The sequence below is a fragment of the Moritella viscosa genome (assembly GCF_900120065.1).
GTDB classification, from domain to species: domain Bacteria; phylum Pseudomonadota; class Gammaproteobacteria; order Enterobacterales; family Moritellaceae; genus Moritella; species Moritella viscosa.
In genome coordinates this window covers 1-88,564 of the sequence record NZ_FPLG01000099.1, presented here as the reverse complement: position 1 = coordinate 88,564, position 88,564 = coordinate 1, and the positions used below count along the sequence as shown (strand labels likewise).

Here is an 88,564-nt window from a genome sequence, read left to right as displayed (position 1 = left end):
ATTGTTAAAGAGCATTGACAGCAACGCTGTCGCGTCGTTGTCAGGCTGCGTATATTACGGCAACCAGTTTTGAAGTCAAGCGCATATCGCACTTTAATTTCAGGAAGTTTAATAAGTAACTTTCGATACTGATAAACACCTTTACCTAGCGGCTGTTGCCGTGTCAGTGAGGTCGCATTATAGAGATCTAGATTAACTTGGCAAGTTTTATATGTCGTAATTAGCCAGATAGATTGGACTGTATGATAATCGTTCATATGAAGTGCATTAAGTGTGTGCAGGCTGAGTAAGTTCGGAAAGAAAGGTGATTATTCATACAATAATCACCTTCTTATTTACTTACACATCAATATTCTAGATATAAGCAGCTTATTTACAGCTCTGCTTCATCGGACTTGATTTGACGTATATATAAGTACACAGTATGTTTTGAAATATTAAGTTTATCCGCAACCATATTGATCGCATCTTTAATATCAAAAATACCTTGTTGGTGAAGTGAAATTACAATGTGCTTATTTTTAGCATTATTGGCAATATCAGTTCGGTTGTTAATATCAGCAATTGTTTCCTCTACAGAGCGATCAACCAATTCTTCAACTGTCGTTGCGAAATTTTCAGAAGACAACTCAGTTTCTCTTGTCTCAGGTGTAGGTAATAACTCCTGAACAAAATCAATAAACGATGCACCAATATTAATGTTGATACAAATTAAACCAATTGTTCTTTCTGAACGATTTTTGATTGCGATCGTCATCGAACGCATCATTTGACCATCTTTTGTCTGTGTAAAATAAGCTTTAGAACATTGCTTATTTTGTGCAGATATATCTTGCAGCATCTTTAATGCTAAATCGGTGATCGGCGAACCTTCAACACGACCTGTATTAAAACCATTTTCAATTTTAATCACAGAACGGTCTACACTTTCCAATGAGTGTAAGATCACTTCACATTGCTTACCAAATAAAGTAGCAATACCTTCAATAACACCATCATAAGATCTTAAAAGACGATAGTCTTCATCCGTAAACGTATATGAACTTGTCAATTCATTCTCAATATTATCTAGTTCAAGTAGCACAACTATCCCTCGTCTATAGTTAAGCCTATTTGGTAGGCTAGGTTAGCATAGTTAAACATTAAAAACCTTGAGCCGGATTCCAGATATTATATTAAAATAAAATATCTGGCCGATATTAATAACTATACACATACATCAAGGTAATCACTTCATCGCTTGTTTAACATAAACATCAAAGCGATTTTTCTTGGTTTCAATTGCCATGCTTGGTTCAGCATTTGCTATATATTCAGCATAATCAGGACGTTTAACAACAACACGCTTCGTCGCTACACGCATTGCCGGTTCAAACAGACCATCCGCATCTAAGTCAGCTCCAACTAAAGATTGAAAAACGCGCATCTCTTTTTTCACGAGTGCCGATTTCTTCTTATGTGGATACATAGGATCAAGATAAACCACATCAGGAGTAATACCCAAATCTTCTAGTTTAGATAAGCTTGATGCAAATACCAATTTTAGCCTTGTTCCAATCCAATCACCAATCTCAGTATCTTCAACCGCTCTCTTTAAACCATCTTCCAGTAATGCCGCAACAATTGGCGAGCGTTCTAACATAGTGACATGACAACCTAATGATGCCAGCACAAATGCATCTCGCCCTAAACCTGCCGTACCATCAACGACAGATGGTGTTACACCAGACTTTAAGCCTACCGCTTTTGCAATAGCCTGCCCTTTACCACCACCAAATTTACGACGGTGATTAACCGCACCACCAGCAAAATCAACATATACAGAACCTAACTTCGGCTCATCAAGTTTAAATAGCTCAAGTCCCTTATCCGAATATACTAATTGAAATTGAGCATCGGCCACAGGCTCAAGAGAAAAACCCCACTGTTTGGCAAGTGCTGCGATATGGTCAGAAAAGAGTGAATCAGTTGTGATTATTTGTATGCTGTTCATGTAGGCCTGATAAGGTTAGATGTAATTATTCGAGTTAGATTGCCTATATTAGCAAAAAATACGAATACAACCTAAATTCAGTTCATGATTAAATGAAGATAAAGAGTGTTAATTAAAAACACTTTCATTTTTAGTCATAAACTCTAATAGCTCATGCAATGGTATCGGACGACATAATAAGAAACCTTGTGAGTAATCACATTTGTTCTCTTGTAGATAATTCAATTGTGCTTTTGTTTCGACGCCCTCAGTAACAACTTTCATCCCCAGATTATGGATGATAGTAATGATACCATCGAGCAGTAAATTATCTTGTTGGTTCTCAGGAATATTAATAATAAAACTACGATCGATTTTAACTATATCAGCAGGTAAACTACGTAAATAATTTAGTGATGAATAGCCCGTACCGAAATCATCAATCGCAATTTTAACTCCGGCATTTTTTAAAGCGTTAATACGTTGCATATACTGACCATCCATATCCATCAGTAAACTTTCAGTTATCTCCATTGTCACCGAACTATAAGGTAAGTTATGTGACGCAATAACTTTGAGCCATTCAGAAACTTGCATGTCAACAGTCTTAAATTCAAGACTAGAACGGTTTACACTCATTTCAATATAAGGATAGCCAGCTTCATGCAAAATTTTCAAGTCACAGCACGCCTGATCTAATACATATTCCCCTAAGCCTTGAATAAGACCACCTTCTTCAGCCAGTGGGATAAACTCTGCAGGTGAGATAAAACCTCGATCTTTATGCTTCCAACGAACTAAAGCTTCTACCTTATCAATTTTACCCGTGACATTATCAACTATAGGTTGATAGTACACATCAAGACTGCCGCGTTTTATCGCATCAGCTAATTCAACAACTGTTTGATGTTTAAGTATCGCTGCATCACTTAATTCTTGCGTAAACATAACGCATTGATTTCGGCCTTTACGCTTTGCTTCAAATATTGCTTGCTCGGCACTTTGCATTAATGCTTCGACCGATACCCCATCTTCAGGGTACATAGTAATACCGACTGATGCTGTCACGTAACGCTGCTGATTTGAGAGTTGATAAGCTTGCGCAAAAACACCTTGTAACTGTTTAGCATATACTTCGGCTTGACGTTTATTCACCACTTCGGGAATGATAAATGCAAATTCATCGCCATCAATTCGGGCAAGGAAATCATTATCTCGACTTCGGTATTTTAATCGCTCCGCAGTCTCTTGCAACAAGCGATCTCCGGCCATAAAGTCTTCTGAATTATTGATCGATTTGAAATCATCAATATCAATATAGAGGATCGCAAATTTCTGACTATTCTTTGCGGATTTATCGATAACCTGACGAATTTCAGCACTAAAATACTGACGATTAGGCAAACCAGTGAGCGTATCAAAATTAGACTGGCTCATAATCTGTTGTTCTGTTTTCTTATCTTCTGTCACATCAGTAAAAACAGCAAAGAAATATTTAAGCTTATCACCTTCTTTAATACTCGAAAGCGTCACTTGTTGCGCAAATATCTCACCCGCTCGATTACGACTCCAAATAACACCTTTCCATTCGTTGTTATTTAATAACGCTTCTGAAATGCCATTATAGAAGGCTTCATCATGAACACCTGAACGTAATAGATCGTGCGTGCGCCCTATCGCATCTTCGGCGCTATAGCCTGTGATGTCTTCAAAAGCAGGGTTAACATCTATAATTCTTTCATTCGCATCACACAACATAATACCTTCAGTACTATGTTTATACACACTTTCAATAATGGATAGTCGCTGCCTGTTATCTTGCTCTTCAGTGAGATCTTGAATAGTGTTAATGAAATATTGAATATTATTAACGTCATCTTTAACTGCCGTAACCGTTAACTTTGTCCATAAGATACTGCCGTCACGATGGCGATAACGAGTATTAAGTGTGAAGTTATTACGCTTGTTGGCATATATTTCTTGATAATATTCTTCAAACTGCTCTATATCTTCATCAAAATATAAATTCAGGCTACTGGTATTCAGTACACCCTTTTCACGTAAACGATGAAAATCTTCCAATTCATAACCAAACATTTTACATGCCTGTTTATTCACCCATTTAATTTCACGCTTCGCATTTAGCTTGACTAATCCTACAGGCGTCGTCGCTAAAACAGTTTCAAGAATACGCTCTTGCGCAGATACCCTTTTTTTAGTTAATTCCTCGGCGGTGATATCTTTACTAATACAATCTAGACGATACACCAGCCCCGATTCATCAACAATCGGATAAATATCACTTTGAATTCGCTTTGCATTTCCTTCTAGTGTCGTAATATTGAAAATACTACGTATCGACGTCGTTGAATTAGACTCGATAGCATTATAAAAATCACGAAATACAGAAGCTTTGTCTGATTTATGAACTAATGCTAACAAAGCCTCCAGTTTATCAATTTTTTCTACATTCTCGGTTTCAATAATACTGGCGGCAGAATCAGAGCATACTAATTTATCCTGCTCCAAAAAGTAGCTCCAACTACTTAAGAGACCTTTGGCTATATTATCTTCTAGCCAAAAGGTATAAGCATTTAGTTCTTCAGAATAAGTGGATGTCGTCGGAGTATCAGATAGCGTGCTGCTAGGGGTAAGCTGAATTTCTTTTTCTAAAAACCCGGAAACTAAACGGATTAAATTTAATTCGAGCTTATGTCTAGAAAGTTGGCGAGGGAAGAACGCCGATAATACACCAATAGGTTGACCAGATACATCATTTAAACGGATACCTAAATATGCTTGTGCTTGCCATTCTTGCAGTAATTTTTGGTCAGGGAATCGTGATGCTAAATCTTGCTCATATTCAGCATAGCCACGTTGATAAGCAGCGAAGCACGGCATAGATTTAAAATCAATCACAGCATTAGGTACGAATACTCCCTGCTGTAAACAAGACAGAATGGATAAATCCAAAGACTCAGGGCACACTGTCGCAACATAAAGAGTGTCAACACGCAGTAATGTGGCTAAATTAGTGAGAAACAAATCCAGATGGTTTGGCTCAAATAATAGTGTCGTATCAATGTTCATGTCACTAAGTGTGAGTGTATCAATCATACATCCTTGTCCAGAAATTCAGTTAGTTTAGCTACAGTAGATTGATATCCTTTCAATTATTACCACTGCTTATCTAAAACTATGGTAATACTTTAGCACTAAAAATATAGTAGTAAATATCACGTCAAGATAATACACAATTTACCACTATTTTAAAATCAAAACTAAACGATAACTGCTACAACTCAGCAGTTATCCATTGTATTAATTAATTCCTGAATGATTTAATAACGCATATGTACTTGGTTTACGCCCACGGAACTTTACAAATAAGGCCATAGGTGTATCACTGCCACCACGTTCAAGCACACAGTTCATAAAGTCACGACCCGCTTCGGCATTAAAAATGCCTTCTTCTTCAAAGCGTGAGAAGGCATCTGCGGATAATACCTCAGCCCATTTATAACTGTAATAACCCGCCGCGTAACCACCAGCAAAAATATGCGAAAAACCATTTTGGAAACGATTAAATTCAGGCGCCGGTAATACGGATACTTTTTCTCTTACCGAATTTAATACCGATTGAATATTTGAACCTTGCGCAGGGTTATATTCCATGTGCATCCGGAAGTCGAATAAACTAAACTCAATTTGACGTAACATGCCCATCGCAGAATTAAAATTCTTAGCGGCTAATAGTTTATCTAGCATAGCTTGTGGTAGAGGTTCATCCGTTTCGTGATGACCCGAGATAAACGCAAGCGCCTCTTCTTGCCAGCACCAGTTTTCCATAAACTGACTTGGTAGCTCTACCGCGTCCCAAGGCACACCATTAATACCTGATACTGCGGCAGGTATTACTTTTGTTAACATATGATGCAAACCATGACCGAACTCATGGAATAACGTCGTCACTTCATTATGGGTAAATAGCGCAGCCTTATCACCAATCGGTTTATTAAAATTACAGGTTAGGTAAGCAACCGGCTTTTGCAACTCACCATCAGCTTTAATACGGTGAGTTAAGCAATCGTTCATCCAAGCTCCACCGCGCTTATGCTCTCGTGCATAAAGGTCAAGATAGAAACTACCGCGTAATTCACCCTCTTCATCAAATATTTCGAAAAAACGCACATCGTCATGCCAAGATTCTGCACCAAGTTCTTCGATTATATTCAGGCCGAATAGGCGCTTAACCACTTCAAACATGCCTTTAATAACACGATCTTCAGGGAAATATGGACGTAACTCTTCATCAGAAATGGTGTATTTAGCTTGTTTTAACTTTTCAGCATAAAATGTAAGGTCCCACGCTTCTAACGTTTGAGCCATGAAATTATCTTTTGCGAAGGCTTGAATTTCAGCTAATTCAACTTCAGCTTGCGAAACTGATTTATCAGCAAGGTCAGTTAAAAATTCAATCACTTGCGCTGGCGTTTCAGCCATTTTAGTGGCTAATGATTTTTCGGAAAAATGAGCAAAACCAAGTAATTCAGCAAGCTCATGACGCAGCGCAATAATCTCGTCCATTATCGCCGAGTTATCCCACTTACCAGCGTTGGGACCGACATCCGAGGCTCGAGTACAGAATGCCTCGTACACTTCACGACGTAATTCTCTATTTTCAGAATACATCATCACAGGTAAGTAGCTTGGGAAGTCTAATGTAAATAGATAACCTGTTAATGATTTACTTTCTGCTGCTGCTTTGGCTGCCGCTTTCGCTGATTCAGGCAAGCCAATAAGTAATGCTTCGTCAGTGATCTCTTTTTGCCAACCTAAAGTGGCATCCATAACATTATTACTAAATGTTGACGTCAGTTGTGATAAACGTTTAGTGATCTCACCATAACGCTGTTTATCGTCATCCTGTAAATCAATACCTGATAATCTGAAATCACGTAATGCATTGGTGATCACTTTTTGCTGTGCTGTTGATAATGTTGCAAACTCACTACTGTTATGTAAACGCTGATACGCTAAAAACAAAGCTTGGTTCTGCCCAACTTTAGTTTGGTACTCTGACAATAAAGGTAAGCAAGCATCATGAGCTTCACGTAACTCAGCACTGCTCACCACTGCATTCAAGTGGCCAATAGGCGACCAAACACGTCCTAACCGATCATCACTTTCTTCTAGAGGTGCAACCAAGTTAGCCCAAGTGACAGCATCTTCATTTGCTAATACGTTAGCAATAACCGCTTCACAATCAGTAATAGCCTGCGTGACTGCCGGCACTATGTGTTCGGGTTTAATACTCGCGAACGGGGGTAAACCAGTCATAGTCAAAAGTGGGTTAGTCATAGAGTAATCCTATTTATAATGATATTAATTAGTTAATGCGGCTATAAAATGATAATTTCAAGTATAGTGAGTAAATATCGAAAAACGTTCAACGCGTCAAACTAGCATTGATAGGTAAAAGTAATGACTGTGAATGGCTTTACCTACTAATAATATCTCTCAATTCAGTTTAAACTGTGTAATTAACTTTATTACAAAACAAGGTGATGAACTTAGTCATATAATAAGTTCATCTTCTCAATTAAGGACTATAAGAATATGTCACAACATTTTGATTATATTGCCATTGGTGGTGGTAGCGGCGGTATTGCATCAGCGAACAGAGCTGCAATGCACGGTAAAAAAGTAGCTATCATTGAAGCAAATGCGCTAGGTGGTACTTGTGTTAATGTTGGTTGCGTACCGAAAAAAGTGATGTGGCACGGCGCACAAATCGCCGAAGCTATGCACCTTTATGCAAAAGACTATGGCTTTGATGTTGAAAATAAGGGCCTTGATTGGGGTAAATTAGTTGCGGCACGTGAAGCGTATATCGGCCGTATCCACACTTCTTATGACAATGTATTAGGTAATAATAAGGTTACTGTGATCAAAGGTTTTGCGACCTTCGTAGACAAGAACACCGTCAGCGTAAATGGTGAAACCTACACAGCCAATCATATTCTGATTGCAACTGGTGGTGCACCAACAATTCCTAATGTGCCAGGTGCTGAGCATGGTATTGATTCGAATGGTTTCTTTGAATTAACAGAGCAGCCAAAACGCGTTGCTGTTATCGGGGCTGGTTATATTGCTGTTGAACTAGCAGGTGTATTAAATGGTTTAGGCAGCGAAACACATTTATTTGTCCGTAAAGAATCTCCACTACGTAGCTTTGATCCAATCTTAATTGATACCTTGGTTGATGTAATGAATACCGAAGGTCCAAAATTACATACCAACTCAGTACCAAAAGAAGTAGTGAAAGAAGTAGATGGTTCTATCACTTTACACCTTGAAAATGGCGAATCACAAAATGTTGATACCCTAATCTGGGCTATCGGGCGTCATCCTTCTACAGACAAAATTAACCTTGCAGTAACGGGCGTTGAAACCAATGACCGTGGTTACATCAAAGTAGACGAATACCAAAACACCAATGTTGATGGTATCTACTGTGTAGGTGACATCATGGAAGGTGGTGTTGAACTAACACCAGTTGCAGTGAAAGCAGGCCGTCAATTATCTGAACGTCTATTCAACGGTAAAACAACAGCTAAAATGGATTACAACCTTATCCCTACAGTTGTATTTAGCCACCCACCAATTGGTACTATCGGTTTAACGGAACCTGAAGCAATTGCACAGTACGGTGAAGAAAACGTAAAAGTATACCAGTCTGGCTTTACTGCTATGTATACTGCAATAACTTCAAACCGTCAGCCTTGTAAAATGAAATTGGTTTGTGCCGGTAAAGAAGAAACCGTTGTAGGTTTACACGGTATTGGCTTTGCTGCTGATGAAATGATCCAAGGTTTTGGTGTCGCAATGAAGATGGGCGCAACCAAAGCGGATTTCGATAGCGTTGTTGCCATCCACCCGACGGGCTCAGAAGAGTTCGTTACTATGCGCTAGATCTAGCTCATATTCTGGTGTGCATATAATTGATATGCGCACCAACTTTCCCACTTTCATTTCAATAATATTCTCTATCTCGCTATAGAGATCACGAAACGACCCCTCCTTGTTAAATGCGCACATAAAATGCTTAACATTCACTTAACAAGTCGATATATTATTCATACGTTAGCATTAACGACTTAACCATACTTTGCAGGCTCACCACTTTCTCACCATATTGATAAGGATATTTTTATGGGCACATTATTGCAGCCAATCACCTACCTGATTAGCCGATTATCATTTCAGAAAAAGTTTGGTTTAGTGATCTTACTACTTGCCACACCGATTGTATTTTTCTCATTTAAAATCATCTCGCAAACACAAAAAGATATCGCTTTTGCGGAATCAGAGCTACAAGGCTATCACTTATTAAAAGCCCTACCTGAGGTTGCCAATAAGTTAATTGATTTTCGTCACCTGTTAAGCTTAGAAGTTGCAGAACTCGAACCTGGAGATGACAAGATACAACAAGCACAAGAGCTAGCAGAAAACACCTTCAATCAATATTACCGCACCTATACGGCGGCAACAGGATTACAATTATCGGCATTTGATAAGATCACGACCGATTGGCAACAACTCAAAGCAGACAGTGGCTTCCTATTACCAGAAGAGATTTTCTACGCTATCGATTTAATGTTAGAAAACTTGCGTATCGGTACCCGTGAGATCAACAGCGAAAGTAAATTATTATTTGATCCACAGCTAAGCAGCTATTACCTGATTAATTTAACTCAAAGTCAATTACCAAGACTCACCGACTTCTCTTATCAAGTGAGTGATAAAGCGGCTGAAACTGCAGCATTTGCCACTTTTACAGCCACCAGTTTTGATGACTTAAGTCGCCGCATTGACCAGCTAAGTATTATTTTTTCGGCAACAGACAATGATGTTCAAGCATTAGTGGCTATTAATCCAGATTATCACAACACGTTATCCCTACCACTTGAACAAATTAAAACGACCATGACAAAACTCGAAGACTTACTCGACCATCAGTTAATCAATACTAAATCTGCCGAGATCAAAGTTGACCCAAATACCCTGTACCGCCTAGGCGAAAAGTTACGTATCAATATAGATGATTTATATCAAGTTGCTTTTAGTTCCTTAGGTGATGAAATAACGCTTAGACTGAGTGAAAAAAACAAGGAGTTAAGTATTTTTTACGCAATACTGATTACCTTATTCGTAGTTTGCATGGTGATCTTATTAAGCATTTATATCTCTCTAACCGAAACGATACACAGTATCAGTCAAGTTGCACAGAATGTATCAAATGGCGACCTTTCGCAAAACGTGAAGATTGTCAGTAGTGACGAATTAGCCATTATTGCCCAACATTTCAATAGCACTATTGATGGCATGCGCACGTTAGTCAAGCAGCTCAATAGCAGTGCCGTTGATGTGCATAGCTCAGTACAAGATATTAAAGATAAAACCAATTCCGCAGAAACTACCATCACCGCGCAGCAAACGGAAACTCACCAAATAGCGGCAGCAATAAAACTAATGGCAGCCACATCAACGGAGATGGCTATTAATGCCAATGATGCAACCAACGCAACGCATGATGCTGAGCGTGCAGTGTTAGAAGGTAAACAAGTTGTAGATCAAACAATTATCGCCATTAATGCCATTGCTTCAGAGGTACAAACATCGAGTGATACGATTCAGAAATTGGAAAATCGTTGCGCCGATATTGGTGGTGTAGTGGAAGTGATCAAGAGTATTGCCGAACAAACCAATTTACTGGCATTAAATGCCGCGATTGAAGCCGCTAGAGCCGGTGAACAAGGCAGAGGTTTTGCCGTGGTAGCTGATGAAGTGAGAACACTCGCAAGCCGCACCCAACAATCAACCAATGAGATCCAAGCAATGATTGAGCGTGTTCAATCTGGCGCAAAAGAATCCGTAAAAGTAATGGCTGTAGGCAGAGAGCAAGCTAACATGGGCGTAATGCAAGCCAAGGAAGCCTCAAATACCTTTGAAGCGATTACATTATCAGTCGATAAGATCGTGTCACTCAATAACCAAATAGCCAGTGCGATTGAAGAACAAAGTCTCGCGGCAGAAGAAATTGAACGTAATGTCAGTAATGTATCAGCGGGTGCCGACTCAGCACGCTCTGTTGCCACAGGCGCAACCCAATCAGCGCATAACTTATTAACGGTTGCTGACAAGCTCACTGAAGTCGCCGAAGAGTACGCTTTTTAAAATCTCTATTTTAACATTTTGAATTAGTGGCTGAGCGTGCTTTATTGCTTTAAGCCACAATTTAACTATTTGAATATAAGTTATCCCGCATGAAACACTAGATCTGAATAAACTTGCCGATTACACTACTAATACGCCCTAACCCACCCTCCGAAATTGGTACAAATGAAAAATCAAAAAAAAGCCATGTTGCTCGGTTTAATAACAGTATTACTCTGGTCAACGGTAGCCTCCGCATTTAAAATCACCCTTAGCCATTTTGCACCAATTAAAATGGTGTTAATTGCCTCATTAACCAGTATTTTGCTACTTCTGGGTATTGCTTACCAACAAAAAAAATTGCATTTACTCAAACAATATTTTGTTAAGCAACCGCTATTCTATTTTACACTAGGGGTGATTAATCCGCTTCTCTATTATTTAGTGTTATTTAAAGCCTATGACTTACTGCCCGCATCACAAGCCCAGGCCCTAAATTATACTTGGGCAATCACACTGACATTATTATCAGTGCCTTTTTTAGGTCAAAAGATCCGAAAAAAAGACTGGGTAGCAATCTTATTCAGTTATACCGGCGCCTTAATCATTGCCACTAAGGGTGATCTATTAGGGCTTAATTTTGAAAGTCCACTTGGGGTTGTATTTGCATTGTTAAGTACATTGATTTGGGCAAGTTACTGGATTATTAATGCGAAAAATAACAATGATCCTATTATTAGTCTGTTACTTGGATTTTTATTAAGTTTACCCTTTACCCTTGTCGCAACCGCGCTACTCGCAGACTTTAATTTTAGTTCTATAGAAGGTATTTTAGGGGCAATTTATATCGGTTTATTTGAAATGGGGATTTCGTTTGTACTGTGGTTAATGGCTATTAAATTAGCCACCAATACAGCGCAAGTAAGTAATCTTATCTTTATTTCACCGTTTATCTCGCTGTTTTTATTAAGTGCCATTGTTGGGGAAAAAATTCACCCTTCGACCTTTATCGGCTTAGTAACAATTATCATCGGACTCGCCATCCAACAAATTAACTGGCGTAAAAAACATCGAACCGTAACAGCAAAATAATGATGACACTTGGTGGATGATAAATAAAATCAGCCACCAGCTGAGTTAAATTAAACCCTAATAATGACTTAATAGCGGTTTAATTACTGAAAGTATCACAATCCCCATTACCTCCTCTTGCATATCTGAAGCCTAACAGGTTAATGTTTCAATATTACCTCTTTCTATAACCAGAACATGAACCTATAAAACGCAGAGTAGTGCGTCAGGTAACATGACGAACCGGACAGCAAGATGCCTCAAGCAATAAAACAGAAATTAGCAGCAATACGCGCACATATGAATGCAGCAAACTTAGACGCATTTATCATTCCCCGCGCAGATGAATACCTTGGCGAATACGTACCAGCACATAATGAACGTCTATTATGGTGCAGTGACTTTACCGGCTCTGCAGGCACGGTAATAATCTTAAAAGATCGCGCCGCCATTTTTACCGATGGTCGTTATACGATCCAGGTTAAGCAGCAAGTGGATGGCGATTGCTTTGAGTTTTACCACCTTATCGAAACACCGCATGCTGCTTGGTTAAGTGAACAATTACCCGCTAATGCAAATGTCGGTTATGACGCCAAAGTACATAATTTAAATTGGCATAAAGCCAGTAAAAAAACCTTAGCAGATAAACAAATAAACTTAGTTGCAGTCGATGAGAATCCTATTGATTTAAGCTGGTCAGATAGACCGACACCAACAGAATATTTAGGCCTGTTACTCGATGAGAAATACACTGGCCAATCAAGTTTAGAAAAACGCCAACAGATTGGTGGCGATATTGCGAAGCAAGGTGCTGATGCCGTTATTATCAGCGCGTTAGATTCTATTGCTTGGTTATTGAATATCCGTGGTAAAGACATTCATTGCTTCTGCGTTATCTTAGGCAGTGCGGTATTACGTAAAGATGGTTCAATGACATTCTTCACCAATCCAGCGAAGATCCCTACAGGTTTTCACGAACACGTTGGCACAGGTGTTGAGATTGTTGATGAATTACAGGCGACTGCAACTTACCAAGCGCTTGGAGAACAGCAATTACATGTATTAGCAGATCCTGAAGCATCAAATGCATTCAGCCAACTAACCGCACAACAAGCTGGTGCGACTCTCATTGCTGGTAATGACCCTGTCGCACTACCTAAAGCGTGTAAAAATGCCATTGAACTTGCAGGAATGCGTGCTTCACATATTCGTGACGGCGCTTCAGAAGTGCGCTTCCTTCATTGGCTAGAAACAGAAGTTGCTGCGGACCGTTTGCATGATGAAGCATATCTGTCTGACAAACTCACTGCTTTCCGCGCAACCAATGAGCATTATGTCGAACTCAGTTTTGACACTATTTCGGCTGCAGGTGCTAATGCCGCAATGTGCCACTACAATCATAACAATGGTGTTCCAGCGCAATTACCAATGGACAGCATTTACTTAGTTGACTCAGGTGCACAATATCTTGATGGCACAACCGATATTACTCGTACCGTTGCGATTGGTACACCAAGTGCTGAACACAAAAAAATGTTCACGCTCGTATTAAAAGGTCATATCGCACTGGCTAAAATGAAGTTCCCAGCAGGCACTAACGGTGGTCAATTAGATTCACTTGCGCGTCAGTTTTTATGGCAACAAGGTTATGATTATGACCACGGTACAGGGCATGGTGTAGGTTGTTTCTTAAATGTACACGAAGGTCCACATCGTATTGGTAAAAACGCTAACGGCGTAGCATTAGAACCAGGTATGGTGGTATCCAATGAGCCGGGTTACTACAAACAAGATGAATACGGTATCCGTTGTGAGAATCTAATTTATGTCGTTGCTAAAGATAACGGCCATGATGGCAAGACATTCTACGAATTCGAAACATTAACACTGGTTCCTTTTGATTTGCACCTGATAGATCAACAACTGCTCTCACAAGACGAAGTAAACTGGATCAATGCTTATCATGCCCAAGTACATGACGCATTATCACCATTGTTAACCGGTTCCGATTTACAGTGGCTATCTCAGGCTACACACGCTATTTAATTAATTATTATGTAACCAATCTAAACGATTAGATTGGTTATGCATTAAAAGGAGTTGGCATGACCCAACCACAGAACGCTATTTTTAACGAACGAAGCCAAAGCTATCATCATTTAGAATACAAATTGAAAGACAATGTTTACTTAGCCAATATCCAAAGTGCACTGCAAACAGCATTATGTAAACAAACAAATGACATTAACATCGTGATTGCCTTTGGTCGTAGTGCCACGAATACACTATTACCTGATTTACAACTAACTGCATTTGACGATTTTACCGAGATAGCGAGTCCGCACGGCAAGAAAGCCATCGCGAACCAAGGTGATATAATGTTTTGGATCCACAGCGACAACGCTAGCCATACCTTAGAGCAAGCATTTCATATCCAATCGGCGCTAAGTAAAATTGCCGATACCCAACTGGATATTTCCGGTTTCCAATACCATAAAAATCGTGATCTCATTGGTTTTGTTGACGGCACTGCTAATCCAAAAGAAGACGCGCGCCAACTAGCTTCGTTGATCCCAACAGGACAACCAGGAGCAGGCGGTAGCTTTGTGTTATCACAAAAATGGGTTCACGATTTAAGTAGTTTCAATGCGATGCCAGTACCGGAGCAAGAAGCGGTTGTAGGTCGTACTAAAGAAGACGATATCGAGTTATCTGGCGATGCTATGCCAGCCAATTCGCACGTTAGCCGCACTGATGTATCAGGTATGAAAATATATCGTCGTAGTTCACCTTATGGTAACGCATCCGAACACGGACTATACTTTTTAGCATTCGCATGTGAACAATTACGCTTTACGACTCAGCTACAACGTATGTATGGAATACCTGACGGAGTCACAGACAGATTAATTGATTATTCAGATGCTGTAACAGGATCATATTGGTTTGCCCCTTCTCAAACAGAGCTAGATAGATTAATGAATTAATTTGCATTCAACCGGGAGCGATGATTATGTCGAACGTTATTTTATATATAGCAACTAGCCTTGATGGTTACATAGCCAAAATGGACCATGACATCTCATGGCTCTCACATGTAGAAGTAAAAGGTGAAGATTACGGCTATCAACAATTTTTCGATGGTGTCAGTGCCGTGATCATGGGGAACAGTTCTTTTCAGGTGATTAAAGATTTTGCCGATTGGCCTTATGCTGATAAGCAATGCTTTGTCGCCTCTCACTCACCCGATATTACCCCGAATGATAGTGTCACCTTTATTACCGATCCGGCAGCAACGATCAAACAATTAAAAGTCAGTGCTGAAGGTAATATTTGGTTACTTGGTGGTGCTAACTTGGCCGATTCTTTATTACGGCTAGATTTAGTTGATGAATTAATTTTATCTACCATACCTATTTTACTCGGTAATGGTATACGTTTATTTAATGCGCCTCTGCCAGAACTGGGAGTGACGCTATTATCCTCTCAATCCTATCCGTCAGGACTGATACAAACACATTATAGAATAATAAAAAAACAAAAATAAATGATACGAATCCGCATTAATACGGGCGCTGTAGCTAATATATATTAGCTACAGCGCCTTAGCACGGACCAGCCATCGTCTACCTTTTAAATATATTCAAAACAAGTACTAACTTGCGTTTTACTCTATTCGCGGTTTATCTATATTAAAAATTAAAGTAATATTATGCTATTCATCGTTTTATGATAAAGCGAATACCCTTTTTCGAATCTAATACTAAGTATAAGAGTCTTTCTCCATGTCTAAATGGTTAACAGCTGGTATGAGTATTATCTCTATCGCCGCAGTCGGTTATTTCAACGTTTTCTATCAGCCGCAACAGGATCTCAATCGCATTCAATTACCACTACAACAAGACTGTCGTGTTAATCAGCAAGAATGTCAGGTGCAGTTAACACCAGAACAAACTATTTCGCTGTCTATTACGCCATTCAATGCAAAACCAATGACACCATTATCCGTTAATTTAAACGGGTCTAACATTGATAATGCCAGTATTACCATTAATGGTGTGAACATGATTATGCCGGGATTCCCTACATCGCTAAAAGCCATAAAGAAAGATAAATACCAAGCAGAAACAGCACTTGCGATCTGTATATTAGGTGAAATGTTATGGCAAGCAGACTTAACCATCACGGTAGCTGGTCAGCCTTATTTAATCCCTTTTCAATTTACCACCACAACTCATTAATTCAGGATGAACAAATGCAAAAATCAATAATAACCACACTTATCGCGACTGCTATTTTTTCAGCTGCGCCGACGTTTGCGGCAGAAAAAACTAACATGATGATCATGGATGCATGGGTGCGTGCAGCGCCACCATCAGCAAAAGTACAAGCCGCTTTTTTCACGGTTATGAATCACAGTAATAAACCGATCGTGATCACAGATGTTGAAGCGCAAGGTTTTGGCCGTAGCGAACTGCATTTATCAGGTAAAAAAGATGGCATGATGACAATGCAAAAACAGCAGCAAGTAACTATTCCTGCAAATACTGTTTTTCAATTCAAACCGGGTAGCTATCATGTGATGTTATTAGAACCAAGTAAGATCGCGGAACCGGGTGAATTGGTCAATGTATCGTTTACTTTATTAAACGGTGAAAAAATTAACGCAAAAATGCCTGTAAAACGTGATAACAGTAAGAAAAAAATGGATCACAGTAAAGTGGACCATAACAAAATGGACCACTCGAACATGAAACATAATTAGTTTCGACAAGGGATCAACGAATGAAAAAATCTAAGGCTATAATCGCTGCGGGTATTATCGGCCTTAGTGCGCTCGGCGCTATTGTTGCCAATAATATGGAGCAATCAAGTTTACCGACATTCACGACAGCATACGCACAACCTAAGAAAATCACCTTGCCAGATTTCGTACTCGGTGATAATCAAGAATACACCAAGGCCCTATTTAAAGGTAAATGGTCATTGGTTTTCTTTGGTTATGCCAGCTGCCCAGACGTTTGCCCGACAGAGCTGTACAACCTCAACCATGTAGCTAGTATCATGACTGATGCTGGTAAAACCATGCCACAAGTAGTCTTTATCTCAGTTGATCCACAGCGAGATAGTAATGAAATGCTGACAACTTATGCGCATTTTTATAACGATAACTTTATGGGGATAACAGGCGCGACAAGTGAAATTGATAAACTAGTTGCTGGTTTTGGCGTTATTTATCAAAAAACGTTTTTAGCGAATAATGGTCAATATGTCTCAGTGCCTTACAGCAGCCCAATACCAGAAGATCAGCGTGAGAGTTATTTAATTAACCACTCTTCTCGACTGTATTTAGTTAATCCAGAAGGACAATATGTAGCGGCATTTGCACCGCCCCATAGCGCAAAGAAAATAGCTGAAGACCTGCTTAAATTATAATACTGTAATGCTCGTTATTAAGAACCTATGCCTTATAGAAATTAAGAGATAGGTAATTGCGTCGTATTTTTTAGCCCTTCCATCGCAAAGGAAGAGGTAACATCAGTTAATCCATCGACGCAATTAACTAATCGTTTATAAAACACATCAAATGCAGCCATATCTTTCACTAATACTTTCATCATGTAATCGTATTCGCCTGCCATACGGTAAAACTCAATAACCTCAGCAAATCCATCGATACTAACAACAAACTTCTTAAACCAACTATCACTGTGATTTTGGGTTTTGATATTAACAAACGCGGTGAGTGCGAGGCCGAGCTTCTGCTCATTTAATAATGCCACACGACGTAAAATATAACCGCTATCCTCTAACCGTTTTAGCCGCTTCCAACAAGGCGAAACCGTTAAGCTTACCTTATCCGCGAGTTCAGCCACTGACAAAGATGCATCGCGCTGCAGGATGTCTAAAATCAATTTATCCTTCGAATCTAACATAATGGAGTAAATCCTTTCTTTAATAATCCAATTACAAACATTCTAGTCTCAACTATAGCCCTTGGTAAATAGCTTGGTAAATAAATATGATACCGATGAATAAATAATATGACACGGCGATAAGTACCTAGCTCGCACTCTAGCCGCCATTGATTTGATATTTAACCATGTTACGTTATTGTATGCCGAGGGGTGATAATAATGTTAACGACACGGAAATTTTTAATTGGCTTTTATCTCATCAGCTTGATAATTTTATCAGGCTGGGTTTGGCGATCTGGTTACGCTAAATTGGCCAGCCAAAGTAATCAACAATTAGATATTTTTGCTGCTCACTTACAAAGCCAATTACAGCGTTTTGATGCTATCCCCAAATTACTGAGGGATCAAAAATTAGTGGTGGCTAGCTTACAAGATACCAATAATGTGCAGCTGAAAGAAAAAACCAGTCGTTATTTAAAATATGTTAACAATACTATTGGTGCGTCAGATACTTATCTTATCGATCTAAATGGTACCACTATCGCTGCAAATAACTGGCGTGATAAACAAACCTTCATTGGTAAAAACTTTGCTTTTCGTCCTTACTTTCAGCAAGCTGCTAACGGACAACAAGGCCGTTACTTTGCCTTAGGTACAACATCTGGTCAAAGAGGATATTATTTTTCATCTCCGGTTATCAACAAAAATAAAATTATTGGTGTTATCGTAGTTAAAATGGACCTATCAAAAATAGAAAAAGAGTGGACCAGAAAACAAGCTCACTTCATGGTAACGGATGATGACAATATTATTTTTATCTCTAATACCCAATCATGGTTGCTGCATAGCTTAACGCCCCTGAGTACCGAAAAATTACAACAAATAAAGCATAGTCGCCGTTATGGTGAAAAAACAATAGCGGCACTAAATTTTTCCGGTCAACTAGCGGATAACCAAGCATTGTTGCAGTTAACAACGAATAAACCGTTTACCACTAATTACCTTTCTCTTAGTAAATATATGCCAGCAGCAGGCTGGACGGTCCGTGTACTCGCGCCACTAACCGCTATTTTCATCGATATCTCCATTGGTATCGTACTACTATCATTGGTTTTTTGGTTGCTCAATCTGCGTTTAAAGTTATCTATGCATAAACGTCAACGCGCCAAAGACAAAGAACTACTGCGCATCAAAACCAAACTCAAACTTAAGCAAGAAGTTAAACGGCGAACCGCAGATCTAAATAACGAAATAGTTGAACGCCAAAAAATGGAGCAAACTCTGCGAGACACTCAAAAAGAACTTATCCAAACGGCCAAGTTAGCGGTACTAGGTCAGCTATCTGCCAGTATTAGCCATGAGTTAAATAACCCACTTGCAGCTATCCGTAGTTATGCCGATAATGCGTTGGTTTTTTTACAGCGCGAACAACATCAAGCAACCCAAAGTAATATCCAACGTATTATTCATTTAACTGAGCGTATGGCTAAAATCAGTTCACAACTCAAATTTTTTGCCCGTAAATCCACTGGTGAATTACACCGAGTCCCGCTGCTTAGCGTTATTAACATGGCGGTAGAGTTAGTCAAACCACAATTAAAAAGTAATCAGGTGAGTATTACTGTGAATACTGCCAACATTGATGTACAGGTGAATGTAGACCAAGTGCAATTAGAACAAGTACTGGTTAATTTATTATCGAATGCCATGCAAGCTGTCGAAGAATCCAGTGAAAAACATATTCATATCACTTTGTGCCGTAATAAAGAAGACGTAATTGTACAAGTTGATGATTCTGGCATGGGGATAAATACAGCCAATTTACCGCAACTATTTGATCCTTTTTTCACAACTAAGGAAACAGGCTTGGGACTGGGATTATCCATTTCCCATAAAATAATGCGTAATATGCAGGGTAACATTGAAGCAGAAAATCGCCCTAATGCAGGTGCCCGATTTAGCCTTAATTTACCCGTAGCAACAACGATAGAACAAGCATAGGATAAATAATGAGTCAGGTTTTTTTTATTGATGATGAAGAAGATTTACGAATCGCCAATCAGCAGACCTTAGAGCTTGCTGGTATTAATGTGACATGTTTTTCCGATGCTGAATCCGCACTAGCTCAATTAGCCGTCAAAACACCTTTAGTCGTGATCACGGATATTCGCTTACCCGGTTTATCTGGGCATCAATTACTGCTACAGCTCAGGCAGCAAGATCCTAGCTTACCTGTTATTTTGATCACTGGTCACGGTGACATCTCGCTTGCGGTACAAGCCATGCACGATGGGGCTTATGATTTTATTGAAAAACCCTTTGCGTCAGTACGACTTACTGAATCAGTAAAACGTGCCATGGAAAAACGGATATTAACCGAAGAAAACAGAACCTTAAAAAAAGCCTTACAAGCAAAAGAAACGCTTGGCCCTCGAATCATAGGCACCACTACAGCGATTGTTGAATTACGTGAAATGATTAGCCACATTGCCGATACCCCAGCCGATATTTTACTATTTGGTGAAACAGGTACAGGTAAAGAGTTAGTTGCACGTTCGCTGCATGAGCAAAGTAGTCGTCGTACACATAATTTCGTCGCTATAAACTGCGGCGCAGTACCCGAAAACCTCATCGAAAGTGAATTATTTGGGCATGAAAAAGGCGCGTTTTCTGGCGCATCAGAGCGACGTATAGGTAAGTTTGAATATGCCCAAGGTGGCACCTTATTCCTCGATGAAATCGAGTCAATGCCCATGCCGGCACAAATAAAATTATTACGAATTTTACAAGAGCGTACTCTCGAACGTATTGGTTCAAATAAAGAGATCCCGCTGGATATTCGTATTATTGCTGCGACCAAAGTAGACCTTACACAAGCCGCCAACGCCGGTACATTTCGCCAAGACCTGTATTATCGCCTTAATATAGTAACCTTAAACTTACCGCCCCTGCGCCAACGCTTCGATGATATTCAAAGCCTTTTCCATCATTTTTTATTGGTCTCTGCCGCCCGATATAGTAAAGCGGCACCAGCATTACCGCTTCAGGATGTTCAAACTCTGCTTGCTCATGACTGGCCTGGTAATGTGCGAGAGTTAAGGAACGCTGCAGAGCGTTATATATTGCTGGGAAAACTAACAGGACTAAGTTCAGTCAACGAAGCACAACCCACACTGACTCAAAATTTATCTGAGCAAGTAGAAACTTTCGAAAAGATCCTTATTGAACAAGCGCTGACAAGCTGTAATGGCAGTATTAAAGACACCATGCATCTACTCAATTTAGCGCGTAAAACCTTATATGACAAAATGCAGAAGCATCAAATTGATAAACATGACTTCAAAGATCTACCTATTAAATAACAATCAGTTAAGTAAATATCATAATTAAAATAGCCAGCATTTGCTGGCCATTTTATAATTACCTTAGAACGGATATTATGTCAGTGTATATACCATCTCAGCGCTTACTTATCTAAGCGGTAGCATGAACTTAACCCTTTAGTGAATAATCAGTTCAGGTCCCATCATCAAGGTTGGTAACCACGTTGATACCCAAGGCACATACGTGACGATAATTAAGAATACCAACATCAATGCTACCCACGGCATAACCGCTTTCACCACTTGCAACATCGACATATTTGCAACGCCAGAGGTGACAAACAAGTTCAATCCTACGGGGGGAGTGATCATACCAATTTCCATATTAACCACCATAATAATACCAAGATGAATAGGGTCAATCCCGAGTTCCAAAGCAATCGGAAATACCAAAGGTGCAACAATAATTAACAAACCCGATGGCTCCATAAACTGACCACCAATCAAAAGTAATACGTTTACCACAATCAAAAATGCAATGGGTCCAAGGCCTGCACTTAACATCACTTCCGTAATCATTTGTGGAATACGCTCTTCTGTTAACACATGTTTTAAAATTAATGCGTTAGCCACAATGAACAATAACATGATCGTCATTTTACCAGCATCAAATAAACTTTTTTTAGTATCCGCATGGCACAAAACTTGGAATGATTTAATAATCGCCGATTTATGGTTTTTCTTGTCTGCAAAAGGTCCCATATCTTTATACACAAAATTGGCAATGAAGAACGCATACACAGCAGCAACCGCAGCCGCTTCTGTCGGCGTAAAAATACCACCATAAATACCGCCGAGAATAATGACAATTAACATCAATCCCCATGATGCATCCTTCGCAGAACGAAAGATCTCACTCCAACCAACAAACGGTTGAGCAGGTAGTTTTTTAACTTTGGCTGTAATAAAAATAGCGATAATAAGCATTAGTCCCGCTAACATTCCCGGTACAACCCCAGCGAGAAACATGCGACCAACGGACACATCCGTTGCTGCAGCATACACAACCATTACGATAGAAGGCGGGATCAATATCCCAAGCGTACCAGCATTACAAATAACCCCAGCAGCGAATTCTTTGCTATAGCCATTTTTCACCATACCTGCGATAACTAAACTACCGATAGCGACAACGGTTGCAGGAGATGAGCCAGATAGCGCGGCAAACATCATACACGCAACCACCGAAGCAATCGCTAAACCGCCTGGGAACCAACCCACGATAGCAATTGCAAAACGAATTATTCGTTGGGCAACACCACCCGTCGACATAAAGGTTGATGCCAAGATAAAAAATGGAATCGCCAATAACGTGTAATGCCCAGCAAATGCATTAAATAACGTTTGTGCAACGGATGCTAAACTCGCATCTGAATTAACAAGTAAGAATAGGATACTCGATAAACCAAGTGACACAGCAATCGGTACGCCGAACATCATGAAACCGATGATCATCAATAACAATATAACTAAAACCATAACTTAATCCTTGTTATCTTCTTCTAATACCGCCAACGCGTCTTCAGCTTCGTGACTTGCGATCACGCGGTCTATTTTATTAGTAAGTACTTGCCAAAGCAGTTGTGAAAACCTAAATGTCAGCAATGCAGTTCCCAACGGTAGGGAAAAATAAGGAATAAAACGAGGTAATTTTTCATACTGTTCACCTTCATTAAGCCAATCAGCAAGAAACTGTAAGAACTCCGGCATCGGAATGTCATCTGTTTCATACCAAGCTTGATCAGTAATAAACGGATACCAATAATTCCACGAGCCGATCAATAACAACACAGAGAAAAGTAAGCACAAACTTACCGCCATAACAGCATAAAGTTTACGTAGTTTAACTGGTGCCATGTTAATTAGAATATCAACACCGATATGAGAATGTTTTTTTACGCCGTACGATGCACCCACTAACACTAGCCAAGCAAATAAAAATACGGTTAATTCTAACGCCCATAAAATATTGCCATTAAACAAATACCGAAACACAACATTGGCAAACGTAAGCAAGGTCATCACACCAAGTGACATGGCTATATTTAATTCTTCGAGGCTATCGGATAAACGCCCTAAGCGTTCCCATAATCCATTATTCATACTGGTTCCCTTATTAGCTTAACGCGGCATAAGTCACTTATGCCGCACGATATTATGATTTATTCGACGCTAATGCTTTCTGAATTAAGTCACTGCCAATATCTTTCTCGAACTTAGACCAAACAGGTTGTAGCTTAGCCACCCAAGCTTCGCGTTGTTCTGGTGTTAATGTACGAACAACACCACCAGCCGCTATAATATTATTTTTATTTTCATTGTTAATACGTGTTGATTCGGCATTACGCGTTGCAGACACTTCAACGATAATTTGACGCAGTTGCACTTTCACATCGTTCGGTAATTTAGCCCACCAACGATTTGATGTGACAAGTAGGTAATCAAGAATACCGTGGTTAGTTTCAGTTACACCGTCTTGAACTTCGAAGAATTTTTTACCATAAGTATTCGACCAAGTATTCTCCTGACCATCAATAACTTTGGTTTGTAGGCCGCCGTAAACTTCTTTAAACGACATTTTTTGTGGGTTAGCGCCCAGTTGCTCAAACTGTGCAACAAGTACATCAGACGCTTGCACGCGGAATTTCAAACCTTGTGCATCTTCAGGGTAAATAAGCGGACGGTTAGCAGACATTTGCTTCATGCCGTTATGCCAAAATGCCAAGCCCTGTAAACCACGGCGACGCATTGAGTTTTTCAACTTTTCACCGGATTCAGAGTTCTGGAAACGATCGACGGCAGTAATGTCATCAAAGAGAAAAGGAAGATCAAAAATACGGAATTTTTTGGTGATTTTTTCAAACTTAGACAGAGATGGTGCGGCTAATTGCACATCACCATTTAACAAGGCTTCAAGTACTTTATTATCATCATAAAGTGTTGAGTTAGGGAAAACTTGCATACAAGCTTTACCGTTCATCTCTTTATTTACTCGCTCTTCCAGTAATGAAGCGGCAATGCCCTTAGGATGCTTGCTAGTATTCGTCACATGACTAAATTTAATCACGATTTCACCAGGGTCACAGGCACCTGAAGAGGCTTGAGCCGTAAACGAGCTCATGCTAGCCAGTACTATCGATATTGCCGTTGCGTATTTAAACATAATAATCTCCATATAATTATAACGTTGTCAATCAAGATGAAATCAACTTAATTAACAGTACGATAACCATATAGCAACCATTGAGCCACAATTGCATGTAATGATAAAAAACAATAATAACAAAAGCTTAGATTATAATGTTTCTTAGTACACTTTTATAATGGGTGGAGAGTCACCCATGATAAAAGTGGGATTGGGGTGAATACCACCAATCGAGTGATAAGATAAAGAATACCTCGGAGCTTAATAACCCCATCCAGAAATTTATTCTAATAAAAACAATATTGCACTATAAATACAGCGACCAATCACAATGAAAAACAAATAAATACTCCAAATAATAACTTTTGGAGTATTTATTGGCTTTAAAATACTATTTATAAAGAAAATAGGAAAACATCTTTCTCAGTAAAAAGCATAAAATTATCGTATTAAATATTCCAGCACTAATATAGAGATAGCCTTATGAATACAAAACTCGTCGCCACATTATTATTTGCATCTGTATGTTTGATCTGGGGTACAACCTGGATGGCTATGGAAATTGCAGTTCATTCAATTCCACCGATCACTGCAACTGGATTACGCTTTGCACTAGCTGCACCGCTATTAATTTTAGCTGCTCGCAAACTCAATATCCCGCTGATGTTCCCAAAAGGTAAAAATCTTGAATTTGCGTTAATCAGCGTGTTTTATTTTGCAGCGCCATTTACCTTAATGATTTTTGGTGAGCAATATATTTCGTCAGGCTTGGCGTCTATTATTTTTGCCACTATGCCGGTTGTTGTATTGGCGTTCGCCGTATTAGTACACCGCCAAAAAGTACACATCCACCAAGTAGCAGGCCTTGCAATTGCTTTGTTCAGTTTAATTACAATTATTAGTAATGAGATGGGCGTGAGTGCAAATGGTAGCCTAATAGGTGTTGGCGCATTAGTGTTAGCCGTATTAATGCACGCGACAATTTATACCAGTGTACAAACGCGTTGTCAGGGTATTCACGTACTGACTTATAATGCACTACCATGTCTTGTTGCTGCAGTATTATTATTGACTGTTGGTGCATTCACAGAGCAACCCGACTTTAGCACATTCACATTAACATCTTGGTTATCTGTTATTTACCTTGGTGTTATTGCTGGTATTGGCGGCATCATGGCTTACTTCCAGTTAAATAAAGTGGCAAGTCCGTTTCAAGCATCAATCTGTTTCCTTGTGTTCCCCGTTATCGCGCTTGGTTTGGACAGTACAATCAACGGCAAAACAATTAGCCACGAATCATTACTCATGATGGTAATGCTAACTGCAGGTGTTTTACTGTGTAAATTACCGATTGAATTAATCAGTAAACGTTTCACAAGAACTGCCTCTAAAGTAGAGAGATCGTCATAATTCATAACAGGTTTTATAATATAGGCTGCGTTCGCGTTATGCGATAGCAGCCTGTCTGCATTATTTTAGTGCCGTTAACGACCTATCCCAATCTTTCCAAACCACTTCTAAGCCCATCGTTTTGACTAACTCTGCCATTTCCGTCGGTGAACGATCATCATCTATTTCAAACTGTTCTAAGGCTTTCTCTGTATCGTCAGAATAACCACCGGGTTGGGTTTTCGAACCCGCACTAATACTGGTGATCCCTAATGGAATAACATTGTCACGAAAATACTCGGACTCTCGCGTCGATAACGATAATTCCACATCCGGATTAAACAATCTATAAGCACAAATCAACTGTACTAATTGGCGATCATTCATAATCGACTTCGGCTGAAATGCACCTTCACAGGGTCTTAAACGTGGGAAAGAAATTGAATACTTGGTTTGCCAATAACATTTTTGCAAATAATCTAAATGCGCAGCAACATGAAAACAGTCGGTACGCCATTCATCTAAGCCAATTAATGCACCTAGCCCCATTTTATGAATACCAGCTTTGCCTAACCTGTCTGGGGTTTCAATTCGATATTTAAAATCAGACTTCTTACCTTTGATATGGTGCTCGGCATACGTCCGGGGATGATAGGTTTCTTGATACACTAATACTGAATCTAACCCCAATTCTTTTAGTTCTTCATAATCGGCTTGTTCTAGCGGCTGCACTTCCAAGGATAAATGCGAGAACTGCGATTTCAATTCATTAAATACCTGACGGAAATACGGCATCCCCACTTTACGCTCCGATTCACCTGCCACTAATAACAAATGATCAAAACCCATTTTTTTAATCGCTCGCGCTTCACTGTTTAACTGCTTCATATCCAGCGTGGTACGACGAATTTTGTTATGCATCGAGAAACCACAATAGGTACAAATATTAGAGCACATATTAGAAAGGTATAACGGCACATAGAATTGGATAGTATTACCAAAACGTTGTCGTGTTAACTGTACACTACGCTGTGCCATCTGCTCTAAATAAGGTTCTGCCGCAGGTGAAATTAAGGCTTGAAAGTCATCCAAATCGAGTCGCTCTTTCGTTAATGCACGCTCAACATCCGCCGCCGTTTTGGCATAAATCGATAAGCGAATATCATCCCAATCTAATTTTTGTAACTGCTCGTAAAAACTCATGTTTATACCTTAAGTTGGCGTTATTACAGATCTAAAAATGCGGTTAATGGACTGGAAGCAACTGCAGTTTGTGCTTGGCTACCTAACCCAGCTAAATAAGCTTGGCGACCTGCTTGCACGGCTAACGCAAATGCTTGACTCATTGCCACAGGATCTTTAGCCACCGCAATAGCGGTATTAACAAGTACTGCATCCGCGCCCATCTCCATGGCTAACGCCGCATGTGATGGCGCACCAATACCAGCATCAACAATTACAGGCACTGTCGATTGATCAATAATAATCTCTAAGAACTCCGCAGTACGAATACCTTTGTTTGAACCAATAGGTGCACCTAACGGCATAACTGCAGTAGTACCCACGGCTTCCAAACGTTTACACAATACCGGATCGGCATGAATGTATGGCAACACATGAAAACCATCACGCGCTAATTGTTCAGTGGCCTTTAAGGTTTCAATTGGATCAGGTAGTAAGTATTTAGGGTCAGGATGAATTTCTAATTTAATCCAATTGGTTTGCAATGCTTCACGTGCTAATTGCGCAGCATATACCGCTTCTTTGGCATCACGCGCACCAGACGTATTGGGTAATAAGTTCATGCCAGCTGCAATCAAAGGCTTAAGAATATCGTCATCTTGATTAGCTAAATCAATGCGTTTTAATGCCATAGTCACTAACTGGGATTGAGATGCAATCAAGGCAGCAGCCATTATTTTTTGATCGCTAAATTTCCCCGTACCGGTAAATAACCGTGATGAAAAGGTTTTATCGGCAATGACAAGCTCATCACTGGGTAATATAAATGTTGGTTGTAGCGTTGTTACTGACATTTAGCCTCCTGCAATGGCTTGAAATAAAGTCACTTGATCATTTTCTGAAAGTTGAAAATCATCCCAATTATGACGCGTAATAACAGCTTGGTTAACCGCCACTGCGATGCCTTTTTCAGGCTGTTCCAATGTGACCAGTAATGACGTTATCGTCGTCACGGCTAGGTTCTTTATTTCATCGTTAATGATTAATTTCATCTTCTCTTCCTTTCCCTCACATCCAAATATTCAGCCATGAGGTTATTTAATTAACTGCTTAGTTTTACTATTTATATTCAGCACTTATATTTCGTATTGGTATTAGCGACCTGCACACACAGAACAGTCAGGATTTCTAGTGACAGAGAGATACTGCCATTGCAAGGTTTTACCATCAAAACGCATTAACCTATTTAGTGACGACACCTGCATGCCAGTTAAATATTTAATCGCTTCCAATGCTTGCAAAGAACCAATAACACCAACCAAGGGGCCAAGTACTCCCGAGGTACTGCAACTATTCGTTTCTGCAGTTTCTTCAAAAGGATATAAGCAGTGATAACACGCCGAATCAGTTTGCTGTGCGTTAAACGAGATCAGCTGCCCTTCCATACGAATACCAGCGCCCACTATTAACGGTAGTTTTTGGGTTACACAGATCTTATTTATTGCTTGCCTAGTCAGCATGTTATCGCTGCAATCAATGACCAAATCAATTTGGGAAAGCATATCTGCCATTTGATTATTCGCACTATCGAGGGTTACTCGTTGTGCGATTGCCGTGACACTTATATGTGGATTAAGCTGTCCTAACGAGGTTTTTGCCGCGCTAACCTTAGTCTGCTTTAACTGCTGTTGAGTGAAAATAACCTGCCGTTGTAGATTACTTAGCTCAACATAATCATCATCCGCTAAATATAAATGACCAACACCCGCAGAAGCTAAATACAGAGCAACAGGTGCACCAAGGCCACCTACACCGACAATCAATACGTTGGCATTACGCAGTGCTAATTGTCCCTGCTCACCGATATCACTAAGCAGTAAGTGCGCGCTATAACGCATATATTCCTGATCACTTAATCCGGTCATATTAAGGACTCACACAGGTTAAGGATGATTGCGGTTCAGCGATCGCCAGTAAGTCGGCAATGGCTTGTTTATAATCGTCAGCACGAGTTATCGCCGTGACGACAGCGACACTACCCACACCTGTCGCAGCCACTTGTGGCGCTCTAGCTATGCTAATACCGCCGATAGCGACCAAGGGATAATCTTGCATTAAATCAGCATAACGCTGTAAACGCTTTAATCCTTGTGGCTTTGAAGGCATGTCTTTAGTGACTGTCGGATAGATATGGCCAAGGGCGATATAACTCGGTTTTATTTGATGTGCACGTAATATTTCATAATAACCATGTGTGCTTAAACCCAGTTTTAAACCCGCTTTTTTTATCGCAACAAAATCTGCAGTAAGCATATCTTCTTGACCTAAATGTACACCATAAGCACCATGCTCAATCGCTAATTGCCAATAATCATTGATAAATAAACGCGCTTTGTATTGCCGGCCTAATGCCACAGCAGCTTTAATATCATCAACAACTTCGGAAGGGGCTTTATCTTTAATACGTAATTGCAGGGTTTTAACCCCTTGTTGTAACACTTTATCTAACCATTCGATCGTATCCACAACCGGATATAGCCCAAGGCGATTGGTATCACAAGGTGCAAAATCATAAGCTAATTGCATTTGCAGAACTAAGCCAAGCTGATCGCCTAATTCCGTATTCGGTAAGACGACCTGTGGGAAGTCACTGCGATCTGTAGGCCAACCATCAGAAGTTTGGTTCAAGTAGGCTCTGGCTACCACTAATGCATCATCTACCGGATAATCTTGGGCTATCACAGTTGCCAACGCTGAAGAAAAAACGCCACTGTTTTCATCTTTACTTGATGGCGTTAATGTCACGTTTGGTGACGATAATAAGATTTCACGTTGTCCATCAATATAAACATCGAGGACGATAGATTGCTGCTTATTATTAACAGCAATCGCTTTCGCACAAACACTTTTTACACCGAGGTTCAGTAGTGAGTTGATCGCTTGTTTCGTCGCAGCAAATAACATGGCAACATCTGTTCCGCCTTGCTCTTGCGGTAAGATCAATACATCCACGATTGGTAATAAGCGTATTTTAATCACATTTATTAGCACGTTTCCTGCTGATTCAATCTTTGCCATATCAGATAATGAAATTGATAACGGCTCATAGATAACAGTGAGTTCTGGATGTTTTTGCTTATAGCCCTGTAAAAAATCAGCTAAGATCTCTACATGTGAGGTTGAAGCTATCACACCTACTTTAATGGCAGACGCTACCGGTGCGGCAGTCAATATCGCTAACTCAGCAGAAAAATCCGCATCAGATAATAGTGTCGTCGTTACATGATAACCACGTCCACCCAACGCATTAATCGCATTAATATCAGTTTTAGTCGCAACATTATCGCGAGCAGCAAAGCTCGCGATAGTCCAAATAATGGCTTGAGTCATTAAATAATTATTCCACTTTCTCAATTGTAGATTCAGTCACACGACCATTTACCGCATCATGTGTTGGTGGTAGATATAATTCGGCACCGTGCTTTTTAAATTCTTCAGACATCTGCGTCATCCCAGCTTCGGCATCAATCACAACTACTTCATCGAGTAATTGAATACTGATTTTTTCTTGCTCGGCAGTGTAATCACGGACATCTTGTGAGATCTTCATTGAACAAAATTTTGGTCCACACATAGAGCAAAAATGCGCAACTTTACCGGATTCTTGAGGGATATTTTCATCGTGATAAGCACGTGCAGTATCAGGGTCTAATGCTAGGTTAAATTGATCATTCCAACGGAATTCAAAACGCGCTTTCGACATCGCATTGTCACGGATTTGAGCACCCGGGAAACCTTTCGCTAAATCAGCCGCATGCGCAGAGATCTTATAAGTGATCATACCTTGCTTAACGTCTTCTTTATTCGGTAGGCCTAAATGTTCTTTGGGTGTCACATAACACAACATTGCACAACCGTACCAACCGATTTGCGCAGCACCAATACCCGACGTAAAGTGATCGTAGCCCGGTGAGATATCGGTTGTCAGTGGACCTAAGGTATAAAAAGGCGCTTCATGACAAATATCGAGCTGCTTTTCAACATTCTCTTTAATCATGTGCATTGGGATATGACCTGGGCCTTCGATAATAACTTGTACGTCTTGTTCCCACGCGACCTTCGTTAACTCACCTAAGGTTTCTAATTCAGCAAATTGGGCTTCATCATTCGCATCAGCCGCACAACCTGGACGCATGCCATCACCTAATGACAGAGATACATCATAAGCTTTACAAATCGCACAGATTTCTTCGAAATGGTCATAAGCAAAGTTTTCTTTATGATGCGTCAAACACCATTTCGCCATAATCGAGCCACCACGCGACACGATCCCGGTAAGACGTTTTGCCGTCATTGGTACATATCGAAGCAATACGCCAGCATGAATAGTAAAGTAGTCAACACCTTGCTCAGCTTGTTCGATCAAGGTATCGCGGAATACTTCCCAAGTAAGATCCTCGGCGATCCCATTTACCTTCTCTAGAGCCTGATAGATCGGCACAGTACCAATCGGCACAGGTGAATTACGGAGGATCCACTCACGCGTTTCATGAATATTACGGCCTGTGGATAAGTCCATTACCGTGTCAGCACCCCAGCGTGTCGCCCATACTAGCTTCTCGACTTCTTCTTCAATCGATGATGTGACTGACGAATTACCAATGTTGGCGTTTACTTTTACAAGAAAGTTACGACCGATGATCATCGGCTCAGATTCTGGATGATTGATGTTGGCAGGGATGATCGCACGACCACGCGCTACTTCATCACGGACAAATTCACCTGTGATTTTTTCCGGAATACTGGCACCAAAATCATTGCCGGCATGTTGTTTTAATAACAGCTCGTTATGGATCAACTCACGTCCCATGTTTTCACGGATCGCGATGTATTCCATTTCTGGAGTAATGATCCCTTTACGTGCGTAATGCATCTGGGTGACATTTTGACCATCAATGGCTTTCAATGGTTTTGGTAAATGCTCAAAGCGGATATGGTCAATGCCGTCATCAGCAAGACGCTGCTGGGCAAAGTGCGAAGTAACGATCTCTAATGCTTCAATATCGTTACGCTCTGCGATCCATTGTTGTCTTAATTTTGGTAAGCCTTGGTGTACGTTTATTTCAATAGCCGGATCGGTATAGGGACCCGATGTATCGTAAACGGGGATAGATTCATTTTGCTCATAAACCGGATCGTCTTTACTGCCTGCGACTAACGTCTCGTCCAGATTGATTTTCCGCATCGCCACTTGAATATTGTCACGACTACCTGTGAGATGAAATTTTTCTGAATTAGGAAACGGTTCACAACTGAGATTATTAATAAACTCTTGTGCATTTTCGCGATTTTCACGGCGAGTTAGTTTTTTGGTATTACTGCTTTGATTTATATTGGTAGTAGACATAGCACTCATTCCTTTCTAATAAGATGATTGCTTGTCGTTGAGTATGGAGAGTAGTGATATAGATATATTGATCGTAAATGTAACAGTAAGCGGCCTGATTTCCCTATGGCTAGCTTACAATCACACGAATAATATTCATATTAATCACTCTTGTTTCCTCACGCAGGTATTAGCCTGATCAGGTTCCACGGATCCCATTATTAAATGGTCTCAGCCCTAAAGCACTCCGACAAGATGTATCGGAGTATAGACTGGTATTGCGCTAAAAAACAAGCAAAAAAAAGCGCCCTATAAAAGGGCGCCTTTACTATCTAATAACTATGTGTAAGTGAATCAGTGGGTCTGTCATCACTTACACACGACTTTAATTGCATTCAGCAAATCAATTAAAGGTTATTTAGTAGGTTTGCTAAGTTCTGTTCAGCTTCATCAGTAGTGATTTCTTGCATTACTTCTTCTACTTTACCAGCACGTTTTTTCGCACGTTCTTGGTGATAAGAGAAGCCTGTACCTGCAGGGATCAGACGACCAACGATAACGTTCTCTTTCAGACCACGAAGGTCATCAATCTTACCATGAACAGCAGCGTCTGTTAGAACACGTGTTGTTTCTTGGAACGATGCAGCTGAGATAAATGATTCAGTTGCAAGAGACGCTTTAGTAATACCCATAAGCATGTGTTGGAACACGGCTGGTTGCTTGCCTTCAGCTTCTAGCTGACGGTTAGCAATTTTCAGACGTGAAACTTCAGCTTGCTCACCTGGTAAGAAGTTACTATCACCAGCAGAGATTACGTTAGCTTTACGTAGCATTTGACGAACGATAGTTTCAATGTGCTTATCGTTAATCTTTACGCCTTGTAAACGGTATACTTCTTGAACTTCGTTCGCGATATAGTTCGCAACATGGCTAATACCACGTAGACGTAGAATATCGTGTGCTGATTCAGGACCATCGGCGATAACTTCACCTTTAGCAACCTTCTCACCTTCGAACACGTTCAAGTGACGCCATTTAGGGATCATCTCTTCGTAAGCTTCAGCACCATCAGTAGGTGTGATAACTAGACGACGTTTACCTTTAGTTTCTTTACCGAAACTAATAGTACCTGAGATTTCCGCTAAAATAGCAGCATCTTTTGGCTGACGAGCTTCAAACAGATCCGCTACGCGTGGTAGACCACCCGTAATATCACGTGTTTTCGAGCTTTCTTGAGGAATACGCGCTAACGCTTCACCAATAGTCACTAATGCGCCATCTTCTAAGTTAACGATTGCATTTGAAGGTAAGAAGTATTGTGCAATAACTTCTGTACCAGGAATGAATAAATCATTACCTGCTGCATCAACAAGTTTAACCATAGGACGTAAATCTTTACCAGCGGCAACACGTGCTGCAGGATCCAGAATTACCGTGCTAGATAGACCAGTTAGATCATCAGTTTGCTTAGTAACCGTGATACTATCAATTAAGTCAACAAACTTAATTTGACCTGCCACCTCGGTGATGATTGGGTGAGTATGCGGGTCCCAGTTAGCAATAATGCTACCAGACTCAACAGCTGCGCCGTCTTTATATTCAACAACAGAACCGTAAGGTAATTTATGGCTTTCTTTAGTACGACCGTTTTCATCAATAATCGTAATTTCTGATGAACGTGAAGTAATAACCAGTTTGCCATCTGCGTTCTCAACGAATTTTTCGTTATGGAACTTAATAGTACCCGTGTTTTTCACTTGGATATTATTTTCTGCAGAGGCTCTCGATGCCGCACCACCAATGTGGAATGTACGCATCGTTAACTGTGTACCAGGTTCACCAATTGATTGTGCTGCAACAACACCAACTGCTTCACCTTGACCAACCATAACACCACGTGCTAAATCACGACCGTAACAAGCTGCACAAACACCGAAGTCATTGTCACAAGTAATTACAGAGCGTACTTTCATTTGATCAACTGAGTGCTCTTCTAAGAAATCACAAAGTTTTTCATCAAGTAATGTATTACGTGGTAATAGAACTTCGTCAGAACCAGGTTTTAATACATCTTCAGCAACAACACGACCAAGAACACGATCGCGTAATGGTTCAACAACATCACCACCTTCAATATGAGGAGTAATGATTAGACCATTTTCAGTACCACAATCAATCTCGTTAATTACAAGATCTTGTGCAACGTCAACAAGACGACGAGTTAGGTAACCCGAGTTTGCTGTTTTAAGTGCTGTATCGGCTAGACCTTTACGCGCACCATGCGTTGAGATGAAGTACTGAAGTACGTTTAGACCTTCACGGAAGTTAGCGGTAATCGGTGTTTCAATAATTGAACCATCCGGTTTCGCCATCAGACCACGCATACCAGCTAGCTGACGAATCTGTGCCGCACTACCACGAGCACCAGAATCGGCCATCATGTAAATGCTGTTGAAAGATTTCTGTGTCTCAGTATCACCTAAAGAGTTAACTTTAGTTTCTGTAGACAAGTTATCCATCATTGCTTTTGAGATATGCTCATTGGCACGCGCCCAAATATCAATAACTTTATTGTAACGCTCACCCGCAGTAACAAGACCTGATTGGAATTGCTCTTGAATTTGAGTTACTTCAACTTCAGCTTCATCAATTAGCGTTTTCTTCGCGTCAGGAATAACCATGTCATCGATACCAACAGATGCACCAGAAAGTGCAGCGTAATGGAAACCGGTGTACATTAGTTGATCAGCGAAAACAACAGTATCTTTCAGACCTAATAGACGGTAACAGTCATTCAGTAGCTTAGAGATCTGCTTTTTACCTAACGCTTCGTTAGATACTTTCAGGATCCAGTTAGCTGGATTCGCTTCAAGTTTCGCTTCTTCTTCAGCAGATAAAGTTTTAGCCGGATCGATTAATTCATATGGTAGACCTTTAGGTGCTACTAACGAAAGGATCGCACGACCAACTGTTGTGTTTTTCAGTTCAGTGCGAACTGTAACTTCACCAGTGTCTTCATCTTTAAGATGTTCAGTAATACGTACTTTAACACGTGCATGTAGCTCAACAAGGTGGCTGCGATAAAGCTTTTCAGCTTCTTCAGGGCTACCTAATACCATGCCTTCACCCTTAGCAGCAACGCCAGAACGAGTCATGTAGTAAAGACCTAATACAACGTCTTGAGAAGGTACGATAACCGGTTCACCATTCGCAGGTGAAAGAATGTTATTCGTAGACATCATCAGTGTACGCGCTTCCAATTGAGCTTCAATTGTTAACGGTACGTGTACAGCCATCTGATCGCCATCGAAATCGGCGTTGTATGCAGAACATACTAATGGGTGTAACTGAATCGCTTTACCTTCAATTAGAACAGGTTCGAATGCTTGAATACCAAGTCTATGAAGAGTTGGTGCACGGTTAAGCATTACTGGATGTTCGCGGATCACGCCGTCTAGGATATCCCAAACTTCAGCGCCTTCGCGTTCAACCATTTTCTTAGCTGCTTTAATCGTTGTAGCAAAACCAAGTGATTCTAATTTACCGTAGATGAATGGCTTGAATAGCTCAAGTGCCATTTTCTTAGGTAGACCACATTGGTGTAAGCGTAGCGTTGGTCCAACTGTAATTACAGAACGACCAGAGTAATCCACACGTTTACCAAGTAGATTCTGACGGAAACGACCTTGTTTACCCTTGATCATATCAGCAAGAGATTTAAGAGGACGTTTGTTAGAACCTGTAATCGCACGACCACGACGACCATTATCTAATAGTGCATCAACAGATTCTTGTAACATACGTTTTTCATTACGTACGATGATATCTGGTGCAGCTAGATCTAATAGGCGTTTTAGACGGTTATTACGGTTGATCACACGACGGTAAAGGTCATTTAGATCAGAAGTCGCAAAACGGCCACCATCTAGTGGAACTAATGGACGAAGATCTGGCGGTAATACCGGCAGTACGTTCATGATCATCCACTCTGGTTTGTTACCAGATACAGCGAATGCTTCCATTAGTTTAAGACGTTTAGTGATCTTCTTACGTTTAGTTTCAGAGTTTGTAGTCTCTAATTCTTCACGCATTTCTTCAATGTCTTGGCTTAGGTTTAGATCTTGTAACAAAGAAAGTACAGCTTCTGCACCCATCTTCGCATCAAATTCATCACCCCATTCTTCTAGGTTGTCAAGATACTGCTCTTCAGTCAGCATCATGCCACGCTCTAGCGAAGTCATACCAGGTTCGATAACAACATATGATTCGAAGTAAAGAATACGTTCGATATCACGTAGCGTCATGTCTAGTAATAGACCGATGCGAGATGGTAATGATTTCAAGAACCAAATGTGTGCAACAGGAGACGCTAATTCGATGTGGCCCATACGGTCACGACGAACTTTAGTTTGCGTTACTTCTACGCCACATTTTTCACAGATAACACCACGGTGCTTCAGACGCTTATATTTTCCGCAAAGACATTCGTAATCTTTTACTGGGCCGAAAATACGCGCACAGAATAAACCGTCACGCTCAGGTTTGAAGGTACGGTAGTTGATGGTTTCTGGCTTTTTAACTTCACCAAAAGACCAAGAACGGATCTGTTCCGGAGAAGCTAGACCAATCTTGATACCATCGAACTCTTCGGTCTTACCTTGCTGTTTTAGAAACTTTAATAAGTCTTTCACGTTTTTCTCCACTGGGAGTGAAAACTACGCAGCCTCAACTCACAAAATGAGTCGAGGCGCAATGCTAATTCAAAAGTCTGAATAATCTCTTAAAAAGAGCTTATTTCTTACCTTTGTTTTCATCTAGTTCGATGTTGATACCCAATGAGCGGATCTCTTTCAACAATACGTTGAATGATTCAGGCATACCTGGGTCCATACGATGATCGCCGTCTACGATGTTTTTATACATCTTAGTACGACCATTCACGTCATCAGACTTAACAGTTAGCATCTCTTGTAGAGTATATGCTGCACCGTATGCTTCCAGAGCCCATACTTCCATCTCACCGAAACGCTGACCACCGAACTGAGCTTTACCACCCAGCGGCTGCTGAGTAACTAAGCTGTAAGAACCGGTAGAACGTGCATGCATCTTGTCATCAACCAAGTGATTCAGTTTCAGCATGTACATGTAACCAACGGTAACTGGACGTTCGAATAGGTCACCAGTACGGCCATCGAATAACTCTAATTGGCCAGATTCTGGTAAATCAGCCAGTTTAAGCATTTCTTTGATTTCAGCTTCTGCAGCACCATCAAACGCAGGTGTTGCCATTGGCAGACCTTTACGTAAGTTATGCGCAAGAACACGAACTTGCTCATCAGAATAAGTTGATAAATCAACTTTCTGATGCGAATCACCGATATCGTATGCTTTTTGCATAAATTCACGGATCTTAGCAAGATCTTGTTGCTCTTTAATCATGTTATCGATTTTACTACCGATACCACGAGCAGCAAGGCCCAAGTGAACTTCAAGTACCTGACCGATGTTCATACGCGATGGTACACCCAGTGGGTTCAGTACGATATCAACTGGCTCACCAAACTTATCGTGTGGCATGTCTTCAATAGGAACGATTGTTGAGATCACACCTTTGTTACCATGACGACCGGCCATCTTATCACCCGGTTGGATACGACGTTTAACAGCTAGGTATACTTTAACAATCTTAAGTACACCCGGTGCTAAGTCATCACCTTGGGTAATTTTACGGCGTTTGATATCAAACTTAGAATCAAAGTCAGCTCTTAGCTCATCATGTTGCTTAGCTAAGCCTTCTAATTGAGTCTGTTGTTCTTCATCAGCAAGAACAATCTCTAACCATTGTGCGCGAGAAACAGCATTAAGTTGCTCTTCCGTTTTACCTGCAGTAAGTAATAGAGATTTAACGCGACCGAATAAGCTTTCTTCGAAGATAGATAATTCTTCAGTTAAATCTTTTTTCGCTTCACGTAATTGCATCTGTTCGATGTCTTGTGCACGTTTATCTTTATCTACGCCATCACGGGTAAATACTTGCACGTCAATTACAGTACCGTAAACAGAGTTAGGTACACGTAATGAACTGTCTTTCACATCTGATGCTTTTTCACCGAAGATAGCTCGTAGAAGCTTTTCTTCAGGCGTTAATTGTGTTTCACCTTTAGGGGTTACTTTACCTACCAGGATATCACCCGGCTTAACTTCAGCACCAACGTAAACGATACCAGACTCATCTAGCTTAGATAATGCACTTTCACCCACGTTAGGGATGTCCGCAGTAATCTCTTCGCTACCAAGTTTAGTATCACGCGCAATCGATGATAATTCTTGAATGTGGATAGTCGTTAGACGATCTTCTTTTACAACACGTTCAGATACAAGGATTGAATCCTCGAAGTTGTAACCATTCCAAGGCATGAATGCGATACGCATGTTTTGGCCAAGAGCCAATTCACCAAGGTCTGTTGAAGGACCGTCAGCAAGCACATCACCTTTAACCACAGCTTCACCAGTTAATACTGTTGGGCGTTGGTTAATACATGTGTTTTGGTTCGAACGTGTGTACTTAGTTAGCGTGTAGATATCAATACCCGCTTCACCAGGTACTAGTTCATCTTCGTTAACTTTAACGATGATACGACTTGCATCAGCATAGTCGATTGAACCGCCACGTTTTGCAACAACAGTTACACCAGAATCGATTGCTACCGCGCGTTCGATACCAGTACCCACTAATGGCTTATCAGCATTTAGTGTTGGTACTGCTTGACGTTGCATGTTCGCACCCATCAATGCACGGTTAGCATCATCGTGTTCTAGGAACGGAATTAGCGATGCCGCCACAGAAATAATTTGCTGTGGAGATACGTCCATATACTGAATTTGATCCGAAGACATAAAGGTTGTTTCACCTTTGTGACGACATGGAATAAATTCATCTTGTAATACACCGTTAGTATCGATAGTTGCGTTAGCCTGTGCTACTGCATACAGACCTTCTTCGATAGCTGAAAGGTATTGAACGTCATTAGTGACTTTACCGTTGATTACTTTACGGAATGGCGTTTCTAAGAAACCATAATCGTTAGTACGGGCAAATACAGCTAGTGAGTTAATTAGACCAATGTTTGGTCCCTCTGGAGTCTCAATCGGACATAAACGACCGTAGTGAGTTGGATGTACGTCACGTACCTCAAAACCAGCACGTTCACGTGTTAGACCACCAGGACCTAATGCAGAAATACGACGTTTGTGCGTCACTTCTGACAATGGGTTATTTTGATCCATGAACTGAGACAGTTGTGATGAACCAAAGAACTCTTTAATCGCAGCTGAAATCGGCTTAGCATTGATTAAATCTTGTGGCATTACTGCATCAAGATCACCAAGACTTAGACGTTCACGAACAGCACGTTCTACACGAACTAAACCAACACGGAATTGGTTTTCTGCCATTTCGCCAACTGAACGAATACGACGGTTGCCAAGGTGATCGATATCATCAACTTCGCCTTTACCGTTACGGATATTAATCAAAGTTTTCATCACTTCAACAATATCTGCTTTATTCAGAATGCCTGAGCCAGTATCTTCTTCGCGGCCAATACGGCGGTTGAACTTCATACGACCTACAGTAGATAGATCATAACGTTCTTCTGCGAAGAATAGATTTTGGAAAAGACCTTCAGCCGCTTCACGCGTTGGTGGTTCACCAGGACGCATCATGCGGTAGATTTCAACTAACGCTTCAAGTTTGTTAGTAGTTGAGTCAACACGTAATGTGTCAGACATATAACTACCTACATCAAGGTCGTTCGTATAAAGAACATCAATTACCTTGATACCAGCTTGAGACAATTCAGCAACAGATTCTAGTGTTAGTTCAGCATTCGCTGCAACAATCACTTCGCCTGTTTCTTCATTAACGTAATCTTTAGAGGCAACTTTACCAGCGATATACTCTAATGGTACTTCGATCTCTGTTACGCCGTCTTTTTCAAATTTCTTGATATGACGAGCTGTAACACGACGACCATTTTCAACGTATACTTCACCGTTAGCAATAATGTCAAATGCCGCAGTTTCGCCACGTAGACGATCTGGCATTAGTTCCATCAATAACTTGCCATCTTTAACTTCAAAACGTGTAGTATCAAAGAAGATTGCTAAGATTTCTTCCGTCGTGAACTCTAGTGCACGAAGAATAATTGATGATGGTAATTTACGACGACGGTCAATACGAACGAATAAACTATCTTTCGGATCGAATTCAAAGTCTAACCATGAACCACGGTAAGGAATAACGCGTGCGTTATATAATACTTTACCTGATGAATGAGTTTTACCCTTGTCGTGATCGAAGAATACACCAGGACTACGGTGTAACTGAGATACGATAACACGCTCTGTACCATTGATAACAAAAGTACCAGTATCAGTCATTAATGGGATTTCACCCATGTAGACTTCTTGTTCTTTGATATCTTTAATAGTACCAGCTGGTGCATCACGATCGTATAATACAAGACGTAATTTAACACGCAGCGGTGCAGAATAAGTAACACCACGGATTTGACATTCTTTAACGTCAAATACTGGTTCACCTAGACGGTACGATACATATTGAAGTTCTGAAGTTCCAGAGTAACTTTTAATAGGGAACACGCTACGGAATGCTGCTTCCAGGCCGTATTCACCTGTGTGATCCATTTCTAAAAACTTTTTAAAAGAGCTAGTTTGGATAGCCAACATTTGCGGTTTAGCCACAACTGGTGCACTTTTACCAAAGTCTTTACGGATACGTTTTTTTTCGGTATTAGAGTAAACCATTTGGTTCCTCAGCTCGCTGATAAGTGACCCACTCTGCCCTGAATAAGGACAGCTCTAACAACATCATTATATGTTTTTTATCCTGTCTCGAACAAAAGAATTGCTCTAAACAGTGCGCAGAATTTTGGTTGAAATGATGTGAAATTTCCAAACATCCTATAGCGCAAAAAGGCCGGCGATTAAAAAATCACCAGCCAATGCCTTATGAGGGCAATAATCTATTTAAGAATAGACTATTTGATCTCAACAGTACAACCAGCTTCTTCTAGAACTTTCTTAAGTTCTTCAGCTTCAGCTTTTTCTACGCCTTCTTTAAGAGCTACTGGTGCAGATTCAACAACACCTTTAGCTTCTTTAAGACCTAGACCTGTAGCGCCACGAACAGCTTTAATAGCTTTAACTTTGTTTTCGCCGAAAGAAGCAAGAATTACGTCGAATTCAGTTTGCTCTTCTTCAGCAGCAGCAGCGCCGCCGCCAGCAACAACTGCAGCTGCAGCTGATACGCCGAATTTTTCTTCCATTGCTTCGATTAATTCAACAACTTCCATAACAGAAAGTTCAGCAATTGCGTCGATGATTTGGTCTTTAGTGATAGACATGTGTCATTCCTAATATATTAAAATTTATTTTAGACAAAGCGGCTAAATTAAGCAGCTTCTTGCTCTTTTTGATCGCGTAAAGCAGCCAATGTACGTACAAGTTTGCCAGCTGATGCTTCTTTCATAGTCATCATTAACTGAGCAATTGCTTCGTCGTATGTTGGTAGTTTAGCTAGTTTATCAATGTTTTCTGCACCGATAAATTCGCCTTCAAATGCTAACGCTTTAACTTCGAAAGATTCTTCTTGTGCAGCGAAGTCTTTTAAAAGACGAGCTGCAGCACCTGGGTGCTCATTAGAGAATGCGATCAGAGTTGGACCGGTAAATACTTCGTTAAGGCACGCAAAATCCGTACCTTCAACAGCACGCTTCATAAGAGTGTTACGTACTACACGGATGTAGACGCCATTCTCACGAGCAAGCTTACGAAGACCAGTCATTGCACCTACAGTAACGCCACGTGAATCAGCAACTACTGCAGAAAGCGCAGCCTTGGCAGCTTCGTTGACTTCAGCAACAATTGCTTTTTTGTCGTCGAGACCTAATGCCATGGTCTATACTCCTGGATAAAACCGAAAAAAATCGGTATTTAAAATTTCCGACCAATATCTTGCTTTTGGCAGTAATATAAGTCGAACCATTACGGCTTGGATTCCAGAAAAAAATAAATTCTTCAGAGGTCCTGCACCATCTACGTAGGAAAGATCAAGTATTAACTAAAATAGCCGATCATTATTAAGTTATGCTTACAATGTAAGTACAACTCCTACGGTCTTGGACGGAAGTGAACCAAATTAAGTATTAAACTCAATTTACTCACTTCAACCCACATTTTTTGTAAATCCGTTAATGCTAATAAACTAGTATTAACCAACCTACTAATTTTAAGGAAGCAAATTATACTAAATAAATTGCTTCCTGTAAATTATTTAGTCTCTACAGTTGCAACATCAACAGTTAGACCAGCACCCATCGTAGTAGATAGGCTGATCTTCTTGATGAATTGACCTTTAGCAGAAGCAGGCTTTGACTTGCTTAATGCTTTAAGTAGAGCTTCAAGGTTTTCCTTGATTTGCGCTGCTTCAAAATCCACTTTACCGATAGTAGTGTGGATGATACCAGCTTTGTCGTTACGGTAACGAACTTGACCAGACTTAGCATTTTTAACTGCAGTCGCAACGTCAGGAGTTACAGTACCAACTTTAGGGTTTGGCATTAAACCACGTGGACCTAGGATTTGACCTAGTTGACCAACAACACGCATAGCGTCTGGAGATGCGATAACAACATCAAAGTTAAGCTCACCGGCTTTAACTTGTGCAGCTAGATCGTCCATACCTACGATGTCAGCGCCAGCAGCTTTAGCCGCTTCAGCGTTAGCACCTTGTGTAAATACTGCAACACGTACTTCACGACCAGTACCGTGTGGTAGCACAGTAGCGCCACGAACGTTTTGGTCAGATTTACGTGAATCAATACCTAGGTTTACAGAAACGTCGATGCTTTCTTTGAATTTAGCAGATGCTAATTCTTTAAGAAGTTCAACAGCTTCGTTGATTTCGTAAGCTTTTGTAGATTCCACTTTTTCGCGGATCGTACGCATACGTTTAGAAAGTTTAGCCATGATCAGTATTATCCTTCTACGTTCAAGCCCATTGAGCGAGCTGTACCAGCAATAGTGCGAACCATAGCTTCTAGATCAGCGCCCGTAAGGTCTGGTTGTTTAGTGTTAGAGATCTCTTCCAGCTGAGCGCGAGTAACAGTACCCACTTTCTCAGTGTTAGGACGACCAGAACCAGACTTGATGCCTGCCGCTTTCTTAAGTAAGAAAGATGCTGGAGAAGTCTTTGTTACGAACGTGAACGAACGATCAGAATAAACTGTGATAACAACAGGAGTCGGTGAACCCTTCTCTACAGAATCTGTTTTTGCGTTGAACGCTTTACAGAATTCCATGATGTTAACACCGTGTTGACCAAGTGCAGGACCAACCGGTGGACTAGGATTCGCCATACCAGCTGAAACTTGCAGCTTAATATATGCAGTAACTTTTTTAGCCATTTTAATTTACCTTAAATATGGGTGCGAACGCTGTATCCGACATGAATACAAGCTTCCCGAAAAACAAGGGCAGCGAATTATAGATATAATCGCTGCCCTTGCCAAGCATTTTGTTGAAATTTCATTCAATAAAATGCTAATTTTATTTTCTTTGACCTAACCATTAACCTAATAGGTTAATGGCATTAGCCTTTTTCTACTTGACCGAAATCTAATTCAACCGGAGTAGAACGACCGAAGATCAATACAGAAACTTTTAAGCGACTCTTTTCATAGTCTACTTCTTCTACAACACCGTTAAAGTCTGCGAATGGGCCGTCTGATACACGAACCACTTCACCCACTTCAAATAGCGTTTTAGGACGCGGCTTATCAATCGCGTCCTGAAGACGGTTAAGAATGCGGTCAGCTTCTTTTTGGGTGATTGGAGCTGGACGCTCTTTAGTACCACCAATGAAACCAAGTACACGCGGTAAACTGCTTACCAAATGCCATGATTCATCGTTCATTACCATTTGAACTAAAACGTAGCCAGGAAAGAACTTACGTTCACTCTTGCGACGTTGACCGGCACGCATTTCAACAACTTCTTCCGTAGGAACAAGTATTTCACCGAAATATTCTTCCATTTCATGGATCTTAATATGTTCAAGTAATGTTTTTTGAACACGACCTTCAAAACCGGAAAAGGCTTGAACTACGTACCATCTCATTTTCTGTTCAGACATGAACTTATACCTTTACATCTGTGATAAATGCCACTACACGAACTAGAATACCATCTAATCCCCATAGCACTAACGCCATAATAGCAGTAACAACTAATACGATAAGTGTAGTTTGGATCGCCTCTTGGCGTGTAGGCCAAACTACTTTACGTACTTCTGTTCTTGATTCAGATGCAAATTCAAGCGCATTGCGCCCTTTACTTGTCTGCAATGCAATGCCACCAGCAATAACAGCGGCAATAATTACAGCAACTGCGCGGATTAACACTGATTCTTCACTAAAAATATTGTTACCAATAACTGTGCCAATTAGAATTAGTGCAACTAGTACCCATTTTACGGTTTCTAGAGCTTTTCCTTGGTTTTCAGTATTTGAAGTCATACTTAACCTGTACCTTAAGACAAAAAAATCCGCTGTTACACGGTGATGACAGTGGCAGGAGGGAGATAATCGTACTCACAAACATAGGTTTGGAGACCGCCTTTCTACCAATTGGAGCTACCCCTACAAACGGAGCACCTAATTATAGGGGCTTTCGTTTTTCATGCAAGTTATTCGTAAAAAATTATGAATAATATTTGAATTACAAATAGCTTAAATTCGTTTTAACTAAATTTATCTTTTGATTTTTAAATCTTGATTATTTTTAAGGTATCGTTATTTGGTATGGAGAATATAGAGAAGAAGAAATAATTGACCTGAAAAATGGTGCTGATACCCAGAATCGAACTGGGGACCTCATCCTTACCAAGGATGCGCTCTACCGACTGAGCCATATCAGCGAATTTGGAGCGGGCGGCGGGAATCGAACCCGCATTATCAGCTTGGAAGGCTGGAGTAATAGCCATTATACGACGCCCGCATGCGCCCTGAATACAAAGTGGTGGAGGGAGAAGGATTCGAACCTTCGAAGGCTGAGCCGTCAGATTTACAGTCTGATCCCTTTGGCCACTCGGGAACCCCTCCACATATTGTACTTCAGTAACGAGTTAAATGGTGCCGACTGCCGGAGTCGAACTGGCGACCTACTGATTACAAGTCAGTTGCTCTACCTACTGAGCTAAGTCGGCGGCGTCACTTAACGAGGAGAGATATTAGAGTAACCCCCTACCTCTTGCAACCTTAATCGATAAAAAGCAGTTCTTTTTTGTTTACATGGTGAAATATTAGCCATTTCGACTAAGCTTCGACTAACATTTATTAATAAGCTTAATATTAGATTAAATATCTGCACGTCGTAACGATACTTCACCACCAATTTGCGGACTAATGACGCCATTAATTTCTAGTAATAATGCACCACTTTGATCAATTCCTTTCGCAATACCGTATTTTTTCTTATTTCCGACGCTCACGAGCACGGGACAATCTTTAAATGCATCACAATTGTTCCATTCTTCCACAAAATATCCAAAACCAAACTGCTCAAAATCAGTTAATACTTTGATTAGGTGTGTTAAATAGCGCGTGGCTAATTCATTACGATCAAGTAGGTTTGGTAATTGCTGGTTTATATCCGTCCAAGCTTGATCAATTTCCAATCCGGCTTGTAATGGCATATTCACGTTTAAACCCAGGCCAATGACTAAATGACACTCACCACCTGCCGTCGCAATAATCTCAACCAGTACACCAGCAATCTTTTTACCATCCACGTATACATCATTTGGCCATTTCAATTGGGTACTAGCAATACCAAGATCTGTTAATGTACGCGCGACAGCTATACCAATCACTAAACTCAGCCCCGATGCAGCTTGAATACCGGCATCTAAACTCCAGTAGGTACTTGTATAGAGGTGTGAACCATAAGGAGACACCCACTTTTTACCACGGCGTCCTCGCCCAGCAGTCTGATATTCGGCAAAACAACTGTGCCCTTTGGTTAATAACGCCGCTTTATCCAATAAATGTTGATTGGTCGAGCCAAGCACTTGATGACTTTCAATGTTGACACCACTACCGTCTGCAATCAATTGAGCATCGAGTAATTGTAAAGGCGCAGAAAGCTTATAACCCTTACCTGTCACTTTAAATACATCTAGGCCAATACTTTCTAATACCTTGATCTGTTTACTTACCGCCATACGACTAACGCCTAGGCTTTCACCCAACGCTTCACCAGAATGAAATTCACCATCAGCCAGTAAACGGATCAGTTGCTGTCTTGATACCGTCATATTAACCACGGCTCACCTCCGCTAAATTAGTTTCGCCATCACGCCCTATAAAGCGAACCTCATGCTGCAATTCAACAGAAAAGCGCGCCATCACTGTTATTTGGATATGCTTTGCGAGTGTAATAATGTCGCCAGCAGTTGCAGAACCCGTATTAACAATAACAAGCGCTTGCTCTGTATGTACTTGAGCTCCCCCCTGCTGATAACCCTTTAAATGGCATTGATCAATTAACCAGCCTGCGGCTAATTTAATATCATCACCGGCTGGATAATGGGGGATGTTAGGATACTTAGCTACGATAGCGTTAAATTGTGCCTTCTTGATAATCGGGTTTTTAAAAAAACTACCTGCATTGCCGAGCTTATGCGGATCCGGTAATTTTTGTTGGCGTGTAATGCAAACCTGTTTAAAAATCGCTAATGCCGAGGCCCCATTCCCTAAACTCGATAATGGTCCATAATTAATTTTGGCAATCCAAGGTTTGTGTAGTTTAATACCAACAGCAATGATCACAGCACTATCTTTAAGTTTACCTTTGAAAACACTGTCACGATAACCAAACTGACATTCTTCTGGTGCATAGCGATGTACCGTTAGTGTCTCGATATCAAGTACATCAACATAATCACAGACATCCTTTAATTCAACGCCATAAGCACCAATATTTTGTACTGGGGCGGCACCAACGACACCAGGGATCAACGCCAGATTTTCTAATCCATCATAGCCTTGGGTTAGTGTCCATTGCACAAACTCATGCCAATTTTCACCTGCCGCCACATGTAAACAAACCATATCATCTGCCGATTCATTCACCGCTATACCCGTCAAACAAATACGGATAACGAGTCCATCAAAATTATCACAAAATAATAAATTACTACCACCACCAAGAATTAACCGTTGAGGCGCAGGGATCTGCAGTGCTAACTTAAGCTCACTTAAGGTGGTCACCGTAACAAACTGCGTGGCATAAGCATCAACACCAAAGCTGGTATAAGGTTTTAAATTGTGATTTTTTAGTATTTGCATGAAATAATTAACACTCATAAGGCATAATTCACTGCAGATAATAACGTATCTACATGCAAAACCGAATAATAAAAGGCAACAACATGCAGTTTCAATGGTTAAAAAAAATAGAGAACCCGTTAGTAAAGCCCTTTTATAAGCAATATTTGCCCTATTCAAGGCCCAATAAAGCCGAACGTATTGCGGTATTAAAAGAGGGAAATAGCATTGTGGCTTGCGCGCGACTGCGCCCTATTGGTGAATTATTTTTACTAACAGGAATGTTGGTCGCTCCCGCTCACCGTGGTCAGCGACTTGGTCACCTTATTTTACAGCATATGCGGCCTCAATTTCAGAATAATAAGACGTTTACTTTTGCCTTGCCCCATCTTGAACCATTTTATTGTCAGCATGACTTCTATCCAACAACGCAAGCACCGAACGATATTCAGCAACGTTTTTTAGCCTATCAAAAACAGGGTAAACGGCTGCTGTTATTAGGATTTAATGATTCGAATCAAGCTGACATCTGATTATCTTTATAATAAAGTGAAATTACGTTAAGCTGATCACAGCCCATATTTAGATTAATAGACATCATGACAATTAAAACAGACGAACTTAGAACTACCTATATCGACCAGGTGATCACTCCAAGTCAACTGGTTAAAGAGTTTCCATTATCTGATAACGCTGCAAAACAGCTAATAAATAACCGTCGTGAAATCGAAGCGATTATTGAAGGCAAAGACAAACGCCTACTGGTTATCATCGGCCCTTGCTCAATTCATGATACTAGTGCGGCGTTAGATTACGCTCGCCGTCTAAAACCATTGCAAGAGCAGTATAAAAGCAGCTTAGTTATTGCAATGCGTGTGTACTTTGAAAAACCACGTACTATTGTGGGCTGGAAAGGTTTAATCAGTGATCCTGACTTAAACGGTCAATACAAAGCGAACAAAGGCTTACGCTTAGCACGTAAATTACTCGTTGATATTACTGAAATCGGTTTACCAATCGCGACCGAATTTTTAGATATGGTTAACGGTCAATACATTGCAGACCTAATCAGTTGGGGTGCAATTGGCGCGCGTACCACAGAAAGCCAAGTTCATCGCGAAATGGCTTCAGCCTTGTCTTGTCCTGTCGGTTTCAAGAATGGGACTGATGGCAATACCAAAATTGCTATCGATGCCGTACGTGCAGCACAAGTTCCACACATCTTTTACTCTCCAGATAAAGATGGCTTGATGACCGTATATCAAACACACGGCAATCCATTTGGTCATGTGATCTTGCGTGGTGGTAAAACACCTAACTATGCTAAATCACACATTGACGTTGCAACCAAAGCATTAAGTGATGCAGGTTTAGCACCGTCTGTCGTTGTTGATTTTAGCCATGGTAATAGCCAGAAAGTACACACCAATCAGCTAAACGTAGCTGAAGATGTAATGGCTCAAATGCGTACGGGTAGTATGCAAATTTCAGGTATAATGGCAGAAAGTTTCATTGAAGAAGGCAACCAAGCTGTCGTTGCTGGTGAGCCTTTAGTTTATGGTAAGAGCATTACTGATGCTTGCATCCATTGGCAAGACACCGAAAAATTATTAGCGGACCTTGCCCAAGCAGCAAGTGATCGTTTAGCTATCGCATAAGCTCAGCGCTATATTATAAAGACTAAAAAGCCGCGTATGATGACGCGGCTTTTTGTTATGTCATCATCTATGGTGATTAACTATAAGATAATGCTTTGCAGATCGGCACCTTTACGATTAAGCATATGTATTGATTGAATACGACGAATGGTGCCCGACTTACCACGAATAACCAAAGTTTCTGTCGTTGCAATATTACCTTTACGCTGCACACCTTCAACAAGATCGCCTTTAGTGATACCTGTTGCGGCAAAAATAACATTATCGGTTTTCGCTAATTTATCCAATGGTAAGATCTCACCAACAACCAAACCTAATGCCTGACAACGTGAAATTTCGATTTCACCTGCCACGCGGTTTTCAGGAGTATCACCTTTCACATCATGACGCGCTAATAATCGCGCCTGCATGTTACCGTCCATCGCGCGAATAGCAGCTGCAGAAATAACACCTTCAGGCGCACCACCAATACAATACATCATATCGACGTCACTATCTGGCATACAGCACAAGATAGACGCGGCAACATCACCATCGGGTAACGCAAACACACGTACGCCCATTGCTTGCATGGCTTTGATTTTATCATCATGACGGGGTTTTGCTAAGGTCACCACAGTCAGATCACTGATGTCTTTATCTAACGCGTTAGCAACATTACGTATATTGTCTTCAAGGGATAAACGTAAATCAATGGCGTCTTTAGCATCAGGACCAACGACTAATTTCTCCATATACATGTCAGGAGCTTTTAGAAATGCGCCTTTTTCACCGACAGCCAATACTGCAACAGCATTGGATTGACCCATTGCAGTCATACGCGTACCTTCAATCGGATCAACAGCAATATCAACAGCGTCAGCTCCGGCTATTTTCGTACCGACTTTTTCGCCAATATACAGCATAGGTGCTTCATCGATTTCGCCTTCACCAATAACTATTTCACCATCAATATCGATTTTATTTAGCATCACACGCATAGCTTCAACAGCAGCACCATCAGCAATATTCTTATCACCGCGGCCTAACCATTTATAACCGGCAAGAGCAGCGGCTTCAACAACACGCGAAAATTCAATGGCAAGTGTACGATTCATTTCTTAACTCCTATATATAAGTAGGTACATTTTAAAACACCACCTACCTAATTACAATTTGGGAGTATTAATATAAAAACTCCCAATACAACAGCATTATTATGCACTAATCACGACATCCGTTTGTGGAATGCAGCTACATGCCAATATTTTCTTCGCCTTTTTACCATCATCTGTTAATGCATGGTCGGCAAGTACACGCACTTCTCCCGACTCTAACGTTACGCGGCAAACACCACAATAACCTGCACGACAGTTATAAGGGATGTTCACACCATTTTTTTCAGCTTGTTCTAATAATGTGGTTTTGTTGTCACCGACAAAACTGATATCCCAACTATCCAATAAGATATTGACCGGCTTACCAGGTATCTCGGAATGTTTATGGTCGCCAAAACTTTCTTGGAATTGCTGTTCCGCTGGTACACTCAATGCTGTGAGTGCAGTCGTCATTGTCGTCATAAAAGTTTCGGGACCACAAACATAGGATGATCGGTCACTAATGTCGCGCACCACATCAGCCAGCATTTGCTGATCAATACGTCCCCTTAACCCAGCCCAGTCACTCTGTGTACTTTCAGCAGTCAAGGTTAAGACTAAACGCATATTGGTATGCTGACGAGTAAGTAATTGCAATTCATCAAGCGCAATCAAGTCTGCCGCGGTTTTTGCACAATAAAAGAATACGATGTCTTTATCACATTCGGTATCAGCATAATAACGTGCCATTGAGAGCATAGGAGTAATACCGCTACCCGCTGACAGTAATAATAGTTTTTGTGTCGTAGCTGTAAAAGCATGGAACGGTCCACGTGGTGATGACGCACCTAGCCGATCGCCGACCGCTAAATTATCATTTAACCAATTTGACGCTTTACCATCAGGGACCCGTTTTACCGTTATAGCTAACAAGTCCGGGCGGCTTGGTGATGATGACAAGGTATAATTACGCATCACCAGATCTTGACCAATCTTTAAATTAAGGGTAATAAATTGACCGGGTTTATAATTTAGCAAAGCGCCTGGTTCGACACGAAAACGAAATGTTTTGGTATCTGGCGTTTCATCGATAACTGCAACACAACAAAGTTGTCGGGTTTCACTTTTATCCCACAACGTTTTAGCCTGTAGCTCAGTATGATGGTTCACAACAGCCTTTGGTGCTGACACAACTGGTTTTTGTTTAGGGCGGTTATCGGCATAAAACTTAGGCGCGTGATATTCCAATACTTCAACTTTATCACCAAGTTTAATGTCAGCATCGTTATGACTAACTAAATTTTGGCCAAAATCAATCTTACCATCGTTACCTTTGCGGAATAAACTTAACGTTTTAAGCGGTTCTTTGTCTTCAGAAAAACTTATTTCTCCGGGGCTTAATGTCGTGAAGATACAACGCTCGCAGGGTTTCACTAATTCAAATTCAGCATTACCAATTTTGATCCATTTCCAACTATCTTCTGCAAATGGCTCACAGCCCGTCACGATGAAGTTAGCTCTAAATTGGCTCATATCAATTGGTCGCAGTGTGCTGCGATTTAATTCATCAAGGGAGGCTTGTGAAATTAATAAAATCGGATATCCATCGGCAAAACTTAATTGTTTATCAAAATTAGGAACCAGACGTGAAGAGCCTGCTCCAAAATAAAGTAACTGGCAGTCTATCTGTAAGAACTTACCTAACCATTGGTTAATTTCTTCGCTGCAACGTTGACCTTGAATAGTCGTTCCCCAAACCGTTACATCTGTATAATCCTGTTGTAGCTCTTTAAACGTGAAAGCAATCGGCGGCATCAGTGGCGCTGAAAGCATGATTCCTTGCGCCACAACTTCAATTTTAATCCTCGTGATTTTAGGCTGAGTTCGCCCCGTAATAAACTGTCCTTGCATGTCACTAATAACAAATCTGCGATCATGATCTAAGCCCATTTCACTCACATGGGAATGGGTTAAGTTAATTGCTTTTGCTGATTTTAATGGGTAAATAGCAAGTGCCGATAAATTTATTTTAGCCACGAATTAATTCCCTTACTGTAACAACGTTAACACCTTCATATAACTGGTCATATAACTGAAAGCGCAATAAAATACTGAGCAAGATAGTAGCTTACAATAATAACCGCATAAGCACTACGGAACTGTTTTTTAAATCGTTCGAATGCCAGTGTCGCATCTGAAAACAAAAACACTATCGCACCAATAAACGCATAAAAGCTGGCTGTGCTATCCAAATTAAAGTAACGCTCGCCACTGACCCAAGCCATTATTACGATGATACTCATATAAACCAACACAGGCGCTTTCATTTCCGCTAGTGATGGCCATAGTATGCCCAAATACGTCACTGCAATTACCATTAACGATAAAGCAAGCGACCAAGTATAAGTCAGCTCAAAATTGATTGAAAAAGCAATGATATAAACGACATGAGCGACTAAAAAACTCAATAAACCGGGGATAAATCGGTCCTTGGGTAACATAAGGAAAATATCACCCAAGGTTGAGAGCAACAAACCAAGTAAAATCAGCCAAACATAATCATTAATAACAGGAGCAAGAGACCAGCACAGAGCGGTAATCGCCAGCGTAGTCACGGGCTTAAACAGATAAAATAACCACTTTCTGTCTTGGTAGGCACCATACAAGTGCAATATTGCACACACAGTGATAATAATAGTACTGGTGATAATCGTCGTTGAAAATTCCATTTTGACCGTTCCATCGCACCGAATAAATGCTCAATTCTGAGTCATACCCATTGTAATGAGCAAGTATTAAAGCGGTATAAATGTGCGTGAGTTAACATTTATAAACATAACGACCTGAAATTTAAGTCTAACCCTAGACAGAAATCCACAAATTGTACTAGTTTATTAATTCATAAACCTTAGGAGGTATAAGTATGGAACAACAAGCACTACAACATCATCTAATCGCAATTGAAATGTATATTTGCCATTTAGGTAAAACATTTGAAGAAGCTTGCAACGAATTGAAGTTAGATATTAGCGAGCAGTTAGCACTAAAAAGCATGATGGTTTCATAAGATCAAATTATTCTGTATTTAAAGATAAGTATTTACCCTACTCTTCTAAGCTGACTTTACACTCTTTATTAATCGGTAGGACCACGTCTGTAACGGGTATTTCAAAACCTAGCACGCGTACCGTTTCGTCAATTAAGGCTTGCTTGGATATCGGTTTATTAATATAACCGTCCATTTTTATATGCTTACAGGTCACCAAGTCAAATTTAAATGCATCCTCTATTAGCGCTATAATGGGCGTTTTACTATTATCGCTCGTACCTGCTCTAACCATCTTGGTCGTTGCAATACCATCTGGACCCGGGATCTGCATATAAATAATATCGAAGGTGTATTTTTGGATTAGATCAAGACCTTCTAAACCGGTATTAGCAGTAAACACTTGCATGTGCAATTGCGTCAATGCCTGCTGAAAAACAATTTGATTCATTTTATTATCTTCGATCAATAATACTTTTAACCCTGCTAATTTATCTAATGCTAAATCACTACTACCAATAATATGCTGTCTGCGTAATTGATAAGCATGAGGCAATCTTAAATTAATCTTAAATTGTGCACCTTCGCCTAATTTACTTTCTACTTGTAGACGGCCTTGCATTAAGTTAATTAACCGTGAACAAATCGCTAAGCTTAAGCCACCACTCGGTAAATCATTGGATTTATGATTATAAGGTAGCTGCTCGTTATCAAACAAATGCGCGAGTTTAGTCACTGGAATACCAATCCCAGTATCGCTAATCGTAAAAACAATATCTGCTACAACCCCTTCTTCATTCGTGTCATCAATCTTGCTGCAATTGACTTTAAGTTCAACAAAGCCTCTGTCGGTAAACTTCAACGCATTCGCAACCAAGTTGACCAGCACTTGTTGTAACCGAACCGGGTCTCCAATATAAAACCGATGCAGATCATCACTATAATTCAGGCTAAAGCGTACGCGTAAATTGTTATGCACAAACGGACGTAGGGAAGTGTAAACTTGATCGAGTATTTCTAACAAATCAAAACGCACTTTACCAAGTTCTAAATTACCCGATTCTATTCTTGAATAATCAGTAACATCGTTCAGTACCATCTGCATGTGATTAGCTGAGTGCTTCATTAACTTCAAATATTCTGCGGATTTAATATTTTGTGGCATTTCACAAAGTAACTCAGCAGTACCAAGAATACTATTCATTGGTGTTCGAATATCATTACTTAAACTCTCGACAAATTGCTGCTTAGATTGTGCTAACAGTATTTTATTCACTCGAGGTTCGGTCATTGTCTCTATCTGATCATTCAATAAATTAACTAACCCATCCAATTCTATATAAGGAGAGCTAAATGGCTCATGATGATTATCTTTATCCGCAATCGCGTCATGGCACTTTTGTTGTAGTTTCTCAAATGGCTTGAAGACTAATTTATCTAACACTAATTTTGAAATAACAAGCGAGATTAATAATAGCGGTAATATGGTTAATAAAAGGTTTATTTTTAAGGTAGTAAATACATCGATAAGTAATGGGCTAGCTTGTTGAATAGTAACCTCAATAGCAATAAAAATTCCCGCGATAACCAACGCCAACATCACTAACAATAATGTTCTTATTCTACTGTATAACGAATATTGTAAAATGACTTTACTTGAATCGACCTTGATATCCCGCATATCATGCATCCTTCTATTACCTATCTAATAAATTTAGCTAAAATTGTCAAAATTGCTGCAATAACTAATATTTTTTCATTAATAGCAAATGCACAATGCGCTTTTAAAAAGGGATAATGATTTATTTCTGAAGGCATCCTCTGTTTATGCTGTATAATAGTCAGCAGTCACTAGAAAATAGGGTTGGAATTTGAGCTGTGCTCCTATATAGTTCTCGCCCCTAAATAATTTCTAGCAATTATTTTAATTCTATTTAAGAGGTAGCTTCTTTGCGCTTTCAAGATTTCGGTATCGACCCACGTTTAATCAGTTCAATCGAGCATTTAGGATTTGAACAAGCAACAGAGGTGCAGGAAGCAGCTATTCCACTTATTTTAGGTGGCTGTGACATCATGGCTACATCGCAGACAGGTAGTGGTAAAACCATTGCTTATGGCCTGCCAATATTACAACGTATGTTAAAGCAACGTCGTTTCGAGCACCGCGCTGTACGAGCAGTGATCTTAGCGCCAACGCGTGAGCTTGCGATTCAAGTACATGCAAACATGAAACACTTGGGAATGAGTCTAGATTATCAAATCCAATTGATTATTGGTCGTGAATCTTTCCAGCACCAAGAAAAGCTATTACGTAAAAATCCAGAAGTATTAATTGCGACACCAGGTCGTTTACTTGATCATATCCGTGAAAAAACAATTACGCTTGAGCACTTAGAATTCTTAGTGCTGGATGAAGCTGACCGAATGTTAGACATGGGTTTCCGTGATGACGTATCAGCTATTTCAAACAGCGCGCCAAATGTAAAACGTCAAACGATGTTATTCTCTGCAACGCTAGAGCACGTTGATGTTGCTAATATTTGTAACCAAGTATTACGTGCACCAGAACGTATCGAGATTAACCGCTCGAACGATCAACACGAGAAAATTGAGCAACGCCTATTTTTCTCTGACAACCTGACGCACAAAGAAGAACAATTAGTACATCTTGCTAAAACTGAAGACTATCGCCAACTACTTATCTTCACAGCAACAAAGTTAGATACAGAACGTCTAGCAAAACTATTAGTTGAGAATGATATCAATGCCACTTCAATTCACGGTGACATGTTACAAAATCAACGTAAGCGTACGTTAGAAGATTTCCGTCGTGGACGTGTTGAGGTATTAGTTGCAACAGACGTTGCCGCGCGTGGTCTTGATATTCGCACATTAAGCCATGTTATCAACTTCGACTTACCAATTAACCCTGAAGACTTTATCCACCGTACTGGTCGTACAGGTCGTGCAGGCGCAACAGGTATTGCAATCTCTTTAGTAAGCCCGAAAGACTGGACTTCATTTGGCAAGATCCAAAGTTACTTAAAAGTTAAACTACCTTGCACTATGTTGGAAGGTTTTGAAGCTAAGTTTAAAGGCTTTAAACCAAAACCGGCGAAAAAACGTTTACCAGAAAGTAATAAAGGGCGTCCAACTAAACTCGCTCGTAAAGGTGATAAAAACGCACCGACACACAAGCAGAATACAGCTCCTAAGCAAGATAAAAAACAAGCGATGCGTGATTCAATGGCAAGTGCCGTGGATGGCGGTTTCGCACCGATGAAGAGAAAGCCAAGAGCTGAAATCATCGATGATGGTCACGAAGAAGATTAATACTAAAAACCTGCTCCCGAGCAGGTTTTTTTATTTATACTGGTTGTATCTTTTTGTTTATACTGTTTTATAAGGCACTTTATGAAACAGTGTAAACCAACTTAGCTCACAGGAGAGCAACCATGGCAGGATTAAGTTTAATCGCCCTACTCGATGATATTGCATCGGTACTGGATGATGTGGCACTGATGACTAAAGTCGCCGCAAAGAAGACGGCTGGCGTATTAGGTGATGATCTCGCACTTAATGCTCAGCAAGTGTCAGGTGTGAGTGCTGACCGTGAACTCCCTGTTGTTTGGAAAGTGGCTAAGGGTTCTTTTAAGAACAAAGCGATCTTAGTGCCAGCAGCCCTACTCATCAGCGCTGTAGCACCTTGGTTAATTACCCCATTATTACTTATCGGTGGCTTGTTTTTATGCTTTGAAGGTGCCGAGAAACTCCATCATGCTAAATCCACATCCGCTCATGAAGATAACAGCGATGATGATGTATTAGCGGGACTATCAGTTGAAGAATTTGAAGATAAAAAAGTCAAAGGCGCAATTAGAACAAACTTCATTTTATCTGCCGAGATTATTGTTATTGCCTTGGGCACAGTACAAATACAATCCTTAACAACCCAATTAACCGTGGTAAGTTTAATCGCCGTATTAATGACAGTCGGGGTTTATGGCCTTGTTGGCACGATCGTCAAAATGGATGATGTCGGTTTATATCTCGTTAATAACAGCCAAGCAAAAAGTATCAAACACTACCTCGGTAATGGGCTACTGACTTTCGCGCCAAAACTAATGCGTTCATTAGCCGTGATCGGGACAATTGCAATGTTTCTTGTTGGCGGCAGTATTGTCATTCACAGTATTCCAGGCTCTCACAATATTATCCATATACTACTGGCGATGTTACCTGATGCATTCGCGCATAATGCTATTGTGACCGGAGTGATACCTGTGTTGATTGATGGCTTAATGGGATTACTGGCAGGATTCATTGTGCTAATGGTGGTGACTGGCATACAAAAACTAAGAAACTAAACTACATAAAAACATGAGTAACGAACGATAATGAGGACACCATCATATATCTGTGTCACAGTCGTTACTCATCAATCAATGTACGTATTAATCGTTAAAGCTTAACACCAAACCTCAGGTTTAATCGCAATACTTGTCTCGCCAGATAGCACTTGAATATCACCATCTTGGATCATCAATTGCAATTCCATATTACGACTATATAGCTGTGCCATCAGCTCTGCCGTTTCATCATTAATGAATTGAATTGATAAGTTATCTGCACTGTATTTTATCTTCTTAAACCACAATGCCGCACTACGGTCACCATAAGTATAGATAGTCGCTTTCTCAGATTGATTACTCGCTTTTTTAAGACGTTTGTCTGATGGCTGACCTAAATCAATCCAATGTTCAATCACATCAATATCAGATTTAAACCAGATATCTGGTTCTTCATCTTCGCCTAAGCCTTTAGTAAAACTTAAACGTGCTTCAGCATCAACATTTAGCATCCAAGCAAGTAGACGTAACATCAGACGGTTATCGTTCTCAGATGGGTGCTGAGCCAGCGTCAGGGGAATATCATTAAGATAAACATGATTATCAAGATCAACGATTGATACTTTTGCTTTTAAAATTGTTGCTGTTAATGCCATGGAAATCACTAATAAAGGGAATATGACAGGCATGATACACCAGTCTTTAGAGCAAGAAAGCTTAAGCCCAAAAAAAAGCCTAATAATCGCAAATTGCTTTCACAACCTGCCGACTATTAGGCTTTATCGAACCTGTTTAACTAATGTTTTATAACATCATTAAACCACTTCGATTGGTCCACCGAACGAATTAACTGCCGGTGCTTTCCCCTTAAACTTCTCAAACTCAACCTGACACGTATTTGCCGATGTAGCTTGAGCAAGTTCTGAAGAACCGATATCCAATGTTAGGTTATTTGGATCGCCATAAGTACAAAGTGAACCTATGCTTTCATCTTCAGGACCATACCAAGCACCCTCTTCAATACGAATAACATTCACAGGGTAGTTATCATCAACTACCGCACCCGCTAACAACTGACCACGGTCATTGAATACACGTACGATGTCGCCATCTTTAATGCCACGTATCTTCGCGTCTGCAGAGTTCATATAAACTGGTTCACGACCTTGAACGGTGTAAGTAGCACGGAATTTTTCTGATTCACACATTTGTGAATGCAGGCGTTTGTTCGGGTGACAAGACTGCATCCATACAGGGAATTTAGCTGATTTTGGACCACCATGTGAACGTTCTGTTTTTTCGAACCACATAGGGTGACCTTTACAGTGCTCATAACCAAAACGCGCAATCTTACGGCTGTAAATTTCAATGAAACCAGATGGTGTACCCAGTGCATTAACTTCAGGATCTTCACGGAAATCGGCATGACGCGTCCAGTTTTCACCGTCACCAAAGTGGAAGTAACCTTCTTTCCAGAATTCATGGAAGTCAGGCATATCCCATTTACCAACATTCGCATCTTTTGATTTGTTATACAGTTTTTCTAACCACTGAACTTCACTCTTACCTTGAGTATACTCTTTGCTCTTACCCCAACGTTTCGTTAGTTCAGTAAAGATCTCAAAGTCAGTTTTAGATTGGAACAGCGGGTCAACTAGCTTCTTCATCCCTAGTAAACCTTTCGCGCGGTATGAACCATAGATATCTAAATCGTTACGTTCATACTGCGTACAAGCTGGTAACACGATATCAGAAAAACGACACGTTGCGGTCCAGTTATAATCAATCGCGATCACAGTTTCCAGTTTCTGGAATGCCGCTTTCATGTTGTTACGATCTTGATGACGATGCCAAGGGTTACAACCCGTGAATACCATCATTTTGATATCAGGGAAGGTGATTTTTGAGCCATTGGCATCAATCACTTTACCTGGATTTTTCAGCGCATCAACAAAGCGTGCTACAGGGATCGTAGAACTCGCGCCTTTGAAATCTTTGCTTTCATGACGTGGTTTTTGACCTGAATCTGGGTTACGTGGGAATGAACCTGCACCAACTGCACCAGAAGTAGGTACACCAATAGAGCTATAGTGATGACCATAGCTGATACCACCGCCAGGTAGGCCTATTTGACCAATCATGGCAGCCAATACCGCGCCCATCCAATATGGTTGTTCACCGTGTTCCTGACGTTGAATTGACCAGCCAAATAAGAATTGAGTACGACCGTTAGTAATTAAACGAGCGAAGTCACGAATGTCATCAGGTGATACGCCACAGATTTCGCTCGCCCATTCAGGTGTTTTTTCAACTTTATCTTCTGTTTCACCCTGCACATATTTCAAGAATTCTTCAAAACCAAGTGCATAAGTATCTAAGAATTTCTTATCATGCAGATCTTCTTTCACCATAGTATGTGCTACAGCAAGCATGAACGGTACATCGGTATGTGGATTGATGTATCTGTGTTCATTACCTAAGAAGTTTTGCGTTTTGTTCTTAACCGGATCAACACTGATCACGCGAATTTTCTTTTCAGCAACTTTATCTTTTAGCGCTTCCAGATATTCAAAGCTATCATGGGTTTCACAGTTCCAACCTACTTGTAGGTTTTTCACTGGATCCGTTGCCCATAAGATAATCGTTTTACTATTATCTAGAATTAACGGCCATGATGTACCCGGTGCATATACTTCTGTCGAACCAAGTACGTAAGGCAGAATTGTTTGACCAGCACCCGTTGAGTAATCGCCAACATCTTTCACTGACGCACCGTGCATTGCGATTGCACGCGCCATGTGGCTACCACAGCTATGTAGTTGACCTGTTGCACGCCAACCGTTAGCACCGGTATGTAGACCTGATGGACCATACGTATTCTGAACACGTTCTAATTCTTCGTAGAACATGTCTAACGCTTGATCCCAAGTAACACGGATGAAGCGATTATCACCACGTTGTGTTGTATCACTCTTCTCACGGTTCAGATACCAATCTAAACGAACCATAGGGTAACGAACACGAGATGGACTATAGATAATCCCTTCGATGCCTTGCAGCATGTCCGTTGGATATTTATCTAATTCAAAGGCTTTAACTTCTGTAACCTTGCCGCCGTGGATCTTAGCGCGGAATGCACCCCAGTGCGAACCAGTTAACTTCCATTCAGCACGCTCTGCGATAGTCGCTGCGCTTGCTGTTTTTGGTACTAATAAACTAGGACCAATCACAGCAACTGCTGATGTCGCCATCACACCTTTTAGAAAAGAGCGACGGCTGACAGATACATTTTCATTTTTAGACTTTTTGTCTTTATTAAACATAGTCATACTTCTCTTTGAATTAGTGAGCATCTTTGCTGTAATCTGATGAGTGGTTTTGTAGATACTTCAAGATAACATCGTGTGTATCACCATCTAAGTTCACAAAACCTTGCATGCCAGCAAACATACCAACCCAAGTATTTGCATCGAAATGAGCTTCTGCTGGCTGGGTATGACAAACACTACATGTGGTTTGGTAAGCGTCTTTCGCGTAATCCCAAATGTTTTGTAGGCTTTCTTCATAACCTTTTTTATCAACCCATAATGTGAACGTTACTTGTTCCCAAGGCAGACCCGTTAAATCATCTTCCTTCTTATCACCACGAACGAATAGCGATTCATCTTGTGATGCTTCTTTTGATAATGTTGCTTGCACAATATTTTTAGCAAAATCAAAGTACAGAACGCGACCGTAACCTTTAGCTTTATGCCAAGTCACTAATTCAACTTGCAGGCGGTTGCCAGATTCAGCGATAACTTTAAACTTAGTCGCTGGTGTTAATACACCCAGATACTCAGGTTCTTTATCATCTTTATAAAGTGGGGTTTGCACCAGAGAATAGTACTCTTTACCAATTTCAAATGAGCTACCTTCTAGGTCTTTCGCCATTTTACCCAGTTCACTGATTGCAGAGGTATCCATTTCAGGTAGGTGGTGAGCAATACCTTTATGACAATCTAGACAAGATTGATCACGCTCAGCCGCTTTACGCATTTGTACTTGCGCACGTTCAGACATTTTGGTGAAATCCATGCTCTTATAGTCATGACAGTTTTTACATTCTAAAGAACCGTTGGCTTTAAATCGAGCCCATTCGTTCTGTGCTAAGTGTAAACGCTTAGATTCGAATTTTTCTTTAGTATCCACCGTACCTAATAACCAACCAAATACGTCTTTACTCGCACGCGCTTTGGCGGCGATTTTGTTTTGCCAGCGATGGGGAACGTGGCAATCAGGGCAAGTAGCACGAACACCACTACGGTTTGACCAGTGAACCGTACTTTGAATTTCTTGATAGTTATTTTCTTTCATACTATGACAAGAAATACAAAATGCTTCTTGATTGGTCGCTTCTAGCGCGGTATTGAATCCCCCCCAGAAAATAACACCGGCAATAAAAGCGCCACAAGTCACAACACCTAAAGAGATATGTTTACTTGGTTTATTAAACACACGCCAAGAGCGAGCGATTATAGAGAATAATTTTTTCATTACTGTAATACCTGGATAATGAGTAATTGGTTAATTTGATTAATGCGAAGGTAGGCCAAAAAGGATATGACTCATCCAAATGACAAAACCATAACCAAATACACTAACGGTAGCGAGGATTGGAAATAAGAACACAGTTAAAAAGACAAATAACTTCCATTCGCCCTTCTTCTCGACGTTCTTGACCTCTACATTGCTTGCTTGTTGTTTCATCTCAAATTCCTGCAGCTAGATGATATATAAAATTAGAGTTTAGGACAGTGTAAAGTAAGGTCAAGGATAAATAGTTGCAGCAGATCAAAGAAGTTTATTATTCTTAATAAAAACGTAGTAAGCAGTATAAAATGTCAGCAATAAATGCAAGACCAAAACCTTAGTGGTCCCTGGTGACACAAATACACTATTTCACTCTAACCATTAACGAAATCAACAAGAACAAAGCATATATGGTAGGTTCTACCCATCCAGATTTAACCGATAAATAATAATGAAGGGGAGTTAGCAGGGCAACTAAATAAATTAAACTGTGCAATTTTTTCCAACTCAGTCTCATTTTACGTCGCACCCACATTGGAGAGGTTAATGCTAATAATAGTAAAATAATAAAGGCAATCATGCCAAGCCAAATATAGGATCTTTTTATCAGCTCTTGAAGAAATAAACCGAGATCTCCCCCCAAATCAAGCCAGACAAAAGCAGCTAAATGCAGCGTTGCGTAGAAAAAACAATATAAACCGACAAGACGACGGGTTGAAATTAATAGCCCTTCTTTGTAACGTTTTGCCAAAGGTGAAATAGCCAAAGTGGCGAGTAATAAGTTTAATGCGCCTTTACCCAAAAAATGGATCACAGCTTGCACTGGATCACCACCCAATGTATCAGCATTAATTGCTAACCCGAGATATACTAATGGCATAATGGCAAATATATGAATATAAGCCTTTAGATACGGCATACGTTTGTAGGTCAGCACTGGCATAACTAAATATACCTCTTCAGATCCATACCTTGATATAAGCTAGCGACCTCTTCAGCATAACCGTTGAAAGGTAATGTTTTTATGCGTTTAGAAGAAAAAACACTGCCATTACCAATACGACGTTCAGACGCTTGGCTCCAACGCGGATGATCCACAACTGGATTAACGTTGGCATAAAATCCATATTCACGAGCAGCAAGACGATTCCACGTAGTTGGTGGTTCTTTTTCTAATAAATGGATTTTAACAATTGATTTAATACCTTTGAAACCATATTTCCACGGTACAACCAAGCGGATTGGCGCACCATTTTGTGGCGCAAGAGTTTTACCAAACGTACCGACAGAAAGCATGGTTAATGGGTGCATCGCTTCATCCATACGTAAACCTTCGACATAGGGCCAATCAAGATTACCACCCAGATAAGAAGATGCTTGCCCCGGCATTTGTTGCGGATCATATAGGGTTTCAAACGCGACATATTTGGCTTTCGAGGTGGGATTGGCTTTTTTAATAATTTCAGCTAATGAAAAACCGGTCCACGGGATCACCATTGACCATGCTTCTACACAACGCATGCGATAAATACGCTCTTCCAAATCAGCCACTTTAAATAAATCGTCATATCCTAAGGTGATTTCTTTTTCCACCTCACCAGTTATCGTCAGAGTCCATGGTTCGACCTTAAAGTTCTGAGCATTTTTTTGGGGTTCTGTTTTCGCCGTGCCAAACTCATAAAAGTTATTATGTGACAGTACTTTTTTTTCAGGCGTCCAGATCTCACCATCAGCGTAATCTTTACTGCCAATGAATTGCAATGGCGATTGCACAAACACCTGACTGTTAGCTTTTTTCTTACCGCTATCAAAAATATCAAAGATACTCGCTTGCGCTGGACTCGCAGCAGCTAAACCAACACCAGCAAGTCCTAATTGTTTGAGGAATTGTCGACGTTGCTGATAAACAGGTTCCGCAACAACATCATTTTCACTTACTTGAGATTTTTTTTTACATTTAATAATCATTCCGTTACCTGCTTGGTTAATTTCCCATATACTAATCATGAGCTATTTAAGCAAATTGTTCATCACAGAATTATCACAATAGCGGCACAATCTTATATAAATACAGTCTCAGTTCTCACGTTGCTTTTATGATTTTTTATAAGACCGTTTTTTTGTCGGCTTTTTCTTAAAACGGCCACCAGTAGGTTTACTACTAGATAGACCGCGTAAGCCATCCGGTAGCGTTGCTTTAGCCTGCTCAATCATGCCTTCAAGCTGCTGTAATAAACCGCCCATAAAATGCTGGTAGCAGGCTTCTTTTTTACTGATACCATCAAGTACAGATTCCCATTGAGCTGTCATATCCGGTAAGGTTGCCGATTCAGGTAACGCATTAATCAAACCTTTACCCGCGTCCGTAGATAAAATCAGTTTGTTATTACGCACCAAGAAATTACGTCTAAATAACAGTTCAATAATCCCCGCACGCGTGGCTTCGGTGCCGAGCCCATCGGTATCTTTTAAAATTTTACGGATCTCACTATCTTTTACATAACGAGAAATCCCGGTCATTGCAGCAAGTAAAGTTGCATCACTAAAATGCTTCGGTGGTTGGGTTTGTTTTTCGACACATTCAGCGTGCTGGCACAAAACCGACTCACCTTTTTTAATAGTCGGTAATTGCGCGGCCAATTCTTTTTCAGCTTCAGTTTGCTTGGCATTACTCGCTGCTGATTTCGGAAATAATATTTTCCAGCCTTGTTTTAAGGTCATTTTGGCTTTCGCGATGAACAAACCACCAGCGATAGTTATCTCTGCAACCGTGTCCGCGTATTCATAAGGTGGATAAAACTGACATAAATATTGCCTTGCAACTAATTCATAAATGTTTTTTTCGCTACTGTTAAGACGCTCTACACTGCTACTTTTTTCGGTGGGGATAATGGCATGGTGGGCCTCAACTTTACTGTCGTTCCAAGCTTTGCTCCGTAAACTTTGATCAGCATTTAAGGCTGCTTGCTGCAATGACTCACTGGTTTTGGATATTGCGTTAATCACCCCCCCACGATGTCCGTAATGTTCCTTGGGTAAATAACGGCTGTCTGAGCGCGGATAAGTAATGAGTTTATGTCGTTCGTATAATGCTTGGCAGGTATCTAATACTTGCTGTGCACTCATACCAAAACGTTTCGCACCATCAATTTGCAGTGAAGAGAGGTTATATGGCAGTGGCGCGGCTTGTTGTTTATTTTTCTTTTCCAACTTAGTGACTTCGCCCGTTTGGCCCTGGACGCGACTGACCACATTTTCAGCCAATTTTTTTACCAATACCCGACCGTCTTCATCCATATACGGACGACAAGCTTCACTCGGTTTCCACTTGGCCGTGAACATCTCTTGCTGTTGGGTTTGTAAATGCACCAACACTTCATAAAAAGGTTTACTGACAAAGTTAGCAATCTCAATATCACGTCTCACCACTAAACCCAAAATTGGGGTTTGTACACGCCCGACAGACAAAACGCCTTGATAACCAACTTTTTGCCCCTGTAGCGTATAAGCCCGAGTCATATTCATGCCATATAACCAATCGGCACGTGAGCGTGCTAATGCCGACACAGATAAGGGAATATAATCACTGTTTGCTTGTAAATTATTCAAGGCTTTTTTCACCGCAGCAGGGTTAAGATCACTGATCAATAAGCGCTGTGCGGTATTTTTCTTTTTCGCTGGGGTTTTAAGAAATTCAATCACTTCATCCACCAACAATTGCCCTTCTCGATCCGGATCACCAGCATGCACAAGACTCGTGGCCTTTTTAACTAGCCCTCTCAATACGGTCAGTTGTTTACTGGTATTAGGCTTTTTCTTTAGTTGCCACGTTTCAGGCACGATAGGCAAGTGTTCTAAACGCCACTTTTTAAATGCTTCATCATAGGCATCCGGCTCTGCTTGTTCGAGCAAGTGGCCAATACACCAAGACACGACATCACCGTTACCGACTTCAATATAACCTTGTTGTTTCTTATGCGGTTTAGGTAACACATCGGCAATAGCACGACCAAGGCTGGGTTTTTCGGCAATATAAAGTTTCATGATGTTAACAATTATGGACTGTATGAATAAACAGTTAATGTAGCTAATTTCAACGTGTAAGTCTATGACTTAAAAATGAGGTGTTAGATGAGAGTAGATTAACGTATTAAATGAAAGCTGATACGTTAATCTGTTATCGATAGGCAGCGTGATTAAATCACACGATTGCGCGGCCTAAATATTCGACTAAGGCTTCAGAAAGGTTTAACCATTCATCTTCAGGAACATATGCACTTGGATCGTCTTCATCATATTCACCAAACTCTTCCCAATACACTTCACGTACTGCACACGCAAATTCATTGTTTAATTCAGCCATTTCTGCAATGCTGCCAAACCAAACAATATGGCGTAAATCGACCGTTAATTCGTTGATGTGCTCGATCCACTCTGCATCAGATTGCGTTTGTTCTTGTAGCACTTCAAAACGCTCTTTCGCGGCATAAACTAACTCTTCGTCCATTTCACCGGTGTCGGCCAAAATAGCGAGATACTCATCATAAATAAACTCAACGGCCTGTTCGCGGCCATTACACCAGTGTAGCTTAGTGCCTCTGCTGCCTAATACTGATGCATTGTAAGAATCATCAATATGCACGATAGCCCAGCTATCTGTAAATCTACTCATGGTTTTCTCTTTAGTTTATGTAACGACAGATTATCAATAGCTATTATAACCAAAAATCGTTACGCTTGTATCTAACTAGATAATACAGGCAATGGATATGAGCACAAATAAACAACCAAAAATTGCAATAATAGGCGCGGGCTGGTTAGGTAAACCGCTAGCACGACAGCTATTATCGCAAGACTATCCGCTTACCGTCAGTTGTAGCCATACCGTAAAATCATCAAGTTTAGTTTCTCAAGGTATCCCAGCAGTAAGCGCTACCCTTAGCGATGAACCACAAGGTGACTGGAAAAGCTTGTTAAGCAATAAAGATATTGCCATCTGTCTGTTACCGGCCAGTAAGGGAAATCATGCCAGTTCACCATTAGCGGTACAAATTGAACAGTTGTTAGCACTACTCAAAGAATACCAAGTCGGTAAATTGATCTTTATTAGTTCCACCAGCATCTACCAAAAAACAGACCAAGCATTAACCGAAACATCTCTCTTAAATCCAAACAGTACTGTGTATGCGGCAGAACAGTTAATTCAGCAACAACAAGATATTGATTTCACTATTATCCGCTTTGCAGGACTAATTAGCGCAGACCGAAATCCAACGCGGAGCTTGTCAAAAAAGAGTGGCAACGGGCATATATTTGACGCGGGAGAATCACCTGTAAACCTGATTCATCAATATGATGCAGTTGGGGTCATTGAGCAAGTGATCAAGCAACAATGTTGGGGTGAAATATTCAATGCCAGTTGTGATCACCATCCCAGCAGAAAAGTATTCTATCAGCAAGCAGCCAAACAACTGGGTATTACTATTCCAAGCTTTACAGCTAAGAACAGCAAACCACATTGCATCATTGCCAACGAGAAGTTAAAGCAACGATTAAACTACCAATTTACACATCAGTCAGCTACAGATTTAGTAATTTAGGTTTTGGCATTTGACTTGGTTTGAGGCTATCAAAACAATACAATGACATGAGAATAGGATGACGAAACCAAATGCGCAGGCGGCCCCAACGAGAAATAGTCTTTACTTGTTTGGAGACAACAGGGGTATAGCATACAGCTGTGCAGGTTACACAGGTGGGTTTTTCTATACCACTTTCACAAAATGCTAGCTTACGCGCGGTCATTTGCTGTAAACGTTCGCACTCACGACACACTTTGCCTTGGTATACATGATGCTGCTTACAATACATAGCGATCATTGCATTTTGCAGGCGCATTTCGCGGTTTAAACGTGGCTGTGCTAAAGTTTCAGTAACTGTTTTCATCGTATATCTATCTTATCTATTAGCCAATTTAACGGTTTAGTAAATCCGTCAATAACTTGGTTAAACAATAAAATAAGTCTTGTATAAATTCAGAAGAGCGCAATTAGAACAGTAAAATAATCGAACTGCAAGACAAAAAACTATGCGTTTAGTTTGCATTCGTTTTTTTCCCTTACTCTATTTATCACGCCGTAATAACGCAATAACAGTCTGCATTACTGCCCAGCCTGCACTAAGCCTATAGTGACGGCATCTTTCGTTAATAGCTCAGGTAATAGCTTTCCTTGTGGCAATGCCGGACCAAACACCTGATTAAATGGAATTGCATAACGACCATGGCGTTTGAGATAAGCTTCAATTTGACTATCCGGCTTAGTCCAGTCTCCCATCATCGCTACAACGTTATCCGCATTTAAACGGGCGATAATATCACTACGTTGCAGCACTGCACGTTCATTCACGACACAGGTAATACACCAATCGGCAGTAATATCGATAAACACGGTTTTTCCTTCCGCTACATATTCCGCAATCTTTTCAGGCTCAAATGCCTGCCAGTGTATTTCTGATTCAGACTGGGTACCGCTGCGCTGTAATAACTTCACAGACTCAGGCGACCAAATAATGGTATTCGCCAACAGCAGATATATTGCAAATGTCGTGACCAGTGATTTAGGGCCCGGTTTCACGATTAAGAGAATCACCATCGCACAAATAATGACGCTAAAAGTAACCCACAACATCATGCTTAGATGTGCTTGCAGCAGCCAAATTAGCCACACTAACGTCGCGCAAAGTAAGGCAGCTAGAAACTGACGAAAGCGCACCATCCACAGGCCCGGCTTTGGCATCACTTTTACGCTATTTGGCCACATCGCGATAAGTAAATATGGCAGTGATAAACCCAAGGCTAAACCACTAAATATCACCATAATCTGCCAGCCTGAGCCAGCTAAGGCAAAGGCAACCGCGGTACCTAAAAAAGGCGCAGAGCAAGGCGTTGCTAACAACACAGCAAAGATACCTTGATAAAAATGCCCTTTATTAGAGCCAGACAGCCTATCCATTAAACTTTGTGGTAACTGCACATCAAATTTATCTAATAAATTTAATGCAAATAACAACAATACCGGGATCATGATCAATAAGAACGCAGCCGATTGGAATTGCACTCCCCAACCAAAACCAATACCGAAATACTTTAAGCCTATGAAAAGTAATGCCAGCAACCAAAACGCCACAAAAATACCAGCGGCGCTTAATAAAAAGTTAACCCGTCGTTGCGCACTCGATTCACTAACCGATTCAACCACACCTAATAATTTAATCGACAAAACCGGCAATACACACGGCATTAAATTAAGAATCAAACCACCAACAACCGCCAGCAGCAACATGTATATCCAACTTGGTAAGGTTTGTTCTATCACGGTGGGTTTAATCGTATCAGTAAATGTAATACCCCCGCGTTTATTAGTTAGCGTTACTTTTAACACTTGTTGAGGAGCTAATCGAGCAGGCGTGCCAGCCATATCTTCAGCGCGCATAATTAAGCGAGTAACATCGTCTTGTTGGCTTATTTCAGGCTGACTAAATAACGTAAAATCCACCCCTTCAACAAAGCCATCAAGCACTGGTGTTGTTAACCCTACTATTTCAATTAATAATTGTGATGATGCACTGTCCCAACCGAACTGTTGGATAGAAGCCGACGTGGCACTAATATCCACCGGAACATTAGCGACGTAAGGCTGTAGCTGTGCACTTGAGGCTTTATCAATGCTGCTTGCTGTTGCGGGGAGATTTAATACCAGATTCACTTGTGCACGTATGCACACTTCACGACACACTAACATAGTCGTTTTAGCTTGTAACACTAAGGCTTTACTGGGATCAATAACGGTAACTTGCAGAGGATAAATAATTTCGTGTTTGTAACCATAAGTCTCAATGTCATACACCATCATGCGCTGCGGTATCGGCCATAACCATTCAACACCCGCTAAATTTTCAGAACCTTGCCAGTCAATACTCGGTGGTGCACCAGCTAGTCCAGGTGAACTCCAATAAGTTTTCCACTCATCATCTAAGGTTATTTTTAACCCCATGGATAATATCGTTGCACCGTTAACGCCATTAGTCGTTGATAACAACTGCGCAGTAGCCACCTTAGCCGCAGGATCAAATGCACTAGCACTTTGTTCCGCATGAACGAAAGGAGAAAGTAATAGGCAGATCAAAATATAAAATCGCATTTAATAAGTTCCCAATTTTTACACTACACCTATCTTAAGTCAGCGACCTTAAGATAGAAAATTAAAAATGTATGTATACCTCATTCATTATCTAACCCCGTCATAATTAGATATACTTCTCGCCGAAGACGTCACTAACACACGTATTAAGATGGATATGAAATTTATCCCCCTTAATCGATTTAATCACATCACTTTTTACAATGGGCAATTAAAATGGATTACGTATTTGTTAAACACATGCACATGGGCATGGCTTACCTTAGTATCAGTTTCTTTATTTTCCGTTCAATTTTGTCGGTCACAGAATCAGCATTATTACAAAATAAGGTGATCAAAATATTGCCGCACATCATTGATACACTGCTTATTTTGTTAGCTGGTCACTTAATGATGACAATCCAACAATATCCATTTACTGATGCTTGGCTAACAGCAAAACTAATCGCCCTTATTGCTTATGTTATCGTGGGTACAATAGCAATTAAACGAGGTAAAACAGCCATTATACGTATGTGGGCAAGTGTCGCTGCGGTTGCAATTTTTGCTTATATTCTGGGTGTCGCAAAAAGCCATGATGTGATGTCGTGGTTAGCACTCGCTTAAGGGGTTTATATGGCAGTATCGGCACTATTACAACAATACAGCACATTATTCCAGCCGTCAGGTAAACCCGTATTGGATTTGGCCTGTGGCGCAGGTCGCAATGGTCTGTATCTGCATCAACAGCAGATACCCACTATTTTTGCCGATCAAAACCAGACTGCATTAACCAGTATAGCGGCTGTACCGGGGGTGAGTACCGAGCAATGCTGGCAAATTGACTTTGAACATGGCGAACAACAATTACCTGCTAGTCACTATCAAGGCATCGTGGTATTTAGGTATTTACACCGTCCACTCATTGATGCAATCAAGCAATCAGTATGTTCCGGCGGCATTGTGATCTATGAAACTTTCACTGTCGAGAACAGACAATTTGGTCGACCTAATCGAGATGCATTTCTATTACAGCTGGGAGAATTAAAAGCGATGTTCAGTGACTGGGAGTGTTTGCATTATTTTGAAGGGATTGAACGTAATCCAGACCGCGCAATTGCACAGATAGTCTGTAAAAAACCATAAAAAAAGCGCCATGTTGAATCATCAACATGGCGCCCTTATCACAATCCGTTATTAAGCACGGATAAAGTCAATGTGTTGTAATTTTGGCTTGAACGCGTGGCGTTGCATAGCTTTAACTGTAACAGCAACTTCTTTACCATCAACAACAAGCGTGATAACTGAAGAGAAGAACTCTTCGTTACGCTGTGCGTTGTTAACTGTATCGTGATCTAATTCGATAGAGATAGCTTCTTCGCCTTTACCGTAGATTACAGCAGGGAATTTGTTAGCGTGACGTAGGCGGCGGCTCGCACCTTTCCCAAGGTCTGAACGTACTTGTGCTTCAAAAGTGAAAGACATAATCTTTTCCTAATAAGTAGTAATGTTTAGATCCGAACTAAAATCCGGATAAGTAAGCGTCTTTTAACTGCTGCCTGCGACCGGGCAACAACAGTATAATTAACGGGTGCGGATAATACCATGCCAGCCTTACCACAACAAGTAAATGCACAGAACTAAAAAGATTCCGCCTATTTGAAATAAGGAAAATTCGGATTTATCGGCAATAAATACTGTTCCCTCTCTTCAATATATATTTAAATAAAAAAACAAACCGCCAAATAGAGTCTAAACACGCCGAATATAGCCAACTAATAAAACAAAATAAAGAATAATACCCTTCAATATGGGACTGCTATGCAACAGATTTAGAATATTATAATTAACTGAAATTGCATTTTAAATCACGCCTAAATTAGAATGATCAAACAAAAAAATAACGTATCACAACACAATAGGAATGCTTATCTCTAAAGTAAGTTTGAGATCACTAAACCGAGTATTTCAATAAGTTAATACTACTTTAGATAAAGTCTATGCTGCTATACTGGAAATATTAACTATCCCTAATATCAACGATAATACTTTAGGATCTTGTATGCTGGACTCAACATTAATTAAGTTAAGCGAAGATGATAACCAAGCCGAAGTCCGTCTGATCCCAAATAAACATGCGCCACTCGAAATAACTGATTTACTTGAGTTACTGAATGTAGAGCCTTTCAATCAACTATCCCCTATTCTTTCGAACCTTGAAGAAGCTGCCACCCAAATAAATAAATTTGCTGGTAAACGCGCTGACGAAGAAGAATTCATCTTTATTCTAGCAGAGCGTAATAATTGTAAAATTGATATCAGCCTCAATGAAGACAGCATGCAAGCAGAAATGAACTTAACGGCTGCCTGGGGTGACAACCAAATTTCAATTGATGATATTTTAGCTGAGCTCACTAGCAGCAACATCCACCTTGGTATTGATAAACAAAAAATAGCTGAACAACTGACACAACTCTCGAGTCTATCACCCGGTGAACAAATTAAGATTATTGTTGCCGAAGGCCAACTCCCAATTAATGGTAAAGATGCCGAATTGAAACGCCAAGTATCATTAGCCCGAGAACGATTATTACAACCACAAATACAAGCTGATGGTAATGTTGATATGCGTAACCTTGGTGAAATAAACATGGTTAAAAATAACGACGTACTCATCGAAAAAATACCGGCAGATGATGGCACCAAAGGGTTCAACTTACTCGGTAAAGAGCTATTACCAAAGTCAGGTAAAGACGCTAAGCTACAAGCCGGTCCAGGTACCCGTATCGACCCAAACAATCCATTAAGACTACTTGCGACTATGACCGGACAAGCCGTTGAGGTCCGAGGCGTATTGCAAATTGATGATATGCTAACAATTAAGAATGTAGATATAGGCACAGGTCATATTACGTTTAAAGGTAGCATTTTAATCACAGGTGATGTTGACGCCGAGATGATAGTGAAAAGTAGTGGCGACATCACCGTTATGGGGTTTGTTGACTCCGCAACCTTGGAAGCAGCAGGCGATGTTATTGTCAATAAAGGCATCTTAGGCCGCCAATTAACAAATAAGAGTAACAATCAACAACTCGCGACCAAGATTAAAGCACAAGGACAAATACGCGCTCAGTTTGTACAATACTCCGAGTTAACTGCCGTTGGTGACATTACGATTACAAAGCAATTATTACATAGTGTGACTCATACCCAAGGAAAGCTGACCGTGAGTGATGGCTTTAACCGCCATGGTGATATCATTGGTGGTACTGTGAACGCGGATAATGGCATTGTTGTTGTCAGTATTGGGGCAACATCAGGTACCAAAACTGAAATTTTTTGTGCCATGCAAGAAGATGAAATCCGAGGGCAAGTACAAAACCGTAGCCTAGAATTCAAAACGTTAGTTGAAAAAGATGATTCGCTGTGGATTAAAATTAATAATTTACCGCCAAAAGATAACTGGAAACATGATCACGGTATCGTTACTGAAATCAAAGAAATGCTGTATGAAAAAAATAGATTTAACCAACGACGTGTCAATGATGAATTAGAATTACAACAGTTACAACTTGAATTAGATCAATATTTTCACGTACACAATATCGAAGTAAGTAAATGCATATTCGATAACGTCACCTTACATATAGGTACAGCATCAACCGTGACTCAGCGAGAATACGGCCCTTGCCGAGTCATATATAAAGATAAACAAATTGGTTTTGATTATGCTAATCATAATTAGATAATAAATACCTTGCTCACTAATTTTATATTTTCAAACAAAAAGACCTAAGTGATCACTTAGGCCTTTCTTTCAATATATGAGCTTAACAAACTTACAGACTTGCTAGTGCTTGAGTAAAATCAGCCAATAAATCGTCAGTATCTTCAATACCAATTGAACAACGGATCATATTCTCACTAATACCCGATTCCTGTCTTGCCGCTAGGCCAATTTCATGGAAAATAGTTGGCGCAACAGGTAATGCTAAGCTGCGGTTATCACCTAAATGTGTAGCGCCTATCACCAGCTTCAACGCATTTAAAAATTGACAACAATCCAAGCCTTCTTTCAAGTCTAAACTTAACATTGCCCCTGATGCACCAAATAATGATTTAGCTCGAGCATATTCAGGGTGTGATTCCAGACCTGGATAATAAACACGTTCAACTTTTGGATGATTCTCTAACATCAATGCTAAAGCCAATGCCGAACTTGACGATTGTTTTACACGCAGTGCCATTGTTTCTGAACCTAGCGCTAATTGGCCAGCCGACTCAGAACTAAGGCATGCACCCATGTCACGTAACCCTTTCTTCTTCATTTGCGCATAGCCCCACATAGCAGGATCACCTTTACGGTATGCTTCAAAGATATTTGGATATTGTGACCAATCAAATAAACCAGTGTCAGTGACAGAACCGCCAATTACATTACCGTGTCCACCAAAATACTTTGATAGTGACGTAACAATAAGATGACATTTCACCGCTTTAGGCTGGAATAAATAGGCTGATGTTAAAGTATTATCAACAACATATAATAAACCTTTGGCATCACATAATTCGCCAATTTCAGCTAAATCACAAACTTGGGTCGCCGGATTAGCAATTGTTTCTACAAACACCATTTTCGTATTTTCTTGGCAAGCAGCGGCAACGTTAGCAACATCGGTTGCATCAACTAACGTCACTTCAATACCGAAACTTCTTAATGTGCCAAATACACTTGAAGTATTACCAAATAAGAAACGGCTGGCAACAATATGATCACCACTTTTTAATAAAGTCAAAAATATCGCGACAATCGCCGCCATACCAGAGCTAAAACAGAGTGATGCTTTACCCTGTTCCATTTCGCAAATCATATTTTGTAACATATCAATCGTTGGCGTAGCTTGACGAGCATAGGCTTGGCCGGCTTGGCGACCTTGGAAGATATCGATAAGATCTTGAATGTCATCATAACCATAAGTGGCAGAGTTATAAATGGGTGCATGAATAGCACCAAACTCTAAATTTTGATTGTGATCATGATGAACTAAATGAGTAGTGAATCCCTGCTCTTTCATTGTTATTCCTTCATACAACAAATTGACGTTAACCTCATTATTGATCAGGACGAGGTTAACTTATAGCATTTCTATCATTTATAATTAGCGGTGAAGATTATGGGTGAACACCACGGCTAATTGGATTTTGCAATGAGATCAATGTTTCTGTCGACTGTACTTCTTCAATCTGCTGAATTTTATCAATCAATACTTTTTGTAATTCATCAATCGAACGCGTCATCAACTTAACAAAAATATTGTAATTACCCGTTGTGTAATATGCTTCAACAACTTCATCTAACGCTTTTAATTGCGCTAACGCAGAAGGGTAATCTTTTGCGCTCTTTAAATTAATACCAATAAAACAACAAACGTCATAACCGAGTTTTTTCGGGCACACTTCAACTTTTGTGCCTAGAATGACACCTGTTGACTTCATTTTTTCGACACGAACATGGATAGTACCCGCACTTACATTAAATTTTTTCGCCAGTTCAGCATAAGGAACACGTGCGTTAACCATGAGTGCATTAAGAATTTTTTTATCTAATTCATCAAGATGAGCATTAAGCGACATTACAACTTTTCCGATCATAAGTAACAATACAAGAAGTCGATTATAACGCTAAAACCCTAATCATCTAGCGTATAATTTGAATAATCTTGAAAAAATACCACCTTTTTGACTGCATAACTGAGATTTCCCCACTATTTCATTAATTAGCCTTTAAGTTACATCTAAATTAAAATAAGTTTCACAACAAAATTAAAAAGACTATTGGTCACATAGCAAGCTTGAGTTACCATTTCGGCCTGCACACAATGCAATTTTTCATTCAGGTAATTTAATGTCTCAACAAGAATACAATCTTATCGTCGTACTCGGCGCGACAGCATCGGGGAAAACACGTTTAGGTGTCGAACTGGCAAAACAATTAAACGGGGAAGTGATCTCGGGTGATTCTCGGCAGGTATATACAGGCTTAGATATTGGTTCAGGCAAAGATTTAGCTGAATATGGCGAAGTGCCTTATCATTTGATTGATATTATAGAACCCGGTAAAGAATATAATGCGTTCCAATTTCAACGCGATTTTTTCCAAGCGTTTAACGACATCAACCAGCGAGATAAGTTACCCTTACTTGTCGGCGGTACAGGCCTGTACATTGATGCTGTTGTTGCCGGTTATGAATTTGTGCAAGTTGATAAAAATATTACCCAGCGTGAGCAGTTTGCCAATATGGCACTCGAAGCGGTACAAGAAATTTTACTTGAGTTAGACAACGAAGCGTATCAAGCAACCGATATTACCGTGCGTCCACGTTTATACCGTGCCATCGAAATTGCCCAGTATACAACATCGCAAACCATGCCTTCGGTGAAAAAACCTCTACCTGATATTAAGCCACTTTATTTTGGGATCAAATGGGAGCGTAGTGTATTACGCCAACGTATTACTCTACGTTTAAAAGAACGCTTAGAAAACGGCATGATAGAAGAAGTGGAGGGCTTGCTAGCGCAAGGCGTGACACATGAGAAGCTTGAATACTTTGGCCTTGAATATCGTTTTGTCAGCCAGTATGTGGAAGGTAAAATAAGCTATGATGACATGTTTGATAAACTCAATGTGGCAATTCATAAATACGCGAAACGTCAAGACACTTGGTTTAGAAGAATGGAACGCCAAGGCGCAATAATTCATTGGTTAGATGGCACTGGTGATATAAACCAACAAGCGCAAGCTGTATTAAGTCAATTCCAACAAAGTTAACCCTCATCTCGAATAATAATTTAAGCCATAATTACCAACTATAAAAAAGCCACACCGGATGGGTGTGGCTTCTTATCTTATTAACTTAAATATTTATTATCTAAGTTTTTATTATTTAGTTACTTGATGCTCTGGATTATATTTATCCATCACAACTGCACATACTGCATCACCCGTAATATTCAATGCGGTACGCACCATATCAAAGATACGATCTAACGCGAATAATAGTGGTAGGCCTTCGATTGGAATACCCGCCGCTAACAATACAGCAACCACAAGGAATGATGGTCCCGGAACACCCGCTTGACCAATCGCACCTAATGTCGATGTGAAGATAATTGCAGCGTAAGCAGCCATACCTAATTCAACATTAAACATTTGTGCAAAGAACACAGCCACTAGGCCGTAATAAATGGCATTACCACTCATGTTGATCGTGGCACCTAACGGCAATACAAACGATGCAGTTGAGTTAGCAATGTTTAATTCTTTTTCACAAACTTCCAGTGTCACTGGCAATGTCGCCATTGATGACGCTGTCGATAATGCTAACGCTTGTGGTTTCTTCATCGCAGACATGAATTTCAATACTGGCGTATCAGAGAAGAATTTCACAACAAGTGGGTAGAAAATAAAGCCATAGATAATAATCGCAGCAATATAAACAACAAATAGTTTCATTACCACAGCTAGTGCACTAAAACCAAACGTACCAACCGATTCCGCCATCAGACCAAACACACCAATTGGTGCAATAATCATCACGCAGTTAATCATCCACACGAATGCATCGATAATGGTATTTAAGCCATCCATAATTGGTTTTGAACGTTTACGTTCAACTTTCGTTAACGCAATACCAAAGAAGATACTAAATACTAAAATTTGTAGAATGTTACCACTGGTTAACGCACTAAATACGTTAGTTGGGATCATGCCAATAATAGTCTCAAATACACCCGGCAGTGCGCCCTGTTCAGCGGTGACAGCAACGAGACCAACTGTATTTTGAGAGAAATCAACACCAACACCTGGTTCAAATACGGTACCCATCACTAACGCAAGTGCAACAGCAATCGCGGACGTCAACATGAAGAATACAAATGTACCCACACCAATTTTACCGGCAGAAGGACTATCACCTAGATTCGCCGCACCTGCAATAATCGATACAGCAACAAGTGGGATCACTAACATTTTGATCAGATTAATGAATAGAGTACCCAATGGCGCAAAAATGGCAGCATCTTCGCCCATAAAGGCACCGACAGCAGCGCCAATTATCATAGCGACTACAACTTGAAATCCAATATTTTTAACTAGACTTTTTTTATCCTTAAGCAAAACACTCTCCAAATAAGGTTTTAAGCAATACATTATACGTTAACGAAAAAAACGCGGCGAAGATAACACAGCAAGTTAGCCATAAATGTGATCAAACACCAAGTTTTTAACTGTATGCTTGCAATATCAATAACAAAGCACTGCCTTTTTAGGATAAATGATAATTAAGGGTCTAAATCTCCGATTCATCAATCTTTATTGAGTAATGTCATTAATCCACTCACCCGTTCCGTTCGTAATTTAATCGCTTTTTTCATCACGGTAACATTGGTAAATATGTCTAATTTCTCTTTTGCACGGGTAATACCGGTATAAACCAGCTCTCTGGTCAGCACCGGATTAAAACGATTTGGTAAAATCATCACCGTATGTCTAAATTCAGAGCCCTGTGATTTATGGATCGTCATGGCAAAGACTGTTTGGTGTGGCGGTAATCGACTGGGTAGAAAAGATTGCACATTACCATCAGCCATTTCAAAATAAACCCGCATACGATCATCTTCATCTTGCATACAAATGCCAATATCACCATTGTATAAACCGAGGCCATGATCGTTATTGATGATCATAATCGGTCTACCCGCATACCATTCGGACTGATTTTTACGGATTTTACGCGCTGACTGTAACGCTTTTTCGATACGTTGATTTAAACCGTGTACACCAAAGTCACCTTCTCTGATTGCCGTTAAAATTTGAAAATCATTAAAACTGCGTAATATCGACTTTGCTTCGTCTTCACTCGGTGATACGACAACTTTGGCTAAATAGTCTTGGTAACCTTGCTTCGCCATCGTGATTAACGCATCGTAAGCTTCGGTTGATAACGGGTGCAAGTGAATATCATCGTGCTGATTTTCCCAAACACGATCAAACTCATTTAGATCCCCCCTATTTACCGCGCCCGCTAAACAGCCAATACCAGATTCAGCATCAAAACGATAACTCTTACGTAATAAACATAAGCTGTCATAAATAGCGGTCGCATCAGAGGCTTGATACTGAGTCAACTCATAGTCAGTGATCTTCGATAACCAATTCGCTTGTCCACCTGAATAACCCAACTCGGCATACGCACAGATATCAGCGAGTACTGAGCCTGCTTCTACTGAGGCTAGCTGATCTTTATCACCGAGTAATATCAATCGCGCATGCGAAGGTAATGCAGCTAACAATTTTGCCATTAACGGTAAATCAACCATGGATGCTTCATCGACAACCAAGACATCGAGATGTAAAGGATTGTCTTTGTTATGACGGAATGCTTGTCTATTCGGGATCACACCTAATAATCGATGTATTGTCCCCGCTTGTTCAGGGATTAAGTCCGCCACACTAACTTGCAGATCTAACTTTCCTTTAGCGCCCGCAATTGACTCCGTCAAACGTGCAGCCGCTTTACCAGTAGGCGCAACCAGTTTAATGGTTAACGCTTGTTGCGCTAATAGGCCCTGCTCAATTAATAAGGCTAATAACTTAGTTACTGTGGTTGTTTTACCTGTACCGGGTCCTCCTGAAATAACGGAAAAATGACGAGTAGCAGCAACAGCCACCGATAACTTTTGCCAATTTAAGCAGTATGCTTCAGGTATCAAGCTATCTAATGCATGTAACTCTTGGGCATTTTTAGCTGTGAGTAGTACCTGCTCAACATCCTGCCAACTAATTCGACCTTTCTTCACCACATCGAGATATTTCGCCACAAATGATTGCGCACTAAAGTCAGCTTCTCGTTCTTTGGCGAGTATAGGAAATAGGAAACCATAATCACGTTTGAACAAACGATTGAGGCTAGCACTTAAATCTGGTTGCTGACTTTGTTTTGCTAAATCTTTTAATTGTTGCGCGACTTGCAACTCATAAGCCCAATAGCGCTGTAAATATAATTTATTGGCATCCGTGACAAACTGCAGTGGCGCAGACTCACCCACGACAACCGAATTTGCCAATAATGTCGGCCAAGTATTGCTACGGCTAGAAACTTTTGCCAGTAAGAGTTGTGAGCGAATTAAATTCAAATCAAATAACGCATTAGTGTCTATATTTTTTAAATCAATACAGACATGCCCTTTACCCAGTTGATAACTGGTTAAGCAGGCTAATAAAATAATAGCGGGATCGGATTCATAATTACTGATAAAACGGGCAAACTGGTAATCCAATTGACGAATTTTATTTTCGTTGGCTAATTCTTTGAGACACTGAAGTACACTCATTATGCGAGTTCCCCTAAAAATAAATCATCTAACTGCATAACAAAATCAACTGATGGTTTGGTAAAAAATACGCCGTATTGAGCCGCAGTTTCGACTTGCATGCCACGTAAGAACAAGTAATAAACCCCACCGAAATGTTGCTCATAGTTATAATCTGGAATACGCGAGCGTAAGAAACGATGTAACGCTAAGGTATACAGTTGATACTGCAGTTCATACCTGTGTTCAATCATTACTTGATTAATCGCGTCAAACGTATAATCAGCTTGGCTGTCACCTAAATGATTCGATTTATAATCCAGTACGTAATAACGACCTTCATAGACGAACACCAGATCGATAAACCCTTTTAGCATGCCGCTCACTTGCTGAAAATCAAGCTCACCAGCCTGCTGAGAAAGCCCATCATGCTGCTTTATCAATGTATTTAAATCATCACAGTTAAGCGATGAAATTGGCATAAAGAATTCCATCTCCACTTTTTTCTGGGTGGGCGTTAACTGACGTAAACTAAAACCATCCAGCAATGGACAATCCAGTACTTGATTCACCAATTCAAGTAGTACTGGTAACCAAGCTAAATCATAACCTTCACGCTCGAGCAGGTGTAATATTTGCTCGGTGAGCATGTCCTTGTCAACATTGGAAAAATCAATATGTTCAAACACCGTGTGCAATAAAGTACCGGCTGCGGCACCACGCGGGAAACTAAAAATATCCCAACTCATTTCCTGATCTTCATCTTTCTCAGTATCTACTTCGGCATCAAATCCCGGTAACTCCAGCGATGCGTCATAACTAGAATGGCGATTACCATGACTATGGCGAGACAATGCAGAATAACTCGTTACCCACCAGTTCTTGCTAATCGGGTTTGTCATTGTCTTCGCTTGATAAACTACTGACGGTGCAACGATGGGTTGATAGGCATCGACAGCCACTAATGGTGGCAGTACAACCTCAACACAAGTTTGTTGTTCGGCAAGCTTTTCGACACAGGTTTTAAATTCAGTGTCTTTGCATTCTTCGCCTTGCTGTAATAAATAACCTATCGCATTTAAGTGCATTTTGTTATGGGAGTTACCCATTTTTACCGCACCTAATCCTAACCACGTAGCATAAACACCCCGCGTCAATGCCACATATAACAGGCGTAGATCTTCAGCAAGACGCTCTTGGTCAGCTTTTCCTTTCGCTGTTTCTAACGCTTCTTCATCATCTAAATCAAGATGTACGTAAGTATGACCTTCAGCATGATAAAGCGGCGCTGAAGCTTGCCTTGTCGCACAAATAAACGGTAGGAATACCAAATTATATTCCAGTCCTTTAGATTTATGGATTGTCACGACTTGAACTAAATCTGCTTCACTTTCTAAACGAACCAACTGCTCTTGCGCATCACCATTTGGATTTTCAATTTTTTCACCAAACCAGCGGAACAGACTATATTCACCATCTAATTCTAAGCTTGCTTCTTGCAGTAATTCCCCCAAATGCAGAACATCTGTTAAACGTCGATCACCACCTTGACCAGAAAGCATGATCGCTGCAATATTTTGCTGATTGAGTAATAATCTTAATGCTGGTAAAAAACCTTGCCACTGCAGAGCGTTTTGATATTGCTTAAATTCCGCAACGGTTTGCTCCCAGACTTTTTCATCATTACTGAGCTGGTCTAATTCAATCGCGGGTTTCTCAAAAATAGAGGTCGCTAATGCCGCCCGCAATAAGCCTTCGTCTTCAGGATTTAAAATCGCAGCAAAAATATGATACAACTCGCGCGCTTCACGGGTAGCAAATACACTTTCACGATTCGACATATAAACACTAGGAATAGATAAAGCATCAAGCTGCTCACGCACTAATTTAGCTTCCGCTCCCGTTCGCACAAGGATAGCAATATCACCGGCTTTTACAGCCCGACCCGCTAACATCGCGTTACCTTGCTGTGCATCAGTTAATAATGTCGCAATCTGATTAGCCGTCGCTTTGGCATAAACCTGTTGATACAGACCTTTCGTTATATTTTTCTGACCTTCCTCTTCGTGTAACCAAAGCTGTAATGCAGCAGGCTCAAGACCATTCAATAACAGAGGTTCACTTTTACCTTTTGATTCAACAGATTGAAAACTAATACTATCTTCATAAATGAAAGGTTTATTGGCATGCTCAAACACACAGTTTACCGCACTGACCATAGCTGTTGAAGAACGCCAATTTTTGGCTAAGGTATAGTGATCATCAACATTTTCACGCGCTTGCATGTAAGTAAAAATATCAGCACCACGGAAACTATAAATTGCTTGTTTCGGATCGCCGATCATAAATAAACCAGCACCGTCTTGTTTACCATAGATAGTATTAAAGATATCGTATTGCTGCTGATCGGTATCTTGGAATTCATCAATCATCGCAACAGGATATTGACTACGAATACACTCAGCTAAACTGACAGCCTGCTCACCCGTTAATGCTGCAGATAATCCCGACAGCAAATCATCAAAAGATAATAACTGTGATTGGTTTTTGGTTTTCATCACACGCGCACGGACGTATTCCACGGCTTTAACAATAAAACAATCTTTAAGCGATAACGGCTTTTCTAATAAGGTATCTATATCACTAAACACTTGGTGTTCAGGTGATATTTTGCCTTTTTTAGTTTTAGCCGTTAAGGCTTGCTGGGAAAATTTAACGATACTATCAGGTAAATCATTTTGCTTGGTTTCTGATTGTGACCAACTGAGCATTTCATTTAGCCACTTTGCAACGCTGGCAACCCGATAACTATTACCATTCAAGTTACCCGCTTGAATTAATTCACAAAGATCATTGTAACTTTCTAACCATGCGTCTTTAACCTTTTGAATTGATGAAATTAATTTATCATAATCCTGTTCAATATCATCGCTGCCAATTTTGGCAATAAATTCGATATCAGTATTGGATAAGTACCCAGAAATATCCCGCAGCAGTGCCTGTGGTGATGACCAAAAGCTATGTACCATATCAATCATACCGTCTTTATAACGATAGAAATGACTACGCCAAAAATCAGCAATTGCATTAAACTTTAGCTGCGATTCGTCAGTAATAAATTCACTTTCAAATAAGGCGCCGGACTCGAATGCATTTTGCTTCAGCATGCGCTGACAAAATCCATGAATGGTATAAATAGCCGCTTCATCCATCTGTCTCTCTGCGGCCAATAATGATTTGGCACAACGCGCATAATCCTGACCTTGGGTATCAGCCAGTAATAAACTAATCACCGGATCATCACTATAACCAATACTAAAGGCAATACGAGCTTGATGAATACGTGCCCGAATTCGATCGCGTAATTCTGCCGTGGCAGCTTCAGTAAATGTTACAACCAATATTTGGTCGACATTTAATACTTCAACTTTATCTTCTTTTTGATAAGCATTCTCACCACCATGCCCTAATAACAAGCGCAAATATAAACTGGCAATAGTAAAGGTTTTACCAGTACCGGCAGATGCTTCAATCAGGCGTTCACCATAGAGGGGGAACGTCATCGCATTAAGAATATTTACGTCAGCCATTATTCGACATCCTCTAGGTATTCAAATATAGGAAATAACACCGACTCAGAGAATGCTGACATTAATTTATATACCTCATCATTTAAACGTGGAAAACTACGTTGTAAATAGTCATCCGCATTTTCGCCCATGCGGTTATAACCACCTTCAAAATTCAATAATGCTTCCGATCTTAATTTATAATCATCAGGCTCTGCGGTCGTACATTTGGTTTTTGCCCAACCCCAACCTGTTTTAGGGAATAACGCTAAAGGCTGACAGCTACCATCGCTATAAACCTCAAGTAATTGAAACAACAACTCTCTCGCCCGAGATTGCTCTATGACTCTAAGCCGTTGTACAACAGGCTTACCCGAAGTTAAGTGAACAAGCGTTGTCGCTGTGGGATTTTTAGCACTAATACAGAAACATAAATGCTCTAACCAAGCCTGTAGATAATCCTTACCGTTAAAGCCACTTGGTTTATGCCTTACTAAACCACCGTTATATATTTGCTTTAACCAACCAACTAAGCGCCCTGAAATCAAAGGAATATCGACTTCGATGTCATCATTACTGTTGGTCAATAACGGCATTAATACCTGAGCAAGCTGACTAACAGTACTGATTTCTTTATCCAGGGAAATTTTTCCAAAACGTCCAAGAGGAAGGCTACCTGATGCGACCAAGCGTTCAGTCACCAAACTAATATCGCCCCCCATCAATTCCGTTTCCAACAATTGCGCTTTAAGGTGATATTTTTCTAGGTTATCAACATCAAATGGTTCGTCATCAAGTACATCAAGACTAGCCTGATTAAAATAAACTTTTAAACGTCGGTTAAAGAAGTACTTAGTCGGATGGCGATAAAAACGTAATATCTCAGCGAGCTCAACCTCTTGCATATCATCATTGAATATTAGCGCAGGTAAAGGCTCAGTGAGAAATTGTCTTAACTCCACAACAGGGGCTAACGCAGGTAACCATTCTTTAGCAAAAGAACAAGGTGCTTCCGGATTAAAATAACGTGCATCGAACGGCTGTAAAGCATGATGTTGAATTAAATGTGTCAGTAATTTTTCCGCTGACTCATCAGGAGATAGACATTCATCACCTGTAACACAAAAACTTTGCTGGCAATACTGTAATAACTCAGTGATCAGCACAGACGGTAGGCGCTCACTCTTATCACGAATACTACTGCCAATATAGCTAATATATAATTTACTTTGGGCAGAAATAAGCGCTTCTAAAAATAAATAACGGTCATCATCACGACGACTACGATCACCTTGTTTATGATCATTAGCCATTAAATCAAAACCCATTGGTGGAATTGAGCGAGGATAAACACCATCATTCATACCGAGTAAACAAATAACTTTAAATGGGATAGAACGCATTGGCATCAAGGTACAGAAGTTAACTTGACCCGCAAGGAACTTTTGACTAGACCCAACTTGTGAAAGCGCATTATTTAAATAATCACGTAATACTAATGGTGTAATTAACTTGTCATAGCTCGCGCTTTTTAATTGCTCATCTAAATGCGAAAAAGCATCTCGAATAATTTTTATGGATTGTTCATCATCCACATTAATTTTATAAAAACTCTCTATTAGCGTATTACTTAACTTGATCCAGTCAGCTATCAATTTGGGATTTTGTAATGACGCAAGACTATCTAATAATGCTTCAATGAACTGTGCTAACTTACCTAGTAACTCAGCTTCAATTCCTTGCACTTCTTGATAAGGCAATATACCTTGATAAATATCGTCACCACCATAAGCGTAACCTAGCAGCATACGATGCAAGCCAAATAGCCAAGTATTTTGTTTCATTCCCGGTAAATCAAAACGAGTTGCATCATCTTCATCTAAACCCCAACGAATGCCTGACTCATCAATCCATTGACGTAAACGGTTGAATTCATCAGGCGTAATAGCAAAACGAGCCAGTACCGCAGGCACTTCTAATAATGACAATAATTCAGATACGTTACAACGCGATAAAGGTAGAGCCAGTAATTGTAAAAAACTGAGTAAAATAGGATTATCATACTGCGCGCCACTATCTGAGATAGAAAACGGAATATACCGTTCATCATAACGGTCCATCGCACCAAACACCGCTTGAATATAAGGACTGTAACCATTTACATCAGGCATCATAATAACCACATCTCGGGGATTCAGGTCTGGATTTTCCGAAAACATAGTAAGTAAATTATTATGTAATATTTCTATTTCACGCATTGGGCTATGACAGCTGTGCAGTTCAAGTGAAGTGTCAGCAGGATTTATAGATAGTTTATAACGACTATCTCGCGCATTCGCATCCTGTTGCGAAACATTAAACTCTTCCATGCTACGATCAGCCAAATCTAATATATCGCGCTGAATACTTGCCAGTAATCCCTCATCGCTCGGTTCAACAAAAACATCTAACTCCTGACAACCAAAACCCGTTAATAACGCTAAATTATCACGACCTAGTTTACCCATAGACGCGAGTAGTGGATTTCCAACTTTAAATGCATCATCTTCATCAAAGAGAGCCCGAACGGTTTGTTCATCATTAGCACTCACCTTATCACTCATGCCAAGAGTTATATTGTTATGATTAACCATTGTACGTTGCTTTAAAAGCCACTTAGGGTCTATCAGATCACCCCAGTACAAGCGACAAGGGTTCGATAACATAAAGTGTATTTCGGTATGCATACCAAGTGCTTGTAATGCATCTAAATAACGCGGTGGTAATGCAGATACCCCGAATACAAATATACGTTCAGGTAGCTGATTGGCATCAAACGTCGAACTATTCAGACGGGCAATAAATTGATCATATAAGTTGGCGCGATGATAATGAGATTGACCCAATGCTTCGGTTTTAGCAACTAATTCACGCCATAACAATGGCTGCCAAGGGTGGGTATCAGCATGAATATTATCACCACCTTCCCAAGCCGCGATCCACTCAGGTCGGTATACTAAATATTGGTCAAACGTGTCCGATATTTTCTGGCAGAGTTGAAACAAGCGATAATCGTCTTGATCATCCGCTAAATAATGCTTTAATGATTCGAATTCAGGTAGCACTAATAACTCTGGGAGGATTAGCATTAACTTCCAAGACATTGCCTCTTTATTAAATGCACTTTTATCAGGAATGTCAGGTAATACCTTTTGGAACATCTTCCAAATAAAAGAAGCAGGCAATGGAAAGGTAATATTAGCCGATATGCCCATCGACTTCGCCAACTCCATTTTCACCCATTGCGCCATACCTGGACTTTGTACCAAAACTTGCTCTTCGACAAAAGGGTCGGCAAGTGGATCTTTAGCAATAAAGTGAGCCATTAGCTCTTTTAAAATATCTAACTGATTCGAGTGATAAAGATTAAACACGGTAACTCCAGACTGATAACCTATTGGAATTGTGGAGCATACGAACTAACTATGCAATGTAGAAAAAACGACATGTTGGTTTTTGCGACAGAAATAGAAAAACATATCCAAATAGGCGATGAGATCAACTATTCCTATCACCCTAGTCATTGGGATAAATCACCTTAAGCCAAATACAACGAAACCAGCTGTCAGCTGGTTTTTATTTTCTCGAGTCATATCTCATTCTTAACGCTAAATTTTAGACACAAAAAA

Annotated in this window: 68 protein-coding genes, 4 tRNA genes and 1 riboswitch; of the genes, 22 read left to right on the top strand and 50 right to left on the bottom strand. The window is 40.3% G+C overall.

Annotation, left to right across the window (positions count from 1 at the left end; genetic code table 11):
* The 5 genes from BT797_RS24130 to prlC form a co-directional block, all read right to left on the bottom strand.
* Positions 1-257, bottom strand: a 257-nt coding sequence (locus BT797_RS24130) for a hypothetical protein (RefSeq protein ID WP_217653260.1), incomplete at its 3' end; no start/stop codon positions are given.
* Between the two features lie 116 nt (positions 258-373).
* Positions 374-1,084 (bottom strand): helix-turn-helix transcriptional regulator, encoded by a 711-nt coding sequence (locus tag BT797_RS15105; RefSeq protein WP_045108728.1) that lies wholly within the window; start codon positions 1,082-1,084, stop codon positions 374-376.
* Positions 1,085-1,228: 144 nt separating this feature from the next.
* The gene (locus BT797_RS15100; RefSeq protein ID WP_045108727.1) at positions 1,229-1,993 is read right to left on the bottom strand and encodes a class I SAM-dependent methyltransferase; all 765 of its coding nucleotides are present in this window, start codon (positions 1,991-1,993) and stop codon (positions 1,229-1,231) included.
* A 108-nt stretch (positions 1,994-2,101) separates the two neighbouring features.
* Positions 2,102-5,089, bottom strand: coding sequence for a sensor domain-containing protein (locus BT797_RS15095; RefSeq protein ID WP_045108726.1), 2,988 nt, complete (start codon positions 5,087-5,089; stop codon positions 2,102-2,104).
* A 204-nt stretch (positions 5,090-5,293) separates the two neighbouring features.
* Positions 5,294-7,333 carry an oligopeptidase A gene (prlC, locus tag BT797_RS15090; protein WP_075472663.1) on the bottom strand — a complete coding sequence of 680 codons (2,040 nt, stop codon included), beginning with the start codon at positions 7,331-7,333 and terminating at the stop codon, positions 5,294-5,296.
* A gap of 258 nt (positions 7,334-7,591) precedes the next feature.
* On the opposite strand from prlC, the gene gorA reads away from it, so the two are divergent.
* The 9 genes from gorA to BT797_RS15045 all read left to right on the top strand — a co-directional run bounded on the left by gorA (position 7,592) and on the right by BT797_RS15045 (position 17,698).
* Positions 7,592-8,947, top strand: a complete 1,356-nt coding sequence (gene gorA / locus BT797_RS15085; protein ID WP_045108724.1) for a glutathione-disulfide reductase — start codon at positions 7,592-7,594, stop codon at positions 8,945-8,947.
* A gap of 240 nt (positions 8,948-9,187) precedes the next feature.
* The gene (locus BT797_RS15080; protein ID WP_075472661.1) at positions 9,188-11,212 is read left to right on the top strand and encodes a methyl-accepting chemotaxis protein; all 2,025 of its coding nucleotides are present in this window, start codon (positions 9,188-9,190) and stop codon (positions 11,210-11,212) included.
* Between the two features lie 165 nt (positions 11,213-11,377).
* Entirely contained in the window at positions 11,378-12,283 is a 906-nt protein-coding gene (locus tag BT797_RS15075; protein ID WP_045108723.1) for a DMT family transporter, read from the top strand.
* A gap of 234 nt (positions 12,284-12,517) precedes the next feature.
* A complete protein-coding gene (locus BT797_RS15070) occupies positions 12,518-14,308 on the top strand; it encodes an aminopeptidase P family protein (protein ID WP_045108722.1) in 1,791 nt (596 codons plus the stop codon).
* A gap of 59 nt (positions 14,309-14,367) precedes the next feature.
* The gene (locus BT797_RS15065; protein ID WP_075472659.1) at positions 14,368-15,249 is read left to right on the top strand and encodes a Dyp-type peroxidase; all 882 of its coding nucleotides are present in this window, start codon (positions 14,368-14,370) and stop codon (positions 15,247-15,249) included.
* A 26-nt stretch (positions 15,250-15,275) separates the two neighbouring features.
* On the top strand, positions 15,276-15,809 hold the full coding sequence (locus BT797_RS15060; RefSeq protein WP_045108720.1) for a dihydrofolate reductase family protein: 534 nt from the start codon (positions 15,276-15,278) through the stop codon (positions 15,807-15,809).
* 238 nt (positions 15,810-16,047) lie between these two features.
* Positions 16,048-16,503: a hypothetical protein gene (locus BT797_RS15055; RefSeq protein ID WP_045108719.1), complete on the top strand. Its 456-nt coding sequence runs from the start codon at positions 16,048-16,050 to the stop codon at positions 16,501-16,503.
* 14 nt (positions 16,504-16,517) lie between these two features.
* The gene (locus tag BT797_RS15050) at positions 16,518-17,027 is read left to right on the top strand and encodes a copper chaperone PCu(A)C (protein WP_045108718.1); all 510 of its coding nucleotides are present in this window, start codon (positions 16,518-16,520) and stop codon (positions 17,025-17,027) included.
* A gap of 20 nt (positions 17,028-17,047) precedes the next feature.
* Complete coding sequence (locus tag BT797_RS15045) at positions 17,048-17,698, top strand: SCO family protein (RefSeq protein ID WP_045108717.1); 651 nt, start codon at positions 17,048-17,050, stop codon at positions 17,696-17,698.
* Between the two features lie 41 nt (positions 17,699-17,739).
* Here BT797_RS15045 and BT797_RS15040 read toward each other — a convergent pair whose 3' ends face one another.
* Entirely contained in the window at positions 17,740-18,198 is a 459-nt protein-coding gene (locus BT797_RS15040; RefSeq protein WP_045108716.1) for an Lrp/AsnC family transcriptional regulator, read from the bottom strand.
* A 201-nt stretch (positions 18,199-18,399) separates the two neighbouring features.
* Here BT797_RS15040 and BT797_RS15035 point away from each other — a divergent pair, with 201 nt between their 5' ends.
* Positions 18,400-20,181 carry a sensor histidine kinase gene (locus BT797_RS15035; protein ID WP_045108715.1) on the top strand — a complete coding sequence of 594 codons (1,782 nt, stop codon included), beginning with the start codon at positions 18,400-18,402 and terminating at the stop codon, positions 20,179-20,181.
* A gap of 8 nt (positions 20,182-20,189) precedes the next feature.
* Complete coding sequence (locus BT797_RS15030; protein ID WP_045108714.1) at positions 20,190-21,542, top strand: sigma-54-dependent transcriptional regulator; 1,353 nt, start codon at positions 20,190-20,192, stop codon at positions 21,540-21,542.
* 138 nt (positions 21,543-21,680) lie between these two features.
* On the opposite strand, the gene BT797_RS15025 is transcribed toward BT797_RS15030, so the two are convergent.
* Genes BT797_RS15025 through BT797_RS15015 form a run of 3 tightly spaced genes read right to left on the bottom strand, consistent with a single transcriptional unit; the run spans position 21,681 to position 24,726 of the window.
* Entirely contained in the window at positions 21,681-23,042 is a 1,362-nt protein-coding gene (locus BT797_RS15025; protein ID WP_045108713.1) for a TRAP transporter large permease, read from the bottom strand.
* A gap of 3 nt (positions 23,043-23,045) precedes the next feature.
* Positions 23,046-23,666 carry a TRAP transporter small permease gene (locus tag BT797_RS15020; protein WP_045108712.1) on the bottom strand — a complete coding sequence of 207 codons (621 nt, stop codon included), beginning with the start codon at positions 23,664-23,666 and terminating at the stop codon, positions 23,046-23,048.
* 52 nt (positions 23,667-23,718) lie between these two features.
* A complete protein-coding gene (locus BT797_RS15015; RefSeq protein ID WP_045108711.1) occupies positions 23,719-24,726 on the bottom strand; it encodes a DctP family TRAP transporter solute-binding subunit in 1,008 nt (335 codons plus the stop codon).
* A gap of 465 nt (positions 24,727-25,191) precedes the next feature.
* Between BT797_RS15015 and BT797_RS15010 the strand changes: the two genes are divergently transcribed.
* On the top strand, positions 25,192-26,118 hold the full coding sequence (locus BT797_RS15010) for a DMT family transporter (protein ID WP_045108710.1): 927 nt from the start codon (positions 25,192-25,194) through the stop codon (positions 26,116-26,118).
* Between the two features lie 60 nt (positions 26,119-26,178).
* Here the strand turns inward: BT797_RS15010 and thiH are convergent, their stop codons facing one another.
* The 20 genes from thiH to murB form a co-directional block, all read right to left on the bottom strand.
* Positions 26,179-27,300 (bottom strand): 2-iminoacetate synthase ThiH, encoded by a 1,122-nt coding sequence (gene thiH / locus BT797_RS15005; protein ID WP_045108709.1) that lies wholly within the window; start codon positions 27,298-27,300, stop codon positions 26,179-26,181.
* Between the two features lie 23 nt (positions 27,301-27,323).
* Complete coding sequence (locus BT797_RS15000; RefSeq protein WP_045108708.1) at positions 27,324-28,133, bottom strand: thiazole synthase; 810 nt, start codon at positions 28,131-28,133, stop codon at positions 27,324-27,326.
* On the bottom strand, positions 28,134-28,331 hold the full coding sequence (gene thiS / locus BT797_RS14995) for a sulfur carrier protein ThiS (protein ID WP_045108707.1): 198 nt from the start codon (positions 28,329-28,331) through the stop codon (positions 28,134-28,136).
* Positions 28,332-28,433: 102 nt separating this feature from the next.
* A complete protein-coding gene (locus tag BT797_RS14990) occupies positions 28,434-29,204 on the bottom strand; it encodes a HesA/MoeB/ThiF family protein (RefSeq protein ID WP_045108706.1) in 771 nt (256 codons plus the stop codon).
* 1 nt (position 29,205) lies between these two features.
* On the bottom strand, positions 29,206-30,669 hold the full coding sequence (gene thiE, locus BT797_RS14985; RefSeq protein ID WP_045108705.1) for a thiamine phosphate synthase: 1,464 nt from the start codon (positions 30,667-30,669) through the stop codon (positions 29,206-29,208).
* A 7-nt stretch (positions 30,670-30,676) separates the two neighbouring features.
* Positions 30,677-32,695, bottom strand: a complete 2,019-nt coding sequence (gene thiC / locus BT797_RS14980) for a phosphomethylpyrimidine synthase ThiC (protein ID WP_170860772.1) — start codon at positions 32,693-32,695, stop codon at positions 30,677-30,679.
* 128 nt (positions 32,696-32,823) lie between these two features.
* Positions 32,824-32,925, bottom strand: a riboswitch (TPP riboswitch).
* Between the two features lie 147 nt (positions 32,926-33,072).
* Positions 33,073-37,356 (bottom strand): DNA-directed RNA polymerase subunit beta', encoded by a 4,284-nt coding sequence (gene rpoC, locus BT797_RS14975; protein ID WP_045108703.1) that lies wholly within the window; start codon positions 37,354-37,356, stop codon positions 33,073-33,075.
* 100 nt (positions 37,357-37,456) lie between these two features.
* Positions 37,457-41,494 (bottom strand): DNA-directed RNA polymerase subunit beta, encoded by a 4,038-nt coding sequence (rpoB, locus tag BT797_RS14970; RefSeq protein ID WP_045108702.1) that lies wholly within the window; start codon positions 41,492-41,494, stop codon positions 37,457-37,459.
* Positions 41,495-41,727: 233 nt separating this feature from the next.
* The gene (gene rplL / locus BT797_RS14965) at positions 41,728-42,093 is read right to left on the bottom strand and encodes a 50S ribosomal protein L7/L12 (RefSeq protein ID WP_045108701.1); all 366 of its coding nucleotides are present in this window, start codon (positions 42,091-42,093) and stop codon (positions 41,728-41,730) included.
* A 47-nt stretch (positions 42,094-42,140) separates the two neighbouring features.
* Positions 42,141-42,644 (bottom strand): 50S ribosomal protein L10, encoded by a 504-nt coding sequence (gene rplJ, locus BT797_RS14960; RefSeq protein ID WP_045108700.1) that lies wholly within the window; start codon positions 42,642-42,644, stop codon positions 42,141-42,143.
* A 374-nt stretch (positions 42,645-43,018) separates the two neighbouring features.
* The gene (rplA, locus tag BT797_RS14955; protein WP_045108699.1) at positions 43,019-43,717 is read right to left on the bottom strand and encodes a 50S ribosomal protein L1; all 699 of its coding nucleotides are present in this window, start codon (positions 43,715-43,717) and stop codon (positions 43,019-43,021) included.
* Positions 43,718-43,725: 8 nt separating this feature from the next.
* On the bottom strand, positions 43,726-44,154 hold the full coding sequence (rplK, locus tag BT797_RS14950; RefSeq protein WP_045108698.1) for a 50S ribosomal protein L11: 429 nt from the start codon (positions 44,152-44,154) through the stop codon (positions 43,726-43,728).
* 185 nt (positions 44,155-44,339) lie between these two features.
* Positions 44,340-44,882: a transcription termination/antitermination protein NusG gene (nusG, locus tag BT797_RS14945; protein WP_045108697.1), complete on the bottom strand. Its 543-nt coding sequence runs from the start codon at positions 44,880-44,882 to the stop codon at positions 44,340-44,342.
* A gap of 4 nt (positions 44,883-44,886) precedes the next feature.
* On the bottom strand, positions 44,887-45,264 hold the full coding sequence (gene secE / locus BT797_RS14940) for a preprotein translocase subunit SecE (RefSeq protein WP_045108696.1): 378 nt from the start codon (positions 45,262-45,264) through the stop codon (positions 44,887-44,889).
* A 325-nt stretch (positions 45,265-45,589) separates the two neighbouring features.
* Positions 45,590-45,665: transfer RNA gene (locus tag BT797_RS14935), tRNA-Thr, on the bottom strand.
* Between the two features lie 5 nt (positions 45,666-45,670).
* Positions 45,671-45,745: transfer RNA gene (locus BT797_RS14930), tRNA-Gly, on the bottom strand.
* Between the two features lie 19 nt (positions 45,746-45,764).
* Positions 45,765-45,849 (bottom strand) — tRNA-Tyr (locus BT797_RS14925).
* Between the two features lie 28 nt (positions 45,850-45,877).
* Positions 45,878-45,953, bottom strand: a tRNA-Thr gene (locus BT797_RS14920).
* Positions 45,954-46,103: 150 nt separating this feature from the next.
* The gene (birA, locus tag BT797_RS14915; RefSeq protein ID WP_170860773.1) at positions 46,104-47,063 is read right to left on the bottom strand and encodes a bifunctional biotin--[acetyl-CoA-carboxylase] ligase/biotin operon repressor BirA; all 960 of its coding nucleotides are present in this window, start codon (positions 47,061-47,063) and stop codon (positions 46,104-46,106) included.
* A 1-nt stretch (position 47,064) separates the two neighbouring features.
* On the bottom strand, positions 47,065-48,096 hold the full coding sequence (murB, locus tag BT797_RS14910; protein WP_075472665.1) for a UDP-N-acetylmuramate dehydrogenase: 1,032 nt from the start codon (positions 48,094-48,096) through the stop codon (positions 47,065-47,067).
* A gap of 83 nt (positions 48,097-48,179) precedes the next feature.
* On the opposite strand from murB, the gene BT797_RS14905 reads away from it, so the two are divergent.
* A complete protein-coding gene (locus BT797_RS14905) occupies positions 48,180-48,608 on the top strand; it encodes a GNAT family N-acetyltransferase (RefSeq protein ID WP_045108694.1) in 429 nt (142 codons plus the stop codon).
* 66 nt (positions 48,609-48,674) lie between these two features.
* Positions 48,675-49,733, top strand: coding sequence for a 3-deoxy-7-phosphoheptulonate synthase (locus tag BT797_RS14900; protein ID WP_045108693.1), 1,059 nt, complete (start codon positions 48,675-48,677; stop codon positions 49,731-49,733).
* Between the two features lie 80 nt (positions 49,734-49,813).
* Here BT797_RS14900 and glpX read toward each other — a convergent pair whose 3' ends face one another.
* The 3 genes from glpX to BT797_RS14885 all read right to left on the bottom strand — a co-directional run bounded on the left by glpX (position 49,814) and on the right by BT797_RS14885 (position 53,538).
* Positions 49,814-50,830 (bottom strand): class II fructose-bisphosphatase, encoded by a 1,017-nt coding sequence (gene glpX / locus BT797_RS14895; RefSeq protein WP_045108692.1) that lies wholly within the window; start codon positions 50,828-50,830, stop codon positions 49,814-49,816.
* 99 nt (positions 50,831-50,929) lie between these two features.
* Positions 50,930-52,846: an MOSC N-terminal beta barrel domain-containing protein gene (locus tag BT797_RS14890; RefSeq protein WP_075472655.1), complete on the bottom strand. Its 1,917-nt coding sequence runs from the start codon at positions 52,844-52,846 to the stop codon at positions 50,930-50,932.
* A gap of 47 nt (positions 52,847-52,893) precedes the next feature.
* Entirely contained in the window at positions 52,894-53,538 is a 645-nt protein-coding gene (locus BT797_RS14885; RefSeq protein WP_075472653.1) for a lysoplasmalogenase, read from the bottom strand.
* Between the two features lie 194 nt (positions 53,539-53,732).
* Between BT797_RS14885 and BT797_RS23855 the strand changes: the two genes are divergently transcribed.
* A complete protein-coding gene (locus BT797_RS23855) occupies positions 53,733-53,876 on the top strand; it encodes a hypothetical protein (RefSeq protein WP_170860771.1) in 144 nt (47 codons plus the stop codon).
* A 37-nt stretch (positions 53,877-53,913) separates the two neighbouring features.
* Here BT797_RS23855 and BT797_RS14880 read toward each other — a convergent pair whose 3' ends face one another.
* Positions 53,914-55,536 (bottom strand): hybrid sensor histidine kinase/response regulator, encoded by a 1,623-nt coding sequence (locus tag BT797_RS14880; RefSeq protein ID WP_045108689.1) that lies wholly within the window; start codon positions 55,534-55,536, stop codon positions 53,914-53,916.
* A gap of 269 nt (positions 55,537-55,805) precedes the next feature.
* Here BT797_RS14880 and BT797_RS14875 point away from each other — a divergent pair, with 269 nt between their 5' ends.
* Together BT797_RS14875 and BT797_RS14870 are read left to right on the top strand one after the other, a co-directional pair.
* On the top strand, positions 55,806-57,188 hold the full coding sequence (locus BT797_RS14875; RefSeq protein WP_045108688.1) for a DEAD/DEAH box helicase: 1,383 nt from the start codon (positions 55,806-55,808) through the stop codon (positions 57,186-57,188).
* 122 nt (positions 57,189-57,310) lie between these two features.
* Complete coding sequence (locus BT797_RS14870; RefSeq protein ID WP_075472651.1) at positions 57,311-58,222, top strand: DUF808 domain-containing protein; 912 nt, start codon at positions 57,311-57,313, stop codon at positions 58,220-58,222.
* Positions 58,223-58,323: 101 nt separating this feature from the next.
* Here BT797_RS14870 and BT797_RS14865 read toward each other — a convergent pair whose 3' ends face one another.
* The 8 genes from BT797_RS14865 to BT797_RS14830 all read right to left on the bottom strand — a co-directional run bounded on the left by BT797_RS14865 (position 58,324) and on the right by BT797_RS14830 (position 67,448).
* The gene (locus BT797_RS14865; protein WP_244534200.1) at positions 58,324-58,893 is read right to left on the bottom strand and encodes a YaeQ family protein; all 570 of its coding nucleotides are present in this window, start codon (positions 58,891-58,893) and stop codon (positions 58,324-58,326) included.
* A 126-nt stretch (positions 58,894-59,019) separates the two neighbouring features.
* On the bottom strand, positions 59,020-61,533 hold the full coding sequence (gene torA / locus BT797_RS14860) for a trimethylamine-N-oxide reductase TorA (RefSeq protein WP_075472650.1): 2,514 nt from the start codon (positions 61,531-61,533) through the stop codon (positions 59,020-59,022).
* 13 nt (positions 61,534-61,546) lie between these two features.
* Positions 61,547-62,740 carry a pentaheme c-type cytochrome TorC gene (gene torC / locus BT797_RS14855; RefSeq protein ID WP_075472648.1) on the bottom strand — a complete coding sequence of 398 codons (1,194 nt, stop codon included), beginning with the start codon at positions 62,738-62,740 and terminating at the stop codon, positions 61,547-61,549.
* A gap of 39 nt (positions 62,741-62,779) precedes the next feature.
* Positions 62,780-62,953 (bottom strand): periplasmic nitrate reductase, NapE protein, encoded by a 174-nt coding sequence (locus tag BT797_RS14850; RefSeq protein WP_045108684.1) that lies wholly within the window; start codon positions 62,951-62,953, stop codon positions 62,780-62,782.
* A gap of 187 nt (positions 62,954-63,140) precedes the next feature.
* Positions 63,141-63,719, bottom strand: a complete 579-nt coding sequence (gene msrQ / locus BT797_RS14845) for a protein-methionine-sulfoxide reductase heme-binding subunit MsrQ (protein WP_075472646.1) — start codon at positions 63,717-63,719, stop codon at positions 63,141-63,143.
* A 2-nt stretch (positions 63,720-63,721) separates the two neighbouring features.
* Positions 63,722-64,744, bottom strand: a complete 1,023-nt coding sequence (msrP, locus tag BT797_RS14840) for a protein-methionine-sulfoxide reductase catalytic subunit MsrP (RefSeq protein ID WP_045108682.1) — start codon at positions 64,742-64,744, stop codon at positions 63,722-63,724.
* Between the two features lie 126 nt (positions 64,745-64,870).
* Entirely contained in the window at positions 64,871-66,820 is a 1,950-nt protein-coding gene (locus BT797_RS14835) for a DNA topoisomerase III (RefSeq protein ID WP_075472644.1), read from the bottom strand.
* Between the two features lie 157 nt (positions 66,821-66,977).
* Positions 66,978-67,448, bottom strand: coding sequence for a hypothetical protein (locus BT797_RS14830; RefSeq protein WP_045108680.1), 471 nt, complete (start codon positions 67,446-67,448; stop codon positions 66,978-66,980).
* 97 nt (positions 67,449-67,545) lie between these two features.
* On the opposite strand from BT797_RS14830, the gene BT797_RS14825 reads away from it, so the two are divergent.
* Positions 67,546-68,376 carry an NAD(P)H-binding protein gene (locus BT797_RS14825; protein WP_075472642.1) on the top strand — a complete coding sequence of 277 codons (831 nt, stop codon included), beginning with the start codon at positions 67,546-67,548 and terminating at the stop codon, positions 68,374-68,376.
* Here the strand turns inward: BT797_RS14825 and BT797_RS14820 are convergent.
* Both BT797_RS14820 and BT797_RS14815 read right to left on the bottom strand, forming a co-directional pair.
* On the bottom strand, positions 68,357-68,722 hold the full coding sequence (locus BT797_RS14820; RefSeq protein WP_045108678.1) for a nitrous oxide-stimulated promoter family protein: 366 nt from the start codon (positions 68,720-68,722) through the stop codon (positions 68,357-68,359). The genes BT797_RS14825 and BT797_RS14820 overlap by 20 nt on opposite strands.
* Before the next feature lie 215 nt (positions 68,723-68,937).
* Entirely contained in the window at positions 68,938-70,977 is a 2,040-nt protein-coding gene (locus BT797_RS14815; RefSeq protein ID WP_075472628.1) for a protein-disulfide reductase DsbD family protein, read from the bottom strand.
* Between the two features lie 216 nt (positions 70,978-71,193).
* Here BT797_RS14815 and BT797_RS14810 point away from each other — a divergent pair, with 216 nt between their 5' ends.
* Both BT797_RS14810 and BT797_RS14805 read left to right on the top strand, forming a co-directional pair.
* Complete coding sequence (locus BT797_RS14810; RefSeq protein WP_045108676.1) at positions 71,194-71,583, top strand: SirB2 family protein; 390 nt, start codon at positions 71,194-71,196, stop codon at positions 71,581-71,583.
* Positions 71,584-71,592: 9 nt separating this feature from the next.
* Complete coding sequence (locus tag BT797_RS14805) at positions 71,593-72,102, top strand: class I SAM-dependent methyltransferase (RefSeq protein ID WP_075472626.1); 510 nt, start codon at positions 71,593-71,595, stop codon at positions 72,100-72,102.
* Positions 72,103-72,153: 51 nt separating this feature from the next.
* On the opposite strand, the gene rplY is transcribed toward BT797_RS14805, so the two are convergent.
* Entirely contained in the window at positions 72,154-72,441 is a 288-nt protein-coding gene (gene rplY / locus BT797_RS14800) for a 50S ribosomal protein L25 (RefSeq protein ID WP_045108675.1), read from the bottom strand.
* A 577-nt stretch (positions 72,442-73,018) separates the two neighbouring features.
* Between rplY and BT797_RS14795 the strand changes: the two genes are divergently transcribed.
* Positions 73,019-74,701: a flagellar assembly protein A gene (locus BT797_RS14795; protein WP_075472624.1), complete on the top strand. Its 1,683-nt coding sequence runs from the start codon at positions 73,019-73,021 to the stop codon at positions 74,699-74,701.
* Positions 74,702-74,795: 94 nt separating this feature from the next.
* Here BT797_RS14795 and BT797_RS14790 read toward each other — a convergent pair whose 3' ends face one another.
* Both BT797_RS14790 and asnC read right to left on the bottom strand, forming a co-directional pair.
* Positions 74,796-76,031, bottom strand: coding sequence for a cystathionine gamma-synthase family protein (locus BT797_RS14790; protein ID WP_075472623.1), 1,236 nt, complete (start codon positions 76,029-76,031; stop codon positions 74,796-74,798).
* A 97-nt stretch (positions 76,032-76,128) separates the two neighbouring features.
* Positions 76,129-76,590 carry a transcriptional regulator AsnC gene (asnC, locus tag BT797_RS14785; protein WP_045108672.1) on the bottom strand — a complete coding sequence of 154 codons (462 nt, stop codon included), beginning with the start codon at positions 76,588-76,590 and terminating at the stop codon, positions 76,129-76,131.
* A 271-nt stretch (positions 76,591-76,861) separates the two neighbouring features.
* On the opposite strand from asnC, the gene miaA reads away from it, so the two are divergent.
* Entirely contained in the window at positions 76,862-77,785 is a 924-nt protein-coding gene (gene miaA, locus BT797_RS14780; protein WP_045108671.1) for a tRNA (adenosine(37)-N6)-dimethylallyltransferase MiaA, read from the top strand.
* A 111-nt stretch (positions 77,786-77,896) separates the two neighbouring features.
* Here miaA and BT797_RS14775 read toward each other — a convergent pair whose 3' ends face one another.
* The 4 genes from BT797_RS14775 to recC form a co-directional block, all read right to left on the bottom strand.
* Positions 77,897-79,165 (bottom strand): dicarboxylate/amino acid:cation symporter, encoded by a 1,269-nt coding sequence (locus BT797_RS14775; RefSeq protein ID WP_170860770.1) that lies wholly within the window; start codon positions 79,163-79,165, stop codon positions 77,897-77,899.
* 155 nt (positions 79,166-79,320) lie between these two features.
* Positions 79,321-81,348, bottom strand: a complete 2,028-nt coding sequence (gene recD / locus BT797_RS14770) for an exodeoxyribonuclease V subunit alpha (protein ID WP_075472620.1) — start codon at positions 81,346-81,348, stop codon at positions 79,321-79,323.
* The gene (gene recB / locus BT797_RS14765; protein WP_045108668.1) at positions 81,348-84,917 is read right to left on the bottom strand and encodes an exodeoxyribonuclease V subunit beta; all 3,570 of its coding nucleotides are present in this window, start codon (positions 84,915-84,917) and stop codon (positions 81,348-81,350) included. Before recB ends, recD begins: the two co-directional genes overlap by 1 nt.
* A complete protein-coding gene (recC, locus tag BT797_RS14760; RefSeq protein WP_045108667.1) occupies positions 84,917-88,309 on the bottom strand; it encodes an exodeoxyribonuclease V subunit gamma in 3,393 nt (1,130 codons plus the stop codon). The genes recB and recC overlap by 1 nt, the downstream gene beginning before the upstream one ends.
* Positions 88,310-88,564 lie beyond the last annotated feature (255 nt).

What these genes read in the sequence shown, in the direction of transcription:
- BT797_RS15100 (WP_045108727.1), bottom strand. Translation starts at nt 1,993, where the DNA reads ATGAACAGCATACAAATAATCACAACTGATTCACTCTTTTCTGACCAT.
- BT797_RS15095 (WP_045108726.1), bottom strand. Translation starts at nt 5,089, where the DNA reads ATGATTGATACACTCACACTTAGTGACATGAACATTGATACGACACTA.
- prlC (WP_075472663.1), bottom strand. Translation starts at nt 7,333, where the DNA reads ATGACTAACCCACTTTTGACTATGACTGGTTTACCCCCGTTCGCGAGT.
- gorA (WP_045108724.1), top strand. Translation starts at nt 7,592, where the DNA reads ATGTCACAACATTTTGATTATATTGCCATTGGTGGTGGTAGCGGCGGT.
- BT797_RS15080 (WP_075472661.1), top strand. Translation starts at nt 9,188, where the DNA reads ATGGGCACATTATTGCAGCCAATCACCTACCTGATTAGCCGATTATCA.
- BT797_RS15075 (WP_045108723.1), top strand. Translation starts at nt 11,378, where the DNA reads ATGAAAAATCAAAAAAAAGCCATGTTGCTCGGTTTAATAACAGTATTA.
- BT797_RS15070 (WP_045108722.1), top strand. Translation starts at nt 12,518, where the DNA reads ATGCCTCAAGCAATAAAACAGAAATTAGCAGCAATACGCGCACATATG.
- BT797_RS15065 (WP_075472659.1), top strand. Translation starts at nt 14,368, where the DNA reads ATGACCCAACCACAGAACGCTATTTTTAACGAACGAAGCCAAAGCTAT.
- BT797_RS15060 (WP_045108720.1), top strand. Translation starts at nt 15,276, where the DNA reads ATGTCGAACGTTATTTTATATATAGCAACTAGCCTTGATGGTTACATA.
- BT797_RS15055 (WP_045108719.1), top strand. Translation starts at nt 16,048, where the DNA reads ATGTCTAAATGGTTAACAGCTGGTATGAGTATTATCTCTATCGCCGCA.
- BT797_RS15050 (WP_045108718.1), top strand. Translation starts at nt 16,518, where the DNA reads ATGCAAAAATCAATAATAACCACACTTATCGCGACTGCTATTTTTTCA.
- BT797_RS15045 (WP_045108717.1), top strand. Translation starts at nt 17,048, where the DNA reads ATGAAAAAATCTAAGGCTATAATCGCTGCGGGTATTATCGGCCTTAGT.
- BT797_RS15040 (WP_045108716.1), bottom strand. Translation starts at nt 18,198, where the DNA reads ATGTTAGATTCGAAGGATAAATTGATTTTAGACATCCTGCAGCGCGAT.
- BT797_RS15035 (WP_045108715.1), top strand. Translation starts at nt 18,400, where the DNA reads ATGTTAACGACACGGAAATTTTTAATTGGCTTTTATCTCATCAGCTTG.
- BT797_RS15030 (WP_045108714.1), top strand. Translation starts at nt 20,190, where the DNA reads ATGAGTCAGGTTTTTTTTATTGATGATGAAGAAGATTTACGAATCGCC.
- BT797_RS15025 (WP_045108713.1), bottom strand. Translation starts at nt 23,042, where the DNA reads ATGGTTTTAGTTATATTGTTATTGATGATCATCGGTTTCATGATGTTC.
- BT797_RS15020 (WP_045108712.1), bottom strand. Translation starts at nt 23,666, where the DNA reads ATGAATAATGGATTATGGGAACGCTTAGGGCGTTTATCCGATAGCCTC.
- BT797_RS15015 (WP_045108711.1), bottom strand. Translation starts at nt 24,726, where the DNA reads ATGTTTAAATACGCAACGGCAATATCGATAGTACTGGCTAGCATGAGC.
- BT797_RS15010 (WP_045108710.1), top strand. Translation starts at nt 25,192, where the DNA reads ATGAATACAAAACTCGTCGCCACATTATTATTTGCATCTGTATGTTTG.
- thiH (WP_045108709.1), bottom strand. Translation starts at nt 27,300, where the DNA reads ATGAGTTTTTACGAGCAGTTACAAAAATTAGATTGGGATGATATTCGC.
- BT797_RS15000 (WP_045108708.1), bottom strand. Translation starts at nt 28,133, where the DNA reads ATGTCAGTAACAACGCTACAACCAACATTTATATTACCCAGTGATGAG.
- thiS (WP_045108707.1), bottom strand. Translation starts at nt 28,331, where the DNA reads ATGAAATTAATCATTAACGATGAAATAAAGAACCTAGCCGTGACGACG.
- BT797_RS14990 (WP_045108706.1), bottom strand. Translation starts at nt 29,204, where the DNA reads ATGACCGGATTAAGTGATCAGGAATATATGCGTTATAGCGCGCACTTA.
- thiE (WP_045108705.1), bottom strand. Translation starts at nt 30,669, where the DNA reads ATGACTCAAGCCATTATTTGGACTATCGCGAGCTTTGCTGCTCGCGAT.
- thiC (WP_170860772.1), bottom strand. Translation starts at nt 32,695, where the DNA reads ATGAGTGCTATGTCTACTACCAATATAAATCAAAGCAGTAATACCAAA.
- rpoB (WP_045108702.1), bottom strand. Translation starts at nt 41,494, where the DNA reads ATGGTTTACTCTAATACCGAAAAAAAACGTATCCGTAAAGACTTTGGT.
- rplL (WP_045108701.1), bottom strand. Translation starts at nt 42,093, where the DNA reads ATGTCTATCACTAAAGACCAAATCATCGACGCAATTGCTGAACTTTCT.
- rplJ (WP_045108700.1), bottom strand. Translation starts at nt 42,644, where the DNA reads ATGGCATTAGGTCTCGACGACAAAAAAGCAATTGTTGCTGAAGTCAAC.
- rplA (WP_045108699.1), bottom strand. Translation starts at nt 43,717, where the DNA reads ATGGCTAAACTTTCTAAACGTATGCGTACGATCCGCGAAAAAGTGGAA.
- rplK (WP_045108698.1), bottom strand. Translation starts at nt 44,154, where the DNA reads ATGGCTAAAAAAGTTACTGCATATATTAAGCTGCAAGTTTCAGCTGGT.
- nusG (WP_045108697.1), bottom strand. Translation starts at nt 44,882, where the DNA reads ATGTCTGAACAGAAAATGAGATGGTACGTAGTTCAAGCCTTTTCCGGT.
- secE (WP_045108696.1), bottom strand. Translation starts at nt 45,264, where the DNA reads ATGACTTCAAATACTGAAAACCAAGGAAAAGCTCTAGAAACCGTAAAA.
- birA (WP_170860773.1), bottom strand. Translation starts at nt 47,063, where the DNA reads ATGACGGTATCAAGACAGCAACTGATCCGTTTACTGGCTGATGGTGAA.
- murB (WP_075472665.1), bottom strand. Translation starts at nt 48,096, where the DNA reads ATGCAAATACTAAAAAATCACAATTTAAAACCTTATACCAGCTTTGGT.
- BT797_RS14905 (WP_045108694.1), top strand. Translation starts at nt 48,180, where the DNA reads ATGCAGTTTCAATGGTTAAAAAAAATAGAGAACCCGTTAGTAAAGCCC.
- BT797_RS14900 (WP_045108693.1), top strand. Translation starts at nt 48,675, where the DNA reads ATGACAATTAAAACAGACGAACTTAGAACTACCTATATCGACCAGGTG.
- glpX (WP_045108692.1), bottom strand. Translation starts at nt 50,830, where the DNA reads ATGAATCGTACACTTGCCATTGAATTTTCGCGTGTTGTTGAAGCCGCT.
- BT797_RS14885 (WP_075472653.1), bottom strand. Translation starts at nt 53,538, where the DNA reads ATGGAATTTTCAACGACGATTATCACCAGTACTATTATTATCACTGTG.
- BT797_RS23855 (WP_170860771.1), top strand. Translation starts at nt 53,733, where the DNA reads ATGGAACAACAAGCACTACAACATCATCTAATCGCAATTGAAATGTAT.
- BT797_RS14880 (WP_045108689.1), bottom strand. Translation starts at nt 55,536, where the DNA reads ATGCGGGATATCAAGGTCGATTCAAGTAAAGTCATTTTACAATATTCG.
- BT797_RS14870 (WP_075472651.1), top strand. Translation starts at nt 57,311, where the DNA reads ATGGCAGGATTAAGTTTAATCGCCCTACTCGATGATATTGCATCGGTA.
- BT797_RS14865 (WP_244534200.1), bottom strand. Translation starts at nt 58,893, where the DNA reads ATGCCTGTCATATTCCCTTTATTAGTGATTTCCATGGCATTAACAGCA.
- torA (WP_075472650.1), bottom strand. Translation starts at nt 61,533, where the DNA reads ATGACTATGTTTAATAAAGACAAAAAGTCTAAAAATGAAAATGTATCT.
- torC (WP_075472648.1), bottom strand. Translation starts at nt 62,740, where the DNA reads ATGAAAAAATTATTCTCTATAATCGCTCGCTCTTGGCGTGTGTTTAAT.
- BT797_RS14850 (WP_045108684.1), bottom strand. Translation starts at nt 62,953, where the DNA reads ATGAAACAACAAGCAAGCAATGTAGAGGTCAAGAACGTCGAGAAGAAG.
- msrQ (WP_075472646.1), bottom strand. Translation starts at nt 63,719, where the DNA reads ATGCCAGTGCTGACCTACAAACGTATGCCGTATCTAAAGGCTTATATT.
- msrP (WP_045108682.1), bottom strand. Translation starts at nt 64,744, where the DNA reads ATGATTATTAAATGTAAAAAAAAATCTCAAGTAAGTGAAAATGATGTT.
- BT797_RS14835 (WP_075472644.1), bottom strand. Translation starts at nt 66,820, where the DNA reads ATGAAACTTTATATTGCCGAAAAACCCAGCCTTGGTCGTGCTATTGCC.
- BT797_RS14830 (WP_045108680.1), bottom strand. Translation starts at nt 67,448, where the DNA reads ATGAGTAGATTTACAGATAGCTGGGCTATCGTGCATATTGATGATTCT.
- BT797_RS14825 (WP_075472642.1), top strand. Translation starts at nt 67,546, where the DNA reads ATGAGCACAAATAAACAACCAAAAATTGCAATAATAGGCGCGGGCTGG.
- BT797_RS14820 (WP_045108678.1), bottom strand. Translation starts at nt 68,722, where the DNA reads ATGAAAACAGTTACTGAAACTTTAGCACAGCCACGTTTAAACCGCGAA.
- BT797_RS14815 (WP_075472628.1), bottom strand. Translation starts at nt 70,977, where the DNA reads ATGCGATTTTATATTTTGATCTGCCTATTACTTTCTCCTTTCGTTCAT.
- BT797_RS14810 (WP_045108676.1), top strand. Translation starts at nt 71,194, where the DNA reads ATGGATTACGTATTTGTTAAACACATGCACATGGGCATGGCTTACCTT.
- BT797_RS14805 (WP_075472626.1), top strand. Translation starts at nt 71,593, where the DNA reads ATGGCAGTATCGGCACTATTACAACAATACAGCACATTATTCCAGCCG.
- rplY (WP_045108675.1), bottom strand. Translation starts at nt 72,441, where the DNA reads ATGTCTTTCACTTTTGAAGCACAAGTACGTTCAGACCTTGGGAAAGGT.
- BT797_RS14795 (WP_075472624.1), top strand. Translation starts at nt 73,019, where the DNA reads ATGCTGGACTCAACATTAATTAAGTTAAGCGAAGATGATAACCAAGCC.
- BT797_RS14790 (WP_075472623.1), bottom strand. Translation starts at nt 76,031, where the DNA reads ATGAAAGAGCAGGGATTCACTACTCATTTAGTTCATCATGATCACAAT.
- asnC (WP_045108672.1), bottom strand. Translation starts at nt 76,590, where the DNA reads ATGTCGCTTAATGCTCATCTTGATGAATTAGATAAAAAAATTCTTAAT.
- miaA (WP_045108671.1), top strand. Translation starts at nt 76,862, where the DNA reads ATGTCTCAACAAGAATACAATCTTATCGTCGTACTCGGCGCGACAGCA.
- BT797_RS14775 (WP_170860770.1), bottom strand. Translation starts at nt 79,165, where the DNA reads ATGTATTGCTTAAAACCTTATTTGGAGAGTGTTTTGCTTAAGGATAAA.
- recD (WP_075472620.1), bottom strand. Translation starts at nt 81,348, where the DNA reads ATGAGTGTACTTCAGTGTCTCAAAGAATTAGCCAACGAAAATAAAATT.
- recB (WP_045108668.1), bottom strand. Translation starts at nt 84,917, where the DNA reads ATGGCTGACGTAAATATTCTTAATGCGATGACGTTCCCCCTCTATGGT.